A 98848-nucleotide genomic window follows, 5' to 3' on the forward strand; every position below is an offset into this window, starting at 1 on the left:
CATTCCGAACAGAGAAGTTAAGCCCACCAGAGCCGATGGTACTGCGGTAACACGTGGGAGAGTAGGTCGGTGCCAAATCTTAAAAGAAACCCTTGCAACTTAATGTCGCAAGGGTTTTCTTAGTTTATAGGAAATTTAAACCAACAAGGAAAGCACTGTGGTTTAACCCTGGAGTTTGCCCTATCTTTTCTCATCTCCCGCTGCTACCAATGCCCTTCAGCTTAAACCTGACCGGAATGTAAATCCTTTTTGGTTAAGATCCCTCAATTTTACCAAAGCTTATCCAAAAAGATTGCAATGAAGGGCGGGACTACAGCACCCATTAAATACTGCACATCCCTTTCCTGAATATCTCCTGAATACTTTTAAATAGATCCGCTAAAAGCTGCTCATCAGTAATTCAAAAGTGCTTGATAAGGATTCCCTCTTAGCCCGAGGAGTTTAGCAAATGCAGGTTCTGTCTTGTAACCTTGTTTTTTTAGCGCAATAATTTCTTTTCTGAAATTTTCACCTTTTTTTAATAGCAACTTATGTTCAATAAGCATATGGAGATAGGCATTTTGTTCTTGCGTTGGTATATTCTGACCAAATATTTCGATCTCAAAATTCTCAAGAAAAAAATTAACTTTAATGGCATTGTATTTTTGATTTTCAGAGATTAAAAAGTCTTTTTCATTACCAAAATACAACTTTAGCTTATGTTTAAATTCTTCATTATTTTGAACATAGCAAACAATATCTAAATCGCTTCCTTCGATATCGATATTTATTGGAATAGTGCCAACAAGAATGGGTGAGAATGCTTTAAGTTTATTTAAGATTTCGTTATTCTTTAGAATATAATAAGCTTTTACTTGTGTTGCATTTCCAGTTTTGAGGTAAGATATATCTAAGAAATTAATCATATAATTATTTAATGAGGTTATGCTAATTGCCGTTTCAAGGCTATAAACATTAGAAATGCATGCTAATTTAATTATTTATATTATTATCTATAAAATTGACTTTATTAAAGCCTTTAGAAATACTTTGTGTGTAGCAATGATATGCGCTACAATTATTAAACAAAAAAGTCCATTTCAATTAAGAAATGGACTTTTTTGTTTGTTGTTCTATGGACAAGCTGATCATGAAAATAACTTAATCTTCTACAATTTCGCTGTTAATGCTAACATCATCCTTTACGTCTTCTTTAAAGTAATTTTTTTGGAAAATTAAGATAAGTATTACACCAATTGAAATTGCGGCGTCAGCAAGGTTAAAAACAGGTCTGAAGAACACAAATTCTTCTCCTCCCCAAATTGGTAGCCAATTTGGAAAATGACCTTGAGCAATCGGGAAGTAAATCATATCTACTACACGACCGTGAAACCAGCTTTCATAACCATATATTTTCCCATAAAAAACGGAATCAATGATATTACCGAGTGCACCAGAAAAAATCAAAGCAACGTTCAAAATTAAACCGCGATGATATTTTTGTTTAATTAAATAATGCAAACCATAACCAATTCCGGCTACGGCAGCGATGCGAAATAAAGATAGAGCTAGTTTACCGAACTCACCTCCAAATTCCATTCCAAAGGCCATTCCATTATTTTCGGTAAAGTGAATGATAAACCACTTACCAATAATATTAAATTCCTGGCCTAAGTACATATGTGTTTTGATCCAGGTTTTAAGAGCCTGATCGGCCAATAAAACCAGAAAGATCAGGATTAAAGGTTTTGTATAGCCTTTCATTAACCTTGCTTTAATTTAGCTTCCATACTTAAAGTTGCATGCGGAACTGCACGTAAACGTTCTTTTTGAATTAATTTACCAGTTTCGCGGCAAATGCCATAAGTTTTGTTTTCAATACGAACCAAAGCGGCTTCAAGGTTATCAATAAATTTTTTCTGACGAGCAGCTAATTGATTAATTTGTTCTTTTTCCATAGTTGCCGAACCATCTTCTAATGTTTTGTAAGCGCCAGAAGTGTCTTCAGTGCCGTTTGCATTAGGGTTGCTTAATGAAGTTGTTAAGGAGTTAAGTTCTTCTTTTGCAACACGTAATTTATCTTGAATTAATTCTTTAAATTCTTGTAGTTCACTGTCTGAGTAGCGTGTTTTGTTACTGTTTTCCATGTTATTGATTTAATTTACTAATTAATGGATTTCTTTATATTTTATTTACTGAAATGCTTAACTCAACATCATCGATAACGATTTTGTTTGCATCATTTACAGCATCTGTTAATTCAAATTCGTCTGCTAAGATTTCCGCGCAAATGTAATCTTTGTTTTTAGCAACTGCAGCTGCCACTAAGTTATCATTTTGTAACCTAACTTTAATCCTATCGGTCACTTCAAAGTTTAATTCTTTACGTAAATTCTGAATACGGTTAACAAGTTCTCTCGAAATACCTTCTTGTTTTAATTCTTCAGTTATGGTAACATCCAGTGCAACAGTAAGATTACCAATGTTTGTAACCTGCCATCCTGGGATATCTTCTGCAAATACTTCTACATCGCCATTTAAGTCGATCACAAATTCTGCATCGTTACTTCCTTTAATGGTTAAATTACCTTCAGTTTCCAGAAGTTGTATATCATCCTGGGAAGCGTTTTCTAAAGCCTCTTTAACGATACTCATATCCTTACCAACTTTCTTGCCTAACGATTTAAAGTTAGGTTTTAATTTTTTCTTAACAATGCCATGCGTGTCGGTTATAAACTCAATATGCTTAACATTTGTTTCAGATAAAATATAATCGGCAACTTTTGATATTTTTTGCTCGAAATCTCCATTTAAAGAAGGAATTAAAATCTTCTCTAATGGCTGACGAACATTAATGCTCGATTTTTTACGTAGTGATAAAACCATCGAAGAAATATCCTGCGCATAAAGCATCCGTTCATTTAAAGCATTATCTATTAAACTTGCATCGGCATCGTTCCACAATGTTAAGTGAACAGATTGTTCTGCTTGTTTATCCGTTACTGTTAAATTTCTGTACAACCAATCGGCGAAGAACGGTGCAACAGGACTCATTAACTGTGTTAGGGTTTCTAAACAAGTATAAAGCGTTTCGTAAGCGGCACGTTTATCATCTGTCATTTCACCTTTCCAAAAACGGCGACGACTTAAACGGATGTACCAATTACTTAAATGTTCATCAACAAAAGCCTGAATAGATCTTGTTGCTTTCGTAGGTTCGTAAGCGTTATAAGCCTCATCAACTTCGTTAATTAGGTTTTGTAATAACGATAAAATCCAACGATCTAACTCTGTTCTATCTTCAACCTTGCTTAAATTGTTTTTGTCAATTTCGAATTTATCGATGTTGGCATATAAAGCAAAGAAATTATAAGTATTGTAAAGTGTGCCGAAAAATTTACGGCGAACTTCAGCAATTCCTTCAATATCAAATTTTAAGTTATCCCATGGGTTTGCATTAGAAATCATGTACCAACGGGTAGCATCAGCGCCATACTCGTTAATGGTTTGGAATGGATCGGCTGCATTACCTAAGCGTTTAGACATTTTTTGCCCATTTTTATCCAGTACCAAACCGTTTGATACCACATTTTTATAGGCTACCTTGTCAAAAACCAACGAAGATATTGCGTGGAGGGTGTAAAACCAACCACGAGTTTGATCTACACCTTCTGCTATAAAATCTGCAGGAAAATCTTCGTTGCCATCAATCTTTTCCTTGTTTTCAAAAGGATAATGCCATTGCGCGTAAGGCATTGCACCTGAATCAAACCAAACATCAATTAAATCACTTTCGCGGTTCATTGGTTTACCTGATGGAGATACTAAAATTAGCTCATCAACTACATTCTTGTGCAAATCAATCAGGTTATAATTTTCCTCAGACATATTTCCTATTTCGAACCCTTTAAAAGGATTTTCTTTCTGGAAACCAGCTTCGATTGATTTTTCTATAGCATGGTACAATTCTTCAACTGAACCAATAATTATCTCTTCTTTTTTATCTTCGGTTCTCCAAATTGGTAAAGGAATACCCCAATATCTTGAGCGCGATAAATTCCAGTCGTTGGCATTTTTTAGCCAGTTTCCGAAACGGCCTTCGCCAGTAGATTTTGGTTTCCAGTTGATGGTTTCATTAAGATCGAACATTCTATCTTTAATGTCAGTAACTTTAATAAACCAAGAATCTAGCGGATAATATAAAAGCGGTTCATCAGTTCTCCAACTATGCGGATAACTGTGCACATATTTTTCTACTTTAAAAGCTTTATTTTCTTCTTTTAATAAAATTGCGATTTCTACGTCGACTGATTTCTCAGGTGCTTCGCCAGTATTGTAATATTCATTTTTTACATACTTTCCTGCAAAAGGACCAACATGCTTGGTAAATTTTCCTTGCAAATCCACTAATGGCACAAGAATATCGTTATCATCCATTACCAACATTGGTGGCACTTCAGGAACAGCTTCTTTAGCAACTTTAGCATCATCTGCACCAAAAGTAGGTGCAGTATGTACAATTCCAGTACCGTCTTCTGTGGTTACAAAATCTCCAGAAATTACGCGAAAAGCATTTTCAGGGTTGTTATATGGTAATGCGTAAGATAAAAGTTGCTCATATTTAATTCCAACCAATTCAGTTCCCTTACATTCAGCAAGAATTTGATAAGGTATTTTCTTATCACCAGCCTTAAAGTTTGTAAAATCTTCTGCTTCATTGCTTTCGAAGAAGGTTTTGCTGAATTGTTTTCCAACCAGGTTTTTCGCTAGAATTACATTTGTTGGAAGGAATGTATACTGATTAAAAGTTTTTACTAAAACATAATCGATTTTTGGACCAACAGTTAGAGCTGTATTTGATGGTAAAGTCCATGGAGTTGTTGTCCATGCCATCAAATAAATATCACCGTATGGTTGTAAGAACGAAGGTAAGCTTGTTGCTATAGTTTTAAACTGTGCAACAATTGTGGTGTCGGTTACATCACGGTAAGCGCCTGGCTGGTTCACCTCGTGAGAGCTTAAACCTGTTCCAGCTTTTGGCGAATATGGTTGAATGGTATAGCCTTTATACAATAATCCTTTATCGTAAATTTGTTTTAAAAGCCACCATACCGATTCCATGTATTTAGATTTATAGGTAATGTATGGATCATCCATATCTACCCAATAGCCCATTTTTTCGGTTAAATCGTTCCACACATCGGTGTAGCGCATTACTGTTTTTTTACAGGCTTCGTTATAATCTTCTATAGAGATGGTTTTACCAATATCTTCTTTAGTAATGCCCAATTCCTTTTCAGTACCAAGTTCAACAGGCAATCCGTGGGTATCCCATCCAGCTTTACGTTTTACCTGAAAACCTTTAACTGTTTTGTAACGGCAAAAAATATCCTTAATTGCACGAGCCATTACGTGGTGAATCCCCGGCATACCATTGGCAGACGGCGGACCCTCATAAAAAGTAAACGGATTTGATTTCGGACGGGAAGAAATACTCTTTTCGAATATGTTTTCTTCTTTCCAAAAATCTAATATTTCCTGCCCTATTTTGGCAAGGTCTAATTGTTTAAATTCCCTATACATCAATCAAGTAACTTCAAAAAAAATAAGGATGCAAAGTTAAAGTTTTTGACCGAATTTTGGTAGTTTTAGCTGTAAATACTTTTGCCCATGAAATTATTCAATATCGGAATTACGTTAATGGTTGTCGCTGTTGTGGCTTTGCCGATTGTAGCCGTGATTAATCCTACAAACCGTGATTTTGTTTTATATGGTTTTTATTTTTGTGGTTTTCTTGAACTAATTGGATTATTGTTTGTTTTAATTCATATCATTACCCTTAAAAAGAAAATTCCATGATCAAGCTCCTAAAGTTACAGAAGGCTGTATTTGTTATTATAGCTGGGATACTTTCATTCGTTGCTTACAAAATTATGGACGCACATGAAGTAAGAGGAAGTATTTATTTCGAAATGCTATCAGGTGTTTTGCTTATTATTGGAGCATTGTGGTTTCTATATCCTATTTTATTCGCCAAAAAAGATGAGGATGGCAATGCTGAAATTTTAACTGATCCAACAGTTGAAATTAAAGAGGATGAGGAGGAAAAGCCTACTGTAGAATAGTAATCAATTATTTGGTGTGTTCTTATTGAAAATTTTGGGGTATAATTGAAAGTTAGTTTAGCGATCGTCTAACCAACCAATAAGTCCAAAACACTGTTTTTTAATTAAGCTCTCCATCGGCATGGTCAATTATTCGGGAAGCACAGCCAAAGCCCACCCACTGCCTTGAACAGAAAAATTGCGAGCCGACAACTTTGCTTCTTTGGTTGCCCAAAGAAGAGAAGCCCCTGTGGCAGCGGAAAAAAGATTTGTCTTGCCAGACGGGCTTTGTACCTTTTTCTTAACAAAAAGGTACCCAAAAGTCAAGGCTTGCATCCTTTCTTGCATAACAACATTATAATTCTGAGAGCAGTAATATGAGGCTTAGCCCAACACTCAATCCTGCGCCCGCTACATATTCCTTTGGTTATTCGTAAAACGGTATTAAGTGCAAGAATTATAATGAGCTATCCTACGAAATGCTGCTATGCCTGGGCGTAATCGGAAAGGGATAAAATATAACCGAAAGTTAGTTTAGCGATTGCCTAACTCACTAACAAGTCCAAACCACTGTTTCTTCGTAACCTCTAAATCGGCATGGTCAATTATTCGGGAGGCACAAGCAAATCCCACCCACTGCCTTAAACAGAAAAATTGCGAGCCGACAATTTTTGGTTCTTTTTGTTGTCAAAAAGAATAAGGCCCCCGCGGCAGCGGAATAAAGGTTTGTCTTGCCAGACGGGCTTCGTCCCTTTTTCTTAACAAAAAGGTACCCAAAAGTCAAGGCTTGCACCCTTTCTTGCATAGCAGCATTATAATTCCGACAGCAGTAATATGAAGCTTAGCCCAGCACATAATCCTGCGCCCGCTGCATATTCCTTTGGTTCTTCGGATAATGAAAGTAAGTACAAGAATTCCAATGAGCTATTCTGCGAAATGCTGCTATGCCTGGGCGTAATCGGATAATTCAGTAATATAATTTAAAGTTTGCTTAGCTATACATCTAACGCACTAACTAATCCAAAGCACTGTTTCTTCGTAACCTCTAAATCGGCATGGTCAATTATTCGGGAAGCACAAGCAAATCCCACCCACTGCCTTAAACAGAAAAATAAGTCCGCGGCTATCAGAAAATAACCAGCCCACATAGGGGTAAATTTAATCACGATTGTATTAGCTCTAAACAACCTAACAGAGATAATATGATACCAGCACTTATTATTTGGTTATGCAAAAAATACATTGCACCCAAAATCCACAAAAGAACATTAATTAGAAAAGCATCAGCTTTAAAAATTCAAGTAATGACCATTGTTTTTATGATTGTTACCTCACAATTACCTGCACAACAGCAAAGTAGTAGGTATAATGTTAAGCGAAATGGCGAGGTTATCGGTCAAATGTATTTTAATCAGAAGGATGAGGGGAGTAATACATTTCTAAAAATTACTTCAAAGGTAAATACTCGTTTTATTTTTAAAATTGATGTAGAAACAGAGGATGTTGCGCATTTTAAAAACGGCAGATTAATTTCATCAGATGTAAACAGAACCGTTAATGGGGATACTAAAGACTCTAAAAAAACAAATCTGCAAAATGAAGTTTATCAACTTCAGTCTGGAAAAAAAATAAGTACAATAAAACAGACTATTAGCTATAATATGATGCTTTTGTACACCAAAGAGCCTGTAGGTATTGCTGAAGTATATTCTGACAACTTTCAATGTTTTGTATCTATTCAAAAAAAGGGAAATCACCAATATAGAATCACTCTACCAGATGGAAATTACAACGACTATTTATTTGAAGATGGCGTTTGCAAAACCGTAACAGTCAATCATTCTTTGTATACTATTAAAATGGAGCGGGTTTAATTATGGAGGCTGTAAATAATAAATACATTAAAGTTCTGGTTACAGGTGCATCAGGCTTTATTGGTCGAAAATTGAGTTTAACTCTTGCGGAAATGGGCTACGATGTAGTTGCATTGTGCAGAAACATTCACCATCCATATCTTATACCACATCGAAATATTCAATTTGTAAAAGGTGATATTTTGGAAGTTGAAAGTTTGGAAAATGCAATGAAAGATTGCTATCAGGTTTATCACACGGCAGCAATGGCTAAAATGTGGTGTAAAAATGAACAAGATTTCTATAATGTCAATGTATTAGGTACGCGAAATGTATTGGCCTGCGCCTTAAAACTAGGGGTAGAACGGGTTGTACATACATCAACTTGTGGTGTTTGGGGACCAACCTTAAATTTGCCAATTTCTGAGAATGACCCTCGTGCAGTCGGTTTTGCAATAAATTATGAAAGAACAAAATATTTGGCAGAGCTTGAAGTAAAAGAATATGTAAAAAAGGGATTAGATGTTGTTATCGTAAATCCGTCAAGAGTTTATGGCGATGGTCCTGTAACGGATAGCAATACCGTTAGTAAAATGGTGAGTGGTTATATAAACGGTACTTGGCATTTTATTCCTGGTGATGGAAATGCAATTGCGAATTATGTTTTTGTTGATGACGTGGTGAACGGGCATGTTTCAGCCATGGAGAATGGTCGTAATGGGGAAAGATATATTTTGGGTGGAGAGGATATTTGCTTCAATAGTTTTTTCGAAACGCTAAGAAGAATTACTGGGAAAAATCGAAATCTGTTTAAAATTCCGGTAAGGATAATTAAAGCATATAGCCAGTTTGAAGCATTTAAAACCCGCTTATTAAATTTGACACCCTACTTTTTACCAGAGTTTGCTGATCGGTTAAACTGCAACCAGCAATACAATAGCAATAAAGCCATTACCGAATTAAATTATAGGATAACCCCATTTACAATAGGGATTGGTAAAACTATTGAACATTTACAAAAAAACATATTATGGAAAAGTTAACCGCTTTAGTAACCGGAGCAAGCGAAGGTTTGGGGAAATCTTTTGCTTTAGAACTTGCTGGCAGAGGTATGGATTTGGTTTTGGTTTCTTTACCAAATAGCGGTCTGGATCACCTAGCTAATTATTTACGCTTAAACTTTAATTGCAAGGTTTTTTGTATTGAGAAAGATTTAACTGATACTAATTCAGCCTATGATATTTTTAAAGAATTAAGCGAACATCAAGTTAAAATTAATTTGTTGATTAATAACGCCGGACTTGGAAATTGGTCGTGGTTTGAGGAAAAGAACATTAATTTTTACAAAACACAAATCGATTTAAATATCACGAGTACGGTATTGTTAACGCGTTTATTTTTGAATCATATTAATAAAAACGAGCAGAATTATATTTTAAATGTGGGCAGTTTAGGTGGTCATTTTATTGTGCCTAAAAAACAAGTTTACGGGGCAACAAAATCATTTATTGGTTATTTTACCAGATGTTTGCAGTTAGAATTGAGTGGCACAAAAGTGAGTATTAGCTTACTTAGCCCTGGTGGCATTAATACCAAACCTGAATTGTTAGTGCTTAATCACAGTTTAAAAGGAATAGCAAAGGCAACAATATTGGAGCCGGAGTTTGTAGCAAAAGCTGCAATAAACGGCGTGCTAAAAGGGCAAAAGGAAATTATTCCTGGTATAGCTAACCGCTTTTTGATGATACTCGATAAAATTATTCCAGGATTTTTAAAAGAAGTGATTATAAGACGTAAATTGAAAGCAATTTTGAATGTTTAGCAGAAGTAGATAGGTCAATAAAGAATAAAAAAAACCAAATAACAATCTTATTAACTCACTTGGAAAGTAAAGATACCAATCTTATAGCACTAATTAAACAAGGAAATAAGCTTGCCTTTGACGATGTTTTTATTAAACATTTTAAAAGTTTGCATGCCTATGCCAGTGCTATTGTGAAAGATCGTGATGATGCTGAAGAGATTGTACAAAATGTTTTTGTGAGAATATGGACCAAAAGAGAGCAGCTTAAAACAGATGGATATTTAAAATCATTTCTCTATCGGGCTGTACACAACGAAAGTTTAAATTACTTGAAACATAAAAAAGTGCGTTCGAAATTTGATCTGCATTACGCAGATTCGGCTAAAAATGAAATGGGCAATTTAAATAAAGATTTAATGGCGGCAGAATTGGAACGAAACATCCATGTTGCAATTAATGAATTGCCCGAAAAATGTAGGGAAGTGTTTCAATTAAGTCGCTTTGAGCAGCTTAAATATCAGCAAATTGCTGATGCATTAAACATTTCGATAAAAACAGTAGAAAACCAAATGGGTAAGGCCCTGAAAATTCTCCGTTTAAAAATGGTCGATTTTCTAATTTTCTTATTCATTTATTTGATGTGAGCGTATGGATGAAAAGTATACATATATAAATGACGATTTACTCGCCAAATATTTGCTAAATGAGGCTTCGGAAATGGAGCGTTTTGAGGTAGATAAGTGGGTAAACGAGCATCCTTTAAATCAAAAATATTTTGAGGATTTACAAACTATTCTGGAGAAAAGTAAACTTCAGCATGATGAAAGTATTAACGAGTATGAAGCATTAGAGCGATTAAATATACGTTTAATTCAGCAGAATAAAAGCAATGGGTTTTTGAAGTTTTTCCGCATTGCCGCCATCATTACGGTAGTTTGTGGTTTGGGTTGGTTTGTGTATTTAAACACAATTGCAAGTAATGTAAATGTTCAATCGGCAAACAATATACTTACAAAATCTCTTCCTGATGGATCTGTTGCAATTTTAAATAAAGAATCATCACTAACTTTTAAAGGAGGTTTTTTTACTAAAAATAGAGCTGTTAATCTTAAAGGAGAAGCATTTTTTAAAGTTGAACCGAATAAGTCAAAGCCTTTTATTATTAAAGTAAATGATGTAACCGTTACCGTTGTAGGTACCTCTTTTAACGTTAAAAGTATTAATGGCCAAACGATTGTAATTGTAGAAACTGGGATTGTTAAAGTGAATAATGCTAAAGATAGTGTTCGTCTAATTGCGGGCGAACGTGTGCAACTACAATCTAATCAAGCTCATTTAAATAAAGCTATTAACAATGGTAAACTCTATAACTATTATTATACCAATGAGTTGGTTTGTGATAATACACCTTTGGATGAACTTGTGCCGGTACTAAACGAAAAGTTTAAAGCCAATATCATTATCAATAACCCTAAAATTAAATCATTACCCATTAGTACCGTTTTTAAAAATGAACCGTTGAACGAAATTTTAAATATAATTGCCCAGACTTTCAAAATTAAGGTGGTTACAAAAAATGGAGTTATCGAGTTAAAATAAATTAATCTCCACATGCATTTCTATACCAAATTTTGGTTTATCCTTTTCCTGCTTATTCGTATCTCATTTGCGGTAAATGCACAAACCACTTTAAATCGGAAAATTTCGTTGCAGATCGAAAATCAACCCCTTAAAAAAGTGCTGAGTATGATTGAGCAAAAAGGCGAGTTTAGGTTTTCTTACAACAGTACTATTATGCCTTTGGATAGCGTAATTAATATCCGAAAAAATAATTTAACGATTTCTGATGCACTTGATTTCATACTAAATCAAAGATATGAATACCATCAATCTGGCAATTTTGTAATTATAAGATATGCGCCAAACGAATTGCTTTTAATGGTAAAAGAATCTTCAGGCAATGCCGAATCTTACTCCATTACGGGGCAAATTGTAGATAAACATACGGGTGAGGCGATAAAAAATGCAAGTATTTATGAAAAATTTCTGCTTCAATCTCAGCTTTCTGATGAAAATGGCTATTTCTCGATGCGGTTAAAAAATATAACACAACCAATTGCTCTTACGGTTACTAAAGAAAATTATAAAGTAGTAACCAATTATTTCTTGGCAGAAATAAATATTAGTGAATCTGCGGATGACCGAACCGATAATAAAACAAACGAACGTTTTGTAGATGGCGATTTATTTGATGTGGAACGAACTGACTTAGGTAAAGCATTTATTACAACAGCTCAACGGATTCAATCTGTTAATCTAGGTGGCCTAATTTCTGAAGCACCGATACAATTTGCCCTCGTTCCGGGAATAAATTCTCATGGCTCGCTAAGTGGACAAGTGGTTAATAATTTTTCGTTTAATGCTATAGGCGCATATAGTGCCGGAGTTGATGGGATGGAAATAGGACTCGTTTTTAATATTAACAAAACTAATGTGCGTTATTTTCAGTTTGCCGGTGCTTTTAACTTGGTTGGCGGAAATGTGCAGGGAACACAAATTGCAGGTTTTTTTAATTCGGTGCTGGGAAATTCCAATGCATTACAAATAGGATTGGGTTATAATCAAATTGGTAAAAATATGCGAGGTGTTCAAGTTGCCGGAGTGTACAACAGAGTTAAGGGAAGTATGAATGGAATGCAGGTTTCTGTAGGTCTTAACTCTATTGGTGGAGATGCGGATGGTGTTCAGATTTCTACATTTAACCATGTAAAAGGTGATAAAAGAGGGTTTCAAATTGGGGTTTTCGGAAATGCTGTAAATGGAAGAAGTTCGGGATTTCAAATTGCAGGTGTTGCTAATTATAATAAAGAAGTAAACGGTTTTGCAGTTGCATCTTTAACTAATATTACTGCAAAAACTGCTAACGGATTACAACTAGCCCCTTTTAATTATGCGAAAACTTTAAAAGGTGTACAAGTTGGCTTGATTAATTTTTCAGGGAAAAACGATGGTTATTCAATAGGTTTAGTAAATATAGCCATGAATGGCTATCATAAAATAGGATTCGGCACTAATGAAACTACGCCTATAAATTTTGTTTATAAAGGTGGTAGTAAGCATTTATATAATATGTTAATGGTTGGAATTGATAATAAATCATCATCAAAACTTTATACAGGCGGCTTGGGTTTTGGAACCGAACTTAACGTCTATAAAAGATTATCTATTAATCCAGAGTTAAGTGCGCAATATGTTTATCAGGGTAATTGGGATAATTTTAATCTTTTAAATAAAGTAGAATTACCCATAAATATTAAGCTGAGTAAATGGCTTGCCATACAAGGTGGCCCATCATTAAATGTGTATTACACAAAGCAAAATGAAAAGATTGGTAATTATGGATTGTTGCAAGAAAAGCATAAAAATTTCTCTTTCAGTAATACTAACTACACAGGATGGTTGGGTTGGAGTGTAGGTCTTTTGTTGTTATAATAAAAAAAAGGCAGGTTTATGATGCGTTTATAAACCTGCCTTTTTATTTGATTTTAATGGTCAAATTCAGTTGGGTTTTTGGCTAAATCTTCAGCAGAAATAATTTTTCTAACTTTCTTTTTATCCAGCCATAAAACCAAGGCAGGTAATAAGGTAAGGTTAAAAATTAAGGCTACAAATAAAGTAATTGATAGTAGTAAGCCCAAAACTACGGTTCCGCCGAATGTAGATGCTGTAAAGATACCGAAACCGAAAAAGAGAATTAATGCAATATGCGTCATACTTACCCCTGTTTCAGTTATCGTGTCTGTGATTACTTTGCTCACCGGAAAATTGGTTAAATTTAATTCTTGTTGATAGCGGGTTAAAAAGTAAATTGTTTGATCGGAGGCCAAACCAAAAGCAATCGTAAAGATTAAAATAGTTGATGGTTTTAATGAAATTCCGAAATATCCCATAATTCCAGCTGTAATAATTAGTGGAACGATATTAGGTAATAATGAAATAAACATAATGCCCAGGCTTTTGAACTGAGCCAGTCGTAATAAAGAAATTAATACGATAGCAAGGGCAATACTTTCAACTAAATGTTTAAGCATATAATCTGTACCCTTCGAGAAGATAATGCTCGAACCGGTAAGTTCCACATCGAATTTAGCCGGAGGCAAAATGCTATCAATCCTTGGTTTTAGTTCCAGTAAAATTGCATCAAGTCTTTTCGAACCCACATCCGCCATTTGAAAACTTAATCTTGTACTTTGTTTATCCTTATCAATAAAATTATTTAATAAACTTGCATTTCCTTTACCACCATTGGCAATGTAGGCCAAAATGAAGTTTTTCTCCATATTATCGGGCAAACGGAAATAGGTAGAATCATTATTGTAGAAAGCCTGTGTTGCGTATTTTAAACCCATATTTAATGAAAGCGGAGTTGAAAATTCCGGATATGCCGAAATCATATTTTCCAGTTTTTCAATTCTTTTTAGGTTTGTCAGATTTAAAACACCATTTTTTCTTTTAGTATCAACGCTAACCTCTAAAGGCAGAATGCCCTCAAAATTTTTCTCGAAGAACTTAAGATCAGTTAAAATTTCAGAGTTTTTAGGTAAATCATCCACAACATAGCCGTTCACATTAATTTTCATTACACCTAAAAAAGCAACAATGGCTATTATAATAGTGCCAATATAAATTAAGCCACTTTTGTTTTGAACCAACTTGTCCGTGCCTACTAAAATGCGATGTAAAAATCCTTCCTCAACATGGTTTTGTGCTTTTAATTTTGGCGCAGGTAAGTAACTAAAAATAATTGGTACAAGGCATAAACACATTAACCAGGTAACCATTACATTTATTGATGCAACACTACCAAATTGCATTAACAGTTCACTTCCAGTAAAATATAATACACCAAAACCAATAGCTGCAGTTATGTTTGCAATTAAAGTTGTTACGGCAATCCTTTCTATCGTAATGCTTAAAGCCCTCTGTTTATCACCATCTTTTCTTAATTCATTCTGGTATTTATTCAGTAATAAAATACTATTAGGGATACCAATAATTACAATAAGCGGTGGAATTAATCCTGTTAAAATGGTGAGTTCGAAGCCGAATAGAACCAAAGTTCCAATACTCCAGATTACCCCCATAATTACAACCAAAATAGGAAAGAATACGGCGTAGAATTTCCTGAAAAATAACATTAATATAATCGCCGAAACTAAAATGGATAAACCTAAAAAAAGAACAAATTCATTACTTACCAATTTACTTACCGCAGTACGAATGTATGGTAAACCTGAAATGTGAACCTGAATTTTAGTTGATTTTTGAAACGCTTTAGCTTTTTCCTCAATCTGTTTTAAAATCGGATTTCTTGCAGCTGTATTTAATATTTTAGTATCAAATGTTATAGCCATTAAAGTGGCATTTGATTTATTAAAAACTTTGCCTTCAAAAAATGGTGTATTGTACAAAGAGTTTTTGATGGAATCCATCTCCGCATCCGTTTTAACTAAGCCACCAGGTAAAGGCTTTAGTGCAAATTTTTGATTAACGGTATCTTTTTCAAGTTGAAAAATCCTTCCTGTTGATAAAACCTGTTTAATGCCCTTTAACTTTTGAATTTCATTGGAGAGCTGAACCCATTGATTATAAATTTCTTTTTTGAAAATATCTGTCGATTGTATTCCAACAACCATTATGCTCCCATCTTCTCCAAATTGCTTTTTAAAAGCATTGTACTTTATAAAAGCGCTATCCGTAACGGGTAAAATTTTACTTCCTGTATAAGAAAGTTTAACATTTTTGGCCTGCCAAGCCATAAAAATAGTGCCCAATAAAAAAAATACGATGATAGCAATTCTGTTCTGAAGGATGAATCTCGATAGCTTAACCCACATGCGAAGTTTAGTTTTAATTTAAAGTAATAACGACAAAACTAAACCTTATTTGCAAACGAGGAATATTTTTTGCGTATTTAAATTTGCACAAATAACATACTTTTGAAAAAATTGTTTTACAGGTATGCTACATAAAGTTAGAGGTATAGTTTTAAAAACCACAAATTACAGCGAAACTAGCGTAGTTGTGCAGGTTTTTACTGATAAATTTGGCATGCAGTCTTACCTGATAAATGGCGTTAAAAAGCCTAGGGCAAAGATTAAAATGAACATGCTTCAGTCTCTTCATTTATTGGATATGGTAGTTTACCATAAAATAAATACCAATATTCAACGCGTATCAGAGGTTAGGCAAACACCGGTTTTTAAAACCATTCCGTATGATGTAATTAAAAGTAGCATCACTATTTTTTTAAACGAAGTGCTTTATAAAAGCATCAGACAACAATCAGCAGATGAAAGTTTGTTCGATTATATTTTTAATTCTATAGCATGGTTTGACGAAAGTGCTGATGTAAACCCCAATTTTCACCTCTCATTTTTACTGAAATTAACCAGGTTTTTAGGTTTTTCTCCTAACGATAGACGAAGAAATGATCAAAATTATTTCGATTTACAAGAAGGAGAGTTTGTTTCGCGACCACCAATTCATAGTAATTATCTCGAATTAGAGGATGCTTTGCGCTTTATTTCACTTTTTAATGCACCGTTAGAAAAAATATTTGAAATAAAATTTAGTAACATTCAACGCAGATTTCTATTAGATAAGATATTGGTATTCTATACCTTACATACTGCCTCATTTGGAGAAGTGCAGTCGCATAAAATCTTGGAAACATTATTGTCCTGATAAAAATGAAAAAAATATTTGCACAACAATTTTATAGCGCTATATTTGCATTCCCAAACGGAGAAAGGGAAATTAGCTCAGCTGGTTCAGAGCACCTCGTTTACACCGAGGGGGTCGGGGGTTCGAACCCCTCATTTCCCACAAAAAAGCCTTTCACTTAAACTGAAAGGCTTTTTTACACTAAGTTTGGAATACCCTAAAAAGGGAAATTAGCTCAGCTGGTTCAGAGCACCTCGTTTACACCGAGGGGGTCGGGGGTTCGAACCCCTCATTTCCCACACTAAGCCTTTCAGTAGTTCTGGAAGGCTTTTTTAGTTTAAAAGATTCTTCAATTAAATTTATTCACAGGAGTTTTAACCTCTCGATTCTCAAATTTTTCTCTTCAAGTATGCAAATCTAATTGTTATCTTTAAGCATGTGTTCTGCCTATATTTTGTATTCAGTCTTACGGAATAGGTATTATATTGGATCAAGTTCTGATCTCGAAAATCGCTTAAAAAAACATAATACAAATCATTCAGGTTTTACTGGTCATACAGGCGATTGGAAAATTGTGTGGACTGAAGTTTTTAAAACTAAGCCCGAAGCTCAGCTTCGAGAAAAAACAAATTAAGAAATGGAAAAGTAGAAAGATGGTAGAAAAGCTGATAAATTTGATTACTTAATACTAATCTATTTGTTCTGCCATTTAATAATCCTCTTTATTTTAGTGTAAAACCAACAATTATTTAGCTTATTCAAATTTATATGCGAAATTGGCTCAAATATTTGTTTAACGTAAATGGGTAATAAAATTGTTCGCTTTATTTTCTTCGGAAACTACTTCGTAGGAATATTAGCTGTTGCCCTTACCATAGAAGCTACCCAACAACTTCGGCTGCCTTACAATTCCTTAAATTACTTCGCATTATTGTTTTTGGCACCAATTATATACTATACTTATGCTTATAATAAGGTTTCTATACAGCCATCCTTAACAAATCCACGCAATCAATGGTATTATAAACATAAAACATTTATCAATTGGAGCCAGGCAATTCTTTTTACAACTTGCTTACTACTTGCAATAAACTTGCTCTATAATAATTACCATAATATCCTTAAACTACCTATAAGCTATTGGGTTGCGATAGTGGTTATTGTTATAGCCGGGGGTTTGTACTATGGCTTACTTCCACGATCTTTTTTGAAGTTTAATCTCCGCAATACTGGCTGGCTTAAAGCTTTTGTAATTGGTTTTGTATGGGCCTGCTGCGCAAATGTGCTGCCTCTAATTATGTTAAAGATAGAAACAGGTATCGGTTACCATGACCCACTTTTGTGGACTTGGTTGTTTATTAAAAACTGGATGTTTTGCACCGTCAATGCCATCATATTTGATATTAAAGATTACCCAAGCGACGCAAACAAACATCTCAGAACTTTTGTAGTTAGATATGGATTACGCCGAACAATTTTTTATGTTTTAATTCCCCTTTTAGTGATAGGACTAATTTCTTTATTCATTTTTGCTTATTTTAAGGGTTTTGGTTTATTGCAGGTATTTTTTAATGTTTTACCCTTTATTCTAACCATTTACATTGCCTATTCTATGCACAAACGAAAAAATATTTTATATTATTTAATGGTTATTGATGGGCTAATCTTGTTCAAAGCGGTTTGTGGCATTATAGGAATGCAGTTTGTACATTAAGCTTAATTATTTGTTGGTAATCGATTAATCAATAAAAATGGTTAATATAAATTTTGCAATTTAAACAGTTAGTCAAGTGGTAAATAATTACGATAAAATAGCCAATCATTATGATGTACTTAGCAGATTAATATTCTTTAAAGCGCAATTAAACGCACAGATTAATCAATTAAAATATATAAAAAAAAATAATTCCATCTTAATTGTAGGTGGCGGTACGGGATGGATTTTAGAAAAGATAACCGAAATTTTTGATGAAGGATTACACATCGTTTATGTGGAAATATCAGAAAAGATGATTGCGCTTTCTAAAAAGCGAAACATTAAAAATAATAAGGTTGACTTTGTGCATGTCGGTATAGAAGATTTTCAATCTACATTAAGCTTCGATGTAATTTTAACACCCTTTCTATTTGATAATTTTAGTCAGCAGCGTGCGGTATTAATTTTTGACAAGTTAAATTCCTTCCTGAGAATTAGTGGGCTTTGGTTTTTGGTAGATTTTACCTTAAACAAAGGAAATGGAAAATGGTGGAAGTTTATTCTACTCAAGGCAATGTATATTTTTTTTAAGATTTTGAAAATTGTCGAAGCTTCTGATTTAGTTGATATTCAGCCCTATTTCTTATTAAAAGGATACGTAAAAATTGATGAGCGATATTATTACGGCAATTTTATTAAGGCAATTGTTTTTGAGAAAAATTAAAAATGACAATTCTTTTATGCAACCATGTTGCTTTTGAAATCTAAAAATTGATCTTTGTATAAAAGATACTATTATGGATTTTGATGTAATTATAATTGGAGGCAGTTACGCCGGTTTGTCAGCTGCACTTACTTTAGGCCGATCTTTAAGAAAAGTTTTAGTCATAGACGATCAACAACCTTGCAACGCACTATCACCGCATTCGCATAATTTTTTGACGCACGACGGAGAAAAGCCTGCTGATATTTCAAAAAAAGCAAGACTTGAAGTTGCCAAATACTTAAACGTAAATTTCTTAGATACGAAAGCTGTTTCTGCTTTTAAAAAGGATGATGGTTTTATTGTTGAAGTTGAAAATGGAACTGTGTTTAGCTGTCGAAAAATTCTATTATCAAGCGGTTTAAAAGATATTATGCCTAATATAAAAGGCTTTTCTAATTGCTGGGGAATTTCGGTTTTACATTGTCCTTATTGTCACGGTTATGAGGTTAAGAATCAGAAAATAGGTCTCTTAATGAATGGTGAGCATGCATTTGATATGGCTAAAAACTTATACAACTGGAATAAAGAATTGGTTGTGCTAACAAACGGAAAGGCAGAGTTTAGCGAAGAGCAAATCAATAAGCTAAAGGAAAAATTTATTGAAATTATTGAAGATGAATTGGCTGAGATTGTGCACAAGGATGGAAACTTACAAAGTGTAGTTTTTAAAAATGGTAAAAAACTGCCGTTGGTTGCTATTTACGCCAGACCAGAAATTGCACAGAAAGGCGAGTTATATGAGCAATTAAATTGTGAAATAACCGAGAATGGAACAATAAAGGTTGATGAATTTTATAGAACACCTATTTCTGGCGTTTTTGCAGCTGGAGATTGCGCTTCATTATTTAGATCTCTTGGTGGCGTAACTGCTGCAGGTACAATGGCCGCCGTTATGATTAACAAAGAAATAATTAACGAAGACTTTTAAAAGAAAACTGAACCTAAAATAGCGATCAAGAATAAAGCAGCCATTACAACTCTATCAGCATTAATCCATTCTGCCCTGGTAAGTGGTTTTACTTCTTTTTTTAAACTTTCATCTTTCGCTCTGGAAAGCCTGAAAATGGATGTGTCTAATTTGATAATCATGGTAAAATGTTTTATAGGTTATTTTTCATAAAACAAATGTTAAGCCAAACACAGAAATAAATGTTAAAATGTTAATAACTTATTTTTTATGTTAAATAACTGATATTTATGTTATTGCAAAGTTACTTTAATATAAAAAAGGGTACATTCTTACTAAAAAATGTACCCTTTTGTTGTAAACAGTGTGTCTATTTTACTACATCAAATTAGCTCAGTTTATTGTTCTTCTATAACTTTATCAGTATCAGCTTTTAGTTTACTATTCTTTTTTCCATACCAGAAATATATAACGAGACCAATAATTAACCAAACTGCAAGTCTTAGCCAAGTTTCCCAAGGTAGGAAAATCATCATGGCAATACAGGTTAAAATTCCTAAAATGGGAATAAGCGGAACTAACGGAACTTTAAAAGGGCGTTTGGCGTCAGGATCAGTTTTACGAAGAATTAAAATGCCTACACAAACCATTAAAAAGGCTAGTAATGTACCAATGCTAGTCATTTCGCCAACAACGTTAATTGGTACAAAAGCCGCAAATAAAGCAATAAAGATGCAAAGCATAATATTGGATTTCCATGGTGTCTTAAATTTTGGATGTACATCTGAAAATATTTTAGGTAATAATCCATCCTTACTAATGGAATAAAACATTCGCGATTGCGCCATTAAATCAATTAATATTACAGAAGTATAACCAATTAAAATCGCTAAAATAATTGCTTGGCTTAACCAAGCATATGGTGTTTTTTCAATGGCTATTGCCACTGGTGCGCCACTATTTGCAAATTCTTTATAGTTAGCTAAACCAGTCATTACGTGACCAAATAAGCCAAATAAAACGGTACAAACCACCAAAGATCCAATAATTCCAATAGGTAAATCTCGGGCAGGATTTTTAGTTTCCTGAGCTGAGGCTGCAACGGCGTCAAAACCAATAAATACGAAAAAAACTAATCCGGCGCCACGTAAAACACCACTCCAACCAAACTGGCCAAACGTTCCTGTATTTTCTGGAATGTATGGATGATAGTTCGCAGGGTCTATATATTGCCAGCCAAGTGCTATAAATACCAGCACCACACCTACTTTTAAAAATACAATGATTCCGTTTACAATTGCAGAACCTTTTGTGCCACGAATTAAAATGGTTGTCATAAGTACAACCACCAATGCCGCTGGAATATTAATAATACCATGTACGGATGTTCCATCGGCAAGTTTTCCAGTTTCAAAAGGAGAGAGGGTTAACTGTGGAGGGAGGTAAATGTGAATACTTGCTAAAAAGCGTGTTAAATATTGCGACCAACTGATGGCTACTGTTGCACAACCTACGGAATATTCTAAAACTAAATCCCAGCCAATAATCCAGGCAAAAAGTTCGCCCATGGTGGCATAAGAGTAAGTATACGCGCTACCCGCGACAGGAATCATAGATGCAAATTCTGCATAACATAAGGCTGCAAAACCACAACCAAGAGCTGCAATTACAAAGGATAATGTTACAGCAGGGCCAGAATGATTTGCTGCAGCAAGGCCCGTTATAGAAAATAAACCAGCACCAAGCGTTAAACCAACTCCAATTAAAATTAAATTAATTGGGCCAAGCGTTCTTTTAAGTGTGCCTTCGCCTTTTTCGTTTGCTTCAGCAACAATGCTGGCAATAGATTTCTTCATGAAAATAAATTAGAATAATGCAAAAATATTAAAATATATTAAATCTATAGTATTTATATATTAATAGCTTTTTTATTGATTTTATATGTGAAATAATTTTTTTTCAAAAATACAAATAATTTTATTATACTGATTATCAATAATTTGCGTGTGTTCTTTTATTTATTTTAGTACTATGTATTGCATAGTACATTATAAAACATATATCTTTGTATTATGATAGCAGAAAATACGCAAACACAAATGCGGAAGGGAATTCTGGAATATTGTGTTTTATCGATAATCTCCCGAGGAGAGATATACGCCTCAGATATAATTGCTGAATTGAGGTCGGCAAAACTCTTAGTTGTAGAGGGAACATTGTATCCATTACTAACCAGGCTTAAAAATAATGGCTTATTGGGTTATAATTGGGTAGAATCTACTTCTGGTCCGCCAAGAAAATATTACACCCTAACGGAAGTAGGAAAAGATATTTTATCTCAACTGGATCAAACCTGGCAGGAATTGGCTTATGCCGTGGGGATCTCACAAAAAGGAGCCAATTCATAATTTTAAATCAAATAGAAATGGAAAAGACCATCATCATAAATATAGGCAATACCATCATTCACATAGAAGAAAGTGCCTACGAACTCTTAAAAGCATATTTAGCTGAAGTAAAACAACATTTTGCCAATCATGCAGATGATTTGGAAATTGTAACAGATATAGAAAATAGAATTGTTGAACTGCTTACTGAACAATTGGAAGAGCAGAAAAAACAAGTAGTCGATTTAGCCAATGTAAATTTTGTAATCGGTCAAATGGGTCGCGTTCAAGATTTTGATACAGTTGAGGAGGGCGAAGAAGAACCTGTAATGCATACAAATTATCAATATCACGCTGAAAAGAAATTATACCGTGATATGGATGATCGTGTTGTAGCTGGAGTTTGCTCGGGTATAGCGCATTACGTAAACATTGAGGCAAAATGGGTTAGATTAGGAACATTTTTAATTGCATGTATTGGTGGATTTGGACTTTTAGTTTATGCATTACTTTGGATTATTATGCCAAAAGCTAAATCTCGATTAGAGAAAATGGAAATGAAGGGAGAGCCTGCTAATCTTCAAGGATTTCAAAAAAATCTGGATGAAGAATTGGAAGCTGTTAGAGATCGACTAAAAGAAGTTAATGCACATGCACAACCAATATTTGCACGTTTCGGCTTAGTTATTGGCGAATTTTTTGAGTGGCTTGCTCGCTTTATATCAGGTACTGGAAAAGTTATTTTTAAGTTAATTGCATTATTTATTGTAGTTTTTGGAATATTGTTTTTAATAAGCCTAATTATATCTGCGGCAGCATTTTTAGGCTTTTATGATGGTAATGCTTATGATTATTTCCCGCTATCGATTATTAATTACGGTTATAGAGACATTTTACTTTTATCGGCCTTTACCGTTCTTTTTGTTCCAATTTTAGCATTAGTTCTCTTTTCTATTCGCGTTGCCTTTAATAAACAAGCTATTAATAAAACACTTTCTTACGGTTTATTAATTGTTTGGCTTGCTGGAGTAGCTATTACGGGATATTACACTGCAAAAATCTCATCTGAATTTAAGGAACATGCAGAAATAATCCAGACTACTGACTTAAAAACATTACCACTTTACGCTATCGACATTGATAAAAGTATGCTGTTCAGTCGGGAGGATAGTGTATCCTTTCATATCGGGCCTGATTCTTTTAAGGATAGAAAAGTGTTAGATAATCCTGAAGATAATCCCTTTAGAGCTCCAAAAAATATTCGAATCAATATTGAGAAAAGTGAAAGTGGTAAAACAAGTTTAACACAAACTTATACTTCACAAGGGAAAACTTTTAAAATAGCTTTACAAAATGCACAAAATATTGCTTATAGCTATACAATTAACGATAATGTTTTAATGTTTAGTCCGAGGCTGCAGCTTAAAAAGAACGTAAACTGGAGAGCACAAGAAGTTAGTTTAACTTTAAAAGTACCAGTAGGAACCAAGCTGGTTTTAAAACAGGATGCTTATCGTTACATCAATAATTTTTATGCTTGGAGTTGTAATGACAATCAAAATAACAGCGACGATTTTAGTACTTGGATTATGACTGATGAAGGGCTAAAATGTAAGTACGAAATAGATCATCCGAAACCGATTGAAGAAAATCAAGAAAATAATTAGAAAACACCTGTAACCCAAATCTAAAAATTAACGTCGAAGTAAGTGAGTAATTTATAAAGGTGACCTACAAATTTTAACGCGATACAAAAAAATAAATCTTACCAGGCACCAATTGGTTAACTGACAAATTGGTGCTAAAAAAAATATAATATGAAAACTTTCTTTATGCTAATTACATGCCTTTTGGCATGGGGGACTTCTTTTGCCCAAAAAAACAGCAAACTTTCAGGTAAAGTTGTTGATGAAAAAAATCAAACAGTAGCTTTTGCAATTGTTAAGTTGTTAAATTTTCCTGATACAAATGTGGTTAAAAGTGTATCTACAAATCCAGATGGCGACTTTATAATAGATCAAGTAAAAAGTGGAGATTACGTGCTTAGCGTTTCTATGGTTGGTTATAAAACTAAAAAAACGGCGAAGATTAGTGTTAATGGTAATTTAAATATTCCTTCAATTGTAATAGAAAGTACCACTAAGCAATTGAATGAAGTAAGTGTACAAGGTAAAAGACCTTTTATTGAGCACCAAATAGATAAAACAGTTTTAAATGTGGAAAACAGTATTGTAGCAAGTGGCGGAAGCGTATTAGATGTGCTCGAAAAGGCACCTGGTGTACAAATAGACCGTCAGAGTGACCAAATTAAGCTCAATAATAAATCAGGTGTAATGATTATGATTGATGGAAAAGCCAACTACCTTTCTGGTGCAGATGTTACCGCATTATTAGGCAATATGAGTAGCGATCAAATTTCTACAATTGAGCTCATTACCAACCCATCATCTAAATATGATGCCGCAGGTAATGCAGGAATTATTAATATTAAACTTAAAAGAAATAAGGCTTACGGTACAAATGGAACTGTATCTGCAAACCTTGGTCGTGGGATTATACCCAATGCGCCCAGTGATTTATATCGTGGTGCGTTAAATTTAAATTTAAACCATAGAGAGGGTAAGTGGAATATTTTCGGAAATGGAAACGTGAATAGAAAGGTAAACTTTAACAACACTTTTTTAACACGTACTACACAATCTGATGGTTTAGCAAGTTTATTGACACAAAATTTCGATCGTCAGAATACTGGTGTTGCTTATTTAGGGAAATTGGGGGCAGATTATTATGCATCTGAAAAAACAGTTTTTGGCATAATGGTAGATGCAAACACGGTAAGTTCTAAATTGAGCAATTTGAGCAACACAAATATTAATGAAATGAAAAATGGTATAGCAAACTCCAGCTCCATTGTTCAAAATGCAAATTCAGAGTTTCCAACGAGTAATATAACTGCAAATTTCAATATTAAGCACGACTATAATAAGGATGGTAAGAGCATTACTTTCGATGCAGATTACTCAGGTTTTAACAATAAGAAGGACGAAAACTTTTTAGCAAGTTATTTGGATGCAAATGGTACCCCTACAAATAATACAACTTTAAAAAACTCAACTGATGCCAAGATTAATGTATATGCAGCAAAAACAGATTTGACTTTACCGATTTCTAAAACAATGAAAATTGAAGCGGGTTTAAAAAGCAGTTATGTGGTAACTAAAAATGATTTTATTTCAGAACAATTTGTTGGCGGTGTATGGCAAAATGATTCGGGTAAATCGAATTATTTTATCTATAAAGAAAATATTAATGCGGCATATACTAATTTTTCAAAAGAATGGGATAAATGGCAAATCCAAATAGGTTTAAGGGCTGAACATACCAATTCAAAAGGAAATTCTGTGACCGATAATAAACAAGTAAATAGAAATTACCTGTCGTTATTTCCAACGATCTTTGTTAATCAAAAGCTAAATAAAGATAATAATATCCGTTATTCTTATAGTAGGAGGGTAGATAGACCAAACTATCAACAATTAAATCCATTTGTATTTTATATGGACCCATTGGCTGTAGATCAAGGAAATCCATACTTAAAACCTCAGTTTACGGATAATTTTCAGGTGGCATATAGCTATAAGCAAGCTTCGTTTAGTTTAAGTTATTCTGATACACGTGATATGATTACACAAATTAGTAAGCAGGATGATGCAACAAGGATAATTAGTGTAATCCGTGAAAATTTAGGTAGATCTCAGAATTTTTCGGCAAATATTTATGTTCCCGTTAGAATTTTTAGTTGGTGGAATTTACAAAACAGTGGAAGCTTATTTTATAACAAATTTAATGATGGCAATTTAGAAGGTGCTGCCTATAAAGCCAGTAAGGCTGCATTTAATTTATATACTTCAAGCTCTTTCACATTACCGAAAAACTTTAGCTTCGAAATTAATTTCTGGTATAATTCGCCAACAGTTTCTGGAGTAGAGCAAACTACAATTCCACAGTACGCACTAAACGCAGGGCTGCAAAAAAGTATGCTGAACAAGAAGCTTAAGTTTAAATTAAACGTGGATGATATATTTTTGACCAATCACTGGGAAGGAAAATTGGCTTATCAGAATATAAATATGATGGTGGTGAATCATTACATTAGTAGAAGAGCCTATTTTAGTATTAGCTATGCATTTGGAAATCAGAATGTAAAATCAGAAAGAACTAGAAATACGGCTACGGATGATATTAAAGGCAGAGCCGGAGGATAATTAATTATAAAACTTAACTAAATAAAGACATGAAATTTTTAATCTACATTACATCAATCGTACTTTGTACATTAAACTTTAGTTGCAGCCAGCGTAGTAATAACTTGAATGTTGCCATTAGAGATAGCAACAACTCCTATAATTTTAAAGCCGAATATCCTGATAGTAAAACTGAAAAACTTGAAAAATATCTGGATTCAGCATTAAATAATAAATTATCGTTGGATAAACATTTGGACGTAGTTATAACGATTCAGAATGGAGAAAAGATTTCTTTAAAATCCGAACCAGGCAACCTGGAAATTAATTTTAATAAAGCAGGAAGTACCGCTAGCGGTTATTTGCAGGTAAAGAGAATAGCCGAAGGCGCAAATAAACTTTTAACCCAAAAATAGATTTTTTAAAAAAGATAAAACCTTTTGGTTTAAATGGAGTTTTATAAGTACATCTGCCTGTAAAAAACAGGAAAATATTTATACTTATTTATTTTGTAGGAGCGCTGAGATAGCGCCCCTTTTTTGTTTTCGGTAATTACCGAAGATTACTAAAATTTTATTAAAAGTTTTTCTCCAACTAACTTATCATTTTGATAATACTCAAAAAACCAATCTCCATTTTTCTTTAAAACTATACCGTTTGTGGTGCCATTATTTGCAATGAAATAATCAGGAACCGAGGTTTTTAATAAGGTTAAAACAATTTTAGGCGCAGTATTAATTAATTGATATCCGTTATTAATTGGCTGTGCATAAAGCGTTCCGTCAGCTTGTTTTACTTCCGCAGCTGGCGTTTGCATAACTGCTGTTGTAGTAATAGGTTTTGTTGTTGCAACAGGTGGCGTAACAGTTGCAACAACATTGGTTGGCTGCTCGCTAACATTTGTGCTTGCCGTGTAAGTATATTGTACCTCATTTAAAGAAGTAAAAGCCTCTCTTAAAGCTAGGTTGTAAGATACCTTATACTCTTTCTCTCTGCTTTTGCCTTCTTTACTTTTAAAAAGAACATTGCCTTTACAATCTTTTAGTAAAAAGGTTACATTGGTAGTAAACATGGTATTTTTTTCTAATAAATCGGCTACCAAAGCACTGCATTTATTGTTGGCAATTTCGGTTGGCAGTTCAGCATTATCATAGTAAACGGTAAAGCCTTTTTCCTCTAAAATAAGTTTAACGAGGCTATTCAAATTATATTGATTATTCTCCTTTAGAAAATTAAATTTTTCGGGCACAATTACATATTTATAATTGTTGATGGTGTTTTGTGCGAAACTTGTTATTGTAGCAAATAACAAACATATTAAAATGTACTTTTTCATATTAACTCAGTTTAGTCGCTTTACTTGTTGTGGTAAGTAATAGCGGTATAAATATAGTTTTATGCAGATAACTTAGCAAGAGTAGTATGAAATAAGATAATGTTGAAGGTTTTGTAAGTTGTAACTTATTGATGGATAATGTTATATTTGTTTATAATGACTTCGTAGCTCAGCTGGTAGAGCAAATGACTCTTAATCATTGGGTCCAGGGTTCGAATCCCTGCGGGGTCACTTAAATTAAAGCACCGCATATTGGAGTTTCGTTTGCGTTTTGATAGGTGAATGCTCAGTTTAATTTTTATTTACATTGAATTCCTTTTCTGCAAAAAGGGGATTATTATTGCCATCAACTCCTTGTATTATTATTTTAAACTTATCTGGGATGCTACCATTAATAAAAGAAAAATTTACTTCACCATTTTCATTTAATAAAATCCCGTGATTCCAATAAATTGTAGATAGATAATTATTCTCATCGTGTTTTTCAGCTTCCTTATCTTGATAAAAATCCCTAGATATTTCGATCCCATTGATTTTAGAAAGTTCATTAACAGGAAGTCTTTCTAAATAACAACCTGCATATTTTATGCGATCAACTGTAATCGCCACTTGATATATTCTAGAATTACCTGCTGAAATAGGTGCAGTTGTATATGTTTTTCCCGATAAAGGAATATAAAAATCTCCTTCTTTAGGAACACTAGTGTGACCAAGATGGCTTACAATCTGACAGTTTAAATGTCGGCCAGCGCAAAAATAATCTCCACATAAATTTGTTTTCACGTTTGGTATAGGCGCTTTATATAACAAGTTATTGTAACTACCGTTAATGGTAACATCGTTTAGATTTATTGTTTTTTTATTTTGAAAATTGGCATTTGTACTATATTTGTTTACATAGTTAACAAATAATTCCGGCTCAAAATATTGGCTAATTTGTATAGAGGGATTATTAAAATTAATCTTATACCCATCCTTATTTTTCTCGTTAACCATTAACCATATTTTTTTGTCCTGACTCACAAGTAATTCATCATATGACAATGTGAAATTACCCAATTTGTCTGTGTTAATAAGCTTATATGAACTGTCACTAACTAGTGTTAGAAATTTTGGAACTTTTAATGGTTTTTCAAAATAAAGCAGATTTCCTGTAAATGCTATACTTCTCAGTGTATCGCTTGCAGCAGGCGTATTTGAACTTATGAGCCCAAGCCATGTGAATTTTCTCCAACCTTTAACAAGTAAAATGTTTTCTAAATAGCTATGGTTCTGATAACTAATGTTTGATTCTGTATTAGAAATATTTTTTAATTCATTGCCAATTAGTAAATAACTTTCAATTTGTCTTTGTTTGTCAGATTCTACTCTATTATTTTGTACAATAGCAATAGACACTAAGCCTTTAGTGAGTTTTTCATTTTTAAAATCATCAAATTTTACTTTAACATTGGTAGAATCTTTAATTTTATAACTATTCTGATTTGTGGTAACGGTTACATTATTTTTTTTATTATAATGAGCAAAGAAAAGTCTTTCAATAATTGGTCTATCAAGGCTATCAATTATTGTTATCGTGCCAATTCCCTTAGGCATAGCTTTCAGGTCTATATTAAAGTTTAGTTTACCTGGTGAAACTTTTAATGGCAAGCTGGCAAAAATTTCCGAGTAGTTATGTACTAAAACCTGTATCCTTTGATTTTTATTGCTCATTATATTAACGCTCAAAGTATCATTAACTACAGCATTTTTAATATTTAAGGCGATTCCAGTAGAAGTTGTTTTAGGTAAAAAATAACTGTTCGATTGTATACGTCCACTATCAATTAATTTAATGCTATACTCATATTCGGAGTTAGGAATAATTTTAAACTTTCCAATCCCATATCCTTCAGTTTTTATAGTATCAACAATATCGTTACCACGATATAAAATAGCTTTTGTATTTATCTGGTTTCCCTCAGTTCCTTTTACTTCCCAGCCTACAACATTAACAATACCATTTATTAAGTAACCGCCTTCTGGATAAAATTTCACACTTATTTGTTCTTCTTTAGGTTTAGGTAGATCTACTTGGAGGTGTTTAATCTGGTTTTTATATTTTACAGTAACTAAAAAGTTAGCTTTGTAAACCGCTAATTCTGTTGTAGGTACGGTAACAAAAAACTTTCCAATCGAATCCGCCTTAATCAATTCCTTTTTGAAATTCTTATCTATAAAATATACTTCAGGTTTTTTCTTCTCTTTAGGATCAATCGCCACATCAACCTTAATTTTAATGAAATTTTTCTCTTCAGGTTTATCTAAACTAGCGGTGACTTTAAATGGCTCTTCTGTTATCGATTTGATAGTGATTGGCTGTTTGAATAGTGCAATTGGTTTATTGTTTTTATCAATTACGTTAGTGTATGCCATTAAATTATAATTCCCAGGCGCTATTGAGTCGGGCAAGGTTAAGTTTCCAAAGCTTATTCCATTTTCCATCACAAACCTATGTTGAAGTTGAATTTCCTTATCTCCTTCTCGGCATAAATAAACACATAAAAAATTATGGTTGTTCTGTGTATTGGATGCATTTATTAAGTAACCTGTAAACCATATTTGCTCATTATTGGTATAAAGAGTTTTATCAACATGTAAAAATAAATGATCCTCTCTTTTATCAGTTGTATAATTTTCAAATTTTTGTTTTAAAAAAGCACTAGTTAAAGTTTTTTCCTGAGAATTAGCCGTTAAAAACAAAAGCTGTAAGGCTAAGAAAAAGGTTATGGTTTTTGAAATCTTAATGGTAATTGAATAATCCCTTTTGGATAATGTTTTAAGCGCTAGGTCTTTCATTTAGAGTAAAATTGAGGCGTATAAATTGACTCGTTAATGTAAAATATTTTTTTTTGAAAAAAAAATATTGTTTTAAAGGAATCAATAATATTTGGTTCTTATGTGCTTAAAAATAAAAAAACCTTTCCAAAAGTGGAAAGGTTTTTATGTGTACGAGATTGACAAATTTTATTCTGCAATTTCTATATCGTGATCTTTTTGTGTTTTTTTATTCCAGTTACCGAATGCTTTTTTAATTGATGTTTTCGCATCATCAGCGTGTACATTTCCAGCAACTGTAAGGTAAAAGTTTGCAGGTGTAATTTGATTATAAAAATCAGTTACATCTGATAAAGAAAGAGCCATTACAGAGTTTTCATTTACCGTTCCATCATAATCATAATCTTGCGTTTTTAAGCTTAACATTAATTTTGCTTTAGCATTATTAAAGTTTTTTTGATTTAAGGTAATGTTTTGTACAGCTGCTGATAAATTTTGTAGTTCTTCATCAAAATTTGCATTTGTGGTAGTCATGTTACCAGTACGATCTTTAAAATTAATGTTTTCGTTTTTTTCAGCACTTTCTCCCATCATGGCAACTAATAATTCGGCCACGCCATCTTTTCTGTTTTTAAGACTGCGGGTATCTAATGTGAAATTCGAATAAGCTTTTGACGATTGATTATTTTCCGAAATGATAACATTCATTCCATTTTTTAATTTATAACTAACAGGCTGTTTAAATGTAATTTGTGCCTGACTTGCATAAACTGATAATATACTAATTGCAGTAAAAAGGACTTTTTTAAGGATACTCATAATTTTTTATGTTTTGAAATTGTTGGCGCAAATTTAGTGTTGATCCATTGGGCAACCTACCAACTATCGGTAGATAGGCAAAAACTGGAGTTGAACAGGTCAATTTAAACTTTGGAAATTTTCAAGCTGTTCATTTTATTCATTTGTATGTAATTGTGTTTTAACCATACCGATATCCTTAAATTTATAATGCTAAAAATCCTCCCTATAAAATGAACTGCCTAATTGTTGACGACAACAAAATTGCCCTTAGTGCATTAAAGCATTTAGTGGAAATGGAAGGATCATTAACGTTGGTTGGCGAATGTATGAATGCAACGGAAGCCTATCAACAAATTGCCAATCATAAAATAGATTTACTGTTACTAGATGTGGAAATGCCCGGCATTACGGGTTTGGAGCTAGTTGAGGGCTTAGGCGATATAAAACCCTTAATTATTTTTATCAGTTCTAAGAAAGATTATGCTGCCGATGCTTTTGATTTAAATGTAGTCGATTTTATTTTAAAGCCAGTAGCGCCAGCGCGTTTCTTAAAAGCCATTGTTAAAGCCCGTGAAATATATAAAAGCAGAACTTTATTTATAGAAACAAAAAAGGATGAATTTATTTTTATTCGTGACGCTGGTGTAATCAGGCGGTTAAAACTGAGTGATATTTGTTTCCTGGAGGCAAAAGGGGATTATGTTAAAATATACGATGCCGATAAAATTTACACCATCCATTCTTCATTAAAATCTGTTGAGGATAAACTCTCTCCAGATTTATTTTCGAGAGTACATCGTTCGTTTATCATTAATGTGAGCAAAATTGATACAATTGAAGGGGGCACCTTAATTATTAATAAAAACTTTGTTCCAGTTTCTGATGCTTACAAATCTTCGCTAAACAAAAGAATGCAAATTCTTTAAATAACAAATATATATACGATGACTAATAAATATGATCTCTTAAACCAAGCTTCTTCAGCCTTTAATAGCCAAGAGTTTAGTGTAATTAATCTGGATTATTTAAAGGAGTTAAGTATGGGTGATACTAATTTTCAAAAAGAATTGGCTAAACAATTTATAGAACTTTCCATTCAGGAATCGGAGCAATTAAATCAATATTTTAAAACCGCCGATTATGCTAAAATACAACCCGTTGCACATAGTATGCTATCTACAATCTACATTATGGGTTTAGGAAATAAGCTTGAAACGCATTTGCAGGCACTTAAAGATTATAGTGTACCTAAAGAACTTAAAGCACATATAGAAACAATAAATGAAGTTTGTAAGCAAGCAAGGGTAGAAGCAGAAGCTTTTATTCAAAGTTTACCTTAAACGATAATTGCCTAATTAATTTTAGGTGCTTTATTTGATATTTGTATATTTAGCCTAATAAAAGCTTCACTAAATGTGTAGCTTTTTTAGTTATAAATAATAATCAGATGAATTATAATCCTGCAAAAAACATAAAAGATGGAAAATTATAGTATTGTTCTACTTATTATGGGGATTATGATTGGCTTATCAGCCCTTGCGGATAAAATTAAGCTGCCCTATCCAATTTTATTGATTGTTGCTGGCATCGCAATTGGGTTTATTCCATCTTTGCCAAATATTACACTAAACTCCGAAGTTGTATTCTTAATTTTCCTACCACCATTATTGTATGATGCCGCATTTAACATTTCATTTAAGGAGTTTAAAACCAATATTAATACCATAAGTACACTCGCCATTTCACTGGTTTTTTTAACCACACTAGCTATCGCGGTATTTGCGCATTACTTTATTCCAGGAATGACCTGGCCATTATCTTTTGTGCTCGGCGCTATTCTTTCTGCAACGGATGCGGTAGCAGCAATGAGCATTACAAAAGGACTTGGATTAGAACATAAAACGACTACTATTTTAGAGGGAGAGAGTTTGGTAAATGACGCATCAGCTTTGGTTGCCTATCGGTTTGCGGTGGCTGCGGTTACTGGTTCGGCTTTTGTGCTTTGGAAAGCTTCATTAGAGTTTGTTGTTTTAATGGGCGGTGGTTTTCTGGTTGGCATGGTAATGAGTAAAATATTGGCTTTTATTATTCAGCGAATAAAAGATAACAACCTTGTGGTAATTAGTTTTATGTTAATTATGCCCTTTATTTCTTACTTAATGGCAGAGGCATTACATGTATCTGGGGTAATTGCCGTTGTTGTTTTGGGTTTAGGCATTTCGAGATTTAGTAGAAAGGTTTTTCCTGATGGTTTAAAGCATCAATCGAAATCCATTTGGGATATAATTATTTTCTTGTTAAACGGATTAATTTTTATCCTCATCGGACTTCAATTTCCTTATTTAATAAAAAATATTAGCGAAGCCAGCGTTTATACCTACATCGGTTACGGTTTTATGATTACCATTGTTGCACTAGTATTGCGTATGGGAAGAATGTTTTTACAACAATTTAATCTTCAAAAGGCATTTAGTAAAGGCAAACATAAAATTACTGAAAGTGCTTTGCTCGATCTTAAAAATAGCTTAATCATCAGCTGGTCTGGTATGCGTGGCATTGTTTCTTTAGCAATCGCCATCGGTTTGCCTGTTACTTTAGGTGATGGATCGCCATTTCCGCAGCGTAATGCCATTATTTTTATATCTGTAGTGGTGGTTCTTTTCACACTAATTGGTCAGGGCCTTACTTTACCGCTACTGGTAAAATGGCTAAATAAAAAAGAACCTGTTTAAACCGTTACCCCAAACTGTATCAGGGTAACGATATAATTATTATTGCTTATAAAGATTGGCTGCACCACTTTTTTCGTAAAAAACTTTATAATCTTTAATGTTCAGCATATCATAAATTGCTTGATTTTTATCAGCACTCTTATCATAATAAGCTTTACAAATTTGGTAGCCGATCCAGTAACCTAAATCTGCAGGTTTTTCAGCTGTTTCCTGACCTCCATTTCCGATCCAGTTTTTAGCCCTGTTTAAATACATTTCTTTTCTGAAATCTGTCCAAACCTGCTGTTCCTTTCCTTTAGCCCAAACATGCAAACGTGCATTGGCGTTTTTGCCAGAAATTAACTCGCCAATAAAATCAGCCATTCCTTCAACCAAAGCACCACCCAAAAGTGTGGTATCTCTGGCTACATCTTTTTGGTTAAAATGGATTAATTCATGCGCAATTAAATAAGGCATTCCATTTACTTTACCCAAATTATTGCGTTGCCAAAGCGTTAGTTCATCCAATGGAATATCATCGCTGCCAGCAGATTGATCTAATCCAATCAATAGGCCTGTATCTGATACGGTACCACCAGAATTAAATGAACCAATTACAAAATAAATTGAAGGGAACCGAGCATCGGGATAAATTTCTTTAAACTTTTTAAAGCTTTTTACCATCATTGGTTTTTGAGCATCAACCAGGTAAGTGTTCTTCCTTATGGCTGCATAAAACTTTGGTTTTTTATCTTGAGAATTAATAAAACCTTTCATAGTCCAAACCTTTGTTGCAAAATAATCCTGCATTCCGTCAGAGCCTGGGTCTACATAATACTTTTTAAAAATATTTAAACGATTTGCAGTATCTTTTTTGGCCAGATCATAGGCTTTCCAAAAGTTATGAATATCAGAAGTAACCAATTTTACCTGATTTGGATCGCCAGTAAAAGTAGATGTTTTAACTTTTACAGAATTTAAAATTTTATCCCAGTCTGGTAACTCACGAAGGGTAGTAAAATCAGTATCTTTTTTAATTTGATCTACATTATTATAGCCACTGGCAATGGCATCTTTAAGTAAAACAACTGCACTATCTGTTTTTCCGGCAAGCGCATAAGAGCAAGCCGCATTGTAATAATAACCTTTTTTTGAACCTTTAAAATCAGTTTGGGCGGCATTAATTAGGTAATATTTACCAGCTTCAGCATAATTTTTGGCTTTGTAAAGACTATCTGCTTTTTTAGATTGTGCAAATAGTGAAGTGTTGATTAACACCAGGATGGATATAAGAGAAGTGATTTTTAGCATCGTCTAAATTAATTATTTAACCATTGAAAGTATACTAATTTATAATTTTTCGAAAGATCAAATTATTTGGTTCTCTAATTTTGAGCATAACAAGATTGTGATAAAACCCAAATACAGGAATGCTTGCAAGCATAATTTGTACCTTTGAAGTTTATTAATTTATTTACAAGTTGTATGAGAAGATACCTTATAGTTTTTAGCCTAATTTTTTTTCTTAGTATTTCTGCTTTCGCACAAAAAAAGCCTGCATATTGGGATGATGTACAAGCCATTAAACATTATGATGCCATGTACAAGGCACCTGTTAATCCTGTACTTTTCGTTGGTAGTTCATCTATTAGGAAATGGGACGATTTAACACAGGTTTTTGCGAAATATAATGGCCTAAACCGCGGTATTGGCGGTGCAGTAATTAACGATATTACGTTTTACCTTAAAGATATTGTCTTTCCTTATCAGCCACGCCAGATTGTATTGTACGTTGGAGAAAATGATTTACCTGATGAAAAGGTAACGCCAGATACCGTTTTAAACAGAACGATAAATTTATATAAATCAATTAGAGCTAAATTGCCAAATACACCAATTGTTTATATCTCTATTAAACCAAGCCCTAGCCGGGATAAGTTTAGAGCAAAAGCAATTGCCTCAAACCAATTAATTGAAAAGTATTTAGCCGGACAGCAAAATGTTGTGTTTGTTGATATTTTTAAACCTATGCTAACAAAAACAGGTGCTTTAAGACCAGAGTTGTTTTTAGAAGATATGTTGCATATGAATGCTCAGGGTTATGCAATTTGGCGCAAAGCGATTGAACCCAAATTGATTAAAAACTAATTTTTACCTTAAAATAAAGCATGCAGCAGGAAATTTAGGATCATCAAAAACATGTGCTAAAGTTTCTGTTCTACTGTTTTGATCAAAAATTATAACCTGCTTCAAATTTTTTTGATATACCGGCCAGCTTAAAGTTGTGTCGGTATTTTTATTTTGAACCGGTTTTTGTCCTTTAATAAAGCTAACCCAGTATTGATGCATTACTGTTGCAAGATTTGTATTAATTTTTTGCTGAGATTGATTTGCCGAAAACCAAACATAAGGTAATTCTGCAGCGTGTGTTGCAGGTTTTCCATCTTTACTTAAATCAAATCGATACATCCAAATATTGTTGTTAACGGTTGATAGTTTGTTAGCCAACCTATAGCTATGCATGGTATACATGTATTGTGTAAGCGTAATTTTTGCTGCTGAGTCCGTACCGAATTGCCTTTCATTTTTCTTGAAATCTTTTAAAATTAGACCTGCATTTTTCCCGAACCAATCTTTTAAAACCTTTTTATTTGGGTGGTATAACCGTTTATCCATATCCATAAACATGCGGCTTTCCACTTTATTGGTGCCAATTAGGAAGCGCTTTTCCTTTGCCGTATTTTTGATTATATAATCGTATGGGTTGCCCGAAATAATTAATCCATCAGCCACTGGCCCGAAATAATTTGTGCCCTGAGCCCCTTTGCATACTTCATTTTGTGCACTAATTAAATCCTTTGTTGATAAACTTAAAAGATCTTCGGGCTTATGTAGATTTAATTTTTTTACTAGTCTGGTGCGTATAGCTCTTGCTGTTTTAATATCCCTTACACATTGTACACCACCGCTTTCTAATATCAGTTGATGGTACAAATTTTTAGCTGCGGGTGTTAATAATAAAGTGCTGGTTAGTTTTGCACCTGCAGATTCTCCTATAACAGTAACCTGATTTGGATCTCCTCCAAAAGCCTCAATATTATTTTTAATCCAGGTTAAAGACATCATTAAATCTAGCAAACCATTATTGCCAGCAGTTGAGTATGCATAATTTTTATCAGCCAGGTATAAAAAGCCAAAAATACCAAGGCGATAATTAATGGTCACCGTAACGATGCTATCTACATCTGCAAAAGCATGCCCGTTTTGACTTGATCCAGATCCGTTAGTCATGCCGCCACCATGCACCCAAACCAAAACCGCCATTTTTTTCTTTGTATTTAGTGCCGGCGTATATACATTTAGTTTAAGGCAATCTTCGCTTCCCTTTACAGTTTTGCTGTTGCCATCAAACTGTGCGGCTGCATTGCCAAATGTTTGACAAGCCAGTGTATCTGTCCAATTAATTTTAGGCTTTGGTGCTTTAAATCTCAATGAATCTATAGGTGCTTCTGCATAAGGAATACCTTTAAAAATATAGCTTTTTTCTTCTTTAATCCCTTTTAAATAGCCGTTAGAAATTTTAACTACCGCGTTTTCTTGTGCGTTAATGGAGAAGTAAACCAATGAAAACAGGCAGAATAAAAAGAGCTTTAAACAAGCGGTTCTAAGCAGATATAACATAATGGATTTCGAATTAATAGGGTTTGCAATTTATAATTTTTGCACTTTAAAACCGAATATCCACCATAATTAATGTCGATACTATAATTAAAATTATATATTTATTATTGCAAAATTCCTCCCTGCTAATCATGAAAAAAATTATACTTATTGCATGTATCTTTTTGGCGAATATTAAATCCTATGCTCAAGATTTATTAGGAACTCCTCAGATTGTAAATTACAATAATGAACATTATCATGGTGGCATTCAAAACTGGGATGTAAAGCAAGATAAGCATGGCATTTTATATTTTGGAAATAATGAGGGATTGCTAACGTTTAACGGACGGTATTGGAACTTGCATCGTTTGCCCAATTATACATCTGTACGATCAATTGGAATAGACTCTAAAAATAAAATTTATGTTGGCGGGCAGGATGAACTTGGTTATTTTTTTCCTGATGCACGTGGTATTCTAAGGTATACATCCTTATTGAATTTGTTGCCGGAGCCACAACGTAAATTTGCCGATATATGGGATATCGCTATTGTTAATGACGAAGTTTTCTTCCGTTCTACCAATGCAGTACTTCACTATAAAGATGGAGCAATTAAAAGCTATAAACCTAATGCAACGTGGTTATACCTGGGTTACGTAAATAAGCAGGTTTTGACACAATCCAAAGGTGCTGGCATTATGATTTATGATAAGGAAGTTTGGAAACCCTATTGTACAGATACAGTTTTAAAAACTGCTTCTGTTACTTCTATTATGCCTTATGGGAAAGATACACTTTTGGTTTCTACCTTAAAAAGAGGTTTTTTTCTAATTCACAATAACAAGCTTACCCCGTTACACACGCAATTGGATGCAGTTTTTGTAAACGACCGCATTTTTTATGCAAGTCAGATGAGCGCTAATCTTTATGCCGTAGGTACCACATCCGGAGGGGTATATATTATGAATAAAAAGGGAGAGCTGGTACAGAAATATAACTATAGAGAAGGTTTACAAAATAATAATGTACGAGGTCTTCTTTTAGATCAGGATGAAAATATGTGGCTGGCGCTTGATGATGGAGTTGCTTATGTAGCCATAAATAGTGCCATTAAAAACATTTATCCTGATCGGAATAAACAAATAACAAGTTACGCTTTCCGTAAGTTTAATCAATCGCTATATATTGGTACTTCCAACGGTTTGTACCGTACGCCTATTAATTCTAATGTAAAGGATTTAAGTTATTCAACATCAAATTTTGAAGAGGTAAAAAATACAAAAGGTCAGGTTTGGGGTTTGGATGAGATTAATAACCAGTTATTGATGGCCCATGAAGAAGGTACTTCCTTAATTCAGGATAATATTGCAAAACCGCTTTACACGCTACCCGGTACGTGGATGTTTCAGTCATTACAAAATGTTTTACCTACATCTGATGTTTTAGCAGGAACCTATTGGGGTTTACAAAAATTAAATTATGCAAACGGAACCTTTACCAATGGCGGCAAAATAGAAGGTATTGCAGAAACGTTGCGTTTTATTGTGGTTGATAATAATGATAACATTTGGGCTTCGCATCCTTATCACGGTGTTTATAAAATAGAGCTTAGCGCCGATCATAAAAGAGTAATCCATACCAAAATGTTTTCTACAAGGGAAGGGTTACCATCAAAATTGTACAATTATGTTTATCGGGTTAAAAATAGAGTGGTTATAGCTACTGTTGATGGCGTTTATGAATACGATATTGAACACCAAAAATTTATTAGATTAAAGCTGCTTAAAAATGCCCTCAATGGTGTTTCCATTCAATATTTAAAAGAAGATAATGAAGGGAATATTTGGTTTGTTACTAATAAAAAGGTTGGTGTTGTAGATTTTAGTAAACCATCAGGCAATAATCCTTTCAGTGTATTTTATCTGCCTGAGTTGGATGGCAAAGTAGTGGGTGGTTTTGAATCTATTTATGCTTTTGATAAAAAAAACATATTTATTGGAGCAAATAAAGGGGCTTACCACATTAATTATGATAAGTATATAGAAAATATTACCAAGCCTGTTGTGCTTTTAGGCGCCGTAAAATTGCTTACTGTCGATAGTAATATTTTTGGTGGATATTTTGTTCAAAAAGGGGAAATTGTAAATAAGCAGGATTTAAAAGAAATTATCAAGATTAAGAATGCTTTAAACTCGGTACATTTTGAGTTTTCATCTACACTTTTTGAACATGAAAAAAACATAAATTTTAGCTATCAATTGGTTGGTTTTGACGATCAATGGTCAGCGTGGAATGTAAAAAGCGAAAAAGATTATACCAATCTTCCGGCCGGGAAATACACGTTTAATATAAAAGCCAGAACAGATGCCGGAAATGAATCAGAAGTGGTGAGTTATACTTTTGAAGTTTTGCCCGCTTGGTATAATTCCATCTGGATGAAAATATTTTACTTAGCATTACTTGTTTTATTGGTAAGGTTAATTATCCGCTGGCAAAAAAATAAACATTTAAAAGAGCAGGAAAGGATGAATTACCTGCACCAACTGGAGTTGGATAGGACTGAAAAGGAAATTGTACGCCTTAAAAATGAAAAGCTAGAGGCTGATGTAAATTATAAAAATAAGGAACTATCTACAATGACGATGCATTTGGTGCAACGAGGTAAAGTACTGGCAAAAATAAAGGAAGTTATTTCTTCGGTAATTAAAAGTCAGGATCTGTCTGAAAGTTCTCCAAACTTTAGGCACTTAATTCGCTTAATTCGCGATGTGGAAAAGAAAGATCAGGAACTGGACCATTTGAGTGTGCATTTTAATCATGTAAATACAGAGTTTTTTAATAAGCTTAAAGATCTTTATCCCGATTTGAGTCAGAATGATTTGAAATTCTGCGCCTATTTATCAATGAATCTTTCTACTAAGGAAATGGCGCAATTAATGAATGTAACTATAAAAGCTGTTGAGGTAGGAAGATATCGGTTAAGAAAAAAACTTCAACTAAAGCCAGAGATTAATCTATATGAATTTTTAATCGGCATTTCGAGGCAAAAAACATCTTAAAGAAGTTATGCGCTATGCTTGAAACCTATTTTTAAATAGAAAGTAGTAATTTTTCGGTGTTTTGATTAACTGTTTGTTTTACAGTTGTTTATTTTTGTTTTGTAGTGCTTATGTAGGTGCTAAATGATATTCTTTTTGCCTTAAAATGGTCTTTTGTATGGTTTGTGTAGTAGACTTGAAATAGACTAAAATAATTTTCCTCCATTAGATTTGATTTGAGTTGCAACTGCTGTGCAGGCACTCGAGCTAACCAAATCATTAACTAAAAACTATTTCTATGAGAGGAAGATTTACATTCGTATTCTTCATTTACTGTATCATGGTATTTCCATTCGCTTTAAAGGCACAGGATATAACAGTTACAGGAAAAGTAACAGATCAAAAAGAAGGGTTGCCGCTTCCTGGGGTAACCATAAAAGTAGAAGGAACGCAAAAGGCCACCTCTACAGATGCCCAAGGTCGGTTTTCAATTCAGGCTGCAAATGGCGCAAAATTAACATTCAATTTAATTGGTATGATAAGCAAAACGGTAACCGTTACTTCATCTACTATTAATGTGGATTTACTTGCCGATACTAAAGAATTAAGCGAAGTAGTTGTAGTGGGCTATGGTACGCAGAAAAAAGCTTTAGTAACCGGTTCAATTTCTAGCGTAAAAGCTAAGGATTTAGAAACCATGCCTATCAATAGAGTAGAGCAAGCTTTACAGGGTAGAACATCAGGTTTAACCATTGCTAGTGGTAATGGCCAGCCAGGATCTGCTTCAACAGTTAGGGTAAGGGGATTTACTTCTTTCGCTTCATCTGGTAATAATGATCCACTTTGGGTTGTTGATGGAGTAATTGTTGATAATGGCGGTATTGGTTATTTAAATCAATCGGATATTGAATCTATTGAGGTTTTAAAAGATGCAGCTTCACAAGCTATTTATGGTGCCCGTGCTGCAAATGGGGTAATTATTATCTCTACTAAAAAAGGTAAAGAAGGGCGCTTAGCCATTAATTACAATGGATTTTACGGTACACAAGCGCCTGCTAAAAAACTAAAACTATTAAATGCAAACGAATATGCTATGATTAGGAATGAAGCTTATACCAATAGCTATGATCCAACCTCAGGCAATGCTTTTGCACTTCCTTATTCAGCTACTACTAATTATGGAGAAGGTACGGATTGGCAATCTGTTGTGTTTAATGATGATGCCCGCAGACAGACTCACGAATTCAGTGTTTCTGGTGGAAGCGATAAGTATACATTTTATACTTCATTTGGTTACATAGAACAACAAGGTATTGTTGCCACACCAATTTCTGATTTTAACAGAGCCAATGTTCGGATTAACTCTACCTTTAAACCAGCTAAATGGATTAGTTTTGGTCAAAATTTAGGCTATAGCCACTCTGTAAACAGTTCATTAGGCAATACCAACAGCGAATTTGGTGGTCCTTTGAGTTCGGCAATTCACCTGGATCCAATTACTCCAGTTATTCAAACCGATCCAACCGCTATTACCAAATCTCCTTATACAATTGCAAATATTATTAGAGATCCGGCAACAGGTTTCCCATATGGTATTTCAGGTCCTGTTGGTCAGGAAATGAGTAATCCGCTAGCCTATATCCAAACCAGATTAGGTAATTATGGATGGGATCATAATATTGTAGGTAATGCTTTTCTTGATATTGAGCCTATAAAAAATTTGAAGTTTAGGTCATCATTAGGAACTAAAATAGCTTTTTATGGTTCAGAATCTTTTACGCCCTTATTCTGGTTAAGTCCATCGAATACAAATACAAAGGCAAATTTTTATCGTGAAATGAACCAAACATTAAACTATAACTGGGAAAACACGATAAGTTATTCTAAAAACTTTGGCAAACACCATGCATATGCCCTTTTTGGACAAGGTTATTATATGGATAACAATAACCGTGGCTTAAATGTGAGGTTTAACAACGTAATTGCACAAAATTTTTATCAAGGTAATTTAAACTATAAACCTGCTACTGCCGATATTCAAGGTGACGGTAGTGATGGAACTTTACACGTAGTTAACTCTTTATTTACCCGTGTTACTTATGATTATGACGAAAAATATTTGTTTACGGGTATTATGCGTCGTGATGGTTCTTCACGTTTCGGTACAAATAATCGTTTCGGTTATTTCCCTTCAGCATCACTTGGATGGGTACCTACAAAAGAAAGTTTCTGGCCAACAAACAAAGTTGTTAATTTCTTAAAACTACGTGGTAGTTATGGTATTACAGGTAACGATGCGATTGGCGATTTTAGTTATGTATCATTAGTAAACAGCGGTAGGAATTATACTTTTGGCACTACTGATGTAAGTACCATTGGATGGAGCCCTGCTGCTTTATCAAATCCTAATTTGAAATGGGAAGAAACACGCCAAACAGATATTGGTTTAGATGCAACTTTATTTACTGATTTTACCATCAGCGCATCTTACTTTAAAAAGAAAACAGTAGGTGTATTGCAAACTCCTTCTATTCCGCTTTATTTAGGTGCCGCAGGTGGTGCCGCCGAAAACGTTGGTGATATGCAAAACACAGGTATCGAGTTTGAAATAGGCTACAGAAAGAAAATTGGTGAACTTAACTTAGGTATTAATGCTAATATTTCAACCTTAAAAAATAAAGTTACCAAGTTATTGCCCGGTAGAGAATTTATTGAAGACAATGCACAGAGTTTTCAAGGTATGGGTAACTTTACCCGCACCGGACTTGACCGCTCATTTAATGAGTTTTTCGGCTACAATATGATTGGCATTTTTCAATCACAAGCTGAAATTGATGCCTATAGAGGGCCAGGTGGTACAATTCTGCAACCTTCAGCAAAGCCTGGAGATATTAAATTTGAAAACCTAGATGGCAACGAAACTATAAATGCTGCCGATCGTACCTATTTGGGTAGCCCACTTCCTAAATATACTTATGGGATTACCATTAACCTAGCTTACAAAAACTTTGATTTTGTTGCATTTGGCAATGGGGTTGGAGGCAATATGATTTTCCAGGGATTAAGACGTTTAGATGTAACTTACGGTAACTGGCAAAAATCAATTCTGGATAGATGGACTCCTACAAATCCATCAACCACTACGCCTCGTGTAGCGGATAAAGATTTAAATGGAAACTATACCAAATTCTCTCAAAAATATTTGGAAAAAGGAGATTACTTCCGTTTAAAAACCCTACAAATTGGTTATAACCTTCCGGGAAATTTTATTAAGAAAATCGGAGCACAAAAAGTTCGTGTATATCTAATGAGTGAAAACCTTTGGACGATTACAAAATACACAGGTTACGATCCTGAAATTGGTGGTACTGTGTTAGGTGTAGATAGAGGAATCTATCCACAAGCCCGTTCGTTCATGGTAGGTTTAAATGTTGGATTCTAAAAAAAATTAAAATGAAAAAGAATATTTTAGCTATTGCAGCCCTATTAACCGCTTCACAACTAATGGTTTCTTGTCAAAAACAACTGGATGTAAATCCACGCGAACGTATTTTGGAAACAAGTTATTATCAAAACCAACAGCAAGCTTTTACCGGTTTAGTAGCCGTTTACGATCAGTTGGGTAATCAATCTGGTGGTTATCTAACAAAACTTAATCTATTTAGTTCAGCTTCAGATGATCATTATGCTGGCGCCGATTCTCCATCAGATTTGGGAGATTTGCAAGCGATGAACAATTACACCGTAAATTCATTATCCGGCGCCCCAAGTTATTTATGGGGTAAAGGCTTTACCGGAATTTATCGGGCAAATGTTTTGATGAAAAAAATTGAAGGCATTTCTATGGATGCATCTACAAAAGCAAGATATATTGCCGAGGCGAAAGCATTGCGTGCTATATTTTATTTTGATTTAGTGCGTATTTTTAAAAATGTACCGCTAATATTATCGCCTGTAGAACCTTCTGCCATGTTTGATGTTACGCAAGCAGCCCCTGCAGATGTTTACAAACAAATTGAAGTAGATTTAACCGATGCACTAGCCGCACTCCCTGCAACAATTCCTATTGCTGATGCTGGCCGTTTAAATCAAGGTGCAGTACACGCCGTTTTAGGTAAAGTTTATTTATGGCAAGAAAAATGGGGGCCAGCTGCCGCAGAATTTGCCTTAGTTAATGGTTCAGCGCCTGGTGTAAGTGTTTATGGCTATAAATTATTACCAAACTTTGCTGATTTATGGAACTGGAAAAATAAGTTCAATTCCGAATCTATCTTAGAGCTTAGCTACAATACTACATCCAACATGGGCTGGAGTAACGTTGGTAGCCGAGAGGGTAATGTGATGGGCATTTTAGTAGGCCCACGTAGTTATGTTCCTGTAATTGCAGCGCAGGCACCTGATTATGTTTCAGGCTGGAGTGTAATGCCAATTACCAAGGAATTGTTTGACTTAATTCATTACGATCCCCGTAATAAACCAACAGTTGCCAATTTAGATAGTTTAGAAAAGGCTAAAATTGTTACTTATAAGCACGCTAATGATAATACCGGATATTTTGTTGAAAAATACGCTGGAAGGGTTTCTACTAAAGCTGCCATTGGGCAGTTGGAGTTAAACTTTGGTCAGAATATGTACGAAATACGGTTGGCAGATACTTACTTAATGGAAGCTGAAGCATTATTAAAAAGTGGCGCTGCTGTTGGTGCTGGTACAAGAGCGTATATTTTCTTTAATGCCGTTAGAGCTCGCGTAGGTTTAAACCCTGTTGAAGTAACAATGGATAACATTATGAAAGAAAGACGCCTAGAGTTGGTTGCTGAAGGACAAAGATGGTTTGATTTAGTTAGATGGGGACTCGCACCTACTAAACTTGCCTTTAAAGGTTTTAAAGCAAATAAAAATGAAACTTTGCCAATTCCACAGGCTGAATTAAATAACACTAAAATACTCCAAAGTAAAGAATGGGGTGGTACAAAATAATTTAAATTACGGTTAATTGTTGACAGGGAGAGGCACTAAAAAACTCTTCCTGTTTTTTATAACCTTCTGCTGTCTCCATTTCTTATTTGATTTTTATGATGATAAACAAACTTTTCGTTCTCCCATTAACATGCTTATTGGCTACATTATCCTTTTCCAGTCAGGCACAAACTACCCCACAGCTTTGGCTCACAAAAGCTGATAAATCTATTTTATTTGCGAAACAAGATCTTCCATTAAAGTTCACTACAGAAAAAAATAATCAGCCTACTATTTTGGTTAATGATGAGGAGATTTTTCAATCCATTGATGGTTTTGGATATTCATTAACAGGTGGTAGCGCTCAGCACATTATCAATATGTCTGCTGGGGCAAGAGCCGCATTACTTAAAGAATTATTTGCAACCGATGGGAATAACATTGGTGTAAGTTATATCCGTTTAAGCATTGGTGCATCAGATTTAAATGAAAAAGTGTTCTCTTATAATGATCTTCCTGAAGGGCAAACAGATTTACAGCAAAGTAAATTTGATTTAGGTTTAGATAAAAATGATGTGATTCCAGTAATGAAGGAAATTCTGGCAATTAATCCTAAAATTAAAATATTGGGTTCGCCATGGTCTCCTCCTTTATGGATGAAAACCACTTACGATGCCCGAGGCGGTATGTTAAAGCCCGAATATTATGATGCCTATGCTAAATACTTTGTGCGCTATGTGCAAGAAATGAAAAAAGAAGGTATTGTTATAGATGCTGTTACCGTTCAAAATGAACCACTCCATCCTGGAAATAATCCAAGTTTGCTAATGCCAGCACCAGAACAGGCTACATTTGTTAAAAATAACCTCGGACCTGCATTTGCAAAGGCAGGGATTAAAACTAAAATTATTATTTACGATCATAATGCCGATCGACCGGATTACCCCATTACAATTTTAAATGATCCACAGGCGGCTAAATATATTGATGGCTCTGCATTTCATTTATATGGTGGTAAAATAGAAGCATTAACGGATGTACATAATGCACACCCCAATAAAAACATTTATTTTTCTGAGCAAATGGTTGTTGACCGTCCCGGAAGTACAAATATTAATATTACAGGTCCTGTTAAAAGGTTAATTATTGGTGCAACCAGAAACTGGAGTCGCAATGTATTGGAATGGAATTTAGCAGCCGATTCTGAAAATAAACCTTTTACAGATAGAGGTGGATGCCCAACTTGCCAAGGCGCAGTTACCATTGATAAAGATGTAGTGAGTAGAAACCTTGCTTATTACTCTGTTGCGCATGCTTCAAAATTTGTTCGTCCAGGTTCGGTACGTATTTCATCTACTGAATTTAACGATTTATCTAACGTTGCTTTTAAAACTCCCGACGGTAAAATGGTGCTTATTGTAGCCAATACCGGCAAAGAAACAGCAAAATTCAATATTAGTTTTAAAGGCAAAATACTTGCTGCAAATCTGGATAAAGGCGCTGTTGGAACTTATATTTGGTAGCTATTTATTAATCCCGTTTTATATTTTACGTAATCAAAATTTCTTATGTCACAAAAAACAATCAAGATTCGCTCCGTTTTTAGTTTAAATGCTTCAAAATTATTAAGCTTCCTTTTTTTACTTGTTACACTATCTTTAAACGGCTTCGCTCAAGGTTTTCTAAAAGTTGAAGGCAAAAAAATAATAAATGAAAAAGGTGAAAATGTTCTGCTTCGGGGCATTGGTTTAGGTGGTTGGATGTTGCAAGAAGGCTATATGCTTAAAATTAATAAAGATGCACAGCAATATAGAATTCGCGAACGTTTGGAAGATTTAATGGGCACCAAGCAAACGCAAGAATTTTATGATGCATGGTTAAGCAATCATACCCGTAAAATAGATATAGACTCTTTAAAAGCATGGGGCTTTAATTCCGTTCGCTTACCAATACATTATAATTTGTACACCTTGCCTGTTGATAAAGAGCCTGTTGCGGGGCAAAACACGTGGTTGGAAAAAGGATTTGCTTTAACAGATAGTTTGCTTTCTTGGTGTAAGGCCAACAATATGTACTTAATTTTAGATTTACATGCGGCACCTGGTGGGCAAGGGAGCGATTTAAATATTGCAGATAGAGATCCTTCAAAGCCATCCCTTTGGGATAGTGAAGCCAACCAGCAAAAAACCATTGCACTTTGGGTAAAACTAGCCGAGCGCTATAAAAATGAGCCTTACATTGGTGCTTATGATATTTTAAATGAACCAAATTGGGGCTTCCAGAATTTAGAAGAAGATAAAAACGGGACTAAAGAAAAATTAAATGCTCCTTTAAAAAAACTGATGGTTGATATTACTGAAGCCATTCGTAAAGTAGATCAGAAACACATTATCATTATTGAGGGCAATGGATGGGGTAATAATTACAATGGTATTTTTCCGGTTTGGGATAAAAATATGGTTTTGAGTTATCATAAATACTGGAATTATAATGATGAGGCTTCCATTGCGCATATAATAAAAGCTAGAGATGAACAAAATGTTCCGGTATGGTTGGGCGAAACTGGAGAAAATTCTAATGTTTGGTTCACCGATGCTATTCAGCTTTTAGAAAAAAATAATATAGGCTGGTCATGGTGGCCCCTAAAAAAGATTGGGTTCAATAATCCAATGGAAATAAAATCTAATCCAAATTACGATAGTGTGGTTAGGTATATGAATGAAGGTGGCAATAAACCAAAAGAAAGCAATGTTTACAGCGGCTTAATGGAATTGGCTACCTATGTGAAATTAGAAAATACAATTATCCATAAAGATGTGATTGATGCCATGATCCGTCAGCCATTTTCTACCGAAACCAAGCCTTTTAAAGCTAATTTGATAAAAAATAATACAATAATTAACGCTGTAGATTACGATTTAGGAAGAAATGGTTATGCTTATTTCGATACCGATACCGCCGATTATCATGTATCTACAGGGAAAAGAGGTGCAGGCAACCGTGGTCGCATTTATCGTAATGATGGTGTTGATATTTTAAAGGATTCTACAAAGTATGAAAAGTATTATGTAACCAATATTGAAAAAGGAGAGTGGTTGCAATACACCGTTTCAGTAGAGAAGAAAGGAAATTATAACTTAAAATTAAATACGGCTTCCAGTCAAAATGAAGGGAAAATATCAATAGCCGTAAATGGTAAAATTGTAGCAAGCGACATTAGTATCCCAAATACAGGAAATAGCAAAACCTTTATACCCTTCGAAATTAAAAATATTCCATTAAATGCCGGTAAGCAAAGCATAAGAGTGATAACAGATACAGGTGGTTATAATTTTAGCTATATTCAGTTTTTAAAATAACAAAACATCCCTTGAAAGGCTTTAAGCGCATCCTCATTATCTTTGCTACCATTGTTGTGGCCGTTATTATTTTATCGAGATGTATGAGCGTAGCCGATAAATTGCCAAAAGATATTCGGGGAGAAAATTATACCGGAGCCGCAACGTGCATAAAATGCCATGCGGCTCTTTCTCAATCTTATGCGCACAGTCCGCACGGTTTAACCTCTAAACCAATCGTTAATAAAGATTTATTAAAAGTTTTTGCACCAGATTCTAACTCCTTTTCTTATAACGACCATATGCGTGTTGTAGTGGAAAAAAGAAAAGATGGAATATATCAGGTTGCTTATGAAAATGGAAAGAAAACCCATGCAGAGCGTTTTGATATTCAATTTGGATCAGGAGAAAAAGCCTTTACTTATGGCTACTGGAAAGACAAGAAGCTATTTGAATTGCCGCTGTCTTATTTTTCATCTATAAATAACTGGGCAAATAGTCCTGGTTTTCCAATGGATAAAATTTATTATAGTCGTGGCATAACTAGTCGTTGTTTGGAGTGTCACGGCAGTTACGTAGAAAAAAAGATTACCCAAAAAACCTCTTTGGTTTTGGATGAAGAAATGGAAAAGGGATCCTTAATTTATGGGATAGATTGCGAGCGCTGTCATGGGCCAGGCAAGCAACATGTTGTTTTTCACATGGAAAATCCTGAAGAAAAGAAAGCTAAATTTATAACCATTTATAAAACATTAAGCCGCAAGCAAAAAATGGACGCCTGTGGCGTATGCCATTCTGGAAATAATGTTTTACCCCAGCAATCGGTTTTTGGTTTCCAGCCCGGCGATGATCTCGATGCTTATTATTTTCAGGATTTTGTTTCCTTTGGAGGAGCTAATCCAGATGTGCACGGCAACCAAACCGCCATGTTAATGGGCAGTATGTGCTATCGGAAAAGTGAAACCATGACTTGCCAATCTTGCCATAATACGCACGAAAGTGTTAAAGGGAATATGCAACTTTATAGTCAACGTTGCATAAGCTGCCACCAAACAACCCAACATAGTGCAATTACCTTAGCTAAAGGGGTTTTAAAAGATAATTGTATTGACTGCCACATGCCAAAGCAACCCTCAAAGTTAATAAGTTTCCAAAAGGCCGGTCAGGATCAAGTAAGTCCTTATCTTTTGCGTTCGCATCATATCGGTATTTATCCTGCTAAGTAAATTTTACATAATTTGTTAGGTTAAAAGGCGCTATTTAACATTCAATGTCTTGCATTTATGTTTTTTAAGAAGTTGTAATTCGTACATTTGGCATCAATCTCAATAAGATTCTCGTTAGATATGCCCTTAAAATTTTACTTACCCTTTTTCTTGCTTTTCCTTTTAGGTAGTTCTTCAATTGCACAAAATAAGTTTACTTTAAGTGGTACCATTCGCGATGCCAGTACTGGAGAAACCTTAATTGGTGCAACAATTAAATTAGCGGGAAACACTACAGCAGGCACACAAACTAATGGTTATGGCTATTATGCTTTATCGCAACCAGCTGGTACTTATACGGTAACTATCAGTTATACAGGCTATAATTCCATTACTAAAAGCATTAATTTAGACAAGGATATTAAGCTAAATGAGGAGTTAAAAAGTGCAAATGAACTAGGAGAAGTAGTGGTAAGTGCCAGCAATCGCAAAAATGAAAATGTGAAAAGCGCACAAATGGGGTTAGAAAGAGTAGATATGAAATCGCTTAATTCTATTCCAGTTTTATTGGGCGAAAAAGATGTTTTAAAAACAATTCAGCTATTACCAGGTGTAAAATCTGGTGGAGAGGGCAATACCGGTTTTTATGTTAGAGGTGGTGCCGCAGATCAGAATTTAATTATGCTTGATGAGGCGGTTGTATATAATTCATCGCATTTACTTGGTTTCTTCTCTACCTTTAATGCCGATGCAATTAAAGATGTAAGCCTATATAAAGGTGGTATGCCAGCGCAATATGGTGGTCGTTTATCTTCTGTTTTAGATGTTAAAATGGACGACGGAAATAATAAGGAATTTAAATTTCAGGGTGGCATTGGCTTAATCGCCTCACGATTAAAGGCCGAGGGACCAATTGTAAAGGATAGAGGTTCTTTTATGGTTAGCTTTCGCAGAACTTATATTGATTTGTTTCTAAAAGCCTCCCCAGATTCATCCATAAATGGAAGCACTTTAAATTTTTATGATATTAATGCGAAAGCCAATTATAAAATAAACGATAAAAACACTATTTACATTTCTGGGTATTTCGGGAAGGATAATATTGGGGTGAAAGATCTTTTTGAAAATAATTGGGGCAATGTAACCACTACCATTCGCTTAAATCACATTTTTAATGCAAGGTTATTTTCAAATACCTCTTTAATTTACAATAACTATAATTATACGGTTCGCTTGCTTAATGATGCAACCAATTTTAAGGCAACTTCTTTAGTAAGGGATTTTAACTTTAAAGAGGATTTTCAATATTTTAGTAATAAACACACGCTTCGATTTGGTTTAAATTCTACCCAACATCGTATTTCTCCAATAGATATTACCTCCACCTCGCAAGAATCGCAAGTAAATTCATTAACACAAGAAAAACGTTATGGTCTCGAATCTGCTATTTACATTTCTGATGAGTGGGCAGTGAACGATAAATTAAATTTTCTGTACGGAGTACGTTTGTCTGCATTTTCTTTAATGGGGCCGGTTAATTTTGGTAAATACGATGAGAATGGGAATATCAGTAAGATAGATCATGTAGAAAGTGGCAAGTTTTATAAAAACTATCTTAATTTAGAACCTCGCTTTTCGGTAAGCTATTTATTTAATGAGCAAAATTCTATTAAAGCTTCATACAATCGAAACACACAAAACATTCACATTTTAACTAATGCTACATCAAGTTCGCCAACAGATCAATATGTGTTAAGCAGCAATAATATTAAACCTGAAATTGCCGATCAGATTGCTTTAGGTTATTTTAAAAACCTGGAGGAAAATAATTATGAACTTTCAGGCGAAATCTATTATAAATGGATGCAGAATCAAATAGATTATAAAAATGCAGCACAGTTAATTGCCAATTCTAATGTGGAGTCAGAATTGCTTTATGGCACTGGAAGAGCTTACGGAATGGAACTATTTTTCAAAAAGAAATTTGGAAAGTTAAATGGTTGGGTTGGTTATACACTTTCTCGTACCGAAAGAAAATTTGCAGAATTAAATAACGGAAATTATTTTCCAGCTCGTCAGGATAGAACCCACGATATATCTGTTGTAGGGATTTATAATTTGAATAAACGCTGGACATTCTCTTCGAGTTTTATTTACAGTACAGGTAATGCCGTTACTTTTCCGGCAGGCAAATACAGCGTAGGCAACCAAACTATGTACTATTATACCCAAAGAAATGCAGGAAGAATGCCATACAATATGCGTCTTGATTTAAGCGCTACACTAGAAGGCAAGCATACAGGACGCTATCAATCTAGCTGGAATTTTGGAATTTATAATGCTCTTGGACGCAAAAATCCATACTCAATTGAGTTTATTAACGATCCAAAAGATTCAACAAAAACAGTAGCCGAACAAACTTCGCTCTTTGGAATGATTCCATCTGTAACCTGGAACTTTAAATTTTAGCAACATGAAAACATTAACTCTATATTTTGCCATCCTTTGTTTGTGTTTAACTTCGTGCAAGAAAATTATTAGTATTAACACTGATAATGCTGAAGCACAAATGGTTATTGAAGCGAATATCAGCGATAAATTGGCAGATCAGCAAATAAGAATTACTAAATCTGTAGGCTATAGCGATCAAAGTATTTATCCTAAAGTAAGTGGAGCAACCGTAACGGTAACCGATAGCAAGGGTGTCAACTATGTTTTTGTAGAAAAAGAACCGGGTTTATACATCAATAGAATGAGGGGGATTCCTGGTTTAACGTATAGCTTAAAGGTAAATGCCGAAAGTAAAAGTTATACAGCTAGCTCTACAATGCCACAAACCGTTAAATTAGATTCTGTTGGCGTTATTAGCAATAGCTTTTTTGGTAAAGAACGTAAAACTGCTGCGGCTTATCTTGTCGACCCTGTAATGGATGCAAATTATTACCACTTCTATTTATATGTAAATGGCGTGCTTTCTAATCGTGTTTATGTAAATGATGATCGCTTAACCAATGGAAATAAACTTCGTTTGCAATTGTATTATGAAGAAAGTGATGATAATGATGATGGACTTAAAACTGGAGATAAAGTGAGTGTAGAAATGGAATGTATTGATGTTAATATTTTTAAATATTGGTATGCTTTGAGTCAACAATCTGGTAGAGGACCAAATCAGGGAACAACTCCGTCAAATCCTACTTCGAACATTTCAAATAATGCTTTGGGCTATTTTTCTGCTCATACTTATCAGAAAATTAGTATCACTGTACCTTAATTAGTTTGAGGGTTAAAATCGTTTGTTTATTAACCATGAGTTTATTTCTGGTAATTTATTAAATAATTCTTCTTTTCCGCTGTCCCGTCTGGCAAGACAAATCTTTATTCCGCCGCCGCGGTGGCTTTATTCTTTTTGACAACAAAAAGAACCAAAAATTGTCGGCTTGCAATTTTTCTGTTTAAGGCAGTGGGTAGGCTTGGATTGTGCTTCCCGAATAATTGACCATGCCGATTGGAAGCTTAACGAAGAAACAGTAGTTTGGACTTGTTAGTATTTTAAGCGATCGCTAAACTAACTTTCAATTATTTACCATCTTTTCCGATTACGCCCAGGCATAGCAGCATTTCGCAGGATAGCTCATTATAATTCTTGTACTTATTTTCATTATCCGAATAACCAAAGGAATATGCAGCGAGGGTTGGGATTGCGAATTGGGTTAAGCCTCATATTACTGCTTTAAGAATTATAATGCTGCTATGCAAGAAGGGTGCCAGCCTTGACTTTTGGTTACCTTTTTGTTAAGAAAAAGGTACGATGCCTGTCTGGCAAGACAATGTTTTCCGCTGCCGCGGGGGCCTTATTCTTTTTGACAACAAAAAGAACCAAAAATTGTCGGCTCGCAATTTTTCTGTTTAAGGTAGTGAGTGGGCTTTGATTGTGCTTCCCGAATAATTGACCATGCCGATTGGGAGCTTAACGAAGAAACAGTGGTTTGGACTTGTTAGTGTTTTAAGCGATCGCTAAACTAACTTTCAATTATTTACCATCTTTTCCGATTACGCCCGTCTGGCAAGACAAATCTTTATTCCGCTGCCGCGGTGGCTTTATTCTTTTTGACAACAAAAAGAACCAAAAATTGTCGGCTTGCAATTTTTCTGTTTAAGGTAGTGGGTAGGCTTGGATTGTGCTTCCCGAATAATTGACCATGCCGATTGGGAGCTTAACGAAGAAACAGTGGTTTGGATTTGTTAGTGTTTTAAGCAATCGCTAAACTAACTTTAATTAAAATCACTATCCTTCCCGATTACGCCAGGCATAGCAGCATTTCGCAGCATAGCTCATTATAATTCTTGTACTTAATTCGTTTTACGAATAACCAAAGGAATATGCAGCGGGCGCAGGATTGTGTTTTGGGCTAAGCCTCATATTACTGCAGTCAGAATTATAATGGTGCTATGTAAGAAAGGGTGCCAGCCTTGACTTTTGGGTACCTTTTTGTTAAGAAAAAGGTACGAAGCCTGTCTGGCAAGACAAATCTTTATTCCGCTGCCGCGGTGGCTTTATTCTTTTTGACAACAAAAAGAACCAAAAATTGTCGGCTTGCAATTTTTCTGTTTAAGGCAGTGGGTGGGATTAGACTGTGCTACCCGAATAATTGACTATGCCGATTTGGGGCTTAACGAAGAAACAGTACTTTAAATTTATTAGTAAATTAAAAGAGTAGTAAAAAAAATGACGATTAATAAAACTTCAATAAAACTACCTTTGTTAAAATATGATGAAAGTATTTATAAGCGGCAACATAGCCGAAAGCGGCATAAAACTACTCGAAGAAAACAATATCTCCATTACCCAATGGAAAGAGGGCAGACAAATTACAGCAGAAGAATTGATTAATGCTTGTAAACAAAACGATGCCCTAATTAGTGTTGGTCCTAACAAAATCAACGCAGACTTTTTAAATGCCTGCAAGCATTTAAAAGTAATAGCATTGCACTCCGTAGGTTTTGATAAAGTAGATATTAAAGAAGCAAAAAAATTAAACATCCCAATTGGTAACACACCAGGTGTTTTAAGTGGCGCCACGGCAGATACCGCCTTTTTGTTAATGCTTGCTGTTTCAAGAAAAGCATTTTATCTTCATAAAAAAATTATTAACGGGCAATGGCGTAATTATGAACCTGTACGAGAATTAGGCGTTGAGTTAAACGGCAAAACACTAGGTATTTTTGGTATGGGGAAAATAGGGCTGGAGATGGCTAAAAAATGTATTGGCGCTTACCAAATGCCTGTAATTTATCATAATAGAAATCGCAATGATGAAGCTGAGAAAGCCATTGGAGCAAAATATGTTTCCTTTGAAGAACTTTTAGCGCAAAGCGATATACTCTCGGTTCATACTGCACTAACTCCCGAAACTAAAGATAAATTTACATCGACAGTTTTTAAACAAATGAAACCATCTTCTATCTTCATTAATACCGCTAGAGGAGGAATTCATAACGAAAGTGATTTACTGGAGGCTTTACAAATAGGAGAAATATGGGGTGCCGGTTTGGACGTAACCAATCCTGAGCCTATGCAAAAAGACAATCCTTTATTAAATATGGAAAATGTAGCTATACTACCACATATAGGTTCGGCAACAATAGAAACCAGGACAGCAATGGCCAATATTATTGCGAAAAATATTATTGCAGGCTTAAAAGGGGAGCCTTTGCCTTACGAGGTTAAATAACAAAAAAGCTGCAATTACTTCTGTTAAATGCAGCTTTTCGACCTAAAATGAAAATAGTTTTTTAATATTTATCCAGATTATTTTCTATATAGAGGACATCTTTTTAATAAATATTCTAACGGATTGCTGTAAGAACCATCTACATTAGTGAAAAATGCTTTGTGGCTTTGGTTGTAAATACTGGCGTTATTATCCATATAAATATGCAAGCTTACACTTACCTCATAACGTTGGGCAGCATTGCTATAGCTAGAATTAGAGCTCGAAACACCTTTAACCTTGTCCCCATCATCTCTTTTAACTTTGGTATCCGAACTACCGCCCGAATAACTGGTTTGATAACCTTTAGTTTGTAAAACCGCACCATCTATAATGTATTCGACGCCCAAAATATCGCAGATATTCTTCATCGTAAAGCCCATTAGCTTTTCTTTGGTTACACCTGCCTGAATAAGCATTGCGTTGGTTGTTCTCGGATCAAGAATAGTGTAACCAGCTGAATGTTGACTTAATATTCCATAAGCATCTTCTTGTGCCTTGTAGCCAACTTGATCAGCGCCTTGCTGGTTATCCATAAGGAAAGTGAAAGGTAAAATGGCAATTTTATTGTGGTGATCTACAGGTGTTGCAGACATGGATACTACATCTTTTTGACGTTCTTGTGCAGGTAAAGATTGCTGATTAAAGATTTCCACTCTGCCACTGGCATGAATAATTTTTAAAATTTCTGATTTTTTTAATACATACTCTAAGGTTTCACCTTGGTATACAAAAGAAACATCATCGGGAGTTATTTTAGTTACTTTCCCTTTTAGTTCCTCTCCATTAATCTTTTGGATGATATCCAATTTCAGATTGGTTTTGGATTGAGCATAAACGTTTAATGATAGAATTGTGGCAATAGCCAATACGCAGAGCTGTTTCATATGGGATGATTTTATATCAAAAATAATAATTCTGCTGAGAATTTGTATAAATCTATACTTCGAATTTAAAGTGGAAATATTCTTATTCTGCTTATTGTTCTTTAAAATATAAGATTAGGTGGAGAAGAATTAAAAAAAAATGCCGGGTGAAAACATCCGGCATTGTGTAGAAAATATATAAACTAAATATTACTTTACAGTATATTTAAAAACCGAGCGACCTAAATTGCCACTTCCATCAATTCCTTCAACTACAACTTTATACTGTCCTCTGCCATCAGCATTGTAAAACTCAAAAGAAGCATTTCCACTTGCATCTGTTATTACTTTAGGATTCCAGTAAATTGTTGTTCTTAAATCATTACGGTTTAAGTTCGCTGGCACATCATATTTTGGCACATAAAATTGACGATCTTTATTATAACCCTGTGGCGAAAATGTAATTTCGTAATTTTTAGGTAACATATCTAGCAATTGACTTTTCGAAATCTTAGTACCCTTTGGAGCTTTTTTCTGATTAACCACAATAACGCCATTTACGTTGTTTGCCCTGTTTACAAGACCAAGTTCATCTCTTAAAAATACTTCTACTGATTCTATATTGCCAGCTTCTAGCGTATTCAGTTGGTTTACATCCATCATCATTCCATTTATAAATACGCCCATCGGTATTTTTTTGCCAGCGTTATAATCTCTAGAAACATAAAAATTATTATCCACAAACGTTACCCCCGGAAGCATAGTTTGCAGGCAATTAATTAATAAATTACAGCCTGTAAGTCTATCTCCAGAAATTTCATGATCGGCTATTTGACTTAATCCAGTTAATGCAGGGTAATCTTTATGGCTTACCTTAGGTATTGCTGCACCTTTAATGGTAATATCTTTCAATGTATGCAGATAAGAATATTGTTTTTGACTATTTGCCAGATAGGTTGTTAAGGCACTATCTATATTTAAAACTTCTTCAGGTGCATTTAAGCTTCTGCTAATGGTTGGGGTAGGCGATCCATTTAAACTAATTACCATCGCCTTATAGTTTGTATTATATTTTGCAGTAATGGTAACCTTAGATGAATCGTTAAAAACAAGGTTAGAAAATTTAAAATTGCCAACTGGATCTGTAGTGCCTTCTAAATTAAGGCGTTTATCAGGAACTGTTAATAAAAGCGCTCCTTTTCTTACCGGAATACCATTAGCCATTCTTAAAATACCTGTTACCTCAATACCTTGCTCAGGTAAAAAATCAACTTTAGGTAATTTGCCTGCAATAATATCAGTATAAGAATAACTACGGTAACCCTGAGTTAACAAAAGAACATCTAAATCTGCACTCTTCTTAGCATCGGTATTGTTAAAGTAATAATTAGGTTTTTCAATGTAACCTTTAACATCACTACTCAATAATAAGCCAGTAAAAATGGTGCTGGCTCCATCTTCATTAAAAGGAACTTTAGTTTCATCAATAACAGAAACTGAGAAATTGCCTGCAACTGGTAATGCATCTTTTTTAGCCGCTAAATTAATTTTAACCTTTTTCTTTACGCCATAAGCTGGCAATGGACTAGTTACATTTAAGGTTAAACCACTTTTATGTTGTACAAAAATAATTCGCTCACTAAGGGGTTTACCGTTTTCAGCAAATAGAGTAAATTGAGCAATACCTGCCGGAAACTTAGATTTTAAAATAGATGTAGAATATTCCTTACTTGAAAGTGCAGTTTGTGCGCCGTAGCAAATAACCCCTTTGCTTTGTGCAATTAGGTAAAACTTCTTGCCTTGATTTTGTTGAAAAAATACCTCATTAGAAGCAATTTTTACAATTATATTCTCTGGATTACTATTGTCGGCCACAATGGTAATACCTGAAGCATCTACAGCTGGCAATGTAGCATTTTGCGTTGTACCATCCGAATAAGTTACGGCAGCTTTATAGGTTTTACCAGCTTCGGCCGCTAATGTAAAAGTGCCCATGCCCAAATGTTGAGCTGTAAAAACTGCTACTTGTTTCCCATCATTATCCGTTACAATACCTTTAGCGCTAATACCCAAACCATCGCTTTTAATTGCTTTAAAGGCAACTTTAGTAGTTAACCCAGCAACTAGTTTGCCACCCTCAGGGAAAAACTGAATATCCTTACTTACAATAGCCGTTTTTAAAGGAAAGCTATTAGTAATTACATCTTTTTCTGTTGTATTGATACTGGTAATTAATTGGCCCTTTTGTAATTGATATTCAGCTTTTTGATTAGCTGTCATATTAATAGTTAAAAAGCCATTGGCATCTGTAGTTCCTCTACCTTTAGCAATTACAGTATAGCTTGTAACCACTTGCCAGCTTACATTTCTGTTGGCATATGGTTTATTGTTTGCATCTTTAAATTGGACGCGTGCATCAATCTTTTCCTGTTTATCTGTAGAAGAATTTTTCAGCGTAATATTTGTTTTAACTTCTTTATCAATTGCCTCACCCACAAAAAAGGCTTTATTGAAAAAAGCTGGATCACTTGCATTTAGCATCCACATGGTATAAGCACGAAGATGATAATTGCCTTGTTTATAATTTACCTGATCTAATGGAATGTTACCACTAGCTGTGCCATCAGTGAGGGGTAATTTTATGGTTTGAATAAGTGAATCTCGTTGATTGATTACATCAACATATATGATTTTACTTAATCCTGAGAGAAAATTTTGATTCTCGGTAACATAAGCTTTAAACCAGATGGTATCTGCTACGGCATAATAAGGCTTATCAAAATGCAAGTAAATTTTTTCTGCAGGATAGTCGTTTAAAACTTTATTGGTTTTATTAATTATGGTATTAATGCTAATGGTATCGGTTTGTGCCGATGAACTAAGGTTTAGTACTGATATAAAGGCAACTAATATTAATAAAACTCTAAAAATCTTCATGAATTGGAAATTAAATACTAAGAGGTAAATATATCCAATTATAAATAGAGCACCTAAAATGTTATCAGGTTTAACACTTTTTTACATTAAAATAATGCGGAGTTCCACTGCTACTGAGGCTTCTTTTCTTTTGTCACAAAAAGAAACAAAGTGTCGGCTTGCAATTTTTCTATTTAAGGCCGTAGGTATGCTTTGCTTGTGCTCCCGGAATAATTGACCATGCCGATTGGGAGCTTAAAGAAAAAACATTGGTTTGGACTTGTAAGGGAGGATACGCGATCGCTAAACTAACTTCAATTATATGACTATCATCTCCGATTACGCCTGGGCATAGCAGCATTTCGCAGAATAGCTCATTGGAATTCTTTGTACCTACTCCGTTTTACGAATAACCAAAGGAATATGCAGCGAGCGCAGGATTGCGTGTTGGGCTAAGCCTCATATTACTGCAGTCAGAATTATAATGTTGCTATGCAAGAAAGGATGCAAGCCCTGACTTTTGGGTACCTTTTTGTTAAGAAAAAGGTACAAAGCCCGTCTGGCAAGACAATTCTTTTTTCTCTGCCACGGTGGTTTCTTTTTCTTTTGTCACCAAAAGAAACAAAAGTGTCGGCTTGCAATTTTTCTATTTAAGAAAGTGGGTAGGATTTGATTGTGCCTCCCGAAAACTTGACCATGCCGATTGGGAGCTTAAAGAAGAAACAGTGGTTTGGACTTGTTGGCGAATTAAAAAGGTTGCTAAACCAATTCAAGATTTGTTAGGCATGATGAGCGTTTAAACAAAAAAAAAGGTTGCTTTATGGGCAACCTTTTTAATGCAATGATAAAAACTGCAAAATGTTAAATTATTTATACTCAATTAAAAACTCGTTTAAAGGCGTACGTACTTTTTTAAGATTTACTAACCAATCACCTTCAGCATCGCGATGCCCTAAAGGAAGTAAAGTAACACTACGTAAACCTTGTTTATCCAATCCTAATAATTTATCTAATTCAGGGCCATTAAAACCTTCCATTGGAGTAGCATCTACCTGTAAGCTTGCAGCCTCAGCAATTGCAATACCAAAACCAATGTAAGCCTGGCGAGCAGCGTGATTAAAGTTTTCTTCAGCCGTTCTTGATAAGATCATACCTTTTAACTGTGCTTTATATGCATCAGTTGCATTTTCAGGTAAGCCACGCTCAGCATTCATTCTGCTAAAAACGTTATCAATTCCTTCTTCCGTATAATTTTCGCTAGCAGCAAAAACCAATAGGTGAGAAGAATCTATAATTTGTGATTGGTTAAAAGCAATTGGAGCAATTTTTTCTTTCAACTCTTGGTTCGTAATCACGATAACTTTAAAAGGTTGTAAGCCAGATGAAGTAGGCGCTAAATGCGCAGCGGCTATAATTTTATCAACCTTTTCTTGATCAACTGGCTGACCATTCATTTTTTTAACGGCATAACGCCAGTTTAGGGCATCTATTAAGCTCATATTATAAGTTTTTTATTTTCTATTAATGAAACAAATATCACTAATAACTTAACACTCTTTGTTGATGTATGGTAAGAATTACCAGCACTATCTTAAAGGATACTGAATTAAAATTTTAATTAGGCAAAAATTTAATATCACTGCGCACAGGGAAATGATCTGATAGTTTAGCCTGTGTGATGTGGTAATTTAGAATTTCCAGTTGCTTGCTGGTGGCAATATAATCTATTTGGAAGTTAGGAAATTTGCCATTATAAGTTCTACCCAAGCCTGAGCCTTTTTTAATAAACGCGTTGTTTAAACCTGTTGTAATTTGAGTAACTACATACGAAGCAGGTGTATCGTTAAAATCGCCGGCAATTAAATATGGCGTTTCACAGGTCGCCATTTCTTTCTTCATAATATCCACCTGATTGCTTCTTTTTAGGAATGCACTTTTAAGCATTTTTAAAATTCTTTTTGATGGCTGAATCTCGGTGTTCATTTCTTTTACCTTATCCAAATAATCGTAATCCTGTTTTTCGAAAGAGATAGATTGAAAATGTACGTTATAAATTCTTAAAGTTTTTAAGCCCATTTGTAAATCTGCATAAATGCTCATATTGCCAGCAATGCCTTGTTCAAATGGTATTTTACCAGTATTTATGATTTTGTATTTAGAAAAAATAGCTAAACCATTTGCCTCGTACTCGTTTTTATTAGTGGGTACAAAATAATAATACTTAGTGTTTAATAAGGCTTTTAAGCTATCAATTGTATCAAAAGAGCCTTTATAACGCGTATAAAATTCCTGAAAGCAAATAATATCAGGGTTTTGATCTTTAACAACTTTCAACATTTTTTCTTTTACAGATTCAGTATTATTTTCTCCATAAAGTTTAAAACTGTGTACGTTATAAGTCATCATTCTGATGCTGCCCTCTGATTTTTCGGCACGCCCTTCGCTACCACCAAAAGCAAGTGTAGCCCTAAGGGTTTTATAACCAAAAGCAATTACGGCTAAAGTAAGAATTGCAAAAAGCCACTTTTTATTGAGCGACCACCAAATTAGAAGGATAACATTTCCTAGTAGCGAGAAAGGGTAAGCCAACCCAAAAAAGGCAATTATTGCATGCTTGCGAGGATCCATACTTCCTGCCAAAGTACCAAGCAGCAGAAAAATAGCCAATACAATAGCAATGGGTATAAGTAATTTATCAAAGAAACTATATTTCTTTTTTGCCATTAATCTTTACTCGCTTTAAAAAGTTTTTCTTTCTCTACTGCTGATAATTTATCATAACCAGAGGTAGAAATTTTATCTAAAATGGCATCAATTTCCTGTTGAGATACACCTTTAAACTCTGCTTTTTTAATTGGTTGTTCATTTCTAACTACTCTTAGTTTAGGCTTGCGCTCAAATAATTTGCTCCAGTCAGTTCCGCTTTGCAGGCTTTTAATAAAAGCAAAGCCTAAAAATGCACCACCTAAATGCGCCAAACTTCCACCAGCATTTGAAGAAGTAATGCCTATAATATCTAAAATAATATACACTATTGCTAGATATTTAATTTTAACCTCTCCAAAAAACATTAAAAAAATTGAGTAATTAGGAACCAGGGTAGCTGTAGCCACAATTATAGCCATAACTGCTGCTGATGCTCCAATAAGAATAGCAGAATTTATAGAAGAGGCAAAAAATGGAAAAATATTAAACGCAGCTACATAAAAAACGGCACCTGCTAAACCTCCTGCTATGTAAATAAAATGAAATTGTCGGGCTTTTAGAAAGTTCATAAATATGTTTCCGAACCAGAAAAGACCTATCATATTAAAAAGTAAGTGCAAAAAGCCAGCATGAAAAAACATATAAGTAATTGCCGTATAAAAATGAGTAGGCAATGCCGATAATGCTGCAGGTAAGCCCAGATATTCGCCAATCCAAGTATATATATTAAATGGTATACCACCCAATAAGCAGAAAACTGATATTAAGGCAGGTACCACAAATAAAATAACATTTATACCAATGTAAAAAAACAGTGGATTATCCGATTGGAATATTTTAAACTTTAAATCCTTAAAAATATTGTTATTCATACAGCGTATAAAAATTATCTTTTTTATCCTTCCATAATTTAACCAGAATAAATCCAATTAAAGCGCCACCTAAGTGTGCATAATGGGCAATAGAATCACCTTGTATTTGTGCTACACCTAAAGAAAGTTCTATTAAAATATAAACAGGGATAATGTACTTAGCTTTAACCGGAACCGGAATAAACATAATTAAAAGTTCTGCATTAGGATAAAGCATTCCGAAGGCAACTAAAAGTCCAAAAATGGCACCAGAAGCACCTAACATGGGGCCAAAATAAATTTCCCCCAATAATTTAAATTCATCTTTACTCTTAGGTACATAAATCGTTATGTCTGAAATCCAATGCCCAGTTACTGAATATATTTCGTAAGATTGAACGGCCCATTGAAGGGCTAGTGCACCAAGTCCTGTTAAAAGATAAAATATTATAAATTTTTTACTTCCCCATCTGGTTTCTAATAAGCTTCCAAAACTATATAGAGCAAACATATTAAATATGATATGGAAATAGTTTTGTGGACTATGCATAAACATGTATGTTATGGGTTGCCAGATTTGAAACTTTGGAGAGTTAAAGAAGTAGACAGCAAACCAATTAATCAAAGGATAAGTACCATTTTGGTTAAATACTAGTGTAGCTGCAAAAAATAGAATATTAATAATCAGCAGGTTTTTTACTACTGGTGGTATATGTATGTTGTTCATTTATGGTATTGTTATTCTAATTAAGCTTATTTAAAGCTTTTCGCTTCATTTTACTTATTACTTTTCAAATTTCTTATCCAGCTCTGCCAAAGTAATGGTTTGTATAATTGGTTTTCCACTTACGCTAAAGTTAGGTGTTTTGCAGCCAAAAAGCTCATCAATAAGGGTGTTCATTTCTTCCTGACTTAGTGCTGTTCCTGCTTTTATAGCACTATTTTTTGCTAAACTGCGGGCCAAGCTATCACGTTTGTTTAATTTAAGTTCTTGTTGTGAGTTTTTAAAGCCCTCAATAAGCTGTTCAAATAATTGCGTTTCATTTATATTACTGCTGCCTAAATCAACAGGAATACCTTCAACCACTAACGTGTTTTTACCAAATTCGCGTACATCAAAGCCTAAACTTTTTATATCATCCAATAAACTTTTAGCCAATTCAAAATCATTGGCGTTTAAGGTTATCGTTTGCGGAAATAAACTTTGCTGTGAAGCCCCTTTGCGATCATCAAGATGTACGAGAAATCGCTCGTAAAGGATTCGCTCATGTGCCATTTGCTGATCGATAACCATTAAACCCGATTTAATTTGAGATACAATATAGCGATTGTGCAACTGCATATATTGCTTTTGCTTAGTTTCTAAAACAGTATCATCAGCATAAAATGAAGTTTGTTCTACAGTAGGTTGTTGCGTTACTTCATACAATGAACCCCAGTTTTTAGTACTTGGTTTGGCTTCATAACTTCTTGGTGCGCTATTAGCCGCAGTAGTATAACCCAAACCAACTTCGCTTTTATCACTTGCAAAAGGGTTAAAATCAGGATTAAAGTTAATGCTTGGTGGAACAATATCTTCCACCGCTTTTGGTGTAATCATATTGCTGAAACCAGTTTCCTGATCAAAATCAAGCGTTGGCGCAATATTATAACGACCGATTGATCTTTTTACAGCCGATTTTAAAATGGCGTAAATAGATTTCTCATCAAGGTATTTTATTTCTGTTTTGGTTGGATGAACGTTAACATCAATTTTTGCAGGATCAATTTCTATAAATAAAACATAAAGTGGATAACTGTCATCAGGTAAAAGATCTTCAAAAGCCGAACTTACTGCATGATTTAAATACGGATCTTTAATAAAACGATTGTTTACGAAGAAAAACTGCTCTCCCCTTGTTTTTTTAGCGAAGGCAGGTTTTCCAATATATCCTTTTAGGTTAATAATGGTTGTATCCTCTTCAACAGGAACTAAACGTTCGTTATAATTGTTGCCAAACAAATGAACAATACGTTGCTTTAAATTTCCTTTTGGTAAATTAAAAATCTCTACGCCATCATGGTGCAAGCTAAAAAATACAGCTGGATGAGCTAAAGCCACACGTTGAAACTCGTCAATAATATGGCGCATTTCTACCGGATTGCTCTTTAAGAAATTTCTTCTGGCAGGGGTATTAAAGAATAAATTTTTAATGGCTATTTGTGTGCCTGGTGAAGTTGCTACAGGTTCCTGATTAATAATTTGAGCACCTTCAATACTAATGCAAGTGCCAATTTCATCCTCATGCCTTCGGGTTTTCATTTCAACCTGCGCAATGGCTGCAATAGATGCCATTGCCTCGCCACGGAAACCCATAGTACGAATGGCAAACAAATCTTCGGCCTTTTTTACCTTAGAAGTTGCATGGCGCTCAAAGCACATTCTGGCATCGGTAACGCTCATACCACAGCCATTATCAATGATCTGAATTAATGCTTTACCTGCATCTTTTATCACCAGTTGGATTTTATCTGCTCCGGCATCAATAGAATTTTCAAGCAATTCTTTTACCGCAGAAGCAGGTCTTTGAACAACTTCTCCGGCAGCAATCTGGTTGGCAACAGCATCAGGTAATAAATGAATAATATCAGTCATGTATAAAGGCAATGTGAAATTGCTAAATTATACAAAATAAGCTTAAGGCTGGTGCTTTGTTTAAAACTCAACACATAAATGACTGTAGTTAAAGCTTTAAAATTAGCCGCTTTGATAAAAAAGTAAAAGCGACCCGAATCCATATCTTTAGTCTATTTATTTGCACATGTTTATTTTTTGGAAAGCAAAGTCTGTGAATCTTTTGAAAATTGCTCCCCGCTTTTCGCTATAGTCCCGATGAAAAATCGGGAGCTGCCGCTGCAATCGGGTTTAAGTACACCGTTTTTGTCGTAAAATGAATGGAGCAAATCGACTTATTCATCACCAATCACTTATTTGTAAACCCGATCTGAGTGAATGCTACAGATTTTTATCTGGGCAGAAACGTGAGCGGGACTGCTTTAAGTAAAATGCTAAATCCGTTCATTTCCAAATTTTACAAGCTTACGGATTTTTGAAAATTGTTTCTCGCTTTTTACTAAGGTTTTGATAAAAATCGACCGTTACTTTTGCCATTAGGTTTATTATTTAAGATTAAATTTTACACGTTCAGTTTTAAAATGCTTTTCTGTATAACCGAATTTACAAAGCAAACTAAATTCAATTTTCTATCTTTATCAATATGAAATCCTTAAGCTACGCACTAATTGTTATTGCTTTTTTAACTGCTTGTAGTAAGAAAAAAGCCGATTTAATTATTTACAACACTAAAGTTTACACCGTAAATTCAAACTTCGATACGGTTGAAGCCTTTGCGGTAAAAGATGGTAAAATTTTGGCTATTGGAAAAAGCGAGGAAATTAGAAAACAATATACCGCAACAGATGAAATTGATGCAACAGGAAAAGTTGTTTATCCAGGTTTTATAGATGCCCATGCACATTTTTTTGGTTACGGACAAAGTTTGCAAACGGCTGATTTACGAGAAACCAAATCTTGGGAAGAAGTAGGCCAACGTTTAGTTGCTTTTGCAAAAACGCATCCCGATGGTTGGCTAATTGGCAATGGCTGGGATCAAAACGATTGGGCGGATAAATCTTTTCCAACAAATGAGCAGCTGAATAAATTGTTTCCTAATCGGCCTGTGTTTTTAAATCGTATTGATGGACATGCAGCTGTAGCTAATCAAAAAGCATTGGATGAAGCTGGAATAAAGCAAGCTGAAAAGTTAATTGGAGGAGATATGCTTACAAAAAATGGTAAGCTAACTGGCGTTTTGATTGATAATGCTGTTTCATTGGTTGAAAAGAAAATTCCTTCTCCTGATGCCAAACAAGCAGAAAAAATATTGCTTGATGCACAACGAAATTGCTTCGCCGCTGGCTTAACAACAATTGATGACTGTGGATTGGGCTTTGAAGCTGTAGATTTTATAGAGAAACTACAGTCTGCCAATAAGTTAAAAATGCGGTTGTATATAATGCTGAGCGATGCGCCGCAAAACTATGATTATCTATTTAAACGAGGTGCAATTAAAACTGATCGATTAAATGTAAGGGCTTTTAAAGTTTATGCAGATGGTGCTTTAGGCTCTCGTGGGGCTTGTCTTTTACATCCTTATAGTGATATGCCAGGTAAGAGTGGCTTTTTGTTGAGTGATAAGAAGCATTTTGAAGAAGTTGCCATCAAAATTGCCGAACATAATTTTCAAATGTGTACACATGCCATCGGTGATTCTGCAAATCGTGTGATGTTAAATATTTATAATAAAGTTTTAAAGGGTAAAAACGATAAACGTTGGCGTATAGAACATGCACAGGTAATTAATGCAAATGATTTTAATTTGTTTGGAAAAGCGAGCATTATTCCTTCGGTACAGCCAACTCACGCCACATCCGATATGTATTGGGCGGGCCAACGTTTGGGTGCTAAACGATTAAAAGATGCGTACGCTTACAAACAGTTATTAAAACAAAATGGATGGATTCCACTTGGAACAGATTTTCCTGTCGAAAACATTAATCCATTATTAACGTTTTATGCTGCAACGGTAAGAGAAGATGCAAAAGGTTTTCCGGCAGGAGGTTTTCAAATGGAAAATGCCCTTACACCTGAAGAAGCTTTAAAAGGAATGACCATTTGGGCCGCTAAAGCTAATTTTGAAGAAAAAGAAAAAGGAAGTATTGAAGCTGGAAAGCTTGCCGATTTTGTTATTTTAGACGCCGATATTTTAAAATCAACACCACAACAATTACTAAAAACCAAAGTTTTAAAAACCTACCTGAACGGAGAAAAAGTATATGAAGCGAAATAGATTGTTCATCCTGGCGGCTGCAAGTTTCTTTAATGTTTTATGCCTTATGGCTTGTGCACAGGAGCACGCTCAAAATGAAAAGAAATTAACCATTAATAATGAAATTGCCCGTAAAACGGTTCTACTAAATAATCAAGATTCTATAATTCCATTAAAATCATTAGATAAAAAAACTATAGCATCTGTAAGCCTTGGGTTTGCTTTTAGTTCGGTTTTTGATAGTTTGGCAAATAAATATGATCAAGTAACGTCCTTTTCAGCAGTTTCTTATCCAGATACTTCAAACTTAAATGATTTAGAAGATGACTTGAAATACTTTAATACTATTCTAGTTTCTGTTGATAATCAAAATATAAATAAGGCCAAGTATGTTAATTTTATAAATAACATTAGTAAAACTAAAAAGGTTATTATTTCCTTTTTTGGAGATGGAATAGGTTTGAAATCGTTCGATTTACTTAAAATGCCTATAATATGGACGCAAGATAATTCTGCGGATGCCGCAGCTATAGTGCCTCAGTATATTTTTGGAGGGATTGGTGCCAGCAATAAGCTAACTACAAATTACTCGGGCAAGTATACCATTGGCTCTGGTTATACCACCGTTGCAACACGTTTAAAATATACAGTGCCTGAAGATGCTGGCTTAAACTCCAATAGCTTAAAAGAGATAGATGATATTGCTGCCGAGGCGATAAGCCAAAAGGCAACACCTGGTTTAGTTGTTTTAGTAGCTAAAGATGGTAAGGTGATTTTTAATAAAGCTTACGGAAATCATACTTACACGGATAATGTACCTGATAAAGTAACTGATATTTTCGATTTAGCATCTGTTACTAAAATTACGGCAACTACTCCAGCTGTAATGCGTTTATTTGAAGAAGCCAAACTAAAATTGGATACCAATATTGCCGCCTATATTCCAAAGGCACGTACTACACCAATGAGTAATATTCAGGTTAGAGAAGTAATGCTGCATCAGGCAGGCTTTATTCCCTACATTCCTTTTCATGATTATGTAAAAACCGGCGATTATAGTAGAGATTCTTCTGCCGCTTTTCCAACAAAGGTTGCAGATAATTATTACATTAAAAAGGGCTTCTTTAAAGATTTTATGTGGCCTAAAATGCTTAATTCTCCAATTAAAACCCGTGGGCAATATGTTTATAGCGACATTAGTATGTACGTTATGAAAGATATTGTTGAGCACATTAGTGAAGAGCCACTTAACCAATATGTAAACGAAAACTTTTACAAACCATTGGGGATGCAAATGGCAGGCTTTTTACCAAGAAACAGATTTAAGCCCGAACAAATTATACCTACGGAAGATGATAAATATTTTAGAAAAACATTACTTGTAGGTTATGTGCACGATCAGGGAGCGGCTTTAGCAGGTGGTGTTTCTGGTCATGCTGGTTTATTTGCAAATAGTAATGATATGGCTATTTTTTATCAAATGCTGTTAAACCGTGGTACATATGGCGGTACGCAATATTTTAAAGCTCAAACGGTAGATATGTTTACCTCAAAGCAATCTAATGTAAGCCGACGTGGTTTAGGGTTCGATCGCTGGGATCCAGATAGTACCAAACATTATCCTTCAAATTTGGCCTCGCCACAAACTTATGGGCATACAGGTTATACTGGCACATGTGTTTGGGTTGATCCTTCGAGAGGATTAGTTTATATATTCTTATCAAATCGTGTTAATCCAACCGTAACGGATAAGTTATCTAATTTAAAAATCAGAGGTCGTATTCAGGATGTTGTGAATAAAGCCATTGATGATTCTAAGAAATAAAACATAAAAAAGGGTAAGACTAAAATCTTACCCTTTTTTATTATTCATCATCCAAAAGTGTTACGCAGTTTTCTGCTAGCTTTTTAAGTCTGGTATCTAATGTAGTAATGGATTGAGGGGCTTTTATACTTTTGTAATAGAAATTAATCATTGCTAATGTTTCTTCATCCGGATCGCAAGCCTGTGCTTTTTCCAGGTATGATAAAGTAATTAAAGCTTCTTTTTTGTATTCTGCCAAATATTGATTGTATAATGGAATATTTTTTTGCTTACCTGCTTCATTTAATTTGCCTGATAAGATATTAGCTTTTTCTAACCTCATAGCGGCAAGTGCTCTGTAAGGAACATAATACCCTGGTACAATTTTAATGCAATCTTTGTAATAAGGAACTGATTTTTCTGGTTGCCCGGTTTCTTCATAAAGGCGACCCAAATGGAAATTTATATTGGCAATTTGTTTTTCATTTAATTCGGTTTTATGCTCTAAAAGATCTAACGCCTTCGTTATGGCTTCTTTTTGTTGCCCCGGCACCATTCTAACCTGAGTATAGTCCCAATATTTTTCCTTTACCGTTGAAGTTTGTGAAAAAGTCAGTTTTGTAATTAATAATAGAAATAAGCAGAGTGTTAATCTTTTAGTCATTGGTTTTATAATAAGCGTTAAAAATATAAGAAAATTTAGGAGAGATTAGGGGTTTTACGGAATTACAACAAAAACCGAAATCTAAAGTAATGAAACAGATTTTATAAAAACAAAAAAAGCACTAAGTTTAATAATGGCTTAACACAAGTTTATAAATTGTCGTTTTCAGTTCTTCCGTATCTCTATCTTCACACAACAGAAATTCAATAGAATTCTCTGAGCTTTTAAAAAGAGAAATGCCTTCAAACTTATGATTGCCGCTAATTTTATGCGCAAAATTTATCTTTAAGGATTTTGAGTTTATGCTGCCAATAAAACTGCCTAATATTTCTCCATCGTTAAAGGTTGACGTTGTATCTTCAGCAGCAGCTATAAAATAAATATCGCCATTGTGGAGTATGGCATCAGTAAAAGAAGCATTTATGTGTTTAATGTTAGGAAGTGCAATCGGATGAAAGCTAACTTTTTTTGCATTCACTAATTTTCTGTCGGCGATTTTGAATATCCCGTTTTTAGAATTTAATCCATTGCCACGATTAAAAAGAAACCATTCTTCTCCAGTAAAAATAGCCCCTTCGATATTAAAATTCTGGTCATCAATAAGTGATTCAGCCTTTAGTAATTTATAAGTTTCGTGAAGATTAGTTGTGGTTATAGTCCCAGTTAGTAAATCATATTCAATCAATGAATTTCTTTCAGGTCTGGAGCCCGAACCTAAAATGTATAAGGTGTTGCCGAAATTACAAAGTACTTCAAAATCGGGTTTTTGTGCCTTTGGAATATTTTCAAGCGGTCTTAAATCTGATGTCGGTAAGATTTGTATTTTATTTAAAACGCCTGTTTTAACATTGTATTGATTTAAATAACCGCTGTTATCGCCAATAACATATAGTAAATCGTGATTTAGGAATAAACCTGATGCGGCACCTATTCCTTCTATTTCAGCGAAAATATTTAAATCTGTTTTATGCATTTTAAAAGGTAATAAAAAAAGCGCCAAATTTCTTCGGCGCTTTATGTTTTTTTGATTAGGATTGAACTATTTTTTTAATCCAATCTCTCTTAATCTTTCGTCAAGATATTCGCCAGCAGTCATATCACTATACACTTTTGGGTGTTCAGCATCAATGGTTGATGGTAAACTTGTTAAATCCATATCACTGCGAGGGTGTAAGAAGAAAGGAACCGAAAAACGTGAAGTTTTCATCAATTCGCGTGGAGGATTAACAACTCTATGCGTAGTAGATTTTAATTTGTTATTGGTTAAACGTTGCAACATATCGCCCACATTTACCACAATATCCGTATGGTGCGCTTTAATTGGCAGCCACTCATTGCTGCGGGTTAAAACTTCTAAACCATCAGCACTAGCTCCAATTAATAAGGTAATTAAATTAATATCTTCATGGGCACCCGCACGTACGGCATCATCAGGAATCAACTCAGGGTTTTCAATTGGGAAATAATGAATACCTCTTAAAATAGAGTTCCCATTGTGAACATGCTTATCGAAATAATCAATAGGCAACTCTAAATAGGTTGCAATGGCACGTAAAAGGTAAGTTCCATTTTCCTGTAGCTTCCTGTAAATATCGCCAGTAACTTTATTAAAATCTGGTAATTCTTCTAAAACCTCATTGTCAGGATATTCATCTTTCACCGGATCGCCATCTGTAACTTCCTGTCCAATTTGCCAAAACTCTTTTAAGTCTGGCGTTTTTGCACCTTTAGCCGTTTCTTTGCCGGCGCTTGTGTAACCACGCTGACCAGCAAGTTCAGGTTTTTCATATTTACGTTTAGTCTCTACCGGTAAAGCAAAAGCCGCTTTAATATTTTCGTAAAGTTTATCAATCAAATCTTGGCTTAAGCCATGATTGGTAATGGTAACAAAACCCGAATCGTTAAAAGCACGACCAAGTTCATCAGAAAATTTTTTGCGTTCTTGTTCGTTGCCGTTAATGTACGAGCCTAAATCTAAACAAGGGATATAAGGTGTAGACATATTTTTATATTTTATTGTGTTACGAATTTAAAAAAGAATTGTTGATAAGTGCGTTGTTGTTGTATTTTTTGAATTTAAAATTTTGATAAACAGTTGTTTAAGTTATTAACAATTTGCTTTTAATTACTGGATTTTGGCGTTTGTCATATAAAATCCATTATTAAACAGATAAAAACTTTAGCTGTTTTTATTTCGTATAATTAGTTAAAGAAAGAAATTGTTGATTACGATAAATTGCTTGTAGAAGGCACACACATTATGAAAAGAATAATTTTAATTTTATTAGCAGTTTTAGCCTTAAACCAGGCAAATGCCCAAGGCAAAAAAACTGAGAAAGCAACATTTGGTATGGGATGTTTTTGGTGTACAGAAGCCATCTTTCAAAAATTAAAGGGTGTTGTTTCAGTAAAATCTGGTTACGAGGGCGGTAAATTGGCAAATCCCACTTATGAAGAAGTTTGTACTGGTTTTACAGGGCATGCTGAGGTTTTGCAAATAACTTATAATCCGCAGGTAATAAGCTATTCTGATTTATTGGAAGTTTTTTGGAAGAGCCACGATCCAACAACTTTAAACCGTCAGGGCGCAGATAGTGGTACTCAATATCGTTCTGTAATTTTTTACAATAATGATGAACAAAAGCAATTGGCAGAAAAATATAAAGCAGAGTTAAATAAAACAAATGCTTACGGTAAGCCTGTTGTAACTGCTATTGAAGCCGAAAAACCATTTTATGTGGCAGAAAATTATCATCAAAACTATTACAAAAGAAATGGTGATGCCCCTTACTGCAGATTGGTGATTTTGCCAAAACTAGAAAAGCTTGAAAAAGTTTTTAAATCAAAACTAAAGAGTTAATTTTTGAGGTTTAATATGGATCCCGTGATTTTTGTCACGGGATTTTTTTGTTTAAAAACGTAAATTACGGCAATAATTTTATTCTCATGGTTAAGCGTATCGTTTCAAATATTAACACTTTGGATGTAGAAAAGGCTGCATCTTTTTATCAGGATATTTTAGGATTGGATTTATTAATGAACCACGGTTGGATTGTGACTTATGGAGATAATAATCAAAAAATGGATATTCAAGTCAGCTTTGCAGCCGAAGGTGGTTCAGGAACACCTACGCCAAACTTATCTATTGAAGTTGATAATTTAGAAGAAATTTTAGAACGCATAAAAGTAGCAGGTTTCTCAATTGAATATGGCCCTATTGATGAGCCTTGGGGCGTTAGAAGGTTTTATACAAGAGATCCCTTTGGGCAGCTTATTAATATTTTATGCCACATTTGATTGATCAAATGTCAATTAAGCAATTTATCCAACTAAACAATTAGCATATCTTAAACTTTCCGGCAGTAAATATTACATTTGCAATATGAATACAGGCTTGCAGCTTTACAACACATTATCCCGTAAAAAAGAAATTTTCGAACCCTTAAATGCACCCAATGTTGGGATGTATGTTTGCGGTCCAACTGTTTATAGCGATGTGCATTTGGGCAATTGTCGCACCTTTATATCTTTCGATTTAATTTTTAGATACCTTAAATATTCAGGCTTTAAAGTTCGTTATGTACGTAATATTACCGATGCCGGCCATTTGGAAGGAGATAGAGATGAGGGAGATGACAAATTTGCAAAACGAGCTAAACTAGAGCAGTTAGAGCCTATGGAAATTGTGCAGAAATACACATTAGGTTTCCATGATGTTTTGCGCATGTTTAATACTTTGCCGCCAAGTATCGAGCCCACGGCTACTGGTCATATTATTGAGCAGATAGAAATGATTAAGGTAATTATTGAAAATGGTTACGGTTATGAAATTGACGGTAACGTATATTTTGATGTAGAGAAATACAGTAAAAGCTATAATTACACCATATTAACCAACCGCAATTTGGAAGATATGTTAAATAATACCCGCGAACTTGGTGGACAAGATGAAAAACGCGGTCGTTTAGATTTTGCACTTTGGATTAAAGCTAAGCCTGAAACCTTAATGCAATGGCAATCGCCGTGGGGAATGGGATTTCCGGGTTGGCACATTGAGTGTTCTGCCATGAGTGCTAAATATTTAGGTGAAGAATTTGATATTCATGGTGGTGGTATGGATTTGGCAGCAACACATCATACCAATGAAATTGCTCAATCTGAAGCATGCAGTCATCACCAGCCAGCAAAATATTGGATGCACACCAATATGCTTACGGTTAATGGAACCAGAATGTCTAAATCAGCAGGTAATGGTTTCCTACCGTTTGAATTATTTACCGGAAATCATCCTTTGTTAAGAAAGGGATATAGTCCAATGACGGTTAAATTCTTTATGCTACAAGCACATTACCGTAGTACTTTAGATTTTTCTAATGATGCACTTGATGCCTCAGAGAAAGGTTTCCGCCGGTTAATGAGTGCTGTTAATTTACTTGAAAAATTATCTCCATCTGAACAAAATGATTTTGACATCGATGCGTTAAAAGAAAAGTGCATCGTAGCCATGAATGATGATTTTAATAGTCCGGTATTAATTGCCGAATTGTTTGAAGCCGTTCGAATTATTAATACAGTTTATGATGGTAAAGCCAAAATTTCTGCTGAAGCTTTAGAGAAATTAATTCAGCTGATGCAGGATTTTGTTTTCGATATTTTAGGTTTGAAAGATGAAGAAAGCAGTAATACCGATTTAAATGGTGTTTTGGATATGATTATCAACATTAGAAAAGAAGCCAAAGAAAATAAGGATTACGCTACATCTGATAAGATTAGAATAGGTTTACAAGATTTGGGTATCCAATTAAAAGATAGTAAAGAAGGTACAACATGGAGTAAGGCGTAGTTGCTGAGGCCAAATTGCTTGGTTTCTTTAGATAACTGCAATAATATAATGATGAATAAAAAACTTTTAATATTGCCTGTAATTGCCCTTATCGGTTTGCAGGCATGTAAGGATACAAAAAAAACAACAGAAGAAACCACTTCAACGCCTCAGGAAGTTAAATTGGTTTCTCCTGAATTTAATGCTGATAGTGCTTATGCTTTTACCAAAGCACAAGTAGATTTCGGACCTAGAATCCCTGGGACAGCTGCACACCAAAAATGTGCAGATTATCTGGTTAAAAAGTTAAAATCATTTGGAGCAACTGTTAAAATTCAAGGTGAAAAAACATCTACTTATGACGGTAAAAGCTTTGAGCTAAAAAATATATTGGCAAGTTTTAATCCAGATAAAAAGAATCGGGTTTTAATTACTGCCCATTGGGATGCTCGTCCGTTTTCTGATCAAGATACTGACCCTGCAAATCATAATAAACCTTTTGATGCAGCAAATGACGGTGGGAGTGGAGTAGGTGTTATTCTAGAAATGGCTCGTCAAATTCAACAAAAGCAACCCAATGTTGGTGTAGACTTTGTGCTTTGGGATCTGGAAGATTATGGGAAAGCTAATGATGAATCTCCTGATGAAATTACGTGGTGCTTAGGATCACAATATTGGGCTAAAAATGCCGCAGCAACGGGCTATAAAGCGATTTACGGCATTAATTTGGATATGGTAGGCGGTGGAAACGCACAATTTACCCAAGATGAAATATCAAGAACTGCCGCTCCTGATGTGGTAAAAAAGGTTTGGGATATTGGAAATGAAATTGGCTATGCATCCTATTTTGTAAATATCCCATCAGGAAGATTGGTTGATGACCATGTTTGGGTAAATAAAGCTGCTGTACCATGCATAGATATTATTCATTACAACGATAACGGTGGCTTTTATATCAACTGGCATACTCAATTAGATAATTTGGCAAATATTGACAAAAATACACTTAAAGCTACAGGTCAAACTGTGCTTGAAACCATCTATCGCGAAAAATAAATTGTGTATTTGTTAATTACTTTTAAAAAAAACAGACAAAAGAAAATTTTATATTCGCCAAACATAACATTAAACAACTCATGAAGAAATTATTTTCAACAACAATAGCTGTTGCTTTAGCCGTTAGCGCCTTTGCTCAAAAAAGTGATGGAACAACTAAATCTCTTGTCAGCGCAGAGAAAGATTTTGCTAAATCAATTGCTAAAAATGGAGATAAAGAATCTTATTTAGAATATTCATCTGCAAATGCATTGGTTTTTAGACCAAATCCTGTTAGTGCTAAAACTTTTTATACATCGCAAGATAAAGGAATAAATGGGGTTACCTGGGAACCAAATTTAGCTAGAGTATCACGCAGTGGCGATTGGGGCTTTACAACAGGTCCATATCAAATAGATGGTGCCGAGAAAAAATATGGACAATATTTATCCATTTGGAAAGCCGAAAACGGTAAATGGAAATTGGCTATTGATTTAGGAACTTCAAGCAACAAACCTTTAAATAAGGTAAATGATAATTTTGTTGAACCTAAAGATCATTTCTTACCAAAATTTAGAAATGAAAAAGAGCTAAAGGCTAGTCGTGATATTATTTTAACCACAGAGAAAACGTTAAATACGATGTTAAAAACACACGGTATTGCTGCTTTTGGAGGTTTTTTAACGGCTGATGCTCGTTTACTTTTTCCAGGTAATGAAGCCATTGAAGGTAAAGGAAAAATCCTTGCCTTTTACAACGGAATGATTGATAAGATCAATTTAAAAACCACTGGTGCAGATAAATCTCTAGGTAGCGATTTTGCCTATACTTATGGAGTAGCAACTATCGATTATAAAACTGATTTACGCGAAAGCTTTAACTACGTTTTTATTTACGAAAAAGCCGCAGATCATAGCTGGAACTTAATTGTACAAGCTTTTGTACCTGCTGAAAGATAATTTAATGTGAATTTTAAAAGGGGCTATCTTTAAAAAAAGTGGCCCTTTTTTTATGCCTTTATTTGTAAATTACGGCCCTGATAAAATCAATTTGAGAAAAATAATTACCATAATATTAATGCTGATTTGTTTTTTTGCAATCGCACAGAAAAAGCAAAAAGACTACTTAATTTCTTTTAATGATACTATTGCAGGAAAGGTTTTAATTGGCTATAAAAATCTAAAAGGAGATGTAATTATTCCTGCAAGATATACCGGATATGGCGATGTTGATACACTTTATGATTTTACAACTGTAAGCTTAAAAGATTCGGGCTTGTTGGTAATTGATAGAACTGGAAAGCATATTCTCAGGCCTTTTATTTACGATAACGGTCCTGATTATATTGAAGAAGGATTGTTTCGCTTTGTTGAAAATAATAAAATTGGTTTCGCAAATGCGAAGTATAAAAAGGTAATTCCGGCAACATTTGATTTTGTAACACCGTTTAAAAACGGGCTGGCAGAATATACAATTGGTGGGCATAAAGTAAGAGAAGGAGAACACTGGTATTGGAGTGGGGGTCATGAAGTTGGTTTTATTAACCACTCAGGTCAGAAATTTAAGAAAGTAAATGACCTTAAAGGGAAACAAAGATTAGCCTGGACTACAAGCAACAAACAAGTTTTATTGGATAGTAAAGGCAATATAATAAAATGGTATAAACCTAATTTAAAAAGAATTGAAACACATAAAAAATAGGATTTTAGTTATCGGCGTACTCTCTTTTTTTAGTTTAACTGCTATTGCTCAAAAACAAAAATTTGACGTACAAGGTAAAGCTGGTTGCCGTGGCATAATGCCCGAAAATACGGTTCAAGGGATGTTAAAAGCTTTAGATTTGGGCGTAACGACCTTAGAAATGGATGCCGTTATATCCAAAGATAAACAAGTTGTATTATCTCAAGAGCCTTATTTTAATAACGAAATTTCTTTACAACCTAACGGTAAGGCCATTACTTTTAAAGATCAGAAAAACTTCAACATCTATAAAATGGATTATGAAGAAGTTAAGAAATTTGATGTAGGCAGTAAAGTTCATGCACGTTTTCCTGGGCAAATGAAATTTAAGGCTTACAAACCTTTGCTTTCTGAAACTATTGATGCCGTTGAAGCCTATGTTAAGGAAAATAAGCTAGCTAAACCTGTGTATAGCATTGAAACTAAAACCATAAAAAATGGCGATAATGAGTTTCAGCCAGAACCAGCGGAATTTGTAGATCTAATTATGGAAATCGTTAACCAGAAAAAAATATCTAAACGCGTAATTATTGAGTCCTTTGATATGAGAACACTTCAGTATTTGCATGAAAAATATCCGAAAATTCAAACTTCCTTGCTAATTGATGAAAAAGAACCATTCGAGGATTATATTGAAAAACTAGGTTTTAAACCAACTATTTATAGCCCATATTCTGTTTTGGTAGGAAAAGGGTTGGTAGATAGATGCCATGAAATGGGTATTAAGATTATTCCATGGACCGTAAATACCTTAAAGGAAATTGAATATTTTAAAAGCTTGGGTGTTGACGGTATTATTACCGATTATCCCAACTTAATGAAGCAATTTGATTAAATTTTGCCACAAAAAAAGCGATGAATCTCATCGCTTTTTTTATTTCCTTACAATATTAAGTTAAATAACTAAAAATTGTTAATGCAGCTTAGTGGTGTGCTTCAGTTTTTTCGTGAGCCGGTGCAGCCTCTTCATGGTTAAATATTGGTCTTGTAAAAGCAAAAACTAATATTAAAACAAGAATCCAGGCAGTTAAAGGTAGTGCCCAAATGCCTTTAGTTTCCAAAGATGGTTTATGTGTATCGTGACTTGACATATCTATATTTTTTGAATTAATAATCTGTTTTGAAAATTAGGATAAAGATAATAACAATGTTTAAAATATAAAGACTTTATAAAGCTCTTTAAGTTTCTAATTAGAGATTTCTTCGTTTTTAATAAATAGAAGTACTTAGATAATTTATTGCATTACCATAATAAGTATAATTCATTTTCATTTTGATCTTCAGTTGATCCCTTTCTCTTTTAAGTACCCTTGTAAAAACTCTACTTTCAATAATGATTTCAGCTTTTTTTAGAATGGAATTTTTGCTTGCCAGTTTTTTGAAAATGAACAGTTTAAAAATTATTTTTTATGATGTTTTTGATCTGCCTTCTATGTCTTAAAACATGAACAATAGCGTGTTCCATCAACTGATCTACATCATATTGTTGCCCCCAACGAGTATTAATTTTTTTATCATTATTAAACTCTTCCAAAACGATAGTTGGATTTTTAATAAATAAGTTTTCACAATAGTTGAAGGCTAAATTTAACTTTTCAATATATGCAGCAATCTCATCTCCAATGAAATAATCCGGCCTAGTTGTATCTATGCCAATCCAATTTTCTATATAAACTGAATAACTGTATGAAGAGGAAACAACGTGACTTAAAATGGTTTGTATCGATCTGCAATCTGTGTCTGTTGCGTTAGGGTCAATAATTCTGGTAAGTTGAGAAGAACTTAAAGGAGTTATAATGACAATTAATTCGTCAATTGCTTTTTTATATTCATCTAAAAGTGCAGCAATTGCACCATGAGGTTTGTTGGAATCAATCATCAAAACAAATATAATTTTTTACCTCGATGATTGATTATTATCTATTAGAATTGTAGAATTAATTTGCTGCAGGATCGATAAGTTCTGTAGTAATGGATAAGGATTTTAAAAGGTTTTTATTGTCAAAAAGAAGTGTAACATAATGTTTTTCCTTTTTAAAGGTAAGTTTTGCACCACCTGAAAATAAGCTGCCTTCACCAAGTTTTTCTTTTTTAGCGTTGTACTTACTAAACTTAGCAACACTTTCCTGAATCGTTGTCTTATTCATTGTTAATCCAAATGGTAAGCCCGAAACAACTACAAATTTATCGTCAGGAATATCGAATGACATTTCATTTATGCTTTTGTTTTTTCCAAGACTGCAATAAAGTTCTAAGCCTGATTTTGTAAGCCATTTAGCATATTGTTCTTCGTTGGCATCTTCGTAAAAAACGGTTTTAGCATTTAAGGCAGCCGAAATTTTAGCGGGTGTTTGAGGGAAAATGAATTCTCCATTTTGGTTTAATAAGGAGTTTAAACCGGCGCTTTTTTGGGCAAATGCAGTAAAGGTTAGTAGTTGTAAAAGTAGGATGGTTAATGTTTTAATTTTCATAGGAATTGTTTTAATGTTTAAACGGTTATAGTTTAAAGATATTAAATTATATAAACTGATGAAAATATAAACGAACCTCAACGCTTGAGGTTTAATAAGGTATAGAACTTTATAAAGGAAGATTAATTTTATAAAAGATCTTTAATAATCTTTTCGATTGATAAGCCTTCAGCTTCTGCACGGTAGTTACGCACAATACGGTGACGTAAAATTGGTTCGGCAACAGCTTGCACATCTTCAATATCAGGAGCATATTTACCCGAAATTGCCGCGTGGCATTTAGCACCTAATACTAAAAATTGCGATGCACGAGGACCAGCGCCCCAACTTATGTATTTGTTAACAGCATCAGTTGCAAACTCACTATTTGGACGAGTTTTAGACGCCAATTTAACTGCGTATTCCAATACATTATCAGTTACTGGAATATCACGAATCAGCTTTTGGAAATACTGAATGTCCTCTGCCTGAATAATTTTTTGTAATTGAACGCTTTTATTACTTGTGGTATTTTTAACAATATTAAGTTCATCTGCAAAAGCAGGATAATTTAATTGAATGTTAAACATAAAACGATCTAATTGCGCTTCTGGTAGGGGATAGGTACCCTCTTGCTCAATTGGATTTTGTGTGGCTAAAACAAAAAATGGTTTAGGCAAAACATGTGTTTGTCCGGCTGCGGTAACAGATTTCTCCTGCATGGCTTCCAAAAGGGCAGCCTGAGTTTTTGGAGGAGTACGATTAATTTCATCGGCAAGGATGATATTAGAAAAAACAGGCCCTTTTATAAATTTAAAGTGCCTGTCTTCTCCTAAAATTTCAGCACCGATAATGTCGCTTGGCATTAAATCAGGTGTGAATTGAATACGATTAAAATTAAGATCAAGAACGGCAGCAACGGTTTGTACCAATAAAGTTTTGGCTAATCCTGGTACACCAACCAATAGGCAATGCCCATTGCTAAAAATGGCGATTAAAACAGATTTAATGACATCATCCTGTCCAACTACAACTTTGCCTATCTCGGCTTTAATATTGTCGAAAGATTGGTGAAGCGCATCAACAGCTTCTACTTCGTTCTTATACTGCATTTATTTTATTTTGCGGCTGTGTGTTTAGTCCAAATTTTTAATTCGTTGCAGGTGTTAAATTCATCGTCAATTTTAATGTAAGTACTTTCACGACGTTTTTCAAACCACTCGCTTAAAGTACGATTAATTTTATCACTTTGTGCAGCGTCTCTAATTTTTGGAAAATCCTGAACTAAGTTTGCTTTGTGTGGTGGTATTTTAGATTTTAAATATAAAATACGGTAACCTTGTTTACCATCAGGAGATGAAAATAAATCTGGTTTAGAAATACCACCAACTTTCATTGTATCTATAACTAAAAACACTGCTGGGTCTAATTTATCAACTGGAATAATAGTGCTTCTAGCTTGTACATTTTCAGCGTTAAGCATCATACCACCATTATACTTAGTTTCCTTATCATCAGAATATAAGTTAGCAGCTGCAGCAAAAGTTAATTTATTACCGATTATTCTATTGTAAATACTATCTGCATGAAGTTTTAAACGAGTTAAACTTTCAGGTGTAGTTTGAGGTCTGATTAAGATGTGGCGTGCATGCACTTGTTCTCCACGGCGTTCGATCACCTGTAAGATATGGAAACCAAATTCGGTTTCAAAAACTGGCGAAATTTCTCCTGCTTTTAATTTAAAAGCCCAGGCTGTAAATTCTTTTGCCATTGTACTTCTATCAAAAAAACCTAAATCACCACCATCAGCGGATGATCCTGGATCTTCAGAGTATGTTTTTGCTAAAACACCAAAGTCATCACCACTTTTAACACGTAAGCGCAAAGCTTCAATTTTATCGTGGAATCTTTGTTTTTCGGCTTTACTTAATTGTGGGTTTAAAACAATTTCTCCAACCTCAACTTCTGTATTAAATTCAGGAATACTATCACCTAAAGTTTTGAAGTATTTTTCAACCTCCATAGGTGTAACGTTGATATTTTCGGTAATTTTACCTTGCATTTTTTGTGCAATCAACTCATCTTTTACCGATGGTCTTATCTCATCTTTATATTGAAGAATAGATTTGTTTAAGAATTGTTCCAAGCGCTCTTGTCCGCCTGCACGTTGCATACTATAACGCATACGTTTATTTACCTCGTCATCAACCTGGTTATCTTCAACCATTACCGAGTCAATTTCTGCCTGTTGTTTAAGCAATTTTTGCGTTAAGGTATTTTGTAAAATTCTACATTTAATATCGGTATTGGGCGGGTTGCCTTGATAAAGATATTGGGTGTATTGTTGGTTTAAATCTGACAGCAGGATGATGTTATTACCTACTACAGCAGCAACTTTATCAATATTATGCTTTTGGGCGAAGCCATTAAAAAACATGCTAATTAGAGCAATTGCTACTAAAGAAACTTTCTTCATTCTATTTATTATATTTTGCAAATTTAATATTAATGGTTTAATTAACTAATGCTTTAAATTACAGCTTGGCAAGCTTTTTTAATTCACTTTCGTTAACCTTAACCTGATATTTATCTTTAAGGCTTTTAAGCCATTTTTCTTCCAAAGCCTGTTGATAATCGGCAACAACGTGCCCTCTTATCTCTGCTAATGGTTTATTATAGTTTTGTTTGTTATTCGTATAAAACTCGCTAATGGCCTGTTCATCTTCCTGGGCTTTGTTCCAGATTTTTTCTTCAGATACATTAAACATCAAAACACCTTCGCGGTATTCATTTATTAGGTAATTAAAATCTTTACCGCTCGATGTTGCCTTTTTATGGGTAACTAAAGCATCTTCATAAGTTTTAATTTCTTCGAGATAGGTTGGGTTTTTATCTAATCCCATCTCACGGGCATCCAAAACTTTTAATTTAAAATTAATATATAAATTTAAATAAGCCTTCAAGTTTTCATAATCAGAACTAATGTTCCCATTATGGCTCTTTTTGTAAGTCCAGATAAACTCCTTGCTACTTAATGCTTTGCCGTTAATGGTGGCTACATTTTGTGCAGTAGAAATGTTATAAACCAGGCTAAGAACAAACAAGCAATAAGCTTTTCTCACGCAGAAGACTCTATAAATTTTAATGGATAAAAGTAACAATTAGCGGCGCTATTATAAGATATTTAACTAATTTTAACAGAAATTATTATACTACAAAAATACGAATGGAAAACCAGGTTACCAACAATGCTAATGCTTTACGTTTATTTTTTACTGAAGATGTTTTTTTAGTAGAAGATAAAAGCGTTAAAATAGAGCCTGCAGTTCGTTTGGAGCCTGTTTTAGAACCTCAGGTAGATTTTAAAACAGCTGCCAATCAACCTGTTCAAAATGTTGTAAATGAGGGTATTTCTTTAAATAAAAGCGAAAATCCAGTTAAAGCATACCCTGAAAATGGCGTAAAAACACCTGTTGTAGAAGAGCCCGCAGCAGAAAAAGTGTTTAAGTTTTTAGGTGGTAATAAGAAAGCGGTACTAATTTTAGTTAATGATAAAAATAACGATGTAAGCACGGAACAAGGCCGAGAATTACTTCGTAAAATTGTTAAGGCTGTGGAACTTGCCACTCCAGATTTCGCTTTGCTTAATTATGCAAATTATAGCGGAACTAACTTTATAGAGTTACATCAGTTTTTTAAGCCTCAATTAATGCTGGCTTTTGGAGTGGCTACAACTGATTTGAACTTAAATTTAAAGTGGCAGCACGAAATTATTGTACACGAAACTACCCGAATGATTTTTGCACCTGAACTGCACGAACTCGATGGTGATTTAAATGCAAAAAAATCTCTTTGGGGTAACTTGAAAAAACTATAGTTGCCTTCACATTCTATTCCTTTTAATCAAAATTATATTCATGAATAAGCTAGTCTTCGCGACCAATAATCAACATAAAACAGCTGAAATTCGTTCTGCCCTTCAAGGAAAATATGAAGTGCTTAATCTACAGGATATTGGCTGTTTTACCGATATTCCTGAAACAGAAGAAACTTTTGCCGGTAATGCTGCATTAAAAAGCAAATATGTTGTAGAGCATTATGATTTAGATTGCTTTGCAGATGATAGTGGTTTGGAAATTGAGGCCTTAAATAATGAGCCTGGTGTTTATTCTGCCCGTTATGCTGGTACGCGAGATAGTATGGATAATATAAATCTTGTTTTAGAAAAATTGAATGGTGTTGAAAATAGAAAGGCAAGATTTAAGACGGTGATTTCATTGATGCAAAATGGAGAAAATCATTTTTTTGAAGGGGTAGTAGAAGGTACCATTCGTACTGAATTAAGTGGTGTTGAGGGTTTTGGTTATGACCCGATTTTTGAACCAAATGGTTATGATATTACCTTTGCTGAAATGCGCTTGGAAGAAAAAAATAAAATCAGCCACCGTGGCATTGCTCTAAAAAAGATGATTGATTTTCTGAAGGAAAGTGCTGGATAATCTGAAAAGTACAGAAACATACCCACCGCATGCTTCTATATTTGTGCATATAAATTCCAACTAATATTGCTTAAAATAGGTTCAGGATGGCGGTTTTAGGCTGATTATGAGTTTACTGTACCTTTAAATCTTTCTCTTTAATTACTTTTATACTATCCTTTTTTGGGAATATTGGCTTAATTCCAAAGTTTGTTGTATCGGGTTTGGCTAAAGGCTTTTGTGCTATTTTTCCTTTATCGACAGAATCTTTTGGTACATCAGTTTTTGCGGGCGGCGCACTTGGTTTTGTTGCTGCAGCAGGTACAGGAGTTACTTTTTTTGCTGGGATCTTAGGTTTCGATTTGCGCATCATCTTTTCTGATGAGCCAATAGCATCCTTCTTAGATTTTGGTCTTTCGGTAGGCTTCCAAGAAAAACCTTTTAAAACGTTATCCTTTTTAACAGTGTTTTCTGGATTTAGGGCACCCTCGATGCTTTTTATATAAACAATATCATCAATATCGTTCTCCTTAAACACAAACTTTATACGGCTACTCACCGTCTGGTTCATTTCTTTATATACTTTGGTGCTATCATCCTGTGTATAATAAATACTTTCTGCGTTACCATCCACATAAAGGTTTTTAAGCTTTCCGTCTGCAAAGAAACCTGTCATAAATCTCCCTTTAATTTGGTTAAAACGAAGTGAATCTGCTGGTGTATTCACTAAAAAAGCATTTCTAAAGGCTTGAAGATTATTTAACTTATTCTTTTTAAACTGCACGTAAATTGTATCACCAACCTGCTGTGATCCTTCCGACCAAATGATTGGATTGATAAAGCATCGCAGGGTAGAATCGCCGCTGGTATAAAATAAGCTGTCGGTTTTAGCCTGTATATTGCTTTTATAGATTTTAACACCGTGGTAGGCTTTTATAATCCTTGCCTGAACGGTATCAGCCGGATTAAATTTAGCGGTATCTGTTTTTAAGCCTGTTGTTTTAATATTATTAATCAGCTTATTTGACGATTGGGTTATAGATGCTTTATTTAAACTTTTAACGATGCTATCAGGCTTAATTTTAGGAATATTTTTTATAGCAGAATCAACCTTTGCTTTCAATACAGGATCTTTTTTTAAGCTGTCAGTTTTAGCCTTCAGTAAATTAATTGGTATAGAATCTACTTTTGATTTTAAACTATCGACGTTTTTTTTGGAAAGGACATCAATTTTATCCTTTAAATTATCGTCATCTTTAGGCTTACTTTTAGATTTCTTATTTCCCTCTTTTTTATCTAGCGGTATCTTTTTATCTTCTATGTTTTTTGGATTATTTCCAATTTTCGGTTCACCCTTTTCCTTTTTAGCACCACCATCTTCATCATCATCGCCCACCTGGTTATCTGCCTTAATGGATATTTTAGGAACCAGTTTTATTGTTTTTTGCAAAACCATTTGAGTTTCCAACGTATCTGCACCAAGCCATAAACTATCCGGTCGCTTTTTCCCTTTTACTAAAATAGAATCTTCAGTACCGATACCTAAATATGCATTTCTGGTTACTAAAGTTCGTTGATCTATTTTATAGTAATAGCCCAAATCGCCGAACATTTTCATTTTATCCTTTGTGTCAGAAAAAACAATGTTTTTTACGGCTTTTCCATAACCAATTTTACCGTAATAATATAAGCTATCTCCTTTTAAAGATCTGGTACCTTGAGTATACAAGTTCTTCTTACCAAAATAGGCATCCTCAGTGGTTGTATTGTAGGCACCATTTTCGGTATATAAATTATCATCCTTACCTTTAATATTGGTTGGACCGTAGAAATAAGTCCATTTGGTATCTAGGTTATAGCGCATCGTATCCGATTTTATCGTTGCCTGCGGTGTAAGCACCAATACATTATACCTGAAATATGAATCGCTACTGGTGTTAAAATAGTATCCGTTTTTACTGGTGAGGGTTACATCCTGCGTTACAATTTTTCCGCCTGTGGTATAAGTTCCAATTTTACTAACCATATCATAATCCAGGATATTAGTCGTTAAAACCGATTTAGGATCAGTCATTTTAACATTTCCTGTTAAATGTGCATGTTTTTTATTCCCATCATATTCCAGCTGATCTGAATAAATATCAGTGGTTAACTGGTTTATATGTACGTTTTTGTACGCCTCAAAGTAATTGCGTTCACTGTAATAAACAGCACTATCACAAGTAAGGGTAGCATTATCTTGTTGAAAAACGGGATTTTTAAGATAGTTAATCTTTTTCTTGAAATCACCCTGGATTTGAGCGTAAGAAAGAATTTTAATAACCGATCCTTTTTGCTGACCGAATAATAAAACGGGGCTAATCAGTAAAAATAAAAAGACAAATAATTTTTGCACCCTACAAAGTTAGTTTTTTGTTCCGAACGTTCGGAATAACAGTTAAAATTAAATATTTTTGATGAATGTTACCCTTACAGCAATTTCAGGATTTTATCAGCAAAGAACAGTTGTTTACAAAAGATGATAAAATTCTTTTAGCAGTAAGTGGCGGTCGGGATTCAGTTTTAATGTTGCATCTTTTTAAAGCACTCGGCATTCGCGTTGGTGTAGCACATTGCAATTTTAATTTACGTGGTGAAGAAGCCCAGCGAGATGAACATTTTGTTAAAATGTTAGCCCACAATTTCGATGTTCCATTTTATGTAACGCATTTTGAAACAAAAAAATATGCATCTCAACATAAAATTTCTACCCAAATGGCTGCCAGAGATTTGCGTTACCAATGGTTTGAAACACTCCGCAAAACTGAAGGCTACCATTATATTGCCCTAGCACAGCACCAAAACGACGCAATAGAAACCGTTTTAATTAATTTAGTGCGTGGTACAGGAATTAGTGGTTTGCATGGTATTTTACCTAAAAGAGATTTTTTAATCCGGCCATTACTGTTTTTAAACAGAGCGGAAATAGATCAGCTTATTGAAAGTAATCATATAGATTATGTTGAAGATGGATCTAACAAAAGTACAGACTATACTCGAAATAAGCTCCGGCTAGAGGTTATACCGTATTTGAAGGAAATAAACCCTAATCTCGAGAATACCTTTGCTCAAAATATTGCTAGATTCTCTGAAATTGAAACTTTTCTCAAAACGCAGGTTGAAGTTTTATCAAATGCATTACTTCAAAACAAAACTGATGGTATTTATATTGCTTTGGATGATATAATTGCATTAAAACCTAGGCAACTATTGCTTTTTGAGTTATTAAAGCCTTTCAATTTTACAAATTTAGTAGTAGCAGAAATTCTAAGTAGTATTCATGCTTTAAGTGGAACGCATTTTTTTAGTGAAAGCCATCAGGCCATTATCGATCGTAAACATTTAATTATTGCCGAAAGAGCAAATTTAAATCAGGAGCATCAAATTATTCATCCAGCAACGGAAAAAGTTAATTTTATGGGAAACGAAATCAAAGTATCGTTTTCAGATAACTTAGCCTTTGAAACGGTAAAAAATAAGGCTTTTGCAGATTTTGATAAGCTTATTTTTCCTTTGGTATTAAGAAGTTGGCAACATGGAGATAAATTTATTCCTTTGGGAATGCGTAATTTTAAGAAAATAAGCGACTTTTTTATCAATGAGAAGTTACCTTTGCACTTAAAGGAAATAACGCCAATATTAATTAACGGCAACGGCGAGGTAATTTGGGTTGCTGGTATGCGCCAGGATAACCGCTATAAACTAACTAAGGCAACCAAAAAAGTTGTTATATTCGAACTCAAAATAAATTAATTGGAAAGCAAGTACGCATATATAGAAAAACAATACATCGGCAGAGATTATGTTCGCATATTTATTAGGCTGATTATGGCTGCATTTTGTTTTGCCGCCTATGTTTACGAACGCGATCGTGATAATACACAAGATCTTTTCTTAGTAGTGGGTTTTGGTATTATTGGCGTTTCAATGATTTTACTATTCCTTATTCAGTATAAAATAGTGGTGGATAATAAAAGTTTAATTTTAGATGGACTTTGGACCACCAAAAAAGTTAAAATAGATTTAAATAGTATTGTTGATGTGCGTAAAGGCATTTACAGTCGCTATTTTTTTAATAATCCAGTTTATAACTTACATACAAAAGGTACCATTCGCTTTTATTCTTCGGGCAAAGATGCGGTAGTTTTAACTGATAGGGATGGTTTAGAATATTTTATTGGTACTCAAAGACCAAATGAATTATTACTGGTTATTAAAGATGAAATGAGCAAAATTTAATTAAGCTAAAATATTAGAAAGCCCCATTTTTGGGGCTTTTTTTGTTTAAAAATATTCAAGTTTTTATTGCTTTAAATTACGTAATCTCTACCTAATACCTCGACTTTATTATTGCATTATACCGACATGCATAATAGACTAAAATCGGCTACATTTGTGCTAACAACAATACATTTTAAAATGAAGATAGGAATTGTTTGTTACCCCACTTTTGGCGGTAGCGGCGTGGTAGCAACAGAATTGGGAAAGGCTTTGGCTAACGAAGGTCATCAGGTTCATTTTATAACCTACAGCCAGCCCGCAAGGCTCGATTTCTTCTCTGCTAATTTATTTTATCATGAGGTTTCCGTTCGGGATTACCCATTGTTTGATTATGCCCCTTACGAATCGGCGCTGGCCAGTAAATTGGTAGATGTTGTTCGGTTTGAACAATTGGATGTTTTGCACGTACATTACGCCATTCCTCACGCATCTGCGGCATTTATGGCAAAGCAAATATTAGCCAGTTATGGTATTCATATTCCAGTTGTAACCACTTTACACGGTACTGATATTACGTTGGTAGGTAAAGATCCAACCTATAAACCTGTGGTAACTTTCTCTATTAATCAAAGTGATGGCGTAACTACGGTATCTCAAGATTTGAAAGAAGATACCTTTAAACACTTCGAAATTACCAAGGATATTAAGGTTATTCCCAACTTTATAGATTTTAGTCGTTTCAGTTTACAAGCAAAAGATCACTTTAAAAAGGCTATTGCACCTAATAACGAAAGAATTTTAATCCATACCAGCAATTTTAGAAAGGTAAAACGCACGGCAGATGTGATTCGGATTTTTGAAAAAGTACAAGCAGAAATTCCATCTAAACTATTAATGGTAGGCGATGGGCCAGAAAGAGTTTATGATGAGCAACTTTGCCGTACTTTAGGTATTTGCGATCATGTGCGCTTTTTAGGTAAACAAGATGCTATTGAAGAAATTCTTTCCGTTTCGGATTTATTCTTAATGCCATCAGAATCTGAAAGTTTTGGATTGGCAGCCTTAGAGGCTATGGCTTGCAAAGTTCCTGTAATTACCACAAATGCAGGCGGTTTGCCAGAGTTAAATGTAGATGGCTTTTGTGGTTTTATGAGTAATGTTGGTGATGTTGATGATATGGCATCACATGCGATTGAAATTTTAAAGGATGATGCTACGCTGAAACAGTTTAAAGAAAACGCATTTAAAAGAGCGCAAGATTTCGATTTAAAGAAAATCCTACCATCTTACGTTGATTTCTATAAGGAAGTAATAGAAAAATCATTACAAGCAAAATATTAGAATTTGGTTTTAAGTAGGTTAAAAGCTTATATTTAGGCTTTGGAGGCTGTTTTGTGAAAAAATAATCTTCGATTGGATAACGTAGAACAAGATCAAACGTTTGTCTTTTTCAGAAGAATTTAGATGGTTTTTTAGCCGAAATCATAATTTTTAACCTCAAAATACTTCCAAAGTTTCGGTTTTACAGCCGAATAAGAAAAATATTTGTAACAACTTAAACACAAATGAAGACCACTTTAATTGCTTTTGCGCTGCTGCTAACGCTCGCAGCAAATGTTAATGCCCAAACTAAAAAGAACACTAAACACACTTTCGCCATTGCGGATGGTAATTTCCTGTTGGATGGTAAACCTGTTCAAATTCATAGCGGGGAAATGCATTATGCCCGTATTCCAAAACCTTATTGGCGTCATCGCTTAAAAATGATGAAAGCAATGGGCTTAAACGCCGTTGCTACCTATGTTTTTTGGAATTACCATGAAACAGCGCCTGGTGTTTGGGATTTTAAATCGGATAACCGAGATATTACCGAATACATTAAAACTGCCCAGGAAGAAGGTTTATTTGTTATTCTTCGCCCAGGACCATATGTATGTGCCGAATGGGAATTTGGTGGCTATCCATGGTTTTTACAAAAAGTACCAGGTATGGTTATTCGTGATAACAATCCGCAATATTTAGCGGCAACAAAAGCATATTTTACCGCATTATACGGTCAGGTTAAAAATCTTTTGGTAACCAACGGAGGCCCAATTGTAATGGTGCAGGGCGAAAATGAATTTGGTTCATACGTGGCTCAACGTAAAGATATTTCTTTAGAAGATCATAAAAAATATAGTGCGGCTGTATTTCAGCAGTTAAAAGATGTTGGTTTTAATGTGCCGTTTTTTACATCAGATGGTAGCTGGCTTTTTGAAGGTGGCGCATTGCCTGGAGCCTTACCAACTGCAAATGGCGAAGATGATGTAGCCAAGCTTAAAGAGTTGGTAAATAAATACAATGGCGGTAAAGGGCCGTACATGGTTGCAGAATTTTATCCAGGTTGGTTGGATCATTGGGCAGAGCCTTTTCCTAAAGTTTCTACGCAAGCCGTAGTTAAGCAAACGCAAAAGTATTTAGATGGTGGCGTATCATTTAACTATTATATGGTGCACGGCGGTACAAACTTTGGTTTTACTTCGGGCGCAAATTATGATAACAAACATGATATTCAGCCAGATTTAACAAGCTACGATTACGACGCACCAATTAGCGAGGCTGGGTGGGCTAGTGAAAAATATAACGCTTTAAGAGATTTACTTAAAAAGCCTGAAACTCCTGCTATTCCCGCAAAAATTCCAGTAATTTCTATCCCGAATATCACTTTAACGAAAGCTGTTGATTTGGAGGATGTTAAGAATAAGATAACACCTGTAAATGATGATAAACCTTTAACTTTTGAAGCTTTAAATCAAGGACATGGTTATGTTTGGTACAGCAAAAAATTTAATCAACCTATTAATGGAAAATTAGAATTGGCTGGTTTGAGAGATTATGCAATTGTTTATGTTAATGGCACTAAGGTTGCAGAATTAAACAGCTACTATAAAAAATACGACTGCGAAATAGATATTCCATTTAATGCTGTTTTGGATATTGTAGTAGAAAATATGGGGCGCATTAACTACGGTGCTAAAATTATCAATAGTACAAAAGGAATCATTTCTCCAGTAATTATTAACGGACAAACCATTACCGGAAATTGGGATATGTATAAATTACCAATGGATGTTGTACCTAATTTAGCTTCGGCTAAAAATACTGCAACGGCGGGAAAACCAGCTATTTATGAAGGAAGTTTTTCTTTATCCAAAACTGGTGATACATTTCTTGATATGCGTGATTGGGGTAAAGGTATTGTGTTTATTAATGGCATTAATATTGGTCGTTACTGGAGCGTTGGCCCTCAGCAAACGCTTTACGTTCCAGGTTGCTGGTTAAAAGAAGGTAAAAATGACATTGTAATTTTCGAGCAGAAAAACGATGTAATGCACACGACAGTAAAATCCATAGATACTCCAATTTTAGAAGAAGTGAAACCTGAAAACGGTTTGCCTAAATAAATATTTAACATTTTAATAAAAACCTGCAGCTATTTGTTGCAGGTTTTTTTATGCCTTAAAATTTGAAAATAATATCATTCGTATCCGCTAATTGCTTGTTTTTCAAAATATTTAATTCCAGTAAGTTTTTAAGGCTATAATAAATAATTGTTAAAACAAAACTTTCTCAAAATCAAATCATTATAAATCGTACCTTTGCGGCAAATGAAAAAAATAGTAGATTACAGAAAGCTTTTGAACGTGGATAAAACGGCCGAGCTTGCAGCGCTTAAGTCGGTTTACCGTACTTTGATGAAAGAATGCCATCCAGATAAATTTCAGGTAGAAGAAGAGAGATTAGCGGCAGAGGCAAGAAGTAAAGACATCATCGAAGCTTATCATTTCCTGGTTAGTATTGCGCCAGAAACTCGTGAGCAAAATATAGAATCGTATACTCAAACCATTACAAATTCTAATATTTTAGATTTTGAATACAAACAATCCGTTTTAAACATTCAGTTTTTTGATGGAAGTGCTTATGAGTATTTTGATGTGCCAAGAGCAATTTACATTAAATTGGTAAATGCAGATTCGCCAGGTCGTTTTGCACGTCGCCACATCTGTAACTCTTTCCCTTATCGTAACGTTGCTAAAGTAGCTGAGCCTGCTTAATAAGAAATAAGTAAAACAAAAAAGGCTTACCATTTGGTGAGCCTTTTTTGTTTAATTCAGTATTGATATTTTAAGGAATTTCCTCTTTATCATCTTCTTTAGTTTCCTTACGCTCTGTTACAATTTCTATATTGTTTTCTTTTCTACCTGAGGAGGGGATAGGAATCCCGCCACCTAAACCCACGCCGATAGAAGCCAATAGGAAAAGAAAAACCAAAGCAATAAGCCTGAGCAGCTTTTTTGCGCCTTTCATATTTTATAGTTAAATAACAAAATCTCTTACTAGTGAGAAGTTCTTATTGGTTAATCATATCTTTCTTTAAAAATAGAATTGCTTAAATAGCAAATTCATGACTTAAAGTAGGTTTGATTATTTTATAAAATAATTGAGTTTTTAAAAAAATAAGTTTCTTATTTTCCTGAATCAGCTTATTGAAATAAGCCAACATTTGTCTATTAAAAAACAACAAAAAATATGTTTTATAAAGGTGATAAGGAGTTGAATAAGATTGAAGATTTGCTTTCTGATAATAACCAATATAACGTTTTCTGAATTTGGTTATATCGGTATTTACACATTCTGTTTGATTATATTGTTGTTGTGTTTGAACAGAATAACTTAGGTTAGAAGAAGAAATAAAGCTGAAGAAAAATGTTGCAATTAGAAAAAACTTAATCAACTTGTTTTGATTTTTTCTATAACCTTCTTGCAGCAATAGCTCTCCTCTGACCATCTATTAATTATTTAGCATAGGTTTAAACCGATTGTCTTTGTTTCTTAAATCCAATCCACCTTCTAAAACCGATTTTAAATTAATTAAGTAAAAAGACCAGCCATTGTGGCAACCCAGGCGAATATTCCTTTTAGAATTTTCATCCGTTGGAATATTTTTCTGGGTAAGTTCAACAATAGTATATTCAAATTCTTCACGTAAATTTATTTCAACCAAGCAATTGCCTGCAAACGTGAATTGGAAAAAGTCTTTTTCGTTGGCTTCAGTTATGGTGCCAAATTCTATATCGTTATAAAGATACCAAACCCATTTATAACGATCGCCTTTTAAAGCCTGCTGAGTTTTGCTTAATAGAACATTATTTTCATCAGAAAACTCTGCATGACTTAAAAACCACTTCTCAATTTCAACTGGAGTTGACCAAGCCGCATAAACTTCATCAATTGTTGCCTTAACAGCAATTCTAATGGTGAATTTTGTCCAATCAAAGTTTTCCATTGATGTTATATTATTTGCTAAAAACAAGGCAAACAGGAGCGCCTACTTCAATACGCTTGCCGCTATCTGTTAATTTGCCTGAAATTTTATTACGGTTAAAAATTACAACATCATTAGTATATTGATGGGCAACCAATAAAAAATTGCCACTTGGATCTATACTGAAATTTCTTGGGCCTTTACCTAAAGTGCTCACAGTTTCAATATGTTTTAAAATACCCGTTGATAGAATAGAGAACACTGAAATTGAATTGGCATCGCCACGATTGGTTTCGTAAAGAAATTTTCCATCTGCCGAAACGTGGATATCAGCTCCATCAATTTTCCCGGTAAAACTTTTCTCTGTTGTTCCAATTTCTTGTATCTTTTTAAGATTCCCATTTGAATAAACAAAGCCAGTAATGCTGCCATTAAACTCGTGAGCTAAATAAGCAAACTTTCCATTTGGGCTAAAAGTAATATGTCTTGGACCAGTGCCAGCATTCGTTTTTAGTACGTTTTTAACTGTTAAAATCCGGTCCTTACTGTTTGGGTTGTAATTATATATGTACGTTTGGTCTTCGCCTAAATCATTACATATCAAATATTTATGGTCAGGTGTAAATTTTACCATATGTACGTGTGCACTTTGCTGCCTGCCTTTTGGGTCTATACTTTTTCCAGTATGTTGGATAATCTGTTTGGGTTCGGTTAAGGAGCCGTCAGCATTTCGACCAAATACGGCTAGGCTTCCGCCACTATAATTGGCAATAATTACATTTTGGTTATCAACGGTGATGTAACATGGATCGGCACCATGGCTTTCTTGCTTATTTATGAAATTAAGTTTTCCGCTTGCTGCGTTAAAAGTAAATGCACTCACTGCACTGGTATTCCCGGTTTCATTAACTGCGTAAACAAATTTACCATTAGGGTTTAAAGCTAAATAGCTTGGGTTTGCAACATCTTTAGTAACGCTTTTTAACTTAGTATCTGCAGTAAGGGTATTAAAGCTATAGGTATAAATGCCTTCACTTTTGCCGGTGTTGGTGTAAGTGCCAACAATAAGGTTGTATGTGGTTTGTTTTTTCTGCGCAAATGCCATAACTGAAATTGCGACGAAGAAAAATAGGGAGCCGATCTTTTTCATAATATTTATTGATATAAACAAATATGAGAAAAACTTAACAAAAACAATCAGTACTGAGTTGCTGTGATGTAAACAAAAAAGGCAACCTTTCGATTGCCTTCTATATTATCTGATTAGATGTTTAATTTGAATAAGCTCATGCTCTTCAAGATAACGCCATCTTCCTCTTGGTAGATCTTTTTTAGTCAAATTACCATAAACTACACGATCTAATTTTTCTACATTATAACCTAAATGTTCGAAAATACGACGTACGATGCGGTTTTTGCCACTGTGAATTTGAATGCCAACTTCTTTTTTTGTTCCACCAGAAACGTAAGAAATGTTATCTGGCTTAATTAAACCATCCTCAAGCTCTAAACCGAAAGCAATTTTATTTAAATCGCCTTGTGATAAAGATTTGTCTAATTCTACGTTATAAATTTTAGTGATTCCGTTTTTTGGGTGAGATAATTTATCTGCTAAATCACCATCGTTGGTCATTAATAGTAAGCCTGTTGTGTTGCGATCTAAGCGACCAACTGGATAAATACGTTCACGACTAGCTTTATCAACCAACTGCATTACCGTACGGCGCTCCTGTGGGTCATCCGTGGTGGTAATATAATCCTTAGGTTTGTTTAATAGTACATAAACTTTTTTCTCACGCTTAAGCAATTCGCCATTATAACGAACCTGATCTTTAGCTGGATCAACCTTGTGGCCAAGTTCTGTAACAGCTTCACCGTTTACAGTAATAATACCAGCAGCGATTAACTCATCGGCCTTACGGCGAGAACAAATACCTGCGTTTGAAATATATCTATTTAGGCGAATTAAGCCTTTATCTTCATTTGTTTTACGAACAGGGGCAATAACTGTTCTTTCCGGGCGATTAAATTCGGTATCTCTAGGTTGTGATTCTTCACGTTTTCTAAACGGTCTGCTATCAGCACCTTCTCTTGGTTTTACATCTCTTGAACTTCCAGCACTTGGCTTGAAACCGTCAGATTTTCCTTCCCAAGGTTTAAATCCTTTTGATCCTCCGTCTCTTGATTTGAAGTCTCTGTCGCCAGTTTTCGGTTTAAAATCTCTCGAATCTCTATCCTTAGATTTGAAATCTCTGTCTCCTGTTCTTGGTTTATAATCTCTTGCACCATCTTTCGATTTAAAGTCTCTATCTCCTGTTCTCGGTTTGTAATCTCTTGATCCACCTTCTCTTGGTTTAAAATCACGTGATCCGCCATCTCTCGATTTAAAGTCACGATCGCCAGTTCTCGGTTTGTAATCTCTTGATCCGCCTTCTCTTGGTTTAAAATCGCGATCACTACTTCTTGAAGTAGAATCTTTTGATTTAAACTCACGATCACCAAATTTGAATCCTTTTGATTCTCCATCTCTCGATTTGAAATCACGATCTCCAGTTCTTGGTTTGAAATCTTTTTTGTCTCCGAAAGATTTAGATTTGAAATCTTTACCTCCTGATGTTCTTGGGCGGGAACCCTCTCTTTGATCGGATGATTTTTTGAATTTGCTGTCTCTGTCTTCAGAGCTACCTTTTTTTTCTGATCCGGCTGAATAACTTTTGCCTTCGCTTCTCCGGCTGCCCGGTTTGGACTTGTCATCCCGACTGTTCCTGTTGTTTTTATTTATCATGATACGCTTTTAACCACATCAAAAATGCGGGCTGCAAATTTATGCAAAATTGATGAATAATACAATTTTGAGAAGCGTAAAAATTTGATCAAAAAATAGCCTCTAAAATAAGAAAAATTGAGTGAAAATCAAAATCTAAAACCCACGTTTAAAGTACTTTAAAGCCTGATTTTGACTCTATTTTTTGTAACTGCTTGGTAATCTGACTATTATTTTTTACCTTTGCCAACGTTTTTTATAAGTTCACCAAAAAAAGGAGGAAGATGTTAAAGAAACACATAGTACCATTTGTAATAGTGGCAGCATTATTTATTATGGCAAAAGTGTTCGCTTACCAAATGCCCTTAGCACAAAAAAGTCTTTTAAAAGAAGAAAAATTAAACACTACAATACCCACAACTGAAAGTCCGAAAGAAGAATCTGTATCTTTAATGGCCCAGTTAAATTTTGCTGAAGAAACCCTGCCATTAGGCGATAAAAAGGTAGAAAGTAAAATGAAAAAAGTTCTTGCAGCACACACTTATGGTAATCTGCAAACGCATCGCTTACACAGAAAAGCAGCAGAGTGGTTTCCGATAATTGAGCCTATTTTGGCCGCTTACGGTATTCCTAATGATTTTAAATACGTTGCACTGGTTGAATCCGGTTTGCAAGGTGGCGTATCGCCAAAGGGCGCAGCCGGAATTTGGCAGTTTATGCCTGGCACCGCTCGCATGTATGGCTTAAAAGTAAATGGTAAGGTTGATGAACGTTACAACTTGCGCAAATCTACTATTGCAGCATGCAAATACATTAAAGAAATGTATAGTGGTTTAGAAAGCTGGACATTAGTTGCTGCGGCATATAATGTTGGCGATGGCCGTTTACGCAGGCAAATCAATGATCAAAATCAGGATAATTATTATAAAATGAAACTAAACCGCGAAACCGGTGGCTACGTTTATAAGCTAATTTCTATGAAACAGATTATGGAAAATCCTGTTCGTTATGGTTATGAAAAACCAAAACAACTATTGGCATATAACGCCGAATAATAAAAAATAAAAGACAAGCATTTGGTAAAGAAGCTGTCTCAAAATAAACGAGGCAGCTTTTTTTGTGTGTAAATAAATCCAGTGTGTTATTTGCTTGTTGCTGGCTAGAAATGTTTATTTCTTCCTCAGTTTGGTAAAAAACAGAAAAAGCAAACC

81 protein-coding genes, 3 tRNA genes and 1 rRNA gene are annotated in these 98848 nt (G+C 34.4%); 51 read left to right on the forward strand and 34 right to left on the reverse strand.

Going from position 1 to position 98848, the window contains the following annotated elements:
- Positions 1–78: ribosomal RNA gene (rrf, locus tag EHC72_RS23355) — 5S ribosomal RNA — on the forward strand; the annotation flags it as partial.
- A 314-nt stretch (positions 79–392) separates the two neighbouring features.
- Here the strand turns inward: rrf and EHC72_RS18310 are convergent.
- The 4 genes from EHC72_RS18310 to ileS form a co-directional block, all read right to left on the reverse strand.
- Complete coding sequence (locus tag EHC72_RS18310; RefSeq protein ID WP_131539162.1) at positions 393–905, reverse strand: DUF4269 domain-containing protein; 513 nt, start codon at positions 903–905, stop codon at positions 393–395.
- A gap of 235 nt (positions 906–1140) precedes the next feature.
- Positions 1141–1743, reverse strand: a complete 603-nt coding sequence (locus tag EHC72_RS18315) for a lipoprotein signal peptidase (RefSeq protein WP_131539163.1) — start codon at positions 1741–1743, stop codon at positions 1141–1143.
- Positions 1743–2126 carry a TraR/DksA family transcriptional regulator gene (locus tag EHC72_RS18320; RefSeq protein ID WP_131539164.1) on the reverse strand — a complete coding sequence of 128 codons (384 nt, stop codon included), beginning with the start codon at positions 2124–2126 and terminating at the stop codon, positions 1743–1745. Before EHC72_RS18320 ends, EHC72_RS18315 begins: the two co-directional genes overlap by 1 nt.
- Before the next feature lie 34 nt (positions 2127–2160).
- Complete coding sequence (gene ileS / locus EHC72_RS18325) at positions 2161–5562, reverse strand: isoleucine--tRNA ligase (RefSeq protein ID WP_131539165.1); 3402 nt, start codon at positions 5560–5562, stop codon at positions 2161–2163.
- A gap of 87 nt (positions 5563–5649) precedes the next feature.
- On the opposite strand from ileS, the gene EHC72_RS18330 reads away from it, so the two are divergent.
- The 8 genes from EHC72_RS18330 to EHC72_RS18365 all read left to right on the forward strand — a co-directional run bounded on the left by EHC72_RS18330 (position 5650) and on the right by EHC72_RS18365 (position 13232).
- A complete protein-coding gene (locus EHC72_RS18330) occupies positions 5650–5838 on the forward strand; it encodes a hypothetical protein (RefSeq protein WP_131539166.1) in 189 nt (62 codons plus the stop codon).
- On the forward strand, positions 5835–6104 hold the full coding sequence (locus EHC72_RS18335; RefSeq protein WP_131539167.1) for an isoleucyl-tRNA synthetase: 270 nt from the start codon (positions 5835–5837) through the stop codon (positions 6102–6104). Before EHC72_RS18330 ends, EHC72_RS18335 begins: the two co-directional genes overlap by 4 nt.
- Before the next feature lie 1181 nt (positions 6105–7285).
- On the forward strand, positions 7286–7957 hold the full coding sequence (locus EHC72_RS18340) for a DUF6134 family protein (RefSeq protein ID WP_131539168.1): 672 nt from the start codon (positions 7286–7288) through the stop codon (positions 7955–7957).
- Between the two features lie 2 nt (positions 7958–7959).
- Positions 7960–8979 carry an NAD-dependent epimerase/dehydratase family protein gene (locus tag EHC72_RS18345; protein ID WP_131539169.1) on the forward strand — a complete coding sequence of 340 codons (1020 nt, stop codon included), beginning with the start codon at positions 7960–7962 and terminating at the stop codon, positions 8977–8979.
- Positions 8967–9758, forward strand: coding sequence for an SDR family NAD(P)-dependent oxidoreductase (locus EHC72_RS18350; protein WP_131539170.1), 792 nt, complete (start codon positions 8967–8969; stop codon positions 9756–9758). Before EHC72_RS18345 ends, EHC72_RS18350 begins: the two co-directional genes overlap by 13 nt.
- Before the next feature lie 59 nt (positions 9759–9817).
- Positions 9818–10384 (forward strand): RNA polymerase sigma-70 factor, encoded by a 567-nt coding sequence (locus tag EHC72_RS18355; RefSeq protein ID WP_211660331.1) that lies wholly within the window; start codon positions 9818–9820, stop codon positions 10382–10384.
- A 4-nt stretch (positions 10385–10388) separates the two neighbouring features.
- Positions 10389–11339, forward strand: coding sequence for a FecR family protein (locus EHC72_RS18360; RefSeq protein WP_131539171.1), 951 nt, complete (start codon positions 10389–10391; stop codon positions 11337–11339).
- A 12-nt stretch (positions 11340–11351) separates the two neighbouring features.
- Positions 11352–13232 (forward strand): LA_2272 family surface repeat-containing protein, encoded by a 1881-nt coding sequence (locus EHC72_RS18365; protein ID WP_131539172.1) that lies wholly within the window; start codon positions 11352–11354, stop codon positions 13230–13232.
- Between the two features lie 53 nt (positions 13233–13285).
- On the opposite strand, the gene EHC72_RS18370 is transcribed toward EHC72_RS18365, so the two are convergent.
- Entirely contained in the window at positions 13286–15637 is a 2352-nt protein-coding gene (locus EHC72_RS18370; RefSeq protein WP_246029462.1) for an efflux RND transporter permease subunit, read from the reverse strand.
- Between the two features lie 124 nt (positions 15638–15761).
- Here EHC72_RS18370 and recO point away from each other — a divergent pair, with 124 nt between their 5' ends.
- The 7 genes from recO to EHC72_RS18405 all read left to right on the forward strand — a co-directional run bounded on the left by recO (position 15762) and on the right by EHC72_RS18405 (position 19856).
- Entirely contained in the window at positions 15762–16487 is a 726-nt protein-coding gene (gene recO, locus EHC72_RS18375) for a DNA repair protein RecO (protein ID WP_131539173.1), read from the forward strand.
- A 66-nt stretch (positions 16488–16553) separates the two neighbouring features.
- A tRNA-Val gene (locus tag EHC72_RS18380) sits at positions 16554–16628 on the forward strand.
- 62 nt (positions 16629–16690) lie between these two features.
- Positions 16691–16765 (forward strand) — tRNA-Val (locus tag EHC72_RS18385).
- Positions 16766–16902: 137 nt separating this feature from the next.
- Complete coding sequence (locus EHC72_RS23320; protein WP_394346892.1) at positions 16903–17100, forward strand: GIY-YIG nuclease family protein; 198 nt, start codon at positions 16903–16905, stop codon at positions 17098–17100.
- Positions 17101–17268: 168 nt separating this feature from the next.
- Entirely contained in the window at positions 17269–18180 is a 912-nt protein-coding gene (locus EHC72_RS18395; protein WP_131539174.1) for a UbiA prenyltransferase family protein, read from the forward strand.
- Between the two features lie 76 nt (positions 18181–18256).
- The gene (locus EHC72_RS18400; RefSeq protein WP_131539175.1) at positions 18257–18886 is read left to right on the forward strand and encodes a class I SAM-dependent methyltransferase; all 630 of its coding nucleotides are present in this window, start codon (positions 18257–18259) and stop codon (positions 18884–18886) included.
- A gap of 73 nt (positions 18887–18959) precedes the next feature.
- The gene (locus EHC72_RS18405) at positions 18960–19856 is read left to right on the forward strand and encodes an NAD(P)/FAD-dependent oxidoreductase (RefSeq protein WP_131539176.1); all 897 of its coding nucleotides are present in this window, start codon (positions 18960–18962) and stop codon (positions 19854–19856) included.
- On the opposite strand, the gene EHC72_RS22750 is transcribed toward EHC72_RS18405, so the two are convergent.
- Both EHC72_RS22750 and EHC72_RS18410 read right to left on the reverse strand, forming a co-directional pair.
- Positions 19853–20017, reverse strand: a complete 165-nt coding sequence (locus tag EHC72_RS22750; RefSeq protein WP_165585871.1) for a hypothetical protein — start codon at positions 20015–20017, stop codon at positions 19853–19855. The two genes, EHC72_RS18405 and EHC72_RS22750, sit on opposite strands and share 4 nt — an antisense overlap.
- A gap of 216 nt (positions 20018–20233) precedes the next feature.
- Complete coding sequence (locus EHC72_RS18410; RefSeq protein ID WP_131539177.1) at positions 20234–21691, reverse strand: amino acid permease; 1458 nt, start codon at positions 21689–21691, stop codon at positions 20234–20236.
- Positions 21692–21907: 216 nt separating this feature from the next.
- On the opposite strand from EHC72_RS18410, the gene EHC72_RS18415 reads away from it, so the two are divergent.
- The 4 genes from EHC72_RS18415 (at position 21908) to EHC72_RS18430 (ending at position 26882) form a co-directional block, all read left to right on the forward strand.
- A complete protein-coding gene (locus EHC72_RS18415; protein ID WP_131539178.1) occupies positions 21908–22243 on the forward strand; it encodes a PadR family transcriptional regulator in 336 nt (111 codons plus the stop codon).
- Positions 22244–22260: 17 nt separating this feature from the next.
- Entirely contained in the window at positions 22261–23889 is a 1629-nt protein-coding gene (locus EHC72_RS18420) for a PspC domain-containing protein (RefSeq protein ID WP_131539179.1), read from the forward strand.
- Positions 23890–24039: 150 nt separating this feature from the next.
- Entirely contained in the window at positions 24040–26487 is a 2448-nt protein-coding gene (locus tag EHC72_RS18425; RefSeq protein ID WP_131539180.1) for an outer membrane beta-barrel family protein, read from the forward strand.
- A gap of 29 nt (positions 26488–26516) precedes the next feature.
- Complete coding sequence (locus EHC72_RS18430; protein ID WP_131539181.1) at positions 26517–26882, forward strand: hypothetical protein; 366 nt, start codon at positions 26517–26519, stop codon at positions 26880–26882.
- 149 nt (positions 26883–27031) lie between these two features.
- Here the strand turns inward: EHC72_RS18430 and EHC72_RS18435 are convergent, their stop codons facing one another.
- A complete protein-coding gene (locus EHC72_RS18435) occupies positions 27032–27802 on the reverse strand; it encodes a hypothetical protein (RefSeq protein ID WP_131539182.1) in 771 nt (256 codons plus the stop codon).
- A gap of 158 nt (positions 27803–27960) precedes the next feature.
- Between EHC72_RS18435 and EHC72_RS18440 the strand changes: the two genes are divergently transcribed.
- Positions 27961–28033 (forward strand) — tRNA-Lys (locus tag EHC72_RS18440).
- A 60-nt stretch (positions 28034–28093) separates the two neighbouring features.
- Here the strand turns inward: EHC72_RS18440 and EHC72_RS18445 are convergent.
- A complete protein-coding gene (locus EHC72_RS18445) occupies positions 28094–30640 on the reverse strand; it encodes a hypothetical protein (RefSeq protein WP_131539183.1) in 2547 nt (848 codons plus the stop codon).
- A 168-nt stretch (positions 30641–30808) separates the two neighbouring features.
- Positions 30809–31438 carry an insulinase family protein gene (locus EHC72_RS18450; protein ID WP_131539184.1) on the reverse strand — a complete coding sequence of 210 codons (630 nt, stop codon included), beginning with the start codon at positions 31436–31438 and terminating at the stop codon, positions 30809–30811.
- A 212-nt stretch (positions 31439–31650) separates the two neighbouring features.
- Here EHC72_RS18450 and EHC72_RS18455 point away from each other — a divergent pair, with 212 nt between their 5' ends.
- The 3 genes from EHC72_RS18455 to EHC72_RS18465 all read left to right on the forward strand — a co-directional run bounded on the left by EHC72_RS18455 (position 31651) and on the right by EHC72_RS18465 (position 34152).
- Positions 31651–32346, forward strand: coding sequence for a LytR/AlgR family response regulator transcription factor (locus tag EHC72_RS18455; RefSeq protein ID WP_131539185.1), 696 nt, complete (start codon positions 31651–31653; stop codon positions 32344–32346).
- Between the two features lie 18 nt (positions 32347–32364).
- The gene (locus EHC72_RS18460) at positions 32365–32760 is read left to right on the forward strand and encodes a hypothetical protein (RefSeq protein WP_131539186.1); all 396 of its coding nucleotides are present in this window, start codon (positions 32365–32367) and stop codon (positions 32758–32760) included.
- Between the two features lie 138 nt (positions 32761–32898).
- A complete protein-coding gene (locus tag EHC72_RS18465) occupies positions 32899–34152 on the forward strand; it encodes a Na+/H+ antiporter (RefSeq protein ID WP_131539187.1) in 1254 nt (417 codons plus the stop codon).
- Positions 34153–34191: 39 nt separating this feature from the next.
- Here the strand turns inward: EHC72_RS18465 and EHC72_RS18470 are convergent, their stop codons facing one another.
- The gene (locus tag EHC72_RS18470; RefSeq protein ID WP_131539188.1) at positions 34192–35442 is read right to left on the reverse strand and encodes a gliding motility protein GldB-related protein; all 1251 of its coding nucleotides are present in this window, start codon (positions 35440–35442) and stop codon (positions 34192–34194) included.
- Between the two features lie 174 nt (positions 35443–35616).
- Between EHC72_RS18470 and EHC72_RS18475 the strand changes: the two genes are divergently transcribed.
- Positions 35617–36279 carry a GDSL-type esterase/lipase family protein gene (locus tag EHC72_RS18475; protein WP_131539189.1) on the forward strand — a complete coding sequence of 221 codons (663 nt, stop codon included), beginning with the start codon at positions 35617–35619 and terminating at the stop codon, positions 36277–36279.
- Between the two features lie 3 nt (positions 36280–36282).
- Here the strand turns inward: EHC72_RS18475 and EHC72_RS18480 are convergent, their stop codons facing one another.
- Entirely contained in the window at positions 36283–37812 is a 1530-nt protein-coding gene (locus EHC72_RS18480) for a carboxylesterase/lipase family protein (protein WP_131539190.1), read from the reverse strand.
- Positions 37813–37943: 131 nt separating this feature from the next.
- Here EHC72_RS18480 and EHC72_RS18485 point away from each other — a divergent pair, with 131 nt between their 5' ends.
- The 9 genes from EHC72_RS18485 to EHC72_RS18525 all read left to right on the forward strand — a co-directional run bounded on the left by EHC72_RS18485 (position 37944) and on the right by EHC72_RS18525 (position 56069).
- Positions 37944–40853, forward strand: a complete 2910-nt coding sequence (locus tag EHC72_RS18485) for a ligand-binding sensor domain-containing protein (RefSeq protein WP_131539191.1) — start codon at positions 37944–37946, stop codon at positions 40851–40853.
- A 277-nt stretch (positions 40854–41130) separates the two neighbouring features.
- Positions 41131–44274 (forward strand): SusC/RagA family TonB-linked outer membrane protein, encoded by a 3144-nt coding sequence (locus EHC72_RS18490; protein ID WP_131539192.1) that lies wholly within the window; start codon positions 41131–41133, stop codon positions 44272–44274.
- 11 nt (positions 44275–44285) lie between these two features.
- Positions 44286–45812: a RagB/SusD family nutrient uptake outer membrane protein gene (locus EHC72_RS18495; protein WP_131539193.1), complete on the forward strand. Its 1527-nt coding sequence runs from the start codon at positions 44286–44288 to the stop codon at positions 45810–45812.
- Positions 45813–45907: 95 nt separating this feature from the next.
- The gene (locus EHC72_RS18500) at positions 45908–47314 is read left to right on the forward strand and encodes a glycoside hydrolase family 30 protein (RefSeq protein WP_131539194.1); all 1407 of its coding nucleotides are present in this window, start codon (positions 45908–45910) and stop codon (positions 47312–47314) included.
- 45 nt (positions 47315–47359) lie between these two features.
- The gene (locus tag EHC72_RS18505; protein ID WP_131539195.1) at positions 47360–49150 is read left to right on the forward strand and encodes a cellulase family glycosylhydrolase; all 1791 of its coding nucleotides are present in this window, start codon (positions 47360–47362) and stop codon (positions 49148–49150) included.
- Positions 49151–49233: 83 nt separating this feature from the next.
- Positions 49234–50355 carry a multiheme c-type cytochrome gene (locus tag EHC72_RS18510; RefSeq protein WP_131539196.1) on the forward strand — a complete coding sequence of 374 codons (1122 nt, stop codon included), beginning with the start codon at positions 49234–49236 and terminating at the stop codon, positions 50353–50355.
- Positions 50356–50475: 120 nt separating this feature from the next.
- Positions 50476–52803, forward strand: coding sequence for a TonB-dependent receptor (locus EHC72_RS18515; RefSeq protein ID WP_131539197.1), 2328 nt, complete (start codon positions 50476–50478; stop codon positions 52801–52803).
- Positions 52804–52807: 4 nt separating this feature from the next.
- Positions 52808–53608, forward strand: coding sequence for a DUF4249 domain-containing protein (locus EHC72_RS18520; RefSeq protein ID WP_131539198.1), 801 nt, complete (start codon positions 52808–52810; stop codon positions 53606–53608).
- 1498 nt (positions 53609–55106) lie between these two features.
- The gene (locus EHC72_RS18525; protein WP_317126358.1) at positions 55107–56069 is read left to right on the forward strand and encodes a 2-hydroxyacid dehydrogenase; all 963 of its coding nucleotides are present in this window, start codon (positions 55107–55109) and stop codon (positions 56067–56069) included.
- Positions 56070–56146: 77 nt separating this feature from the next.
- Here the strand turns inward: EHC72_RS18525 and EHC72_RS18530 are convergent, their stop codons facing one another.
- The 7 genes from EHC72_RS18530 to mutL form a co-directional block, all read right to left on the reverse strand.
- Positions 56147–56995 carry a hypothetical protein gene (locus EHC72_RS18530; RefSeq protein WP_131539199.1) on the reverse strand — a complete coding sequence of 283 codons (849 nt, stop codon included), beginning with the start codon at positions 56993–56995 and terminating at the stop codon, positions 56147–56149.
- A 189-nt stretch (positions 56996–57184) separates the two neighbouring features.
- The gene (locus EHC72_RS18535; RefSeq protein WP_246029463.1) at positions 57185–59911 is read right to left on the reverse strand and encodes a peptidase associated/transthyretin-like domain-containing protein; all 2727 of its coding nucleotides are present in this window, start codon (positions 59909–59911) and stop codon (positions 57185–57187) included.
- A gap of 845 nt (positions 59912–60756) precedes the next feature.
- Positions 60757–61389 (reverse strand): nitroreductase family protein, encoded by a 633-nt coding sequence (locus EHC72_RS18540; RefSeq protein ID WP_131539200.1) that lies wholly within the window; start codon positions 61387–61389, stop codon positions 60757–60759.
- Between the two features lie 115 nt (positions 61390–61504).
- Complete coding sequence (locus tag EHC72_RS18545) at positions 61505–62614, reverse strand: endonuclease/exonuclease/phosphatase family protein (protein ID WP_131539201.1); 1110 nt, start codon at positions 62612–62614, stop codon at positions 61505–61507.
- Entirely contained in the window at positions 62614–63468 is an 855-nt protein-coding gene (locus EHC72_RS18550) for a rhomboid family intramembrane serine protease (RefSeq protein WP_131539202.1), read from the reverse strand. The genes EHC72_RS18545 and EHC72_RS18550 overlap by 1 nt, the downstream gene beginning before the upstream one ends.
- A complete protein-coding gene (locus EHC72_RS18555; RefSeq protein ID WP_131539203.1) occupies positions 63461–64174 on the reverse strand; it encodes a rhomboid family intramembrane serine protease in 714 nt (237 codons plus the stop codon). The genes EHC72_RS18550 and EHC72_RS18555 overlap by 8 nt, the downstream gene beginning before the upstream one ends.
- A gap of 57 nt (positions 64175–64231) precedes the next feature.
- Complete coding sequence (gene mutL / locus EHC72_RS18560; protein WP_131539204.1) at positions 64232–66082, reverse strand: DNA mismatch repair endonuclease MutL; 1851 nt, start codon at positions 66080–66082, stop codon at positions 64232–64234.
- A gap of 622 nt (positions 66083–66704) precedes the next feature.
- On the opposite strand from mutL, the gene EHC72_RS18565 reads away from it, so the two are divergent.
- A complete protein-coding gene (locus EHC72_RS18565) occupies positions 66705–68336 on the forward strand; it encodes an amidohydrolase (RefSeq protein WP_131539205.1) in 1632 nt (543 codons plus the stop codon).
- A complete protein-coding gene (locus EHC72_RS18570; RefSeq protein ID WP_131539206.1) occupies positions 68323–70140 on the forward strand; it encodes a serine hydrolase domain-containing protein in 1818 nt (605 codons plus the stop codon). The genes EHC72_RS18565 and EHC72_RS18570 overlap by 14 nt, the downstream gene beginning before the upstream one ends.
- A 40-nt stretch (positions 70141–70180) precedes the next feature.
- On the opposite strand, the gene EHC72_RS18575 is transcribed toward EHC72_RS18570, so the two are convergent.
- The 3 genes from EHC72_RS18575 to EHC72_RS18585 form a co-directional block, all read right to left on the reverse strand.
- Positions 70181–70783: a tetratricopeptide repeat protein gene (locus tag EHC72_RS18575; protein WP_131539207.1), complete on the reverse strand. Its 603-nt coding sequence runs from the start codon at positions 70781–70783 to the stop codon at positions 70181–70183.
- 127 nt (positions 70784–70910) lie between these two features.
- The gene (locus tag EHC72_RS18580; RefSeq protein WP_131539208.1) at positions 70911–71756 is read right to left on the reverse strand and encodes a DUF6929 family protein; all 846 of its coding nucleotides are present in this window, start codon (positions 71754–71756) and stop codon (positions 70911–70913) included.
- A 66-nt stretch (positions 71757–71822) separates the two neighbouring features.
- Positions 71823–72785, reverse strand: a complete 963-nt coding sequence (locus EHC72_RS18585) for an isopenicillin N synthase family dioxygenase (protein ID WP_131539209.1) — start codon at positions 72783–72785, stop codon at positions 71823–71825.
- 258 nt (positions 72786–73043) lie between these two features.
- On the opposite strand from EHC72_RS18585, the gene msrA reads away from it, so the two are divergent.
- The 7 genes from msrA to EHC72_RS18620 all read left to right on the forward strand — a co-directional run bounded on the left by msrA (position 73044) and on the right by EHC72_RS18620 (position 79215).
- On the forward strand, positions 73044–73643 hold the full coding sequence (gene msrA / locus EHC72_RS18590; RefSeq protein ID WP_131539210.1) for a peptide-methionine (S)-S-oxide reductase MsrA: 600 nt from the start codon (positions 73044–73046) through the stop codon (positions 73641–73643).
- A gap of 86 nt (positions 73644–73729) precedes the next feature.
- Positions 73730–74080 (forward strand): VOC family protein, encoded by a 351-nt coding sequence (locus EHC72_RS18595; RefSeq protein ID WP_131539211.1) that lies wholly within the window; start codon positions 73730–73732, stop codon positions 74078–74080.
- An 85-nt stretch (positions 74081–74165) separates the two neighbouring features.
- Positions 74166–75626, forward strand: a complete 1461-nt coding sequence (gene cysS, locus EHC72_RS18600; RefSeq protein WP_131539212.1) for a cysteine--tRNA ligase — start codon at positions 74166–74168, stop codon at positions 75624–75626.
- A 48-nt stretch (positions 75627–75674) separates the two neighbouring features.
- Positions 75675–76661, forward strand: coding sequence for a M28 family peptidase (locus EHC72_RS18605; RefSeq protein ID WP_211660333.1), 987 nt, complete (start codon positions 75675–75677; stop codon positions 76659–76661).
- An 80-nt stretch (positions 76662–76741) separates the two neighbouring features.
- Positions 76742–77599: a nuclear transport factor 2 family protein gene (locus EHC72_RS18610; RefSeq protein ID WP_131539213.1), complete on the forward strand. Its 858-nt coding sequence runs from the start codon at positions 76742–76744 to the stop codon at positions 77597–77599.
- Between the two features lie 52 nt (positions 77600–77651).
- On the forward strand, positions 77652–78341 hold the full coding sequence (locus tag EHC72_RS18615; RefSeq protein ID WP_211660334.1) for a WG repeat-containing protein: 690 nt from the start codon (positions 77652–77654) through the stop codon (positions 78339–78341).
- On the forward strand, positions 78322–79215 hold the full coding sequence (locus EHC72_RS18620; RefSeq protein ID WP_246029464.1) for a glycerophosphodiester phosphodiesterase family protein: 894 nt from the start codon (positions 78322–78324) through the stop codon (positions 79213–79215). Before EHC72_RS18615 ends, EHC72_RS18620 begins: the two co-directional genes overlap by 20 nt.
- 88 nt (positions 79216–79303) lie before the next feature.
- Here EHC72_RS18620 and EHC72_RS22755 read toward each other — a convergent pair whose 3' ends face one another.
- From EHC72_RS22755 to EHC72_RS18645, 6 genes are all read right to left on the reverse strand, one after another.
- A complete protein-coding gene (locus tag EHC72_RS22755; RefSeq protein WP_165585873.1) occupies positions 79304–79471 on the reverse strand; it encodes a hypothetical protein in 168 nt (55 codons plus the stop codon).
- Between the two features lie 302 nt (positions 79472–79773).
- Positions 79774–80259: a DinB family protein gene (locus EHC72_RS22760; protein ID WP_165585874.1), complete on the reverse strand. Its 486-nt coding sequence runs from the start codon at positions 80257–80259 to the stop codon at positions 79774–79776.
- 58 nt (positions 80260–80317) lie between these two features.
- Positions 80318–80851, reverse strand: coding sequence for a hypothetical protein (locus EHC72_RS18630; RefSeq protein WP_131539214.1), 534 nt, complete (start codon positions 80849–80851; stop codon positions 80318–80320).
- Positions 80852–80979: 128 nt separating this feature from the next.
- A complete protein-coding gene (locus EHC72_RS18635; RefSeq protein ID WP_131539215.1) occupies positions 80980–81942 on the reverse strand; it encodes an AAA family ATPase in 963 nt (320 codons plus the stop codon).
- A 5-nt stretch (positions 81943–81947) separates the two neighbouring features.
- Complete coding sequence (locus tag EHC72_RS18640) at positions 81948–83306, reverse strand: peptidylprolyl isomerase (RefSeq protein WP_131539216.1); 1359 nt, start codon at positions 83304–83306, stop codon at positions 81948–81950.
- Positions 83307–83364: 58 nt separating this feature from the next.
- Positions 83365–83934: a hypothetical protein gene (locus EHC72_RS18645; protein WP_246029465.1), complete on the reverse strand. Its 570-nt coding sequence runs from the start codon at positions 83932–83934 to the stop codon at positions 83365–83367.
- 122 nt (positions 83935–84056) lie between these two features.
- Here EHC72_RS18645 and EHC72_RS18650 point away from each other — a divergent pair, with 122 nt between their 5' ends.
- Together EHC72_RS18650 and EHC72_RS18655 are read left to right on the forward strand one after the other, a co-directional pair.
- Positions 84057–84707, forward strand: coding sequence for a hypothetical protein (locus EHC72_RS18650; RefSeq protein WP_131539217.1), 651 nt, complete (start codon positions 84057–84059; stop codon positions 84705–84707).
- A gap of 40 nt (positions 84708–84747) precedes the next feature.
- Positions 84748–85329, forward strand: coding sequence for a non-canonical purine NTP diphosphatase (locus EHC72_RS18655; RefSeq protein ID WP_131539218.1), 582 nt, complete (start codon positions 84748–84750; stop codon positions 85327–85329).
- Positions 85330–85441: 112 nt separating this feature from the next.
- Here the strand turns inward: EHC72_RS18655 and EHC72_RS18660 are convergent, their stop codons facing one another.
- Positions 85442–87703 (reverse strand): OstA-like protein, encoded by a 2262-nt coding sequence (locus EHC72_RS18660; protein WP_131539219.1) that lies wholly within the window; start codon positions 87701–87703, stop codon positions 85442–85444.
- Positions 87704–87768: 65 nt separating this feature from the next.
- Here EHC72_RS18660 and tilS point away from each other — a divergent pair, with 65 nt between their 5' ends.
- The 5 genes from tilS (at position 87769) to EHC72_RS18685 (ending at position 93662) form a co-directional block, all read left to right on the forward strand.
- Complete coding sequence (gene tilS / locus EHC72_RS18665) at positions 87769–89100, forward strand: tRNA lysidine(34) synthetase TilS (protein ID WP_131539220.1); 1332 nt, start codon at positions 87769–87771, stop codon at positions 89098–89100.
- The gene (locus EHC72_RS18670; RefSeq protein WP_131539221.1) at positions 89101–89586 is read left to right on the forward strand and encodes a hypothetical protein; all 486 of its coding nucleotides are present in this window, start codon (positions 89101–89103) and stop codon (positions 89584–89586) included. It abuts the gene before it with no gap.
- Positions 89587–89766: 180 nt separating this feature from the next.
- A complete protein-coding gene (bshA, locus tag EHC72_RS18675; protein WP_131539222.1) occupies positions 89767–90909 on the forward strand; it encodes an N-acetyl-alpha-D-glucosaminyl L-malate synthase BshA in 1143 nt (380 codons plus the stop codon).
- A 224-nt stretch (positions 90910–91133) separates the two neighbouring features.
- On the forward strand, positions 91134–93011 hold the full coding sequence (locus EHC72_RS18680) for a glycoside hydrolase family 35 protein (RefSeq protein ID WP_131539223.1): 1878 nt from the start codon (positions 91134–91136) through the stop codon (positions 93009–93011).
- Positions 93012–93215: 204 nt separating this feature from the next.
- Positions 93216–93662, forward strand: coding sequence for a KTSC domain-containing protein (locus tag EHC72_RS18685; RefSeq protein WP_131539224.1), 447 nt, complete (start codon positions 93216–93218; stop codon positions 93660–93662).
- 70 nt (positions 93663–93732) lie between these two features.
- Here the strand turns inward: EHC72_RS18685 and EHC72_RS18690 are convergent, their stop codons facing one another.
- From EHC72_RS18690 to EHC72_RS18710, 5 genes are all read right to left on the reverse strand, one after another.
- Complete coding sequence (locus tag EHC72_RS18690; RefSeq protein WP_131539225.1) at positions 93733–93915, reverse strand: hypothetical protein; 183 nt, start codon at positions 93913–93915, stop codon at positions 93733–93735.
- 82 nt (positions 93916–93997) lie between these two features.
- Complete coding sequence (locus EHC72_RS18695; RefSeq protein ID WP_131539226.1) at positions 93998–94396, reverse strand: hypothetical protein; 399 nt, start codon at positions 94394–94396, stop codon at positions 93998–94000.
- Between the two features lie 3 nt (positions 94397–94399).
- Positions 94400–94894 (reverse strand): SRPBCC family protein, encoded by a 495-nt coding sequence (locus EHC72_RS18700; RefSeq protein ID WP_131539227.1) that lies wholly within the window; start codon positions 94892–94894, stop codon positions 94400–94402.
- A 10-nt stretch (positions 94895–94904) separates the two neighbouring features.
- On the reverse strand, positions 94905–96023 hold the full coding sequence (locus EHC72_RS18705; RefSeq protein ID WP_131539228.1) for a lactonase family protein: 1119 nt from the start codon (positions 96021–96023) through the stop codon (positions 94905–94907).
- Between the two features lie 105 nt (positions 96024–96128).
- Positions 96129–97658: a pseudouridine synthase gene (locus EHC72_RS18710; RefSeq protein ID WP_131539229.1), complete on the reverse strand. Its 1530-nt coding sequence runs from the start codon at positions 97656–97658 to the stop codon at positions 96129–96131.
- Positions 97659–97921: 263 nt separating this feature from the next.
- On the opposite strand from EHC72_RS18710, the gene EHC72_RS18715 reads away from it, so the two are divergent.
- Positions 97922–98692 carry a lytic transglycosylase domain-containing protein gene (locus EHC72_RS18715; RefSeq protein ID WP_131539230.1) on the forward strand — a complete coding sequence of 257 codons (771 nt, stop codon included), beginning with the start codon at positions 97922–97924 and terminating at the stop codon, positions 98690–98692.
- The last annotated feature ends 156 nt before the right edge of the window (positions 98693–98848 follow it).

The organism is Pedobacter nototheniae (assembly GCF_004335085.1).
Classification (GTDB): domain Bacteria; phylum Bacteroidota; class Bacteroidia; order Sphingobacteriales; family Sphingobacteriaceae; genus Pedobacter; species Pedobacter nototheniae.

Excerpts from the sequence above, each read along its gene's own strand:
- EHC72_RS18310 (WP_131539162.1), bottom strand. The coding sequence starts at position 905 with ATGATTAATTTCTTAGATATATCTTACCTCAAAACTGGAAATGCAACA.
- EHC72_RS18315 (WP_131539163.1), bottom strand. The coding sequence starts at position 1,743 with ATGAAAGGCTATACAAAACCTTTAATCCTGATCTTTCTGGTTTTATTG.
- EHC72_RS18320 (WP_131539164.1), bottom strand. The coding sequence starts at position 2,126 with ATGGAAAACAGTAACAAAACACGCTACTCAGACAGTGAACTACAAGAA.
- ileS (WP_131539165.1), bottom strand. The coding sequence starts at position 5,562 with ATGTATAGGGAATTTAAACAATTAGACCTTGCCAAAATAGGGCAGGAA.
- EHC72_RS18330 (WP_131539166.1), top strand. The coding sequence starts at position 5,650 with ATGAAATTATTCAATATCGGAATTACGTTAATGGTTGTCGCTGTTGTG.
- EHC72_RS18335 (WP_131539167.1), top strand. The coding sequence starts at position 5,835 with ATGATCAAGCTCCTAAAGTTACAGAAGGCTGTATTTGTTATTATAGCT.
- EHC72_RS18340 (WP_131539168.1), top strand. The coding sequence starts at position 7,286 with ATGATACCAGCACTTATTATTTGGTTATGCAAAAAATACATTGCACCC.
- EHC72_RS18345 (WP_131539169.1), top strand. The coding sequence starts at position 7,960 with ATGGAGGCTGTAAATAATAAATACATTAAAGTTCTGGTTACAGGTGCA.
- EHC72_RS18350 (WP_131539170.1), top strand. The coding sequence starts at position 8,967 with ATGGAAAAGTTAACCGCTTTAGTAACCGGAGCAAGCGAAGGTTTGGGG.
- EHC72_RS18360 (WP_131539171.1), top strand. The coding sequence starts at position 10,389 with ATGGATGAAAAGTATACATATATAAATGACGATTTACTCGCCAAATAT.
- EHC72_RS18365 (WP_131539172.1), top strand. The coding sequence starts at position 11,352 with ATGCATTTCTATACCAAATTTTGGTTTATCCTTTTCCTGCTTATTCGT.
- EHC72_RS18370 (WP_246029462.1), bottom strand. The coding sequence starts at position 15,637 with ATGTGGGTTAAGCTATCGAGATTCATCCTTCAGAACAGAATTGCTATC.
- recO (WP_131539173.1), top strand. The coding sequence starts at position 15,762 with ATGCTACATAAAGTTAGAGGTATAGTTTTAAAAACCACAAATTACAGC.
- EHC72_RS23320 (WP_394346892.1), top strand. The coding sequence starts at position 16,903 with ATGTGTTCTGCCTATATTTTGTATTCAGTCTTACGGAATAGGTATTAT.
- EHC72_RS18395 (WP_131539174.1), top strand. The coding sequence starts at position 17,269 with ATGGGTAATAAAATTGTTCGCTTTATTTTCTTCGGAAACTACTTCGTA.
- EHC72_RS18405 (WP_131539176.1), top strand. The coding sequence starts at position 18,960 with ATGGATTTTGATGTAATTATAATTGGAGGCAGTTACGCCGGTTTGTCA.
- EHC72_RS22750 (WP_165585871.1), bottom strand. The coding sequence starts at position 20,017 with ATGATTATCAAATTAGACACATCCATTTTCAGGCTTTCCAGAGCGAAA.
- EHC72_RS18410 (WP_131539177.1), bottom strand. The coding sequence starts at position 21,691 with ATGAAGAAATCTATTGCCAGCATTGTTGCTGAAGCAAACGAAAAAGGC.
- EHC72_RS18415 (WP_131539178.1), top strand. The coding sequence starts at position 21,908 with ATGATAGCAGAAAATACGCAAACACAAATGCGGAAGGGAATTCTGGAA.
- EHC72_RS18420 (WP_131539179.1), top strand. The coding sequence starts at position 22,261 with ATGGAAAAGACCATCATCATAAATATAGGCAATACCATCATTCACATA.
- EHC72_RS18425 (WP_131539180.1), top strand. The coding sequence starts at position 24,040 with ATGAAAACTTTCTTTATGCTAATTACATGCCTTTTGGCATGGGGGACT.
- EHC72_RS18430 (WP_131539181.1), top strand. The coding sequence starts at position 26,517 with ATGAAATTTTTAATCTACATTACATCAATCGTACTTTGTACATTAAAC.
- EHC72_RS18435 (WP_131539182.1), bottom strand. The coding sequence starts at position 27,802 with ATGAAAAAGTACATTTTAATATGTTTGTTATTTGCTACAATAACAAGT.
- EHC72_RS18445 (WP_131539183.1), bottom strand. The coding sequence starts at position 30,640 with ATGAAAGACCTAGCGCTTAAAACATTATCCAAAAGGGATTATTCAATT.
- EHC72_RS18450 (WP_131539184.1), bottom strand. The coding sequence starts at position 31,438 with ATGAGTATCCTTAAAAAAGTCCTTTTTACTGCAATTAGTATATTATCA.
- EHC72_RS18455 (WP_131539185.1), top strand. The coding sequence starts at position 31,651 with ATGAACTGCCTAATTGTTGACGACAACAAAATTGCCCTTAGTGCATTA.
- EHC72_RS18460 (WP_131539186.1), top strand. The coding sequence starts at position 32,365 with ATGACTAATAAATATGATCTCTTAAACCAAGCTTCTTCAGCCTTTAAT.
- EHC72_RS18465 (WP_131539187.1), top strand. The coding sequence starts at position 32,899 with ATGGAAAATTATAGTATTGTTCTACTTATTATGGGGATTATGATTGGC.
- EHC72_RS18470 (WP_131539188.1), bottom strand. The coding sequence starts at position 35,442 with ATGCTAAAAATCACTTCTCTTATATCCATCCTGGTGTTAATCAACACT.
- EHC72_RS18475 (WP_131539189.1), top strand. The coding sequence starts at position 35,617 with ATGAGAAGATACCTTATAGTTTTTAGCCTAATTTTTTTTCTTAGTATT.
- EHC72_RS18480 (WP_131539190.1), bottom strand. The coding sequence starts at position 37,812 with ATGTTATATCTGCTTAGAACCGCTTGTTTAAAGCTCTTTTTATTCTGC.
- EHC72_RS18485 (WP_131539191.1), top strand. The coding sequence starts at position 37,944 with ATGAAAAAAATTATACTTATTGCATGTATCTTTTTGGCGAATATTAAA.
- EHC72_RS18490 (WP_131539192.1), top strand. The coding sequence starts at position 41,131 with ATGAGAGGAAGATTTACATTCGTATTCTTCATTTACTGTATCATGGTA.
- EHC72_RS18495 (WP_131539193.1), top strand. The coding sequence starts at position 44,286 with ATGAAAAAGAATATTTTAGCTATTGCAGCCCTATTAACCGCTTCACAA.
- EHC72_RS18500 (WP_131539194.1), top strand. The coding sequence starts at position 45,908 with ATGATGATAAACAAACTTTTCGTTCTCCCATTAACATGCTTATTGGCT.
- EHC72_RS18505 (WP_131539195.1), top strand. The coding sequence starts at position 47,360 with ATGTCACAAAAAACAATCAAGATTCGCTCCGTTTTTAGTTTAAATGCT.
- EHC72_RS18510 (WP_131539196.1), top strand. The coding sequence starts at position 49,234 with ATGAGCGTAGCCGATAAATTGCCAAAAGATATTCGGGGAGAAAATTAT.
- EHC72_RS18515 (WP_131539197.1), top strand. The coding sequence starts at position 50,476 with ATGCCCTTAAAATTTTACTTACCCTTTTTCTTGCTTTTCCTTTTAGGT.
- EHC72_RS18520 (WP_131539198.1), top strand. The coding sequence starts at position 52,808 with ATGAAAACATTAACTCTATATTTTGCCATCCTTTGTTTGTGTTTAACT.
- EHC72_RS18525 (WP_317126358.1), top strand. The coding sequence starts at position 55,107 with ATGATGAAAGTATTTATAAGCGGCAACATAGCCGAAAGCGGCATAAAA.
- EHC72_RS18530 (WP_131539199.1), bottom strand. The coding sequence starts at position 56,995 with ATGAAACAGCTCTGCGTATTGGCTATTGCCACAATTCTATCATTAAAC.
- EHC72_RS18535 (WP_246029463.1), bottom strand. The coding sequence starts at position 59,911 with ATGAAGATTTTTAGAGTTTTATTAATATTAGTTGCCTTTATATCAGTA.
- EHC72_RS18540 (WP_131539200.1), bottom strand. The coding sequence starts at position 61,389 with ATGAGCTTAATAGATGCCCTAAACTGGCGTTATGCCGTTAAAAAAATG.
- EHC72_RS18545 (WP_131539201.1), bottom strand. The coding sequence starts at position 62,614 with ATGGCAAAAAAGAAATATAGTTTCTTTGATAAATTACTTATACCCATT.
- EHC72_RS18550 (WP_131539202.1), bottom strand. The coding sequence starts at position 63,468 with ATGAATAACAATATTTTTAAGGATTTAAAGTTTAAAATATTCCAATCG.
- EHC72_RS18555 (WP_131539203.1), bottom strand. The coding sequence starts at position 64,174 with ATGAACAACATACATATACCACCAGTAGTAAAAAACCTGCTGATTATT.
- mutL (WP_131539204.1), bottom strand. The coding sequence starts at position 66,082 with ATGACTGATATTATTCATTTATTACCTGATGCTGTTGCCAACCAGATT.
- EHC72_RS18565 (WP_131539205.1), top strand. The coding sequence starts at position 66,705 with ATGAAATCCTTAAGCTACGCACTAATTGTTATTGCTTTTTTAACTGCT.
- EHC72_RS18570 (WP_131539206.1), top strand. The coding sequence starts at position 68,323 with ATGAAGCGAAATAGATTGTTCATCCTGGCGGCTGCAAGTTTCTTTAAT.
- EHC72_RS18575 (WP_131539207.1), bottom strand. The coding sequence starts at position 70,783 with ATGACTAAAAGATTAACACTCTGCTTATTTCTATTATTAATTACAAAA.
- EHC72_RS18580 (WP_131539208.1), bottom strand. The coding sequence starts at position 71,756 with ATGCATAAAACAGATTTAAATATTTTCGCTGAAATAGAAGGAATAGGT.
- EHC72_RS18585 (WP_131539209.1), bottom strand. The coding sequence starts at position 72,785 with ATGTCTACACCTTATATCCCTTGTTTAGATTTAGGCTCGTACATTAAC.
- msrA (WP_131539210.1), top strand. The coding sequence starts at position 73,044 with ATGAAAAGAATAATTTTAATTTTATTAGCAGTTTTAGCCTTAAACCAG.
- EHC72_RS18595 (WP_131539211.1), top strand. The coding sequence starts at position 73,730 with ATGGTTAAGCGTATCGTTTCAAATATTAACACTTTGGATGTAGAAAAG.
- cysS (WP_131539212.1), top strand. The coding sequence starts at position 74,166 with ATGAATACAGGCTTGCAGCTTTACAACACATTATCCCGTAAAAAAGAA.
- EHC72_RS18605 (WP_211660333.1), top strand. The coding sequence starts at position 75,675 with ATGATGAATAAAAAACTTTTAATATTGCCTGTAATTGCCCTTATCGGT.
- EHC72_RS18610 (WP_131539213.1), top strand. The coding sequence starts at position 76,742 with ATGAAGAAATTATTTTCAACAACAATAGCTGTTGCTTTAGCCGTTAGC.
- EHC72_RS18615 (WP_211660334.1), top strand. The coding sequence starts at position 77,652 with ATGCCTTTATTTGTAAATTACGGCCCTGATAAAATCAATTTGAGAAAA.
- EHC72_RS22755 (WP_165585873.1), bottom strand. The coding sequence starts at position 79,471 with ATGTCAAGTCACGATACACATAAACCATCTTTGGAAACTAAAGGCATT.
- EHC72_RS22760 (WP_165585874.1), bottom strand. The coding sequence starts at position 80,259 with ATGATTGATTCCAACAAACCTCATGGTGCAATTGCTGCACTTTTAGAT.
- EHC72_RS18630 (WP_131539214.1), bottom strand. The coding sequence starts at position 80,851 with ATGAAAATTAAAACATTAACCATCCTACTTTTACAACTACTAACCTTT.
- EHC72_RS18635 (WP_131539215.1), bottom strand. The coding sequence starts at position 81,942 with ATGCAGTATAAGAACGAAGTAGAAGCTGTTGATGCGCTTCACCAATCT.
- EHC72_RS18640 (WP_131539216.1), bottom strand. The coding sequence starts at position 83,306 with ATGAAGAAAGTTTCTTTAGTAGCAATTGCTCTAATTAGCATGTTTTTT.
- EHC72_RS18650 (WP_131539217.1), top strand. The coding sequence starts at position 84,057 with ATGGAAAACCAGGTTACCAACAATGCTAATGCTTTACGTTTATTTTTT.
- EHC72_RS18655 (WP_131539218.1), top strand. The coding sequence starts at position 84,748 with ATGAATAAGCTAGTCTTCGCGACCAATAATCAACATAAAACAGCTGAA.
- tilS (WP_131539220.1), top strand. The coding sequence starts at position 87,769 with ATGTTACCCTTACAGCAATTTCAGGATTTTATCAGCAAAGAACAGTTG.
- bshA (WP_131539222.1), top strand. The coding sequence starts at position 89,767 with ATGAAGATAGGAATTGTTTGTTACCCCACTTTTGGCGGTAGCGGCGTG.
- EHC72_RS18680 (WP_131539223.1), top strand. The coding sequence starts at position 91,134 with ATGAAGACCACTTTAATTGCTTTTGCGCTGCTGCTAACGCTCGCAGCA.
- EHC72_RS18685 (WP_131539224.1), top strand. The coding sequence starts at position 93,216 with ATGAAAAAAATAGTAGATTACAGAAAGCTTTTGAACGTGGATAAAACG.
- EHC72_RS18690 (WP_131539225.1), bottom strand. The coding sequence starts at position 93,915 with ATGAAAGGCGCAAAAAAGCTGCTCAGGCTTATTGCTTTGGTTTTTCTT.
- EHC72_RS18695 (WP_131539226.1), bottom strand. The coding sequence starts at position 94,396 with ATGGTCAGAGGAGAGCTATTGCTGCAAGAAGGTTATAGAAAAAATCAA.
- EHC72_RS18700 (WP_131539227.1), bottom strand. The coding sequence starts at position 94,894 with ATGGAAAACTTTGATTGGACAAAATTCACCATTAGAATTGCTGTTAAG.
- EHC72_RS18705 (WP_131539228.1), bottom strand. The coding sequence starts at position 96,023 with ATGAAAAAGATCGGCTCCCTATTTTTCTTCGTCGCAATTTCAGTTATG.
- EHC72_RS18710 (WP_131539229.1), bottom strand. The coding sequence starts at position 97,658 with ATGATAAATAAAAACAACAGGAACAGTCGGGATGACAAGTCCAAACCG.
- EHC72_RS18715 (WP_131539230.1), top strand. The coding sequence starts at position 97,922 with ATGTTAAAGAAACACATAGTACCATTTGTAATAGTGGCAGCATTATTT.